76 protein-coding genes and 1 pseudogene (1 of these 77 cut by a window edge) are annotated in these 101,070 nt (G+C 37.3%); 39 read left to right on the forward strand and 38 right to left on the reverse strand.

Annotation, left to right across the window (positions count from 1 at the left end; translation table 11 throughout):
• The 5 genes from EV200_RS12690 to EV200_RS12710 all read right to left on the reverse strand — a co-directional run.
• Window positions 1-1,071, reverse strand: the 5' portion of a protein-coding gene (locus EV200_RS12690; protein ID WP_132533136.1) for a glycoside hydrolase family 35 protein. Its footprint begins 771 nt before the window's first position; only the first 1,071 of its 1,842 coding nucleotides appear in the window; its start codon is at window positions 1,069-1,071; its stop codon lies off the left edge, out of view.
• 42 nt (window positions 1,072-1,113) lie between these two features.
• Window positions 1,114-2,634 (reverse strand): glycoside hydrolase, encoded by a 1,521-nt coding sequence (locus tag EV200_RS12695; RefSeq protein ID WP_132533138.1) that lies wholly within the window; start codon window positions 2,632-2,634, stop codon window positions 1,114-1,116.
• A gap of 248 nt (window positions 2,635-2,882) precedes the next feature.
• Complete coding sequence (locus EV200_RS12700; protein ID WP_132533140.1) at window positions 2,883-4,574, reverse strand: RagB/SusD family nutrient uptake outer membrane protein; 1,692 nt, start codon at window positions 4,572-4,574, stop codon at window positions 2,883-2,885.
• 4 nt (window positions 4,575-4,578) lie between these two features.
• Window positions 4,579-7,770, reverse strand: coding sequence for a SusC/RagA family TonB-linked outer membrane protein (locus EV200_RS12705; protein WP_132533142.1), 3,192 nt, complete (start codon window positions 7,768-7,770; stop codon window positions 4,579-4,581).
• A 468-nt stretch (window positions 7,771-8,238) separates the two neighbouring features.
• Window positions 8,239-12,354: a hybrid sensor histidine kinase/response regulator transcription factor gene (locus EV200_RS12710; RefSeq protein WP_132533144.1), complete on the reverse strand. Its 4,116-nt coding sequence runs from the start codon at window positions 12,352-12,354 to the stop codon at window positions 8,239-8,241.
• 477 nt (window positions 12,355-12,831) lie between these two features.
• Between EV200_RS12710 and EV200_RS12715 the strand changes: the two genes are divergently transcribed.
• From EV200_RS12715 to EV200_RS12740, 6 genes are all read left to right on the forward strand, one after another.
• A complete protein-coding gene (locus EV200_RS12715; RefSeq protein ID WP_132533146.1) occupies window positions 12,832-13,167 on the forward strand; it encodes a hypothetical protein in 336 nt (111 codons plus the stop codon).
• Window positions 13,168-13,310: 143 nt separating this feature from the next.
• Complete coding sequence (locus tag EV200_RS12720; RefSeq protein ID WP_132533148.1) at window positions 13,311-14,315, forward strand: ABC transporter transmembrane domain-containing protein; 1,005 nt, start codon at window positions 13,311-13,313, stop codon at window positions 14,313-14,315.
• Window positions 14,308-15,672 carry an HlyD family secretion protein gene (locus tag EV200_RS12725; RefSeq protein ID WP_132533150.1) on the forward strand — a complete coding sequence of 455 codons (1,365 nt, stop codon included), beginning with the start codon at window positions 14,308-14,310 and terminating at the stop codon, window positions 15,670-15,672. The genes EV200_RS12720 and EV200_RS12725 overlap by 8 nt, the downstream gene beginning before the upstream one ends.
• A 14-nt stretch (window positions 15,673-15,686) precedes the next feature.
• The gene (locus tag EV200_RS12730; protein WP_229676721.1) at window positions 15,687-17,162 is read left to right on the forward strand and encodes a TolC family protein; all 1,476 of its coding nucleotides are present in this window, start codon (window positions 15,687-15,689) and stop codon (window positions 17,160-17,162) included.
• A 97-nt stretch (window positions 17,163-17,259) separates the two neighbouring features.
• Window positions 17,260-18,072 carry an MOSC domain-containing protein gene (locus EV200_RS12735; protein ID WP_132533152.1) on the forward strand — a complete coding sequence of 271 codons (813 nt, stop codon included), beginning with the start codon at window positions 17,260-17,262 and terminating at the stop codon, window positions 18,070-18,072.
• Between the two features lie 259 nt (window positions 18,073-18,331).
• On the forward strand, window positions 18,332-19,831 hold the full coding sequence (locus tag EV200_RS12740) for an acyl-CoA dehydrogenase family protein (protein WP_132533154.1): 1,500 nt from the start codon (window positions 18,332-18,334) through the stop codon (window positions 19,829-19,831).
• A gap of 261 nt (window positions 19,832-20,092) precedes the next feature.
• On the opposite strand, the gene EV200_RS12745 is transcribed toward EV200_RS12740, so the two are convergent.
• From EV200_RS12745 to EV200_RS12755, 3 genes are read right to left on the reverse strand one after another with little or no spacing between them, the layout of a single operon-like run.
• Window positions 20,093-22,057, reverse strand: a complete 1,965-nt coding sequence (locus EV200_RS12745) for an OmpA family protein (protein ID WP_229676720.1) — start codon at window positions 22,055-22,057, stop codon at window positions 20,093-20,095.
• Between the two features lie 32 nt (window positions 22,058-22,089).
• Window positions 22,090-23,064, reverse strand: a complete 975-nt coding sequence (locus tag EV200_RS12750; RefSeq protein WP_229676719.1) for a PorP/SprF family type IX secretion system membrane protein — start codon at window positions 23,062-23,064, stop codon at window positions 22,090-22,092.
• Between the two features lie 57 nt (window positions 23,065-23,121).
• The gene (locus tag EV200_RS12755) at window positions 23,122-29,178 is read right to left on the reverse strand and encodes an Ig-like domain-containing protein (protein WP_132533156.1); all 6,057 of its coding nucleotides are present in this window, start codon (window positions 29,176-29,178) and stop codon (window positions 23,122-23,124) included.
• Between the two features lie 1,048 nt (window positions 29,179-30,226).
• Between EV200_RS12755 and EV200_RS12760 the strand changes: the two genes are divergently transcribed.
• Complete coding sequence (locus tag EV200_RS12760) at window positions 30,227-30,409, forward strand: hypothetical protein (protein ID WP_132533158.1); 183 nt, start codon at window positions 30,227-30,229, stop codon at window positions 30,407-30,409.
• 17 nt (window positions 30,410-30,426) lie between these two features.
• On the opposite strand, the gene EV200_RS12765 is transcribed toward EV200_RS12760, so the two are convergent.
• The 5 genes from EV200_RS12765 to proS all read right to left on the reverse strand — a co-directional run bounded on the left by EV200_RS12765 (window position 30,427) and on the right by proS (window position 36,269).
• Window positions 30,427-31,074 carry a response regulator gene (locus EV200_RS12765; protein ID WP_132533161.1) on the reverse strand — a complete coding sequence of 216 codons (648 nt, stop codon included), beginning with the start codon at window positions 31,072-31,074 and terminating at the stop codon, window positions 30,427-30,429.
• A gap of 720 nt (window positions 31,075-31,794) precedes the next feature.
• The gene (locus tag EV200_RS12770) at window positions 31,795-32,409 is read right to left on the reverse strand and encodes a Crp/Fnr family transcriptional regulator (protein WP_132533163.1); all 615 of its coding nucleotides are present in this window, start codon (window positions 32,407-32,409) and stop codon (window positions 31,795-31,797) included.
• 111 nt (window positions 32,410-32,520) lie between these two features.
• Window positions 32,521-33,330 carry a TIGR02757 family protein gene (locus tag EV200_RS12775; protein ID WP_132533166.1) on the reverse strand — a complete coding sequence of 270 codons (810 nt, stop codon included), beginning with the start codon at window positions 33,328-33,330 and terminating at the stop codon, window positions 32,521-32,523.
• Window positions 33,331-33,513: 183 nt separating this feature from the next.
• Entirely contained in the window at window positions 33,514-34,653 is a 1,140-nt protein-coding gene (locus EV200_RS12780) for a cystathionine gamma-synthase (protein WP_132533168.1), read from the reverse strand.
• A gap of 143 nt (window positions 34,654-34,796) precedes the next feature.
• Window positions 34,797-36,269, reverse strand: a complete 1,473-nt coding sequence (gene proS, locus EV200_RS12785) for a proline--tRNA ligase (protein WP_132533170.1) — start codon at window positions 36,267-36,269, stop codon at window positions 34,797-34,799.
• Window positions 36,270-36,465: 196 nt separating this feature from the next.
• On the opposite strand from proS, the gene EV200_RS12790 reads away from it, so the two are divergent.
• Both EV200_RS12790 and EV200_RS12795 read left to right on the forward strand, forming a co-directional pair.
• Window positions 36,466-37,419: a hypothetical protein gene (locus EV200_RS12790; RefSeq protein ID WP_132533172.1), complete on the forward strand. Its 954-nt coding sequence runs from the start codon at window positions 36,466-36,468 to the stop codon at window positions 37,417-37,419.
• Between the two features lie 25 nt (window positions 37,420-37,444).
• A complete protein-coding gene (locus EV200_RS12795; protein WP_132533174.1) occupies window positions 37,445-38,950 on the forward strand; it encodes an OmpP1/FadL family transporter in 1,506 nt (501 codons plus the stop codon).
• Window positions 38,951-39,021: 71 nt separating this feature from the next.
• Here EV200_RS12795 and EV200_RS12800 read toward each other — a convergent pair whose 3' ends face one another.
• From EV200_RS12800 to EV200_RS12830, 8 genes and pseudogenes are all read right to left on the reverse strand, one after another.
• Complete coding sequence (locus EV200_RS12800) at window positions 39,022-40,272, reverse strand: thiol-activated cytolysin family protein (RefSeq protein WP_165877926.1); 1,251 nt, start codon at window positions 40,270-40,272, stop codon at window positions 39,022-39,024.
• A 496-nt stretch (window positions 40,273-40,768) separates the two neighbouring features.
• Window positions 40,769-43,186: a hypothetical protein gene (locus tag EV200_RS12805; protein WP_132533178.1), complete on the reverse strand. Its 2,418-nt coding sequence runs from the start codon at window positions 43,184-43,186 to the stop codon at window positions 40,769-40,771.
• Between the two features lie 46 nt (window positions 43,187-43,232).
• Entirely contained in the window at window positions 43,233-45,068 is a 1,836-nt protein-coding gene (locus tag EV200_RS12810) for a UbiD family decarboxylase (protein ID WP_132533180.1), read from the reverse strand.
• A gap of 276 nt (window positions 45,069-45,344) precedes the next feature.
• Complete coding sequence (locus EV200_RS22210) at window positions 45,345-45,722, reverse strand: CBS domain-containing protein (RefSeq protein ID WP_394346235.1); 378 nt, start codon at window positions 45,720-45,722, stop codon at window positions 45,345-45,347.
• A 141-nt stretch (window positions 45,723-45,863) separates the two neighbouring features.
• A pseudogene (locus tag EV200_RS22215) lies at window positions 45,864-46,706 on the reverse strand (PLP-dependent cysteine synthase family protein); the annotation flags it as partial.
• A gap of 1,316 nt (window positions 46,707-48,022) precedes the next feature.
• Window positions 48,023-49,117, reverse strand: a complete 1,095-nt coding sequence (dprA, locus tag EV200_RS12820) for a DNA-processing protein DprA (RefSeq protein ID WP_132533184.1) — start codon at window positions 49,115-49,117, stop codon at window positions 48,023-48,025.
• A 56-nt stretch (window positions 49,118-49,173) separates the two neighbouring features.
• Window positions 49,174-49,440: a hypothetical protein gene (locus EV200_RS12825; RefSeq protein ID WP_132533186.1), complete on the reverse strand. Its 267-nt coding sequence runs from the start codon at window positions 49,438-49,440 to the stop codon at window positions 49,174-49,176.
• Window positions 49,441-49,598: 158 nt separating this feature from the next.
• The gene (locus EV200_RS12830) at window positions 49,599-50,867 is read right to left on the reverse strand and encodes a glycoside hydrolase (protein ID WP_132533188.1); all 1,269 of its coding nucleotides are present in this window, start codon (window positions 50,865-50,867) and stop codon (window positions 49,599-49,601) included.
• Between the two features lie 606 nt (window positions 50,868-51,473).
• Here EV200_RS12830 and EV200_RS12835 point away from each other — a divergent pair.
• A complete protein-coding gene (locus EV200_RS12835; RefSeq protein WP_132533190.1) occupies window positions 51,474-52,298 on the forward strand; it encodes an alpha/beta fold hydrolase in 825 nt (274 codons plus the stop codon).
• Between the two features lie 164 nt (window positions 52,299-52,462).
• On the opposite strand, the gene EV200_RS12840 is transcribed toward EV200_RS12835, so the two are convergent.
• The 5 genes from EV200_RS12840 to EV200_RS12860 form a co-directional block, all read right to left on the reverse strand.
• Window positions 52,463-53,593 carry a CehA/McbA family metallohydrolase gene (locus EV200_RS12840; protein ID WP_229676718.1) on the reverse strand — a complete coding sequence of 377 codons (1,131 nt, stop codon included), beginning with the start codon at window positions 53,591-53,593 and terminating at the stop codon, window positions 52,463-52,465.
• 114 nt (window positions 53,594-53,707) lie between these two features.
• The gene (locus EV200_RS12845; RefSeq protein WP_132533194.1) at window positions 53,708-55,111 is read right to left on the reverse strand and encodes an alkaline phosphatase; all 1,404 of its coding nucleotides are present in this window, start codon (window positions 55,109-55,111) and stop codon (window positions 53,708-53,710) included.
• Window positions 55,112-55,126: 15 nt separating this feature from the next.
• Complete coding sequence (locus EV200_RS12850; protein WP_132533196.1) at window positions 55,127-56,185, reverse strand: phosphatidylinositol-specific phospholipase C1-like protein; 1,059 nt, start codon at window positions 56,183-56,185, stop codon at window positions 55,127-55,129.
• Between the two features lie 21 nt (window positions 56,186-56,206).
• Entirely contained in the window at window positions 56,207-57,796 is a 1,590-nt protein-coding gene (locus EV200_RS12855; RefSeq protein WP_132533198.1) for a RagB/SusD family nutrient uptake outer membrane protein, read from the reverse strand.
• A gap of 12 nt (window positions 57,797-57,808) precedes the next feature.
• Entirely contained in the window at window positions 57,809-60,796 is a 2,988-nt protein-coding gene (locus EV200_RS12860; protein ID WP_132533200.1) for a SusC/RagA family TonB-linked outer membrane protein, read from the reverse strand.
• Window positions 60,797-61,152: 356 nt separating this feature from the next.
• Here EV200_RS12860 and EV200_RS12865 point away from each other — a divergent pair, with 356 nt between their 5' ends.
• On the forward strand, window positions 61,153-61,395 hold the full coding sequence (locus tag EV200_RS12865) for a hypothetical protein (RefSeq protein ID WP_132533202.1): 243 nt from the start codon (window positions 61,153-61,155) through the stop codon (window positions 61,393-61,395).
• A gap of 111 nt (window positions 61,396-61,506) precedes the next feature.
• Window positions 61,507-62,091 (forward strand): PRC-barrel domain-containing protein, encoded by a 585-nt coding sequence (locus tag EV200_RS12870; RefSeq protein WP_132533204.1) that lies wholly within the window; start codon window positions 61,507-61,509, stop codon window positions 62,089-62,091.
• Window positions 62,092-62,404: 313 nt separating this feature from the next.
• Here the strand turns inward: EV200_RS12870 and EV200_RS12875 are convergent, their stop codons facing one another.
• Both EV200_RS12875 and EV200_RS12880 read right to left on the reverse strand, forming a co-directional pair.
• Window positions 62,405-63,733, reverse strand: coding sequence for a PAS domain-containing protein (locus tag EV200_RS12875; RefSeq protein ID WP_132533206.1), 1,329 nt, complete (start codon window positions 63,731-63,733; stop codon window positions 62,405-62,407).
• Between the two features lie 228 nt (window positions 63,734-63,961).
• Window positions 63,962-64,369, reverse strand: coding sequence for a hypothetical protein (locus EV200_RS12880; RefSeq protein WP_132533208.1), 408 nt, complete (start codon window positions 64,367-64,369; stop codon window positions 63,962-63,964).
• Window positions 64,370-65,046: 677 nt separating this feature from the next.
• On the opposite strand from EV200_RS12880, the gene EV200_RS12885 reads away from it, so the two are divergent.
• The 9 genes from EV200_RS12885 (at window position 65,047) to EV200_RS12925 (ending at window position 75,993) form a co-directional block, all read left to right on the forward strand.
• Window positions 65,047-65,670 carry a GIN domain-containing protein gene (locus EV200_RS12885; RefSeq protein ID WP_132533210.1) on the forward strand — a complete coding sequence of 208 codons (624 nt, stop codon included), beginning with the start codon at window positions 65,047-65,049 and terminating at the stop codon, window positions 65,668-65,670.
• A 702-nt stretch (window positions 65,671-66,372) separates the two neighbouring features.
• Window positions 66,373-67,863, forward strand: a complete 1,491-nt coding sequence (locus tag EV200_RS12890; RefSeq protein ID WP_132533212.1) for an alpha-amylase — start codon at window positions 66,373-66,375, stop codon at window positions 67,861-67,863.
• A gap of 334 nt (window positions 67,864-68,197) precedes the next feature.
• Window positions 68,198-68,569 carry a hypothetical protein gene (locus EV200_RS12895; protein WP_132533214.1) on the forward strand — a complete coding sequence of 124 codons (372 nt, stop codon included), beginning with the start codon at window positions 68,198-68,200 and terminating at the stop codon, window positions 68,567-68,569.
• Window positions 68,550-68,969, forward strand: a complete 420-nt coding sequence (locus EV200_RS12900) for a hypothetical protein (protein WP_132533216.1) — start codon at window positions 68,550-68,552, stop codon at window positions 68,967-68,969. Before EV200_RS12895 ends, EV200_RS12900 begins: the two co-directional genes overlap by 20 nt.
• A 76-nt stretch (window positions 68,970-69,045) precedes the next feature.
• Window positions 69,046-71,388: a mechanosensitive ion channel family protein gene (locus tag EV200_RS12905; protein WP_132533217.1), complete on the forward strand. Its 2,343-nt coding sequence runs from the start codon at window positions 69,046-69,048 to the stop codon at window positions 71,386-71,388.
• 125 nt (window positions 71,389-71,513) lie between these two features.
• Window positions 71,514-71,984 (forward strand): (2Fe-2S)-binding protein, encoded by a 471-nt coding sequence (locus EV200_RS12910; RefSeq protein WP_229676717.1) that lies wholly within the window; start codon window positions 71,514-71,516, stop codon window positions 71,982-71,984.
• On the forward strand, window positions 71,977-72,996 hold the full coding sequence (locus tag EV200_RS12915; RefSeq protein WP_132533219.1) for an FAD binding domain-containing protein: 1,020 nt from the start codon (window positions 71,977-71,979) through the stop codon (window positions 72,994-72,996). Before EV200_RS12910 ends, EV200_RS12915 begins: the two co-directional genes overlap by 8 nt.
• Before the next feature lie 6 nt (window positions 72,997-73,002).
• A complete protein-coding gene (locus EV200_RS12920) occupies window positions 73,003-75,255 on the forward strand; it encodes a xanthine dehydrogenase family protein molybdopterin-binding subunit (protein WP_229676716.1) in 2,253 nt (750 codons plus the stop codon).
• Window positions 75,256-75,294: 39 nt separating this feature from the next.
• Entirely contained in the window at window positions 75,295-75,993 is a 699-nt protein-coding gene (locus EV200_RS12925; RefSeq protein ID WP_132533220.1) for a DUF2490 domain-containing protein, read from the forward strand.
• A 14-nt stretch (window positions 75,994-76,007) separates the two neighbouring features.
• On the opposite strand, the gene EV200_RS12930 is transcribed toward EV200_RS12925, so the two are convergent.
• From EV200_RS12930 to modA, 3 genes are read right to left on the reverse strand one after another with little or no spacing between them, the layout of a single operon-like run.
• Complete coding sequence (locus EV200_RS12930; RefSeq protein WP_132533221.1) at window positions 76,008-76,625, reverse strand: ATP-binding cassette domain-containing protein; 618 nt, start codon at window positions 76,623-76,625, stop codon at window positions 76,008-76,010.
• Window positions 76,622-77,293: a molybdate ABC transporter permease subunit gene (gene modB / locus EV200_RS12935; RefSeq protein WP_132533222.1), complete on the reverse strand. Its 672-nt coding sequence runs from the start codon at window positions 77,291-77,293 to the stop codon at window positions 76,622-76,624. Before modB ends, EV200_RS12930 begins: the two co-directional genes overlap by 4 nt.
• Entirely contained in the window at window positions 77,293-78,078 is a 786-nt protein-coding gene (gene modA / locus EV200_RS12940; protein WP_132533223.1) for a molybdate ABC transporter substrate-binding protein, read from the reverse strand. The genes modB and modA overlap by 1 nt, the downstream gene beginning before the upstream one ends.
• Before the next feature lie 227 nt (window positions 78,079-78,305).
• On the opposite strand from modA, the gene EV200_RS12945 reads away from it, so the two are divergent.
• Genes EV200_RS12945 through moaCB form a run of 8 tightly spaced genes read left to right on the forward strand, consistent with a single transcriptional unit; the run spans window position 78,306 to window position 84,937 of the window.
• Window positions 78,306-79,421, forward strand: a complete 1,116-nt coding sequence (locus tag EV200_RS12945) for an XdhC family protein (RefSeq protein WP_132533224.1) — start codon at window positions 78,306-78,308, stop codon at window positions 79,419-79,421.
• On the forward strand, window positions 79,421-80,005 hold the full coding sequence (locus EV200_RS12950; RefSeq protein WP_132533225.1) for a nucleotidyltransferase family protein: 585 nt from the start codon (window positions 79,421-79,423) through the stop codon (window positions 80,003-80,005). Before EV200_RS12945 ends, EV200_RS12950 begins: the two co-directional genes overlap by 1 nt.
• Window positions 80,005-80,985: a GTP 3',8-cyclase MoaA gene (gene moaA / locus EV200_RS12955; RefSeq protein ID WP_132533226.1), complete on the forward strand. Its 981-nt coding sequence runs from the start codon at window positions 80,005-80,007 to the stop codon at window positions 80,983-80,985. Before EV200_RS12950 ends, moaA begins: the two co-directional genes overlap by 1 nt.
• On the forward strand, window positions 80,986-82,188 hold the full coding sequence (locus tag EV200_RS12960) for a molybdopterin molybdotransferase MoeA (protein ID WP_132533227.1): 1,203 nt from the start codon (window positions 80,986-80,988) through the stop codon (window positions 82,186-82,188).
• A 48-nt stretch (window positions 82,189-82,236) separates the two neighbouring features.
• Entirely contained in the window at window positions 82,237-82,470 is a 234-nt protein-coding gene (locus EV200_RS12965) for a MoaD/ThiS family protein (protein ID WP_132533228.1), read from the forward strand.
• Between the two features lie 5 nt (window positions 82,471-82,475).
• Window positions 82,476-83,582, forward strand: a complete 1,107-nt coding sequence (locus EV200_RS12970) for a ThiF family adenylyltransferase (RefSeq protein ID WP_132533229.1) — start codon at window positions 82,476-82,478, stop codon at window positions 83,580-83,582.
• A gap of 1 nt (window position 83,583) precedes the next feature.
• Entirely contained in the window at window positions 83,584-84,027 is a 444-nt protein-coding gene (locus EV200_RS12975; protein ID WP_132533230.1) for a molybdenum cofactor biosynthesis protein MoaE, read from the forward strand.
• A 1-nt stretch (window position 84,028) separates the two neighbouring features.
• Window positions 84,029-84,937, forward strand: coding sequence for a bifunctional molybdenum cofactor biosynthesis protein MoaC/MoaB (gene moaCB / locus EV200_RS12980; protein ID WP_132533231.1), 909 nt, complete (start codon window positions 84,029-84,031; stop codon window positions 84,935-84,937).
• A gap of 76 nt (window positions 84,938-85,013) precedes the next feature.
• Here moaCB and EV200_RS12985 read toward each other — a convergent pair whose 3' ends face one another.
• The 4 genes from EV200_RS12985 to EV200_RS13000 form a co-directional block, all read right to left on the reverse strand.
• Window positions 85,014-86,522 carry a S41 family peptidase gene (locus EV200_RS12985; protein ID WP_132533232.1) on the reverse strand — a complete coding sequence of 503 codons (1,509 nt, stop codon included), beginning with the start codon at window positions 86,520-86,522 and terminating at the stop codon, window positions 85,014-85,016.
• Between the two features lie 2 nt (window positions 86,523-86,524).
• Entirely contained in the window at window positions 86,525-87,136 is a 612-nt protein-coding gene (locus tag EV200_RS12990; RefSeq protein WP_132533233.1) for an HAD family hydrolase, read from the reverse strand.
• A gap of 3 nt (window positions 87,137-87,139) precedes the next feature.
• Window positions 87,140-87,619 carry an ATP-grasp domain-containing protein gene (locus tag EV200_RS12995; protein ID WP_132533234.1) on the reverse strand — a complete coding sequence of 160 codons (480 nt, stop codon included), beginning with the start codon at window positions 87,617-87,619 and terminating at the stop codon, window positions 87,140-87,142.
• A gap of 76 nt (window positions 87,620-87,695) precedes the next feature.
• Entirely contained in the window at window positions 87,696-88,346 is a 651-nt protein-coding gene (locus tag EV200_RS13000; protein ID WP_132533235.1) for an ABC transporter ATP-binding protein, read from the reverse strand.
• 243 nt (window positions 88,347-88,589) lie between these two features.
• Between EV200_RS13000 and EV200_RS13005 the strand changes: the two genes are divergently transcribed.
• The 8 genes from EV200_RS13005 (at window position 88,590) to EV200_RS13040 (ending at window position 94,658) form a co-directional block, all read left to right on the forward strand.
• Window positions 88,590-89,225, forward strand: a complete 636-nt coding sequence (locus EV200_RS13005) for a hypothetical protein (RefSeq protein WP_132533236.1) — start codon at window positions 88,590-88,592, stop codon at window positions 89,223-89,225.
• 1 nt (window position 89,226) lies between these two features.
• The gene (locus EV200_RS13010; protein WP_132533237.1) at window positions 89,227-89,523 is read left to right on the forward strand and encodes a winged helix-turn-helix domain-containing protein; all 297 of its coding nucleotides are present in this window, start codon (window positions 89,227-89,229) and stop codon (window positions 89,521-89,523) included.
• A gap of 60 nt (window positions 89,524-89,583) precedes the next feature.
• Complete coding sequence (locus EV200_RS13015; protein ID WP_132533238.1) at window positions 89,584-89,868, forward strand: hypothetical protein; 285 nt, start codon at window positions 89,584-89,586, stop codon at window positions 89,866-89,868.
• 25 nt (window positions 89,869-89,893) lie between these two features.
• Window positions 89,894-91,465, forward strand: a complete 1,572-nt coding sequence (locus EV200_RS13020; protein ID WP_132533239.1) for a DUF4153 domain-containing protein — start codon at window positions 89,894-89,896, stop codon at window positions 91,463-91,465.
• A gap of 48 nt (window positions 91,466-91,513) precedes the next feature.
• Window positions 91,514-91,822 (forward strand): hypothetical protein, encoded by a 309-nt coding sequence (locus EV200_RS13025; RefSeq protein ID WP_132533240.1) that lies wholly within the window; start codon window positions 91,514-91,516, stop codon window positions 91,820-91,822.
• Between the two features lie 86 nt (window positions 91,823-91,908).
• Entirely contained in the window at window positions 91,909-92,613 is a 705-nt protein-coding gene (locus EV200_RS13030) for a hypothetical protein (RefSeq protein WP_132533241.1), read from the forward strand.
• A 178-nt stretch (window positions 92,614-92,791) separates the two neighbouring features.
• Window positions 92,792-93,991, forward strand: coding sequence for an ADP-forming succinate--CoA ligase subunit beta (gene sucC, locus EV200_RS13035; protein ID WP_132533242.1), 1,200 nt, complete (start codon window positions 92,792-92,794; stop codon window positions 93,989-93,991).
• Between the two features lie 271 nt (window positions 93,992-94,262).
• A complete protein-coding gene (locus EV200_RS13040; protein ID WP_165877927.1) occupies window positions 94,263-94,658 on the forward strand; it encodes a hypothetical protein in 396 nt (131 codons plus the stop codon).
• Between the two features lie 609 nt (window positions 94,659-95,267).
• Here the strand turns inward: EV200_RS13040 and EV200_RS13045 are convergent.
• Window positions 95,268-96,470 (reverse strand): MFS transporter, encoded by a 1,203-nt coding sequence (locus EV200_RS13045; protein ID WP_132533244.1) that lies wholly within the window; start codon window positions 96,468-96,470, stop codon window positions 95,268-95,270.
• Between the two features lie 103 nt (window positions 96,471-96,573).
• Between EV200_RS13045 and EV200_RS13050 the strand changes: the two genes are divergently transcribed.
• Together EV200_RS13050 and EV200_RS13055 are read left to right on the forward strand one after the other, a co-directional pair.
• Window positions 96,574-97,131 (forward strand): NADPH-dependent FMN reductase, encoded by a 558-nt coding sequence (locus tag EV200_RS13050; protein ID WP_132533245.1) that lies wholly within the window; start codon window positions 96,574-96,576, stop codon window positions 97,129-97,131.
• Between the two features lie 313 nt (window positions 97,132-97,444).
• Window positions 97,445-98,047: an outer membrane beta-barrel protein gene (locus EV200_RS13055; RefSeq protein ID WP_132533246.1), complete on the forward strand. Its 603-nt coding sequence runs from the start codon at window positions 97,445-97,447 to the stop codon at window positions 98,045-98,047.
• A 72-nt stretch (window positions 98,048-98,119) separates the two neighbouring features.
• Here EV200_RS13055 and EV200_RS13060 read toward each other — a convergent pair whose 3' ends face one another.
• Together EV200_RS13060 and EV200_RS13065 are read right to left on the reverse strand one after the other, a co-directional pair.
• Window positions 98,120-99,772: a M28 family metallopeptidase gene (locus tag EV200_RS13060; protein WP_229676715.1), complete on the reverse strand. Its 1,653-nt coding sequence runs from the start codon at window positions 99,770-99,772 to the stop codon at window positions 98,120-98,122.
• A 660-nt stretch (window positions 99,773-100,432) separates the two neighbouring features.
• On the reverse strand, window positions 100,433-101,070 hold a 638-nt coding region (locus EV200_RS13065; protein ID WP_132533248.1), incomplete at its 5' end, for an IS3 family transposase.

Genomic DNA, 101,070 nt, shown 5'->3' on the forward strand with positions numbered 1-101,070 from the left:
TTGTCCCTTTTGCAAATGCTTTTCAATCACTGCTCTGAATTTCATAAATTTATCAGTGGCATTTCCAGCTTCATCAAGAGGTGCATCATAATCATAGCTACTAATTTGTGGCTCAAATGGAATGGTATCCCTAAAGTTTGCGCCATTCATAAAGCCACGCGTACTTCCGCCATGAAACATATACATGTTAATGGAAATTCCACTGGATAATACGGTATCTAATTTTCCTGTATACTGTTCCGCAGGAACTTTATGGTGCGGCGTACCCCACCAATCGAACCATGCCGGGTACCATTCAGCAATAAAAAACGGACCTTTTCCTTCATTCAGACTGCGAATGGCCTTTTTTACCGTTACGGGGTTATCCTGACCATTAATGGCAGGCATTAAACCTTTTAAATGCCCTTTCACAATATCCTTTTCCGGGTCACAAGTGTATAAAAGTCCATCAAAACCTGCATCAACAAACATTTTACGGTTCATTTCCAGGTAAACCTTATCTGATCCATACGAACCATATTCGTTTTCTACCTGAACCATGATGATGTTTCCACCGTGGTTAATTTGAAGCGGAGCCAATTGCTTGCCTACCTCATCAATGTATTTTTTGTATTCGGCCAGGTATTGTTTTTCACGGCTTCTTACTTCCAGGCCTTTCTCATTTTGCAACCAGTATGGATAGCCACCAAACTCCCATTCGGCACATACATAAGGGCTTGGTCTAAGGATTACCCATAATCCTTCTTCTTTAGCAATTTTCACAAATTCAGCAATATCATTATTACCGGTAAAATCAAATTTGCCTTTTTCCGGTTCATGTAAGTTCCAGAAAACATATGTTCCGATGGTATTCAAACCCATTGCCTTCGCCATTTTCATTCTGGCTCGCCAGGCTTCACGTGGTACCCGTGGATAATGGATTTCTCCTGAAATGATTTGATAAGGCTTGTTATCAAGCATAAATGTACTGTCTCCTAAAGTAAAGGAGTGCTCATTACTTGCCTTTCCACATCCGAAAAGCATCAAGGCCAGCATCATGGCATTTAAAATAAGTATCTTTTGTTTTTTCATGGTATTTAAATTTAGGAACGGCTCACTCGTATATTCCTGTTTTTATTTATTGGCGATAATTGTAGTAACGGATTTAGGTGGAAGATTTAATTGTTCTGCATTCACCACCGATCGCTTTAGATTGCTCACCTCCGCAGTGGTGTAAACGGATAGACTTTTTTGTTTTTGATTAATTCCTGATAGTTCCAGGTGAATGGCTTCTTCGCTATTATTTACAGCTACGGTAATCAGTTTATTATTTTTAAGGTAAGCTGAAATATAAAAATCCTGATCATTTGAAACACTCATATTAACCCTTACACTACCTGGTGGTATAAAGCGGCTGTAGTTACCCAGTGCCCAAAGGGTTTTACTGTCATAAACTTTTCCGTTGGTTTTGCTTTTGTCTATGTATACCAGGCCATCTTTATAATCGCCTGTTGAAACAGCAAGCCACCACTGCCATGAGCTGGCATTGGCATAAGTTAAATCATGATGGATGAGTTTGGCGATAAATAGTGCTGTAGTCATGCCCAGGTCTCGCCCCTCTCCTTTTAATAAACTATCACCAAGAACACAATATTCCGACATCCAAAATCTGAGCTGATCATATTTAGCCACTTCATCTTTAACCAAATTTCTGATGGCTATAGCCTTTTGTTCCGGGCTTGTGGTGAAATAACTATGTCCTGAAATACTCCGGTCTAAGTTTTTCAGATTCCCAAGGTAACCTGGAGAGTTGGGATTAAAAAAATAGTCTATTTGTTTACTTTTTGCAGTATCTGGATGATTGGTAAGGTAATTCAGCTGACCCGATTCAGCAATTTGAATCTTCGTTTTTAGCTGTTCCTGATTTAATGTGGCACTTAATTTCTTAATCAACACCGAAATTTCACGGTTGGTATATGGACATCCTTCCTGATTGCCTTCATTCCATTTCCATTGTGGTTCATTTATCGGACTCAGATAATCCAGCTCAACACCAGTTTTCTTTTTGAGGATTTGAATCGTTTTAGCCAGATCTTGTGTAAAAGCATCTGCTTTGCTGAAATCAAGGTTACACTTTCCATCACTTGAAAATGCCTTTTGATTGCGCGTAAAATTGACATGTGGACTATTTACAAAACCAATGAAGTGCTTTACACCTCTTGCTTTTGCAGCATTCATAAACCAAACCTGTCCTGGCATGGCCTCTTCATTATAAGTTTTATTTAAGGCTAAAAAAGAAGCTTGCCTTCTCCATTCATCTTTTATTCCACTGGCCTGGCCTTGTTCAGCACTTCCTCCACCAATGGCAAAACGCCAGAAATTTAATCCTATTCCTTGCGGATTGCCTTCCTGATCTGTTTGCGTGCTGAAAAGCAAATCAGCCATTTTGTTTTTTTCTGCTTCAGGCCATAAACCAGCAAACTGGCAAGTCCAGGCGTCTGATGCACCAAAGCCTTCCATTGTTTGTGCGGGCTCATTATAATTAACCTTTGCTTTAATGATCCGTTGGTTTTGGGCGAAAGTTATTTCCGGAGCAATCAAACCCAGCAGTAGGAGGAAAGAAAAAACAAATGCTTTTCGAGGGAGAAAATTCATGATAAGGAGATTAAAATAAGTAGATAGATTGTAGCAAAAGCGTTTTAAATACTTTACGAGATGCTACAATAGTTTTATAATAATAGTTTAAAAAGGGCTGTCTCATAAATCAATTTATCTTTGAATACTGTCAAGTTGAGCTTCCCGAAGATTCGGGACAGGTTGTCGAAACGCCATAAACGGCTTTTTTACAAGTCCTTCGACAGGCTCAGGATGACATTTCGTATTTATGAGACAGCTTCAAAATTTTAGTAACCAGGATTTTGTTCCAGTTTTCCGTTTGAAGATAAAATTTCTGATCTTGGAATAGGTAACCAGTATTGTTTATCCTGAAAAATTTTGCCATCTAAAGCTACCTTCGTAGCATAACTTAAATTGCTTCCATTTTTAGTGATGATGATTCCACTGGCCGCTTTGTTCTCTACAATGTTTGCAATTTTCCAACGGCGCACATCATAATAACGGTGTTCTTCAAAAGCCAGCTCTACCCTACGTTCGTAACGGATGGCATCTCTCATTTGTGATTGACTTAAGCCATTGGCAATTGCAGGCATATTTACATCTGGTCTTGATCTGATCATATTTACCGCATCTCTGGCAGACATTGATGATCCGGCAGGAACCGCATCAGGACCGTAAGCTTCGTTTGCCGCTTCAGCAAAGTTTAATAAAATTTCAGAATAGCGCATGTAAATCCATGGCTGTAAACCTGCTACATCCCAAGGGTTATCAATTGGGAATGCATCATTCATGAATTTTTTAAGATAGTAGCCAGTTTTAGTGGTATTCCAGTTAGAGTTTCCGTCCTTACTGTCTTTTCCACCCGGGATAAAAGCTTCCATGTTTCTTCCGCGGTAACTTGCTCCGTCATAAATAACGGTGTAGCCAAATCTAGGATCTCTGTTGGCATATGGTTTAGATGGATCATATCCAGAACCGGCTTCAGTAATGGCCTTACCACTTGTGGTTTGGTAATCATCAACCAGGTTTTGCATGGGTGTATTACCACCCCAGGCATTGTACCCATTTGGTCCGTTTGCAATTTCTAAACAAACGTGTCTGGCGTTTGTGGTGTACAGCCTTTCAAAAATTACCTCATTCGATTCATTGATCAGGAACATTTTATTATATCCACCAGTATAAATGCCATATTTGTTCAGGCTAATTACCGCTTGTGCAGCGGTAACAGCAGAAGCCCACGTACCTGCGTTATATAATGGACTGGCAGCATAAAGCGTTAACCTTGATTTTAAGGCCAGTGCCGCACCTTTTGTAGCACGACCTAATTGCCAGTTTGTAGAATTATCTACCGGAAGTAAAGCAGCCGCCTCATCTAATTGTGCGATTGCATAATCCAGACTCTCTTTTAAAGTTGCCCTTTTAAATAGCGCATCATCCTGTAAGTTATCCTGTAATTGTGTTACCTTATCGCCTATTAAAACAGCACGTCCATAATTACGGATGACATCATGGTAACGAAAGGCACGAATGAATTTAAGCTCACCTTCTAATAACTTCTTATGGCCTGCACTCATCGTGATGGTTGATAATATCTGAAGTGCATAATTACACTCACGGATGCTGCGGTAACTTCTAGCCCAGAATGAGGCTGTACTGCCCAGGTTATCTGGTGAAATCTGCCCACGCTGCATGGCCCAGGTTCCATCATCATTGGTGTAAATCGATTCATCTGTATTCGAGCTCATTAAGCTGTATTCGAAACCACGGCCAAAACCCGGACCCGAACCTTCACCTTCTTTTTCCTGAAGCTTTGGACTTACATAACGGTTAAGTATAAAGGCTTCAAATATGGTACTGTCCTTTTCAACTACCTCCGGAGCAACAACTGCAGTCGGGTTAATTTCTAAAAAATCTTTTTTGCATGATGCAAACAGTAATGCTGCACCAATAGTAAAATATAATGGTTTATATAATTTCATGATGTTAAAATTTAACGTTTGCACCTATGTTGATAATTTTTTGCTGAGGATAAAATTGTCCACTTTGATTATCACCTTCCGGATCGTAATCTTTCACTTTAGTGATGGTAAATAAATTGAATGCACTGGCATACAACCTTACGCCTGATATTTTAATTTTAGATAAGAGGCTAGAGTTGAAATTATAGCCCAGTTCAATGTTCTTCAACCTGAGAAATGATGCATTGTTTAGCCAGAAATTATTCTGATAAGCGCCACCACTAATGGCATTTGAAGCACGTTCAGTTACCCTTGGATAAGTTCCATTCGGATTTGACACACTATATCTGTTATCGGCCCAGGTACTGTAAAAGTTTCCAACGCTCCCTGATTCTGGCAGCACATACTGGCTTACCCGAGACTGACCTGCAAAGAGTACTGATATGTCGAAATTTTTATAAGAAGCATTTAAGTTTAATCCGTAAGTAATTTCAGGAACGTTACCATATTTACTTCTGGTTCTGTCTTTAAAGTCAATTACACCATCACCGTTATAATCTTCATATTTTAAATCGCCAACTTTAGCACCTGTAACATGTGGATAGGCATCTAATTCTTGTTGTGAGCGGAAAATACCAAGTGAATTAAACAATAGGTAACTACCAATTGAACGGCCTGTTTGACGTTGATAATCTAATGTTCCGGCAGCCTCATCAATGAAGATGATTTTACTTTTAGCATAAGTAATATTTCCGGTAGCACCCCAGCTAAAGTTTTCGCTTGAATGGTTATAACCTAATGTGGCCTCTACACCTGAGCTATTAATTTTACCAATATTTTCTGCAGGAACCAAAGGAACAACGCCAGTTTCATTATATGGATTCACAATTCCCGAAGTAGCCGGAATAGAAGCATTTCTGGTTAACAGAATATCACTGCGTTTCTGATTAAAATAGATTGCCTCTAAAGTGAAGTTTTTCAAAAAGGTAGCATTAATCCCGATATCCAGTTTATTGGCCCGCTCCCAACCTACATTCGGATTAGCCAATTTAACCAAATTAAGGTTAGGTTGAATCACATTTACACCGCTACCTGGATTAGAGGCTACAAACCCATTTGAAACCAATGTATAATTATCAAAGTACTGATAAGGATCAATCAAATCGCTACCTAAAGAACCGTAAGATCCCCTGATTTTTAAATCATTAATGAAAGAAACGTTATCACTGAACCATTTTTCTTTGCTCACTCTCCATGCACCCAAAACGGAAGGAAAATATCCGAAACGGTTATTCTTTGGAAAGAGCGAAGAACCGTCTGCACGCATCTGGCCTTCTATAATATATTTTTCATCATAGTTGTAAGTCACCTTTCCAATATAACTTTGTCTTGGATAGTCAGTACTACTACCAGAATTCCTTAAATCTGTTGCAGCTGAACCACCTTGTGAAAGTTCAGGCAGACTGGTTGAAATATAATTTAAGCGTTGCGCATCAAAGATTTCATAACGCTGTCTGCTCTGCTCGTAAGCTACAAAAGCATTAAAAGAGTGTTTGCCAAATTTCTTATCGTAATTTAATTTAACGTTAGAGGTAATTAAGCTGGTATTGGCCTGCGACTCATATAAAGTTGCCTTGCCACCACTTCCACCTACTACAACCGTATTGTATATTCCGGTAGATTGATCGTAGGAATAAAGGTTATAAGGTTTATTGAAGTTTTTCTTAAAGCTAAAGGTTTTGTCAACTGAGAAAAAACCATCAACAGAAAGGCCTTCCACACCAGGAATTTGGTAGCTACCTCTTAAAATCGCATTGATTACCTGTGTTGGGTTTTTAGCTGTACCTCCTAAATCGCTTACCTGAACCGCTGGATTGCTATTTTCAATTCCTGTGGTAGGCAAACCATTTGGATAATAAGCAGCTACAATAGGTTTTGCACGATAGACGGACCTAAAGATATCACCAGCACCCGAAATTGGATAAACACGATCTTCTTCTCTTCCTGAAACGCCTAATCCGATTTTTAACCTTTTAGAAATATTGGCATCAATATTTGTTCTAAAATTATACTGCTGATATTTGGTTGCACCATTTTTATAGATCGCATCCTGATAGATTTTCCCTAGGGAAACGAAATATTTAACATCTTCAGTACCACCACTAACCGAAAGGCTATGTTGATTTTGAAGGGCTACATCTTTTAATGTTTCTTTGGTCCAGTCAGTATTTGGATACAACAGTGGATCTGAACCATCTCTGAATTTCTGAATCTGATCGGCTGTATAAGACTGGTTAAGGCCACCACCAGGATTGGAATCATAATTGATTTCATTCATGATCTGTGCATACGTTGCCGCATCTGCCATTTTCGGAAGGCGTGTTGGCATACTGAAACCCTGATTGAAGCTATAGTTTACGGTTGGCTTACCAATTTTACCTTTCTTAGTGGTAATTAAGATTACACCATTCGCCGCACGGTTACCATAAACTGCTGCTGATGCATCTTTTAGTACCGAAATACTTTCCACGTCATTTGGGTCGATCCTTTCTAAACCGCCCAATTGGCCAGGAATTCCATCTACTACCACCAGTACATCAGAGTTGGTCGTAGTTCCTAAACCACGGATTAAAATCTTCGATCCATCATAACCCGGTTCACCACCACGGTTATTGATCACCACACCTGAAACCCTACCTGCCAATGAATTGGAAAGATTGGGCTGTGGACTCTTGACCAAATCGCTACCTTTAACTACAGCAACTGAACCCGCAAGCGTTGATTTCTTTTGTGTACCATAACCCACCACAACCAGCTCGTTAAGTGATTGTGCATTAGCGGTTAGTTGTGTATTTACAGTGGTTTTGCCTTTTGTAAGTACTTCTTGTTTGTTATACCCTACATAGGTAAATACCAGTACAGCATTATCATTTGGAACTTTTATGGAATATTTACCATCTGCATTACTTACGGTAACGATGGAGGTTCCTTTAACGGATACACTTACTCCTGGTAGTACACCTCCTTTTTCGTCGTAAACTGTACCACTTACTGTAATTTCATCTTTAACTGATACTGGATTTGTAGTGCCTGAAAGTGAGGTTGCCATGGCCATTTGGGCAGACAGCAAGGAAACACTACTGAGGGATACAATGAATAGCGTTTGTTTCGCACTACGACAAAACAGAACAGCTTTGCGCCGTAAAACTTTTCTCATGTTGGTTTAATTTGGTTATTTAATAATTACCATTTTCTTTCGATCTCTTTCATTCACTTTGCATCATGGCCATAGTGAGTTAGGAATTCGTTTGAAAACGTTGCTAAATTCTACCAAATCAATTAAAATAAAAGGGGGTAAACAGCTAATATTAGAGGGGTAAAAATCAACCAATACCTGCAAATTGGCCGTTTGAACGCAAAAAGTAGTTTTATAAATACAAAATTTCAGATTTTTATATTCCGGATTTTTTAAATAATGATGTATAGTAAGATTTAGAAACAATAAGTTTTTACAAATCTGAATTCGAAATTGTTAATGATTTCGACACCCCAATCTGCGACCATCCGCTAAAAGAGGGGAACGATTGCCATTTCCCTCCTTTGGAGGGGTGCCCAAAGGGCAGGGTGGTTGAATATAAATAACCCATCAATTATGTAAGAAATACGATTAATCGAACTTAGGCCCTTAGGTTTTCGACTTTTTTAAACCTGGACCAATGGAGCTGTTATTGGAAAAATTCTTCCGGTATTTTTTGATGTAATCTGATGGATTCATTTCAAATACTTTTTTAAACTGTTCCCTGAAATATTTGATATCACTCATGCCAACAGTATACATCGTTTCAAGGATCGTTTTATCTGTACTGATGAAAATTTCAGCAGCCTTTCTTAAGCGGATGAACCGAATAAAACTGCTGGAAGAATGTCCGGAAACAGATTTGATCTTATTGAAAAGGTTAGCTCTCGACATGCCAATTTCATCTGCCAGCATCTTGATGTTAAAGTTTGGATCTTCAATATGGCGTTCAACTATACTGATGCAATTTTTCAGAAAATCCTTGTATTCCGCAGAGATTTTGGAACTGCTTGGGTTCAGGGTAATTTCACTATAAAAGTATTTTTGCAGGCTGTTTTTGCTTTTTAGAATCCCGGCAACCCTGGCCACCAGTAATTCCTTATCAAATGGTTTACTGATATAATCGTCAGCACCACTCTCCACACCTTTTAGTTTAATTTCTGCTGATGTACTGGCAGTGAGTAATATAATGGGGATATGGCAAATGGATTCATCTTCTTTTACAATACTACAAAGTTCTATTCCGCCCATGCCTTGCATCATTACATCACTGATCACAATATCCGGAAGAAAGCCACGGATAATGGCTAAACCACTTTCTCCATCATTGGCCTGGTAAATTTGATATTGTTCGGAGAAAACCTGACTGAGGTAATGGGCAATTTCCTCATTATCATCTACAATCAGAATAGATTTCTTTTCCTGTGCGAGCATATCGCCTAAAACCACATCTTTCTTTCTGGCCGGCTCCTGGATCAGATCATCTTGACTAAGTTCTTTAAGGATCAGAGAACTCTCCTGCCGATCGGGAACAATAGAAGCAGGGTTGATGTGTTCGTTTCCCTTTAATAATTTCAGGTGGAATGAAGTTCCCTCCCCCTCATTATTGCGACAGGAAATGGTTCCACCATGCATTTCTATAAAATTCTTAACCAGGTACAAACCAATTCCAAATCCACTTCCTAGAGAGCGATTTTTATCTGGCTCCTGATAAAATCGGTTAAAAATCTTTTCCGTTGAATCTTCAGCGATGCCACAACCAGAATCGGTGATCAAAATATCAACATATTGATCAGTTTCGGTTAGCGATACGGCAATACGTCCGCCATCAGGTGTAAATTTAAAGGCATTAGATAACAAGTTAAAAATGGCGATTTCCAGCTTTTCCCGATCTGCGTAAATATCCGTGATTTCAGAAGCAGCTAAAAATTCATATTGAATATTTTTTGTCCGGGCCTGATGAGAAAAACAAAGAAAAACTTCTTTTGCCAAACCTGTCAGGTTCAAATGAGAAACTTTCAAGGTATCACCCTGTGCATCAGCCTTTCTAAAGAGCAATAACTGATCTACCAGGCTCAATAACCGCTTGGCATTCCGGTAAACAATATTCATGCTGCTGGTATCAATGTTTTGATCATCCTGATAAAGCAACTCCTTCACCGGATTAATAATTAAGGTAAGTGGTGTTCTGAATTCATGCGATATATTGGTAAAAAAAGACAGTTTACGCTCATTCAGTTCCTTCTCCTTTTCACTTTCAATATGTGCAATTTTGATTTCATACCGCAGTTTTTCTTGCTTTTTCCGGTAAGAAATAAAGCCATAAGCACTAAGCCCGATTAATCCGGCATAAAGTAAAAAGGCCCACCAGGTAAGGTACCAGGGTGGATTAATCTTAATCACGATGGAATAACCTTCATTATTCCAAACCCCATCATTGTTAGATGCCTTCACTTCAAAACGATATGTTCCTGGGTTGAGGTTGGTATATGTTGCTTTTCGCTGGTGACCAACATAATTCCATTTTTGATCAAAACCCACCAATCGGTAAGCATATTCATTTTTCCAGGAATAGGCATAGTTAAGCGCAACAAATTCTAAAGAAAAAACACTTTGATCGTAATTTAGCGTAATTTCTTTCGCTACATTCAGGTTCTCTTTTAAAGGACTTTCTGCACCCGGAAGTACGGATTTATTAAAAACCTGAAAATCGGTCAGGTAAACAGGCGGAGCTACATGATTGAATCTGATTTGTTTTGGGTTAAAAGAAAAATAGCCTTTATTACCAGCAACAATTATGGAAGCCCCATCATTTTTAATGGTCGAATTCACCAAAACGCCATCCGCCTCATCAAAGTTTCTTACTTTTTTATTCAAAGGATTCAAACTGGAAATCCCATTTTCTGTAACTACCCAAATTTTTCCATCCACATCTTCCGTAATGTCATTAAAAACATTGCTTGAGAATCCATTGGCTTTCGTGTATATTTCAAAGCCATTGCCTTTTGGCGAAAACTTATTTAAACCATCCTGCGTACACACCCATATATTTTTTCTGGAATCGGTATGGATGGCTTTAATAATGTTATTGCTTAAGCCTTTGCGATTCGCATTCAGGGTTTCCAGTGCATGAAAATGCTTGGTTCGTCTGTTAAAGATATTAACGCCTCCACCGTAGGTTCCAATCCAGATCTGACCATCAGGTGCTTTTGAAAGCGCGTAGGTATGGTTATTATTAATAGATAGAGGGTTTTTAGGCTGATTATAATAGTGTTCAAATGTGTTTTTCTGACGATCATAAATCTTGATTCCCGCATCAGTAGCCAAAATATAAACGCCATTTTCTACTTCCAGAATATCCCTGAATACATCTTCATTAAATAAATTTCCGATGGCTGAATGATGAAAATGATGCGTAAAAGTATTGCTTTTTGGATCATAACTATCAAAACCATTTTCGGTAAGCACCCACAAAATACCTTTGCTATCAAAGTAAAGCTTCAGGATTTCATTACTGGTAAGGCTATTATGATCATTGCTTTTCATGAACGTTTTAATCCCTCCAGATTTCTGATCAATCGCGAACAACCCGTTATTAGTACCCAGCCACATCACATCATCACGAATAGCGATACTTTTAACATCACGGTTACCCAAAGGCAGTAAATTGATTTTAAATTTATATTGCTGATGATCTATTTTCCTAAGTCCGTTGCGCCCATTAAGCCAGATGATTCCATCACGATCCTGATAAGAATCGCCGTAAGAATAATTTGGTATATCGTTAATTTTCTCCCAGTTTTTAGATAGTGTATGATACCAGTAAAATCCATTATTGCCACCCACCAGCAAGAGATCTTGACCAACAGGCATCACACTGAAAACAGAATAATTATCACGGTCTGGAATCTGAACTTTAGTAAATTGACCCGTTTTCGGATCGAAATTAAAAAGCCCGTCCCAGTAAGTTCCTACCCAAATATGACCATCGGGTGCATAAGCTAAAGCCCATACATCATTTGGGTTTTTAGCTCCCGCTTTCTGATCTTGAGCATAATTGGTGAATGTTCTTTTCTTTTTATCAAAGCGGTTTAAACCAGCACTCCAGTTACCTAACCACAAATCACCATTTCTATCTTCTATAATGGAGTTTACGGATTTTCCCATCATGCTTTTTTTAGATGCCGGATTGGGTTTATAAACAATAAAATCTTTTCTAGAAGGCACATACTGATTAAAACCATCATCTGTACCAAACCACATCAAGCCTTTTTTATCGCATAATATGGACCATACTTTGTTATTGCTTAAAGAGCGAATATTGCTATCCCGATGTAAAAACCGGGTAAAGGTTTCAGTAAGGGGATCTAATAAATTAAGTCCATCCATGGTGGCCACCCATATTTTTCCCTGATGATCTTCTACAATGGCATTTATGAAATTGTTTGAAATGGAAGTACTATCGCCTGCATGGTTAGCAAATACCTTAAAAGTGTAGCCATCAAAACGGCACAATCCATTTTCGGTGCCTACCCAGATAAACCCACGCCGATCGCGAAGAGTTGCAGTGGTATTTTTTGAGGGTAAACCATCATTAGTACCATAGGTTTTCATCTCGCTCCTATTCTGCTTCGTGATGGCGGAAGCATTTAAATACTGAGCGAAAGCAATATGATAGTTAAAAAAAAGAAAGTAGCATAAGATGACTATTCTTATCAATTTCATTGTGATAATCTTAAACCTAAAAATTTTAATGTAATAGAAGAGCCATCAAATAATTTACGAATATAAAGTTAAATCTGTACGATATTTAATTACCTGATACAGATCGCATCTTAAATTATGGTAACCCGATGTGACGAACACATCAACATCTAAGCAATAACGATTTAAGTTGAAAGGAAAAATGCATTACTTATAACCTGAATTCGATAATCAATTGATTTAAATACTCCGGTCTGCGACCACCCTCCTCAGAAAGAGTGGAATTACGATCGCCATTCCCCTCCTTTGGAGGGGTACCCAAAGGGCGTGGTGGTTTAAATAGCCATAACCTGTTCAAATAGTATTGAAAGACATATGATTAATCGAACGCTCAGGTTCATATCCTTAAATTCCATTAATTTGACGTTATCATGAGCAAAAATAATTATACACAAGCTTCATAAAATTGGAAAGCACATATATTTGCAACTCAAAATAATGGAAGGATTAAGAAATAAATTACTCAAACGCATTTTTGCCTTAACGCTATTAAGTGTTTTGGTACTTAAGGTATTTGCTTTCTCTATTTCTTATTTTTCATCCTCTACAGATGCGTTTTCGATAGAAAAAAGCGTTGAAGAAAACAAGGATAAAGAAGGCGAATCTTTAGATAAAAACAAGAAAAAGCTGCTGATTTATGAGTCATTGGTGATGGATACAGGTCACCTTTTGTTAAGTAATCATTTCGCTCCATCTACTCAGCCATACTATTTACGCATGGGCATGCACCCACCAAAAAGTGTACCCACACCGCCCCCTAATCATCTTTCTTAAAAAAACAGCATCATTATTTTGATCTGAGATCATCTTGACAAATTGATATGTAGTATTGATTAGCAAGCATGAATGATGCAATTTTTCTGCTGGTATTTTTCTACCTTCAATCTCCATAGTTTATTCCTTAAGTTAAAACAACCATGAAAAATCATCATGTTGCCGGTATGCCCACGCCATGGCAAAGACTTGTACGCTTGCTCTATTATGAACGCGGCACAATCAATTATATTTATATCTACGCCATGTTAATTGGCCTAATTGGCCTGTCACTGCCATTGGGTACCAGTGCGGTTTTCAATCTGTTATCAAACGGGGCCATGTACAGCTCAACCTATATCCTCATTGCAGTGATTTTAGTTGGCATTGTTATCGGCGGGTTATTGCTCATCGGTCAGCTTTCGCTGGTTGAAGTGATTGAGCAGAAAATTTTTGCCAGAACAGCAATAGAATTTGCTTTTCGTTTACCCCGCATTAAAAAGAAAGCATTGGAAGGTGAAAATCCTTCAGAACTGATCAACCGTTTTTTTGATATTTTAACCATTCAGAAAGGCTTAACCAAATTGCTGGTTGATGTAGTTGCAGCAGCCGTTCAGATCTTTTTTAGTGTAATTTTGCTGTCATTCTACCACCCTGTTTTTATGGCTTTTGGCATGTTTGTCCTCATTGTGATTATCCTAGTATTGATTTTGTATTACCGCCGGGGTGTACAAACCAGTATTGAAGAATCAGAGTATAAGTATGAAGTGGCTGGCTACCTGGAAGAGATTGCCGCCGATTTGGATACCTATAGAAATAGTCCTGTAAAAAGGAAAGAAATCATCAATAGAACGGATGAGATTACCGCAAACTATATTCAGGCCAGAAATGATCACTTTGGTGTTTTGAAGAGATTTTTCATCAGCGCAGTAGCCATGCGTACCATCTTAATGGGGTCGTTGCTGTTGCTGGGCTCTTATTTCGTAGTAGAAAGACAAATGACTTTTGGGCAGTTTGTTGCTGCTGAAGTAATTATTGTTCAAATTAGCTATGCCATTGAGAAACTAATGACCAATTTAAATACCGTGTTTGATATGGTAACCGGAAGTGAAAAACTTGCCGTAATTACCGATCTTGAACTGGAGGAAGGAGATTTAAATCATGGGTAAAATAATTAACCATCATGAACAACTTAAAAACTGGCAAGAATTATCTGTGCATACCAACAGTAAAATTCTAGATGCGAAAGGGCCAAAACTATTAGGTAGGGTACTCCTCTTCATCTTTATTTTCTTTGCCATCCTGTTATTTCTTCCTTTTCGGCAAACCATTCCAGGCCGGGGTACAGTCACTGCACTACGACCAGAAGATCGGCCACAAACGGTACAAAACCAGATTGGAGGAAGAATAGAACACTGGGCAGTACGTGAAGGACAGGAAGTACAGAAAGGTGATACCATCCTGGTGATTTCAGAAACCAGTCAGTCATATTTTGACCCTGAGCTTCCTACCCGTTTAAATGAGCAATTGGATGCGAAACGTGGAAGTGAAACCGCCGCATTGCAAAAGATAGATGCCACCAAGAGCCAGATGCGCGCCATGAATGATGGGTTACGTTTCCAGATGAAGGCTGCAGAAAATAAAGTGCGCCAGGCCAGAAATTACGTCAGTATTGATAGTGCTGAATTATTGGCCGTTCAGAAATTTTATGAAACCACCAAAACAAGGTTGGAACGCTATGAAACCGGATATAAAAACGGACTTTTCTCCCTCACTGATATTGAAACCCGCAGACTGAAGCTTCAGGAAGACAATGCAAAGGTAATTGGTCAGCGAAACAAGTTGAGCAACTCTGCTCAAAACTTGCTCAATGCCAGCATCGAATTGGATAATATTCGTGCTAAGTATCAGGAATCTATGGCAAAAGCGCAATCTGATATGAGTTCCGCAGTTTCCAGCAGGGCCAGTGCTCAGGGTGATATTGCTAAATTAAGAAACGACATTTCCAACATCAGCATTCGTCGTGGCTTATACGTGGTAAGGGCTCCACAGAGTGGATTTGTTGTTAAAACACTTAAAGCAGGGATTGGAGAGAACATTAAAGAAGGCGAATCTGTAGCGACATTACAACCAAAATCGCCATTAGTAGCAGCCGAACTTTATGTGAGCGCCATGGATGTGCCTTTGATTTTAGACACCAGTGATGTTCGTTTACAATTTGAAGGCTGGCCATCGGTTCAGTTTTCAGGCTGGCCATCCGTTGCAGTGGGTACTTTTGCCGGAAAAGTTTCTTCTATTGATCGGGTAAGCAGTACCGGAGGAAAATATCGGCTGTTGATCAGCCAAACCAATCCGGTTCCTTCAAAAGATGAGCCTTGGCCGATACAGCTTCGCCAGGGTTCGGGTGTTTACGGACGGATTATTTTAAGATCGGTACCCTTATGGTACGAGATCTGGCGACAGTTGAATGGTTTCCCGCCAAGTTTAGAGAAAGAGCCAGCAGGCGGTAGTAAGGATAAAAAATAAAGGTACAGACCAACATGAAAAATAATTTTAAAGCATTCCTGATCACTTTAATGCTTTTGTTCCCAATGGTGATCACGCAGTCGGTAAAGGCGCAACAAAATACTATCGTTAAGGCTGAAGCAGACAGTGTAAAAGTCTTTTCACTTAGCGATCTCCAGATGCTAGTGTTCAGGTATCATCCCATTGTTAAACAGGCCGCTTTACTCAGTGAATCAGCCCGTGCCAGTGTATTACAATCTCTGGGTTATTTTGATCCGGAACTCAAAGCAGGCTTTGCCAGAAAACTATTTGGCAACACCGAATATTACAACAAATGGAACAGTGAATTAAAAATTCCGCTTTGGTTGGCGGGTGCCGATTTAAAAGTTGGGTATGACCGCAATGTGGGCACGTACGTGAATCCAGAGAGTAAAACCAATTCGCAAGGCTTATCAGCCATAGGCTTAAGCATTCCATTAGGTCAGGGACTCCTGATTGATGCCCGGAGGAATACCCTTCGCCAATCAAAAATTATGGTACAATATGCCGAGGCTGAGCAATTAAAACAAATCAATGCGATATGGTATGGCGTAGCAAAAGATTACTGGAACTGGTATTATGCCTATAAGCAATTTGCCCTAATTAATGAAGGTGTAGAACTTGCCCAGCGGAGGTTTACGGCCATGAGCAGGCAGACCATCATAGGCGATAAGCCAGCGATCGATTCAGTTGAAGCCTATATTACGGTGCAGGAAAGGATTATCCAAAAGGAAAAAATGAAAATAGAGCTGCAAAATGCGCAATTGGTTTTATCCAACCACCTCTGGAGTGAGGATGGAAATCCACTTGAACTACCATTTGATGCCGTACCTCAAAACATCAATCCAGCGATGGCTAAACCCAATCCCTTAACTTTGGATACACTGCTTGGACAGGCTGCTAACCAGCACCCTGAATTGGTTAAATTAAGGACGAAAGGGGCTCAATTAGCAGTGGAAAGAAGTTACCGGCAAGAATTGCTTAAACCTAAATTGAATGTTACTGGTAATTTACTCTCGAACAGAACGGGTTTTAACAGTGTTATTCCCGGCGATTATGATTTCAACTGGAGCAATTATAAAATTGGAATTGAATTTGCTTTTCCGCTTTTCTTAAGATCTGAACGTGGAAAACTAAGGGAGGTAAAAATTAAGCAGCAAGAATTGAATTATGATCTTCAACAATCGAGCAGAACCATAAACAATGATATTAAAGCTGCTTATAATGATTTATCTGCCTATTCTTCGCAATTGGCTGTTCAAATCCAGAGCGTCCAAAATCAGCAAATCCTCGTAACAGGTGAGAATCAAAAGTTTAATCTGGGCGAAAGTACCCTCTTCCTGATCAACAGCCGCGAGACAAAATTAATTGACATGAAAATTAAACAGGAAAGTATGATATCAGGATATCAGAAAACCCTGGCTGAACTTTATTATAAAGCAGGAACCAGACAAGATACGCGTTTGAACTGATATCAAAATTCATGATGACTACATTTATTTTGCAGGAAATTTACGGACATTTTTAGTCTGTTATTTCCTGTTTTTAGGTTTTTATTATATTTGTTGGATGAACAAGTTTTACCTCACCGACATCTATATTTATCCCATTAAATCACTTGGCGGGATTAGACTGGAACAGGCTTTAATGGAAGATGAGGGGCTTCAATATGACAGGCGCTGGATGCTCGTTGATCATGATGGAACCTTTATTACCCAGCGCAAACATGCTCAGCTATCCATGCTACAGGTGCGGATTAAAAATGATCGGTTATATGTTAGCCATAAAGTAAATGAGGAACTGGAAATTTCTTTTAAGTTGGATGAAACTACTGGCAAGCGCATCGAAGTAACGGTGTGGGACGATGCCTCAATTGGTTTGGAAGTGAGCGAATCTGTAAATGAATGGTTTACAGCATATCTGCAATTTGAGGTCAGATTGGTGCGCATGTCTGCCGATGAAAAAATCCTGGTAGATCCAGGATATGCATCAAATGGAGAGATTAAAAGTTTTTCGGATGGTTACCCCACCCTACTTATTGGCCAGTCATCACTTGACTTGCTGAATGAAAAGTTAACTGAGTCAGTAAACATGAATCGGTTTAGGCCTAACCTTGTTTTTTCAGGTGGAGAAGCACATATAGAAGATCATTTTAAAACCTTTTATTTGGGTAATCTCCATTTTTCTGCCGTAAAACCATGTGCCCGGTGTGTGTTAATTACCGTAAATCAGGAAACTGGTATTAAAGGAAAAGAACCATTGAAAACATTAGCTGGCTATCGAACGTTCAATCAAAAAATTATGTTCGGGCAAAACCTGCTCCATAAAGGAACTGGTGTAATTAATATAGGTGATGAACTCAAAGTGGAAAACTGGAAGTAATAATTAAAACAAGTTTGATAAACTTTTAATTAATTAGAAAGGTTCTAAATAATTATTGCGATTATTGAAGGATATTTTATCAAAATTATATTGAAATATGTAAAACAAATTTGACTACATTGGCCTTTAATGACTTAGATAGGGCTTACAAAAATTATAAATCATCAGCTTTTTCGATAAGAAATCTGAAAAGATAGATGATATAACATTAGGAAAGATCCGCTAATAAAATATAAATAAGCTTAACGAAGCATAAATAATGAATAAGTTTAATCAAGAGTTTCCAGAATTTTTAAAAACCTTTGAACAAAATCTAAAACATCTCTTTCAGGAAAAACATAATATCGATCAGCTAAGTCTGCAAAGAGGCCTCCCGCCTGAACTGCTGACAGCAATCATGGATCATGTTCCCTTATCAGTAGCCGTTCCATCAGCGTTTGGTGGCAGAGGCTGTAAGGTTAAAGAATGTCTTGGCATCCTGTCTGCAGCTTCGTATGAATCACTATCACTTTCTTTAACCTTTGGAATTAATATCGCTTTATTTTTAGAGCCGGTAGCTAAATATGGCCACGATGATATTAAACAAGGGATTTTCGATAAGTTTTTGAAAGAACAGAATATGGGTGGTTTAATGATTACTGAACCTAATTTTGGAAGTGATGCATTAAATATGCGAACCACAAGTAAAGAAACTGAAAACGGCTATCAAATTAAAGGAACAAAGCATTGGCAGGGACTTACCGGAATGGCCAATTATTGGATTGTTGCAGCCAGAAATGAGGGTACTGACGGTTCTTTAGCCAGAGATATTGATTTTTTTGTTTGTGAGGATGCTATAGCAGCACAACACATTCATGTAGAAGAATATTATGATAACGCTGGTTTATATCTTATTCCATACGGACTGAATCAACTGGATCTTACTGTACCCAAAAACCAGAAACTTATCCCTGAAACCACCGGTATTAAAATGATGCTGGATATTTTGCACCGAAGCAGAATGCAGTTTCCTGGAATGGGAATGGGCTTTATTAAACGGATGCTGGATGAAGCTTATCACCAATGTGATAACAGAAAGGTTGGCGTGGGTAATTTGCTTGGTATGGATAACGTTAAGTTTCAGATTTCCAGGTTGCAAGCAGCTTATACCATTTGTTCTGCCATGTGTGCTAAAAGTTCATCCATTAGCGGTATTGAAAATAGCTTAGCTACTGAAGGACTGGAAGCCAACACCATGAAAACAGTTGTAACCGACCTGATGCAGGAAAGCGCACAATTATTAGTGCAATTATCTGGTGCAAAAGGTTACCGTACCAGCCATATTGGTGGTCGTGGAATTATGGATAGCCGCCCTTTCCAAATCTTTGAAGGATCCAATGAAATGCTTTACGCACAAATTGGCGAAATGATTATCAAAGGCATGAAAAAGCAAAAACAACCTCAGCTTTATCAGTACTTAAAAGAATTTCCATTAACTGTACAAGCAGCAGACTATTTCAAAGCGGAACTTTCTTTCACACCGGATGATCAGTTGGTCCAAAGAAAACTGGTTGACCTCGGAAGAATCGTAGCCAGAATCATTTGCGTGGGCTATGTAATCGATCTTTCAGAAAAGGGATTTAGAAAAGAATTGGTAGATAATTGCATCGTAATGTTGCAACAAGAAGTGGCCAGTTTAATCACCTCTCTTCGATTTAACAATAAAGTGGTAGAAGTGAGTGATTACCATATGGATAGTTTATGGCTTGATTTTGCATAAGCAATTGTAAAAGATGAAGTCAGCAGTATTTAAATAATTTATTTTCCTTTTAAAAAACACAAGTCGTAGCCTTCCGCTACGACTTTTTTCTTTTTGGTGGTTAACCCTATCCGCCTAGCGGCACCTTTCTCCTTGAAGGGAAAGGGCGAAAGAAAATAATATTTTTAGAAATTTCTATGGTGATCGCAATTTCCCTCCTTAGGAGGGGTGCCTGAAAGCGCATTAAAAAATTATTTACTTATAACTAGCTTGAGGTAACTGTTATTGTTTAACAATTTTAAATTCGGTTCGTCGATTTAACTGATGTGCGGTATCGCTACAATTTACACCATTCGCACAATGATTTAATAGCTTTGTTTCACCATATCCTTTTGCTTCGATTCGATTTTTCTTAATTCCTCTCAAAATAATATACTGCATGGCAGATTCAGCTCTTTTTTGTGAGAGTCTCAGATTAAAAGCATCGTCACCCCGACTATCTGTATGAGAACCCATTTCAATCCAAAGGGTTGGATTATCATTCATCACTTTAACCACTTTATCCAGTTCGGCTGCTGCATCTGCACGGATATTCCATTTTTCAAAATCGTAATAAATATTTTCTAGCCTGATTCCTTTGTTCAGTTCTATTGGTTGCAAATGTAAATCCTGAGCAATTACCTGTGAACTCGTTAGATTAATCGTGGCTAGATTTTCCACATCGGCGCGATAGTTGGTCATTTTTGCAGATACATTATATTCAGATTCGCCCGCCAAGCCAAATTGATACGCACCATTATCATCTGTTTCCACTTTCAAACTTTCACCATTTACCTTCGCCAAGGTTACCAATGCACCAGCTATGGGTTGATTGGTTTTTTGATCGTAAACCTTACCTACAAGTTTAAAAGCAAGAATTAATTTCTGATCAAGGGTGTATATATCATCACTACCCATACCATTTGAGCGGTTTGATGAGAGGTAAGCTACACCACCTTTTTCATTTAGGCTAAAAGCAAAATCATCTTGAGGAGAATTAAAGGGATAACCCAGGTTTTTGATTTGCCCAATTCTTGCACCATACCTTAATGCCTGGAATACATCCAGCCCTCCCATTCCAACATACCCATCACTGGCGAAAAACAAATTATTGTTGGCATCAAAAACTGGATTACGCTCATTGCCTTCCGTATTAATTTCTTCCAGATTGAAGGGTTTTCCCCAATCACCTGCATCGGTTTTTCTACAAACATAAATATCTGTACCACCTTTACCGCCAGGTTTGTTTGAAGAAAAATACAAACTGGTTCCATCAGTAGAAATAAATGGATCACCAACTGAATACTCATTTACAGCATTATAGGCAAAAGAAACAGGTTCACCCCAATTGCCACGGGCATCTTTGGTACTGCTATAAATTTCTACATTAACCGTGGCAGGCTTATTTTTTACTTTTTCTAAATCCTGAGGAATTCGCGTCATCGTAAAATACATCGTGTTCCCATCTTTGGTAAAGGTTGCAGCGCCTACATGATAACGTGTGCCTGTTTTAATCGGAAATAGTTTCAAACTATCGGCAGGTGATGACTTAATATAAAGTTTGAAATAACCATTACCCGTTCCGCCATAAATATTTTTATCTGGTTTTCTAGCTCCATCAAATCTAAATAAAGCTGATTTTTCTTTTGATTGAAAACCTTTGTCCAGACGGTCTGATGTAAATACAACAGCCCCATTATAATTGATAGCACCCCAATCTGATTGTGTACTATTTAACGTTTTTTGATTGATGAGTTCAATCTGTTTCGGATTTTTCATCCATTTCAAAGCCGAATCACAAGAGGCCAGCCAAACATTTGCTTGTCTTTCAGAAATATCTTTACCTGCATTGATATAGGCTTTATATTGCGCTTTGGCTTCCCTATATTTTGAATTGCTTTGAAGCGCTTTTGCATAGCCTAAAATATTTTCAGGCTTACTCCCTGGCATTTTTACAGCGATGGCAAACCAGCTTTCTGCCTGCTGATAATTGTTGCTGAATGCATAAGCACTTGCTAACCGCTCTGCCGCATGTAAACTTTCTTTTTTCTTGAAGGCTTGTTCATATAAATCAATGGCCTTTGAATAGTTAAATAATTCAAATTGCTGATCTGCTTCTTTTAATACATACTGTGCTTTTGCTGAAAAAGAAACAGCAAGCAGGCAGCAGGCAAAAAAACAGAACGCTAGTAAAATTCTTTTCATCATATATCTATATAATCCTTTAAATAATCAAATGATTAAAAAACGCGTGGTGTAGCCAACCTGATGTTTGGCCTGATGAACGAATAAGCAATGGAAATTTCATGTGTGCCACCGCTGTATCCTTGTAAAGGTCCGATAGAAAAATCATACCCATAACCAATTCTTAATCGCTCTGATGGGAAAATCTGAACCGCAGCAACTACAGCATTTCTTGAAGAAAGATCTTTTTGAAGGTAACTTTTATCATAAATTTTTATGCCTGTACGATAAGAACCTCCTACCCATAAAACATCCTTAATCATTAAAAAAGCATTTACATCTAAACTGGTTGGGCCACCCCGATCATCTTTTAACAGAAACGATGGCTTAATCTGAAAATCTTCAGAAAGGGGCAATAATGCACCCGCCGTTAAATAATAATGTGGTTTGGGTTGCGGGATAAAAGCATAACGGTCAATATTAATATAGGTGGCAATCAGGTTATCTGCAGAAAAACCGACATAATAGCGATCGTTAGCAAAATACACACCGGCTCTGGCATCAGGAACAATTGTGCTTTGTACGCCAACTGGCTGAAAGGGTTCAGGATTGTTTGGGTTAAGCATCGATCCGTCAATCCCCAATTGTACCATACCTATGCCTAAACCAAGTGCCAGCCTTGAGCTTCCATCATCATTCATCCGGATGCGGTAAGCATAATTGCCATAAATACCTAAGTTGGTTTGCGCCCCTAACTTATCGCTTGAAACCTGAAGAGCAAGCCCAACGTTACCATTGTTTGCGGTGGCATCAACAGCTAATGACATGCTGCGAGGTGCCCCGGTAATACCCGTCCACTGACTGCGATAAAAGCTATGTACGTTAAGTACTTCTTTATAACCAGCATAGGCCGGATTAATATAAATTCCGTTAAACATGTACTGGCTGTATTGCACATCTTGCTGTGCAACAGAACGTTGCGACAACAATAAAACATAACAACCGATTAACAATAATATTTTTTTCATCATCTTAATATCTCTAAGAGAAGTTATCTTTTACTAGAGTAACTTCTTAAAAGCCATTTTCTAGTTTTTAAATGCCCTGATTAATGTAACGTACCCCTTGAATACTTCCACTTCATTACTATCTTGTTTTTTAACACGCAGCAAGTAATAGTAAGTACCTTCATTCAAACCTTCACCTGTCCAATTGTTTTGGTATCCTTTTGCATGAAATACTTCATTACCCCATCGGTTAATGATTTGCAGCTCATTTGACTGATACTGGTTTAAACCAATAATTTCAAATGCATCGTTAATACCATCCCCATTTGGCGTGAACAGGTTTGGAATCTTAATTTCTGTAAAATTTACCGTGATCACTACTGACGCTACATTGGTATAGTATCCATTCGCATCTTTCACCCTGTAGGTAAAGATGTCATTACCGGTAAAGCCTGTATTGGGAATAAAGATTACTGTACCATCTGTATTTAATACGATGCGGCCATTTTTAGGTTGACTAACAATTTCTACACTTGATTTTACAAAAGCCGAACTTCCGGCATCATCGTTTAACAGAAGATTAATGGTTACTGGTGTATTTACTATACTCGCACCCGAATCATCAACAGCTTTTGGTGATTTAGGGAAACTGGTAACTGTAGGTGAATCATTATTTTCCGCTGTACCGGAAATATCACTCACACTGGCACCACCAGCTGTTTTCGCATTTATGGTTGCTATATTGTTTACCATACCCAAATCTTTATCTGCCTGTGTGATGGTATAAATGGCTAGATCAGTTACCGTTGCTCCAGGAATTAAACCACCAGCAACTGCAATCACTTTATTATTAATCCCTAGCTTGGTATCTGTTAAGGTCACACTATTTAAAGTTAGTGCCCCTGTATTTTTGATAAGAAATGTATAAGTGATTTGATTATTGTTCAATACAGCTGTTTTAATTAATACGATAGAACTGCTGGCAGGTATATTCGTTGGGGTTACTGTTACCGGAATCGTTACCGTAGCAACTCCACCTTTACCATCACTCACGGTAACCGTGAATGAATCTGCCCCGGTGTATCCTGCTGCTGGTGTATAAACATAAGTGCCATTACTCAAGACCACTGTTCCGTGAGCTGGTGCCACCGAGATATTGAATATCAGTACGTCACCATCTATATCGGATGCAGTGATGACTCCGTTTACCTGTGTGTTTTCAGTTGTTGTAATTCCCGGAGCACTTGCAACAGGAGCTCGATTGTCTCTAATATTAACTATAGCAGGTATCGTTATCGCTGTAATGCGTGGATTATCAGTAGTGCCAATCAGGGTTAAAATGACTGTTTCGTTTCCTTCATTAAGGTTATCATCCAGCACAGGCACGTTCAAAGTCACTGACGTTGCACCTACCGGGATGATAATTGAAGAACCTATTGAAGTATAATCTAATCCTGCTGTTGCTGTTCCTGATACCAAAAAATCTATTTTAGTATCAGTTGTAGAAACCTGACTAAGTGTAAAAGTAAATTGCGCTGAAGTTGATGGTTCGGCCCCATCTTTCGTTGCGGTTACGATAACCGTTCCGGTTGTTCCATCAATAATGCTGATGGTTGCAGGTACGGGAAGAATCACCAGTGATGGATTGGTTGAGGTGGTGAGGGTTGCGATTACGGTTTCGTTTCCTTCGATCAACACATCTCCAAGAACCGGAATTTGAATCACTGCTGTAGTTTCACCCGCCGGAATTGTTACTATTTTAACTATTGCTGTATAGTCAGCTCCTTCTATGGCCATGCCACGCAAAGTATAACTGATTTCAGTATTAATATTAGAAGGTTTGCTTAATGTAACGATAAATTTTCCATTGACAACACCATTTTCATTTCCGTCATTTCCTGCTGTTATAGAGGCAACAATTGGGCGATTATCCAGAATGGTAGTACGCACAGCCGCATTTCCAAGGCTAGCAGGACCGCTTAGGTTTTGAATGGTGATGGTGTAATTTTCGTCATCTTCATTTATGCCATCATCATTAATGCCCACCGGAAAAATAATGGTGCTGCCTGGCTGCCCTAATATGGTACCCGCAGGAAATGTAAGTGTTTGTGGGCTGAAGATATAATCAGCAGAATTTGTAGTCCCATTACTAATTCCAGTAACAACCGAAACCGGTGAAGCCAGAACTGTACCTGCTGTTCCTGAAAGGGTGACAGTATAACTAACCGTTCCGGCGTTTTCATTTACTGAAACGGGGCCTGATAATATTATTGTTGGATAAATAAATACCCTGACTAATATTGGATCACTCACTACGCCATCTACAGTGGTCAGGGTATAAGTGTAAGTGTCTGTTCCGGTATATCCACTATTTGGGGTGTAGGTTACTTGTCCCGCAGCATCAACAGTTGTTGATCCATGGGCACCATTACTAGCGGTAACCATACTATTAATAGCAGTTTCATCGTCATTCGCTTTTACGGCAGTAAGAACCGGTGTATTTGCCAATGTTGTAACATCATCGGTAGCGCCAACGGGTTTAACTTCAATGATAAATGTTTGGGCCAGACTTTGATCAATTCCACCGTTTTCAGTGCCGCCATTATCGTGGATGACCACTGAAACATTTGCCCTGCCGGCAAAGTTACCTGAAGGTGTAAAAGTTAAACTTCCGTTAGGAGATACAGCTGGCTGAACACTAAATAAAGCATTGTTATCATTACCAGTAATAAAATCAACAACCTGTGCCGATTCATTTACCGGACCAGTACTGATTCCTGATGCCCATCCGGTTATAGTTTGCAAACCTGAATCTGCATTAACCAGCTGATTGCTACCTTTTGCAAATGCAGGTACGTCATTGACAGGAACCACTGTGATATTAACGGTTACCAGTGAGGTTCCACATGCATTATCATTTACCAAAACCGTAAAAGAATCAGCACCGTTATAATTTAATCCAGGTGCATAAATATATGTACCCGACTCAGAAACAGTAACTGTTCCATGGCCCGGATCGGCGGCTTTTGTGTAAATCAGATTATTTCCATCCGGATCTGTTGTAGTTGCACTCCCTGTTAACACAATATCCTCATTCGTAGTTACTGCATATGTATTTGCCAGTGGCTTATTAGTGATGTTAATGATTGCACTACCGTTCATTGTCTGTATGCAAGCTGGCATATTAGAATCCGTAGCCACTATGGTATAGATACCAGACAATGTCTGATTACCAAATGAAATGGCAGAACCATTGCCCTGAACCGGATTCCCCGTATTGATACCAGCGATCTGCAGTTGATAACTTACACCTGTTTGTGAGTTGGATAAACCGACCACTATACCGGAGGTGCCTGCACAGTAAGTTCCTCCTCCAGTTACATTGTAAATAACCGGCAAAGGTTTAATAGTGATCTGAACAACTCCGCTTACCGTTGGGATAGCACAACTACCTGAAGTTACCTGCCTGCGAAAAAATGTAGTTGAAGTAAGCACACCAGGATCGTACGAAATCTGAATAGCTCCGCTGATGTTGTTAAAATTTAAGTTATCCAAACTAGACTGCCATTGATAATTATAGCTACCCGAACCATCAATAGGTACAGTACCTGTAATAATTCCCGGATCGCCACTTTCACAAAAAGTCGCAATGGTAGGCGCGGTTATTATGTTATTACTTAATACTGATTGTATGGTAATGGTTAAGACATTTGTCGCCACACGATCACATGTACTTCCCGTAGCACCATCCAATCTTCTGAAATAGGTGGTTTGATTTAAAGTAGGAGCATCATAAATAGCTAAATTAGCACCTGAAATATCTGTAAAATTTGCCGATGCACTTGTGGTAGAGGATTGCCATTGATAGCTATAGCTACCTGCTCCTCCTGAAGGTGCAGACTGTGTAAAAGGCTCAGGATCTCCTGTTGTACAAAATGTCTGATCTCCAGAAATTGTTCCTGCTGTAAGCGCAGGAGTTATTGTAACCACGATCGGAACTTTATCGCTTTCACAACTTCCATTAGTTTGTGTAACATAATAGGTTGTATTTCCCACTAGTGACGTGCTGGGAATCGGAGCATTGGTGCTCGAAGTTCCATTTACACTTGTATACCACAATAAAGTATCTCCGGCAGGTGGGCTAGAGACAGAAGAAACTAATGAAGACGCAGTTGTACCCTGACAATACACCACAGTGCTTTTAACTATTATTGGATTTATCGGTGTAGAAAGCCTGGTGGTACTTGTATTATTTGATGTATTTTCAGGTGGTTCAATATCATTAGAAGCACTTGCCGAATAATAATTGTGGTAAGCAATTTTTGCTTCATCATTATAATTCCCAGAGCCTGTCAGCGTATAAGTGATCGGAAAATTATAGTACTTGCCAGCTTGGACATCTATCATCTGGTTACTGATGTATGTTACTGTAGATCCTGATTGTGAGATATCCCATCCAACATTCGAACCTGCAGCAAAGGTATATCCGGAAGGGACAATTTTTGTAATCACTAAATGGTTACCAATCGCAGCATTAGAAAGATTTTCCATTGGCTTATTACCAACATTACCAGCTCTCATGGTAAAAGTTGTTGTGGTATTACCTGAAGTATTCAAACAATAACGATCAGCTGTTTTATCTATAATAGCATCTGTGCCTGTTGCCTGAACAGGAATACTCACAACTGATGTATTATTATTTAAATCCTCGTCCTGAATATCAGTAGTGGTAATATTAACGGTGTTGCTAAGCACATTACCGGCCGGAATTGCATTCAGTGATCCTGAAACTACAATTTTTGCAGCTGCGTTTGCGGCAATATTAAAATTACCGGTGATCTTGCCGCTTGTATTTGGGCTGGCAGGTGTAAAATTAGAACTTGTAAATCCGGTTGGAGTAATACTATTAATGGTAAAGGCACCGTTATCCAATGGGTTGCCCTTGGCATCAGTGAGTTGATCATTGAATTGCACATTAGTTAATGCGGCGTTGGTATCATTGATCACATCCAGTGTATAAGTTAATCCAATATTTGTACCCGCCTGAAGAATATCACGGTTTGCTCGTTTTACAACCCGAATGTTACCTGGAGTAGTTACTAGTAAATTACGGATCTCATGATAGTTATAAGCCCCACCACTTGATGCAGCAAAACCCATTTTTAATATTGATGGCGGTACATCCGGAGATAAATAATTGATCAATTCTACAAATGAACCGTCCGCAGATTTTGCCATTCTTACAATAACCCTATACTGCCCAGCTTCAGGCTTTATTTCAATCTGTACTCTTCTGAAAAATTGTTCATCGGTAGGCCTGATATCTGAAAAGGAATTTCCTGTTCCCGTACCAACATTATAATCAATTTCATTTCGTAGTCTGATATCACCAATTGTACCACTTCTATCTCCTAAACGTACGCCGGTTAGAAATCTATTGGTGGGTAATATGCCGTTAACAATATCCTCTGTCCTATTTGGTGTGGTAATACCGCGAACAACCACGGCATTAGCTGTTTCACTCGTACCAAAACCACCATTTCTACCCTCAATGGCATTTCCATAATTCCCAAATGCATCCAGGCCTACGCTGATATAACCACCAGCCAAGCCATCAAGAACTGGAGGTGTTGATTGAATATTAGGTGCATAGCCTAAAGAACCCCCGAAGCCACCTAACCTAAAAGGCTGTGTAGCATCAAATAAGAATACAGCAATGCCGTCGCCACCATTATAATTATGTTCACTATTGGCTGCATTACGCCACATTTTGTATTCAAAATCGACCAATACGCCTAACGTTGAAGGAAAAGACTTATCTACATAAGCATAGCCACGTTGGTTAACTGTTGAATTAGTTAAACGTAACCATCCGGCCCCAAGTGGATCATCTACTCCCGAAGTTAAAATTGCTGTACCATCTGCTCCGCCGGGTCCGCCGATAATCACTTGTGGAGAACCAGATCCTCTAAAGTTCTCTGTGATTGTGAACTGTGAAAAAAGCTTAGTGGAATATGTAATAAAGAGAAAAGAAATAAAGATGAATTTTGCAAAAAAATTACCAAACTGATGCGTTAAGTAGTTGTAAGCAAAATTAACCCATGCACAAACATGGGAAAAAAGTAGCGTTTTAATCATACAGGGACAATATTAAATGGTAGCATCAAAAAATGATGCAATTTCTCATTAGAGTTTTCCTTCAAACAAAGCCTGTACCTATGATCATTTTGGAGGTATAATCTTTAGAATATAAAAACTTAATAAAAAAAATATCTACAGTTGTAATTTGTAGAAGTCTTCGGGCACAAAGGTATAAATAGAAATATTTTTAATTTCAACAAAACAAACATTTTGTATATTTAATATTACAAAAATTTGAGAATTTGATATTTATCAATGCATTTAATAAACACCAAAAGAATTTCCAATAAAGAATTGATCATTTCAAATCCTATTGTGTAGAGAATCCAAATTTACAACACTAAGGGATACATTAGGAATAATTTCTAAATACTGGTTGCAATTAGTATTATCCTGATGGGTTCAAGAGGTTTATTATATTATGAATGATATAAATCTAATTTTAAAATTATGAATAAGTCATTAATCCTATTGGAATAGTATAATACTTATAAGTAGGGACTATTTAATGTGGTGAAGAAGATTTAATATAAAAAACCTCAAGTAAAATTCGCTTTATACTGTGTAATAATTATTTATTTAGATACTTCAAAATTAGCTATAGTGTAATTAAATCAGATATCTCATACTGCATATGATCGAAATATAATGACTGATTATCGCGTAAAAACGTAAAATTTTTTAAAACATCTATAGCATTTATAATGCTTTACGGGAACAAAAGGCATGAGCACTTTAAAAACAAAACCTCTTGGTACCCGGGAAGTTTCAGGATTCTTGCAGGATGGGCATATAGGACATACCCCTGATGGTGGATTGATAATTTGGGTTGACATATTTTGCAGGAATTTTAATTGTCTTAACAAAAATATTTATTCTGAATGAGAATACATATAGCTACTTGAACATATATCCTCAAAAATTACAAAAACATGCAGAAACAATATTAAAAAAATAATGATAATATGCACAATTGTTAAAAAAGGATAAAACTATTGGCTCTTTTTACTTGTTAAACTATTAAAAGAATATAAAAATATTTAAAATGAATACAAAGGATAAAGATAATACGGATAATAAAACAAAAGGTACCGCCAAAGAAAAGGCAACTTTTGATCAAAATGGAAAAGGCGCATCTGAAAAGTACGGACAATCAGGAGATACACCTAATGAATCAGCTGATGAAGATGGAATTGGTACGGCAAAAAAACAAACTAGTAAAAAATAGAAAGAGTTAAACTCTTTCTATTTTTCATAAATACTCATTTTTTCAGCAAGTTCTATAATACTCTTAATCTTCAGTTTTTGAAATAACCTAAGTTTATAAGTACTTACTGTTCCCATCTGAAGTTTGAGTTGGTTAGAAATTTCTAAAACACCTATTCCTTTAGTCAGAAGTTCTGCTACTTCTAATTCTCTGCCCGACAGTTTAGTAAATGGGTTATCTGCATCATTTCCTAAAATACTATTGAACATGTTTTCTTTAACGTTTCTACTTGAGTAACGACTTCCAGCTAAAATAGTCGTGATTGCAGTTACGATTTCAGATTCTTCTGCATTTTTAGTTAAATATCCAGACGCACCTGATTTTAAATAAGGAACAGCATAAATATTTTCATTCAAGGATGAAAAGACTAAAATTTTTGCAGCAGGCTGTACCGATTTTATTTGGTCAATTACCTTTAAATTATTCCCCCCTGGCAAATTAACATCAATAATAATTAAACTAGGTGATTTTTGGGCTTCAACTAAAGCCTGTTCCATAGTAGAAGCATGAATAATTTCTACACCAGACCAGAAGTCAGATATCAAGTTTTTTAACCCCCTGCGAACAATTTCATGATCGTCAGCAATAAGTACACTGAAAGTACTTCCGTTATTTTTTGGTTTCATTGTGTGTTTATAAAGTTGTAAATATTATCAAATTTATCAATTTTACCGAAATCCGTAGACTATTCCTTTCAAAAAAAGACTACTTTTTTGATCGCTCAAATGTAAACATTATTATACAATTTTGCTCATTTTTACATTTTTTTTGATTAAAAAATATATTTCGTAAATTCTAACTTGTCTAATAAACGTGCAAGCTATAAAAATCTTGCCTCATTTTAGTAAATCGTTATACGTATCCCATAGAAAGCACTAAATCGATTAAATTTAATTATGAATTTGAACTTGAAAAACGTGACTTGAAACGTGAAAATACGTTAGGTTTGAAACAATAATTTTATTGAACCAAAAAAATTATTTATTACCATAAATGTAAACCTATGGCTTGATTAATTATATAAAACAATATAGATACCTATATTATTACCTATATTTTATAAATATGATATTATAAAATAGTAATTAAATAACAATGATTAACATTCATAAACGTAATTATGATTTAAAAACATTGGTATTTTACTGTTATGATACTAATGTAATATATAGATTTTATTTTATAATTAAATTTACATTTATATGCTATATAGATCAAGATCCCTATCAAATGAGATTCAAAATTAAGAATTCTAGCAATATGTCGAGTACATTTGCAATCCAATGAAACATGAAGGCGATGCTGATTGCAAATGTAGATTGGAAATAGGGTGTAGTATTTGCAAGTTAAATTTTCGCCCTTATCCTGCTTAATGTTTCCAAACGAATAGCTAAAAAGGAGGCAATATACTTAAGGGAAACGCGGTGAATGAGATCAGGGAAAGAAATCAGAAAGCGCTTGTATCTTTTTTCTGCTGATGAAATTCTACAAAGATATGCCCGTTCTTCCGCAGAACGATAATACAACTCCATAATTTTTCGACCTACAATATTGGCTTCTTCGAAGTTTTCAAATAGGTATTCCGTTAATTCGTGTGGAATGGCTATGAGATCAACATCTTCCAAAGCTTGTAAGTATTCTTCAGATTCGCTATCTACCCAAAGATTACGTATAGTTCCAACAATTTCATTTTCTTTTGAAATCCAGGTGGTAATTTCTAAACTACCATCTTTTATGAAACCTCTAACTACACCTTTAACAATGAGAAATAAATACTTATTTCGATCTAATGGAGATACTATAAATTTATTTTTCTTAAAGCTTACTGGAAATGTATGCTGATTAATATGCTGTTCAATTTCCTTATTTAAAGGATGAAATTTTTTGAAAATTGATATTATTGGAGAAACATTATTAAACTTTTTCCATCTGTCTTCTTCAGATAAATTCACAGCAATCATATATAAACAACTAAGGTACCTGGCTAAAAACTTACTGAATGTACACGTAACACTGCAAGATTACCCCAAAGAAAAGAATTTTTTTCTTGACATTTCTCAATTTTTACGATTTTAAAGAATTTTTTCCACTCCTAACCCGAATAATGCAAAATCATATTTAACCGGATCATTCGCATCAAATTGTTTTAGATGATCAGTGAGTTCTACTGCAGTTAACCAATCAGTTTGCCTGCGATTAATCAGTCCTAATAACCGTCCTACCCGATCAACATGAACATCACATGGACAAATCAGATCCGAAGATTGAAGCGTTTTCCAGATACCAAAATCTACCCCTTGGGTGTCATTTCTCACCATCCAGCGTAAAAACATATTTAATCGCTTGCACGTAGATTTTTGTTTTGGTGATGAAATATGCTTTTTAGTGCGATGAGGAAAATCTTCTAGAGAAAAGAAATAAGACCGAAAATGATTTAGCGAACCTTCAATGGTTAAATGCTTTTTAAACTGATCCTTTCCTAAAGATAAAACTTCATCATCATTTTTTGGAAGTAAAAATGCCTGCTCCAGACTATCATGTTGCTGATAATGCTTTTTAAAAAATGAAGTAAAATAGAGTAAATCTGTATCGTTAAATGTTCGGTGCTTAAAGTTTAATAAACCTTTTAAATCTTCATCATTGTGATTCATCATAAAATCGTAAGGCGCATTATCCATGCGGTTCAATAAATCCTTACACTTATTAATGATGGTTTTGCGCTGTCCCCATGCAAGTATAGCAGCAAAGAAACCAGCTATTTCAATGTCTTGTTTTTTCTTATAGAGATGTGGTATACAGATTGGATCATTCGGTATAAAGTCTACACGATTATATTGTTCAACTTTATGATCGAGGAAGTTCTTCAGTTCTAGAAATTGCATTTATTTTGAATAAGGAAAAATAATCTGGGGGAGCTTATTGTCAAACCACAGATATATAATACGCCAATCTCGCTGGATTACAGATACTATAAAACGCGCAAATTAGATTAAAGCTTTTGCTTTCAATCAGATCATATCAGGATAATTATCGGGCAAATGAGGTATCATCTGCCCGATAATAAGCTATACCAGGGCGTTACCAAGATCTTCTAAAAGATCTTCGATATCCTCTACCCCTACACTTAAACGAAGTAAATTATCAGTCACCCCTACCTTTTCACGTTCTTCCTTAGGTATAGAACCATGTGTCATGGTAGCAGGGTGATTAATTAGGGATTCTACACCACCGAGAGATTCTGCAAGTGTAAATACTTTAAAGTTTGAAGAAATTCTGAAAGTTTCCTGCAAATCAGCTCCCTTAAGCGTAATGGAAATCATTCCTCCAAAACCACGCATTTGTTTCTTCGCGATATCGTGATTAGGATGATCTTCGAAACCTGGCCAGTAAATTTTATCTACTTTGGGGTGGTTTTTCAAAAAGTGAGCAATGCGTTCGCCATTTTCGCAATGGGCTTTCATTCGCAAATGCAATGTTTTAATTCCTCTTAAAACCAAAAAAGAATCTTGAGGGCCTGGAGTTGCGCCGCAAGCATTATAAATAAACCATAAATCTTTATAGAGTTGCTCATCATTCGTTACTAATGCACCCATCACTACATCAGAGTGCCCACCAATATATTTGGTAACGGAGTGCATCACAATATCGGCACCTAAATCTATCGGATTCTGTAAATATGGAGAAGCAAAAGTATTGTCAACGGTAAGAATCAGATTCTTTTCTTTTGTAATTTTTGCCACACCTTCAATATCAATAATTTGCATGGTTGGGTTTGTAGGTGTTTCAATCCATACCAATTTCGTTTTATCGTTGATATAAGGTAGCATATTTTCCGGTTTTGAAAGATCCAGAAAATGAAACTTGATACCATATTTGGTGAAGATTTTGGTAAAGATCCTATAAGATCCACCATACAAATCATTTCCCGTAATTACTTCATCACCAGGTTCAAGCAGTTTTAAAACTGCGTCAGTAGCGCCCATACCACTTGAAAAAGCTAAACCATATTTAGCGTTCTCCAATGCAGCAAGGCAATCTTCTAAAGCCTTACGGGTTGGGTTCGTTCCTCTTGAATATTCATAACCCTTATTATCGCCAGGCGATTTTTGCCAGTAAGTAGAAGTTTGATATATAGGCGTCATCACAGCGCCTGTTGTTGGATCAGGTTCCTGACCTGCATGTATTGCTTTTGTTCCGAATTTCATTTCTTAAATAGATATGAGATGATAGATTTGAGCTAGTGATGGGTAAAATGCACTAGCTCCTTATTAATTATAACTTTAAAATACGCCAGACTTTAACTCATGACTCCAAACTTAGGACTCTAGGCTCCAAACTCAAGCTTCTCCTAATATGCTCTTGCGAATAATACCCTTTGTATAGATGGTTTGCCTGAATAAATACAAATGCCATCTTCCAGCTTATTATCTAAAGGAATACAACGGATCGTTGCTTTTGTTTCTTCTTTAATTTTTTGCTCTGTCTCAGGTGTACCATCCCAATGGGCAGAAATAAAACCAGCTTTAGTATCAAGCAATTCTTTTAATTCTTCGTAAGAATTGGCTTCAGTAATATGTGCATCACGGTAAGCCAATGCTTTATTAAACATACTGGTTTGAATATCTTCCAATAATTTAATGATATAAATATCTAAGCCTTCCTGTGGAACTGTTTGCTTAAGCTTGGTATCTCTTCTGGCAATTTCAACTGTCTTATTTTCGAGGTCTCTACCACCAATGGCAATACGTACCGGAATTCCTTTCAATTCATAATCGGCAAATTTGAAGCCCGGACGTTGAGTATCCCGATCATCATATTTTACCGAAACGCCCAAACCTTTCAAACGCATGGTAAGCTCATTAACATAAGTAGTAATTTTAGCTAAATCTTCTTCACCCTTGTAAATCGGAACAATAACTACCTGAATCGGAGCCAATTTTGGTGGAACAATTAATCCAGAATCATCACTATGTGCCATAATCAACGCACCCATTAATCGGGTAGAGACTCCCCATGAGGTTGCCCAAACATGATCCAACTTCCCATCTTTGCCTGTAAATTTTACATCGAATGCTTTTGCAAAATTTTGACCTAAAAAGTGAGAGGTTCCGGCCTGTAAGGCTTTACCATCCTGCATTAAGGCTTCTATGCAATAAGTATCAAGGGCTCCGGCGAATCTTTCATTTGGAGATTTGCGACCTCTTATAACGGGTACAGCTAACCAGTTTTCAGCAAAATCTGCATAAATATGCAACATGCGTTCTGTTTCCTCAATAGCCTCCTCTGCAGTTGCATGAGCCGTATGGCCTTCTTGCCACAAAAATTCTGCAGTGCGCAAAAACAAACGGGTTCTCATTTCCCAACGCACCACGTTTGCCCATTGGTTAATTAGAATCGGTAAATCACGATAAGACTGAATCCAACCTTTATAGGTATTCCATATAATCGTCTCAGATGTTGGACGTACAATTAATTCTTCTTCTAATTTGGCCGTTTCATCTACAACAATGTTGCCATTGCCATCATTTTTTAAACGGTAATGTGTCACAACTGCGCATTCGGTGGCAAAGCCCTCTACGTGAGAGGCTTCCTTTGAAAAAAATGACTTAGGTATGAATAAGGGGAAATAGGCGTTGCTATGCCCAGTATCTTTAAACATTTTATCAAGCACAGCCTGCATTTTTTCCCAAATGGCATAGCCATTGGGCTTTATAACCATACATCCTCTAACTGCGGAGTGTTCGGCAAGGTCGGCCTTTAATACGATATCATTATACCATTGTGAATAATCTGCTTCTCTACTTGTAATTTCTTTGCTCATGTTATGTTATTGGAACGTAATTTGTATGTTAAATAATGTGAAATTAGATCACAAATTTATAAATTTATGCCTACAAAACGATTATGATTGACAGGCTATTATAATAACATGTGATTGATTCTATAAATAGCGCTGCAAAAGATTGAAAAGTTATTTATTATTGCTAATTGAATACACACAACTGAATATAAACACGATGAAACCAACTAAATTTTTACCCATTGTTATGATTGCCGCCGCAGGGTTGGTGGCATCATGTTCAACATCGAAATTGGCTACAACCAGCCAGGCTGATGATGTTTATAATACTGTGGCAAAAGCCAGAGAGGTTGAGATTGTTCCTCAGCAACAGTATGCTCAAGATCAAAACAACAACCAGAACCAGGAAGGTTACGATGAATACTACGGAACAAGCAATCCTTATTATGATATGGATTATTCTTCACGGATTAATCGATTTTCTAATGGTACCAGCTGGCGTGGATATTATGATCCTTATTACGACAATTTTTCATATGGTAATTCTTATGGCGCCACCAACTATTTAGGTTATGGTGGTTTAGGCTGGAGTACCGGTTACGGCTTAGGTGGCTGGGGCGGTGGTTTCGGTTTAGGGTTTGGTTACGGCAGCATATGGAATAATCCTTTCTACTATGGCAACATGGGTTTTGGATGGAATAATTTTGGATGGAATAGCTGGGGACCATATTCTTATTACGATCGTTTCGGCTGGGGCGGAGGTGGTTTCGGCGGAGGCTGGGGCTATGGCGGTGGATTCTACGGTGGTGGCGTTTATACAGGAAATTCAGTTCGTAGAGCAAGTCCTGGTGCTGTTGATAACCGGATGCGTAGAAGTGGAGCAGGAATAGCTTCACCAAACTATGGTCGTCCAGCTAGAAATGGTTATGTTGACCAAAACGGTAACCGAGTATCACCAAACAATGTAGGAAACAGACCAGCAAGGAACTCTGGTTACGCTCCACAACAACAAAATGGAAGGCCTGCTAGAAATGAGAATTATAATCCGCCAACCAGAACTGAAAGCAGACCAAGTTATTCTCCGCCTGCAAGCAGTAGCGGTGGTAGTCGTTCATCTGGCGGTGGTAGCTATGGAGGTGGTTCCAGAGGATCAAGAGGCGGCAGAGGTTAGGTAAATTTATAAGAAAACACACAACATGAAAAAACATATTTTATTATTAGTAACTATGGCAGCTACTTCATGCACGCTATATGCCCAAACACTTGCTGAAAATGCTTTTGGTTTTTCTCAAATGAATTATGGCAGTACTGCTCGATTTAAGGGAATGGGTGGCGCGCAAATTGGGGTTGGAGGAGACATTAGTTCAATAAGTTCTAATCCTGCTGGATTGGGCTTATTTACAAAGTCAGAATTTAGTTTGACTCCTGAGTTTAATGCTGTCTCGAACAAAAGCTCATACTTAGGGAATGAAACAAAGGGAACGAAAAATCAAATCAATTTAAATAATATTGGAGTTGTATTTTATAGTCCGGCTGTTAAAGCAAAAGGTGCTGATGTTAATAAAGGTTTAGTTAGTTCAGTTTTTGGATTAAGCTATAACAGAAATAATGACTTCCTCAATAATTTTCAGTATAACGGAACAAATAATAATAGTTCGATTAGGGATTCATATGTTGAAGATGCAGAAATTAACGGAATTGATAATACAATAGGGGGCGATGCTTATCGTAGCTTCTTAATTAATAAAAATGCATCTAACTACCCAAATCAATTTTCTGCTGAACCTTATAACAATGCTAGTTTCCAACAAAGTGGTGCAGAAAATAGATTAGGCTCTACGTCAGAGTTTAATATAGCGGGAGCTTTAAATTTCGCAAACAAATTTTATATTGGCGCTACTGCAAGCTTTGTTAATGTTAGATATATAAGTGACGCTACTTTCGTAGAATCTGGTATTCTTAATTCTTTCAATGAGGATACAAATTTATATAATGGCACTGAAAACTATGGATTAACACAATCAAGGAATCAGGAAAGTAAAGGATCAGGAGTAAATTTAAAATTAGGTATGATTTTTAGACCTGTAAGTGAGTTAAGAATAGGGGTAAATATTCAGAGCCCTACATGGATGAGTGTTGAAGACAATACGAATGTACAATTGAATAATACATTGATAAATTACAGATCTAATAATGAACCTATTAATTTTTATTCTTCTTATAACTTGCGTACTCCACTTAAAGCATCTGGTGGACTTAGTTATGTAATTGGTGGAAGAGCTTTACTTTCAGCTGATGTTGATTATATAGATTATTCTTCTATCAGATTTTCATCAAATGATAATTCTAATATGTCTGACATTAACAGTAGCAACAACTTTATAAAGAATTCTTATAAAGAAACTTTAAACTATAGATTTGGTGCTGAATTTAAAGTGGATGATCAGTTTAGTCTGAGAGCAGGATATGGAGTTAATGGTAATGGAATTAAAGATGAGTTCCTTGGTAATTCCGAGGCTAAATATTACACTGGTGGTTTTGGTTATAGATTTGAAAATTACTATTTTGATTTAACTTATCAGAACTATCAAATTGAATCTTTAAGGTCAAGTCCATATTTACTAAACGATTTTTCTGAACCAGTTGTGGATACAAAAAGCACTAGAAATAATGTCTTCTTAACATTTGGAGTAAGGTTTTAATTTATTGATATATCTATATTGCAAATGCCAGTTTATGTTAAACTGGCATTTGCATTTAATTTTTAACTAAACTATCCTCTTCCACCTCTATGTGGATTAGTACCACCACCACTTCCTTCATTGCCTGGACGTGGTCTATTTGGATCTGTACTTCCAGAATGAACTCGAACTGTATCTATTTGTGATACATTAAACAATGTTTTAAATAAAGTATGATCACTTAAATAGTTTAAACTAAAAAATATTGGAACACCTGGAGTATTAACAGAAAATTTCCCTCCACTAATAATATAATTTACAAATTCATCATAACCTTTAATCGATTTAACGACTTCTTGTCCTTCTCCCCCACGAGCATAAATATTAATTTGCGATTCATCAATTATCCGTTTTTGATCTGATGTAATGCTAACCCCTCCGCCACCTTTAATCAAAGAAAGTGTTGCATTAAATGCAGTGTAAACGTCATTGTATTCATAATTTGATTCTATTGCCATAATTCCCATTCTACCATAAGTTACAGATGATATGTACACTGGTGAATAATCACCTAATGTTGCAGGATCTACATTATTAGCCAATAGCTGGCCATTAGTAGGAATATCCATATCAAGTGTAAAGTTTCTTTGAATAAACTTTGCTACTAATCCTGTTTTCAAACTTACCTGAGAAGTACTATCTTTAAATGCAGCTTTGAATATGGTACCTATATTTACATTTGCGCCGAATGATAATTTTAATTCATCGTAGGTAGTGAACTTATTAAGTTCAAACGAAAAGGAAGATAATTGGTCTCCAGTGATATTTTGATTTAAAATTTCATTTATCGCAGTTCTAGTAGTAGATAGATTAGGGTTATCAATTATTTTACTAACCATTCCATTAACTGCAGGAATAGAAACAGAAACTGTAATAGGCAGTTTTTCATATCCTATAACAGGATCAAAACTCATATTTGCTACAGACCTACCTTTAATAAGTGAACCCGGATAAACCAATCTTTGGTAACTATCCAAAACGACCTGTTCATCAGTCTCAACAGTTATTCTAGTCCCTATAGAAGTACTACCACCAGATCTACTTGGTACTTGTCCATTATTTCCAGGAATAGGTTCACTTTTAACTATTCTTAATGAAGACAACAAATTTTGTTTAATAGAGAACGTTTTGTCACCAACTAAAACTTCCGAAGTTTTAAATTTTGGTAAATGGCTATATGCATTTATTTTACCATCTGAAGATTGTAAATTTTGATTTTCATTCTTTTTGCAACTTGCAAATAAGATAACAGCGACCGCTGTAAACAATAAGCTTTTTTTCATATTTGATTTTTTTATATAGGCAAATATGTGTCGAAACATTAAGCTAAGCGTAACAAAATTGTCATAATGTAATATTAAGGATACATAGATAATATTTAATATTACATTTAAACATATAAATGTATTACAAAAAATACAATTAATAACCTAATCGATATTAAGTATTAGTTTGGTATAAATACTATATAATACTGTCGATCAATTTTATGTATTCCTAATACTTAGTAATTTTAATGGTATTAATTTATCATGTAAACAATTCTTTACTTTTAGCTTAAATTTTAAGTTAAAATATATAGTAAAAAGAGGCTGTCTCATAAGTCAAATTCAAAAACAGAATTTAATTTAATTTTGAACATCCTTTATCAAGAATTAAATGATAATAAAAAACGGCAGCTTTCGAATCGAAAATTGCCGTTTTTTATTTAATTGTAGACTGCTTTAAGATTTAATTTGGCAGCTGAATGCCAAAAATCACTTATGATACAGCCTCTTTTTATTTTGCAGCAACATTAATTTCCTTTTCCCCGTAAGCCACCCCTTCCGAAGTGATGCCTTGCACAACAATCTTGAATTTTCCTTCAACATCTCCTGTATTAAAAATTAGCTTATTGCTACCCAATTTATTAAGTTCTATCTGATAATTCCAATATAGGTTTGGGGAATTGATTGGCTCGTTCATATTGGAAACATCAGATACATAAAATTCTTTAGCCAGACTAATGCCTTTCAGGATTCGTAAATTCGGCTTATCTTCATGATCGGTACAACCAGCATAAATGATTGTGCCTCCGCCAGATCGTGCGTAACTTTTCCCCTTGAGCGGTTTTCTATTATCTGGATCTCCGGCATGATTTGCGCAATTAAAAATATTATACTTGCACACATAATCGCCACATCCGTTTGGTCCACGATCTGCGAAATTAATATGATTGTCTTTTTTATATTTAATCACTACATCTTTTAATGTAATACCGCTAGTAATTTTTATAGATTGATTTAAGTCATTCAATTGTGTTGTTTGATTCACTAAAGGAATGCTTTTCTGATTTATCACCTCGTCTTTAATCTTCTTCAAAGGATCATTTAGAAGAACCTCATAATTAGCATATTTCTTATCGCTAATGCTTAGCCAAACTCTACCACGGTCTTCTGAAAGTAAATCAGCAGCTGTTAGATTGAACTTCCCTGAACTATCGGTGTTAATCACTTTAATATTTGAACCAGCGAAAGCATTTAATGCAAGCGGTGTCTTCAGTTGCTTCTTATTTTTTAATATTTCTCCACTGTATTCTAATGAAACAAGTTTCGGCTTTACATTCGGCAAGATTTTTGTAGGCCATTGGTATCTCCTCCACCCTTTCACCAGCAATACCTCATTCAAATAATTTATATCAGTATACTTTAGATTGAATTGATGAGGTGGCAAATCGGCAAGGAGTTGCTGAAAAAAGTAAAAGTCAGTTATGTTTTGATTGTTATCAATTGACAATCGATTGGCCTGGACACAACTCACAGAAACCATTGCTGACAGGAGTTTATCCTGTCCTTCAATAGCACTAAGATCCACCTCAACCGAATCTCTAGTAGTATAGTTTTCTTTATCTGTTGTTATTGAAATGAAGTTGATCTTATTATAATGTGCAAAAAAGATTCGTTCTGCAATAGGTTTATATTCATCATTTAACACTGTAAGTGCATACAAGCCAATTGGAATAGAATCCAGTTTGAATCGCATATTTTGAGGCCGGTTTGCCAGCAGATCAAAACTTGTTTGCAATAAAATGTTTGAAAAATCATGAACTACAACATGAACTTGCTGCTGATCATTACTTTCTATCTGTGCTTTTAACTCATCATTTGAAATTGCAGAGCCGAGTCTAAGCACCACACCATGTTTTAAAATAGTAGGCAGGTCATATTGATTAACGCCATCTCTCGCTCCTATTATTTGAGCATGATAACGTTTAAGGCGATTTGGTTGAAAAACGAAACTTCCAATACCTAACGAATTAGTATAAATAGTATCCAGAATTTTTTCGTCTTGATAAAATACCGCTTTACCCTGAACTGCATTTCCGTTCTCAGCTTTTAGCTCAAAGCCCACTTTATTTGTCAGGTCATCTACTAAATATCCACTTTCTGGGTAAAAACTAACCTGATACTTTTTTTCATCTTTAACTGGCAAGTTAAAATTTACATGCTTTACGTGATTATCCTTTTTAATAGAGATTTTAAGCAAATTATTTTTCTTCGTGATTTGTTCAGTGGGATAACTTATCATCAGCTCGCCAATCACACTGCTTTTTGCTTTACCAGTTTTGATGATTTGGTCAGCACTGCCGATCTGATAATTGATCTCGGCGTTTTCTACAAATCGATTATTCCCAGATAAGACTTGCAATAAAGCTGTTCCATTTTTCGTTTGCTCATCAAAAGTTTTAAAAATAGAAACGTTGGCAATTAAAGGATTAATCGTAGTTGATTTTATAGTAATCGGTTGTGTAAACTCTCCATCGAACTGATGATTAACTTTCATATTAGTATAAGCAACGAATCGATATTTGCCACTTGGGAGCGAATCAGGCAATACTAAACTTCCGAAAGAAATGCCCTGCTGAATAAGGAACTTTTCCTGTAAAACGATGGAAGTGTCTGCATTGTTAACCAATGATAAATAAAGAGTATGATATCGACCAGACTCCGCTACAGTATTAAGCAAGTAACCTGTAAACCAAACCTGATCATTATTGGTGTAGATATTTTTATCAAAATGAATGAATAGACTTGACTGATTTGTGTTTAGACCATATAATTTTAAATTTTCAGCTACGCTATCCAGCTTAAGATTTTGTGCCTGCACGAAACCACTTAAAAAAAGCAAGCAACCAATAGTGATGAATTTTGAAAGCATAATTAGCAATATGCTTAAAATTCGAAATTTTATTGCAATTATTCAATTAAATCACACCATGAAGTATTTTTCCTGATTTACCTAGTTCATCTATTTTTTGTTCAACCTTACTGTCTTTTATCAGTTCTGGTGCGTGATGAGGCTTTTTTCTTGCATCTATAATTAATGAACCTTTACAGCCCCAATGCTTATTAATGATAAAATCATTGAGCCCATAAATATCAGCAGCGGGGTTACTTCTGGTAAAAGTTACCCAAACTAAATTATCAATATTTTTAGCCGTAAATTCGGCATCATCTGCAATAACCAGTAATGGAAAACCATTTAAATCCTGATCGATTAAGGAAATATTCAGCGCAGCTATTTCTGCTGCCGTTTTTTCTGCACTAATGTATTTATCACATTCTAAAACCAGTATGCCAGGCATTGCAATGGCAAATTGATAACAGCCATCGCCAAGTTTTAGCTCCTCGGGAATTTCGTTCCACAATTCCCGCTTCTTATCCCCAGCTGCAGCAACCACTACTTTCGATCCGCTGTTTAATCCATCACCGCTATAATCTAAAGTATCAATGGTGGTATTGGTATAAAAATGAAGATCCTTGGTTAAATCAATTCTTTCTAAAATATGGGTTAAAAAATTTTCGATGTGATGGGTACTTAATTTTTCATTGTCTTCTCTCGCGGCGATAAAAACATACTTGGCAAGACTAAGTTGGTTTTTACCTAGAATATGGTTGGCAATCGTCAAAATTTCCTGCGGCCTTCTTTCTTTCAGATAAGGTGTATATCTTTCACTGCCAATGGCAAAAAGCAAAGGGTGAACTCCCGCCGCATCAACTGCATGTACCTCTTTTAATCCATGAATTTCCTGAGGAATCGCCGAACCGGTAATTTCATGAATTAAAGCGCCAAAACTGGTATCCTCTTGTGGTGGACGGCCCACAACCGTAAACGACCAAATGGCATCTTTTTTATGATACACATTGTGCACCTTCATTAATGGAAAAGGATGGGCTAAACTATAATAACCTAAATGGTCACCAAATGGGCCTTCCGGCTTATTTTCATTTGGATAGACGGTTCCGGTGATGATAAAATCTGCATCTGCCGAAATACAGAAACCTTCATCATCATAAAAATAGCGAAATCTGCGATCGCCCAGCGCACCGGCAAAAGTCATTTCAGATAAACCTTCAGGCAATGGCATTACTGCTGCCAGAGGATGAGAAGGTGGGCCACCTACAAAAATACTCACCTTTAGTGGTTGGCCAAGTTTATTCGCCTTTGATTGGTGAACACCAATTCCCCTGTGAATCTGGTAATGCAAACCAATTTCCTTATCCTTTATATAATCATTACCAGCCAACTGAATCCGATACATGCCTAGGTTTGCATTCAGGATTCCAGGTTTCTCTACATCTTCTGTATAAACCTGCGGCATGGTTACAAAAGGTCCCCCATCCATTGGCCAGTTCACAATTTGTGGCAACATACTGATGCTTGTTTTCGAGAACTTACTTTTGGCAGATGGTGTTTTCATGGGCAAAGCTGATAAGGCAGACATTGCCGAACCGACATATTTGAATGGATTTTTCAATGCCTTCATCGGATCATTCCGCAAGGAAACCAACTGTTGTACTTTTGGCAAAGTATCCCTGAAAATGAATTTAGATCGCTCAAGGGTTCCAAATAAATTCGAAACTGCCGGGAATGGACTTCCTTTAACTTTTTCGAACAGTATCGCTGGCCCTTGATTTTCGTAAATCCGTAGGTGAATAGCAGCCATTTCCAAATGAGGATCAACCTCCTCTTTTATCTTGATTAAATGACCATTTTTTTCAAGATCTGATACACATTCTGCTAAACTTTTATACGCCATGCTCAAAGATAAATATTTAGTATAAAGTAAAAACGCCTAAGAAAAATTTCTTGGGCGTTTTTTATTTACATTTTCGTCATTGCGAGGAAGCAAGACGAAGCAATCTATTTTGCTAAATCTGTTAGTCAGATTGCTTCTCTTCATCCAACGCTTCGGTTCGCAATGAAGATAAAGCGAGTTGATTCTTGTAATTTATCGTTTTCCGTTTGCGATTAATTTAGTCTTTTAATAAGGTCGTTAAATTCAGATGACTTCACAATTCCCCTATTCCCCTTTCTATCCCGATATCGCGTTAATAATATCATACTGCGTAATAATCTCAATCTTTCCTGATTCATCTTCCACTAAAACCGCAGAATTTTCTTTGTTAATCAATGATGAAATTTTATCAATCGAAGTATTTAAATCAACAAAAGGAAAAGTAGCCGTCATGATTTCAGAAATTGGTGCAGATTTCAATCCTGGATTTTCGAGTAAAGCTGTCAGAATATCACTCTCCGCAATTTTACCAACAATCATCCCTTGTTGTGTAACCGGAATTTGAGAAATATTCATTGATTTGATTGTATTTATGGCTTCTAAAACTGATTTTGTAGCATCTAATGTTACAATTTCTGTAGCTTCTTTTTTGGCTATGATTGATTTTGCTGTCAGTTTTTCATCCTGTAAAAATCCACGTTCGCGCAACCAGTCCTCATTATACATTTTACCCATATAACGACTTCCATGATCATGAAAAATGACTACCACCACATCTTCAGGTTTTAATTTATCTTTCAACTGGATTAAACCTCCAATAGCTGCACCAGCAGAGTTCCCCACAAAGATTCCTTCTTTACGGGCGATGTCACGCGTCATTAGGGCGGCATCTTTATCTGTTACTTTTTCGAATAAATCGATGACATCAAAGTTTACATTGGCGGGCAAAAAATCTTCCCCAATACCTTCGGTGATGTAAGGATAAATTTCATCTTTATCGAAAATACCAGTTTCTTTATATTTTTTAAAAACCGAACCGTATGTATCAATTCCCCAGATTTGTATATTAGGATTCTTTTCTTTTAAATATTTACCCGTTCCAGAAATGGTACCACCGGTACCCACACCAACTACCAGGTGGGTAATTTTACCTTCGGTCTGCTCCCAGATCTCCGGTCCAGTTTGCTCATAATGTGCTTGTGAGTTGGCTAAATTATCATATTGATTGGGTTTCCATGAATTTGGAACTTCACGTTCTAAGCGTGACGAAACTGAATAATAAGAACGTGGATCTTCAGGTTCAACATTGGTAGGACAAACAATTACTTCTGCACCAAAAGCACGCAAAGCATCAACCTTTTCTTTTGATTGTTTATCAGTTGTGGTGAAAATACACTTATAGCCTTTAATAATTGCAGCCATTGCTAATCCCATTCCAGTATTACCCGAAGTTCCTTCGATAATGGTTCCACCTGGTTTTAATTTACCACTACGTTCGGCATCTTCAATCATTTTAACCGCCATACGGTCTTTGATTGAATTGCCAGGGTTAGTGGTTTCTATTTTGGCCAGAATTGTTCCTGGAACACTTTTCGTTATTGTATTCAATTTAACCAGTGGTGTATTACCAATGGTTTCTAAAATGTTGTTATACCACATGACACAAATTTAAGCAAAGGCATTAAGTATTTTATAATCTATATTTTATTTGAAACATTATTTTGAAAATGATAACTTAATAGAATTATATTTTATTAACTACAATTTACATAGGCATTATAGATTGAATATTGGGTGAAATACAATTAAGTTTTTTTATGCGATGTAAATTATCGGAGTTTTAATCGTCATTTTGATCGTAGCCGAGAAATTTTTGAACTTAGCAAACAGAATTTCAGATTACTATTGCACTTTAGTAAAAGACATTTAGCAATTGAATTTATGATCCGCCTTACGAAAAATCGTCATTGCGAAGAGGATTTTTCAGCCGATGAAGCAATCTCCATCGAAGAATATACAAAATAGATTGCTTCGTGCCTCGCAATGACGACCTTTCTATCATTTCTAACTTGAGATAACAATCGCTCAGAGTATTCGTCGTCATTTCAAGCTTAGCCGAGAAATCTTTGAACTTAGCAAACAGAATTTTAAGTTACCACTGTGCTCTAATAAAAAAACATTTAGCAATTGAAGATATTATGATTCGCCTTACGAAAAATCGTCATTGCGAAGAGGATTTTCAGCCGATGAAGCAATCTCCATCGAAGAATCCACAAAATAGATTGCTTCATGCCTCGCAATGACGACCTCTCTATTATTTCTAGCGTGAGATGACAATCGCTCAGAGTATTCGTCGTCATTTCGAGCGTAGCCGAGAAATCTTTGAACTTTGCAAACAGAATTCTAAGTAACTATTGCGCTTTAGTAAAAAGACATTTAGTGATTGAAGATTATGATTTGCCTTACGAAAAATCGTCATTGCGAAGGGGATTTTTCAGCCGATGAAGCAATCTTCATCTAAGCGTCTACAAAATAGATTGCTTCGTGCCTCGCAATGACGACTTCTCTATCATTTCTAGCGTAAGATTACCAATCGCTTCAAATATTCGTTATTTCGAGCGTAGCCGAGAAATCTTTGAAATTAGCAAACAGAATTTAAGTTACCATTGCGCTTTAGTAAAAGACATTTAGCAATTGAATTTATGATTAGCCTTACGAAAAATCGTTATTGCGAAGAGGCTTTTTCAGTCGATGAAGCAATCTCCATCGAAGAATATACAAAATAGATTGCTTCGTTCCTCGCAATGACGACTTCTCTATCATTTCTAGTTTGAGATAACAATCGCTCACAGTATTAGTCCTCATTTCATCAATAACGACCTCACTATTATTTCTAGCGTGAGAATACCAACACTCAAAATATTAGCCGTCATTTCGAGCGTAGCCGAGAAATCTTTGAAGTTAAATATAAACCTTCACGCCAACTTATAAACCTTTCCTGGTAGCGAAATGATAATCCCTTGCATTTCTAATGTGAGAATGACAATGGCCAATTTACTTTGCTGGATGTTTGTAGCAATGGAAAGTTCATCAATAGCCAGCTGACCATTCTGCAGTAGATCCACCACCTTTTGCTCATTTGCAGTAAGGTGAAGCTGTAATGTTGTTTGAGGCTGTTTCTTCTTTTCCGTCGTATCATCATCCCACCCCAGGTAATAAATCAAATCTTTAGCGCTATTGATCAATCCGGCACGGTTGGTTTTAATGAGAAAGTTACAACCTTCAGAAAAAACATCATTTGTTCTACCTGGGAAGGCAAAAACATCTTTATTATAAGAATTAGCAATTTCAGCAGTGATCAGTGCTCCGCCTTTAATTGAAGCCTCCACCACGATAGTTGCATCTGCAATACCTGCGATAATGCGATTGCGCTGTGGAAAATTTGGCCGATCAGGATTAGTTAGTGTAGGAAATTCTGAAAGTAAACCACCGTTTAACACCATTTTCTGTGAAACGGGCTTATGAATTTGCGGATAAAGCCTGTCTAATCCATGTCCCAAAACACCTACTGTAGCAATATCATTTGCAAGGCATTCTTTGTGAGCGGTAACATCAATCCCATAAGCTAAGCCACTTATGACTAAAACATCATAATTTGAAAGTACCTCACAAAGTTGCTTGCATAAATTCTTACCATAATCGGTTGCATTTCGTGTGCCTACAATGCTGATAATGCGGTGGTGGTTGAAATTAGCCTTACCTTTGAAGTAAAGTAAAATCGGCGAATCAATACAATTCTTTAATCTTTTAGGATAGTTTTCATCAGAAAAGAATAAAATTTCTATTCCATGCTTTTCTACAAAATTCAACTCTTCCTGCGCTCTTTTCAAAGCATCAGTTTTTAAAATGGCATCAACGGTTTTCTCTCCTATCCCAGGAATCTGTAGCAATTGTTTTCGATTTGCAGAAAATACAGCTTCGGCACTTCCGCAATATGCCAACAGGTTTTTAGCATTTACCGGACCAATAGATTTGATAAACGTTAAAGCAATTTTATGGAGCGTACTCATTCATTTTAGGTTAAGGTTAAATAAATGCGGGATGATTTATTTCCTTTAGCTGCAACCTAAAATTCGATATCAATCAGACTTTTAAGTGGAATATGAATATTATTTTTAAGTTGAATGTATTTTTCTGTTACGGCCCAAACGGTAGTGTCAACTCGCTTTGGTCCGATTGTCGTATTAAATGTAATTACTGCCTTCGCTTTGAATTCATTGCCAAGCCGCTGAGCTTCATCAAGTTTTGTTTTAAGTGTTGTAGTATGATCTTCTTTTGCATTGATAATGTTTAAATATTCTATATGTTCTTTCGCTATAATCTCTATTGACATAATCTGCTTCTAACTAATAATAATAAACAAGCTTATTAAATTTTAGCAGAAAAAACAAGCCTTTAAACGCTTTTAATGTAATATTTATAAAAAAAAGGCTGCATCATTTTAAAAAAAAACGATACAGCCGCTAACTAATTCTTTAATGTTTTATGCTTTTAGTATGACACCAAGGTGGTTACACTTGAAGGCTCAAGATTAATTCCGAAGCTTCCGCCAGAAACAGCAATACTATTGGTACTTAAATTGGTAGAACTCGTAGTAAAATAACGGTTAAAGCCACTAACTGTGATCCCACTATAGCCAAAGGGCTGATAGGTTACCGCATTATTCTGGTTAACAATTACAATCACCAATTTAGATCCGCTTTTATAAGCCGTTACATAAACACCAGTTGTTGGGTTAGAGGTGCAAGAAATTTTACTATATCCAGGGCGTACATATCGTGCATAATGCGCCATTACGTAACCAACTTTTTGGATATTCCCACTTTCACTCATTGGTCCATAACTTCTCCTGATATACCACCATACATAAGCGCTCCAGCCAGCATTCATACAGTCGTGAATTTCTTTGGCAGCATTCATTGCATTAGACCAATCATCTCCACTAATACTTGAGTTGGTGTAGTGTTCAGTCATCCAAACAGGTTTACCCACATTACCTAAGTTATAAGGTGTTCTGCCATAAATGTGCCCGCAAACAAAACTTGTTTTAGATTTAGCCGTAGCATTGCTGAGATACGTATTAATGTACGTCTGATTCATCTGGAAGGGCTCTGGAGCCATGATTGGTGCACCACAATTGCTGCCTTGTGCCGCTACAAAGTCGGCTACCTCTGGTGCAGTAAGTTCCATTGACTCATAATTCACCTGGTAATCAGGTTCATTGGTAGGGCTAATGGCAGCAAGCCCACCTACTGCAGAATTAAATGAACTTAAATGCGCAGCATAAGCTCCATAAGAAGCCGTTTTGATTTTACCACCCACAATATTGTTGTTGGTTTTCATAGATGCAGGTGCAGACCATGCAGATGCAATAGCTGAACCTCCAAATGATTTACAAGCGTCAATGGTAGGCTTTTCTGCGGCAAACTCTGAGCTGGAATTGGGCACTCTCACACGAACAATACTCATACCAATACCGTTTGTAGGTGAAAAGGCGGTAGTTCTTTGTGCACTGGTTAAATCTCCTGTCCAGGCTACAATGTTTGCGCCACCAAAACCTTTAATGGTTTGCTGTACAGTTGAAGCATCAATTGATGCAGTGCCTTCTACCGCTAGCTTAGATTTACCATTGATGGAATCTGTCTGCGTAGAGACATTTTTGTCAGACAATGATTGTGAGTTTACACTGTCAATGTCGCCTTTTGAACATCCTGCAATAAGCAAGGCAATGGCGAAAATACTTAATAGTCTTTTTTTCATGTAAATTATTTTTGGTTAGATAAACTTTTAATTACAATAAAATTAACCAATCCGTTTTTTCACAAATGGATCAATTAATTAATTTTATAGTACAAATGTTTATTAGCCAAGTGTTTTAATTCGTACAATTTTGTACATTCATTATTCGTAAATAATTAATTTAGTTCGCAATAACATCTTTAAAAGCATATTCAAAATACAATTGTTCAATAGTACCCTAGGATTTAATAAATAATATTAATTATACATTTTAAATAATTAAAAAATACAATAAATAAAAATTAAGAATACAAAATGATCTATCAGCTTTATAAAAAAACTTGGATCTGATAGCTGAAGCAACTCGTGTTTTTCATCAATTGGAAATTACAATGACATAACGAGACTTTTGATTGATCATTATATTGATCTCAGGTAAATTTAGTTGAAAGCGAAAATTTAATATATTGATGATCGAAAATTATCATTCTCTAAACAGATGTGCTGCTATTTTATATTATATTGGCTATTCAATAAATCATACCACTTAATTTTGAATGTCAATGATCAGTTTATCCAGAAGACAAGCATGTTCAAATTCATTTTTTTATATAAATAATCAAACCTATGCCAACAATTAAAGTAAAAGACGGAACTGAAATTTATTATAAGGATTGGGGAACCGGACAGCCCATTGTTTTTCATCATGGATGGCCTTTATCTGGTGATGACTGGGATACACAAATGATGTTTTTATTAAAACAAGGATACCGGGTAATTGCCCATGATCGCCGTGGTCATGGAAGATCCAGCCAAAGCGCAAACGGACATAATATGGATACCTATGCTTCTGATGTTGCCGAATTAGTGGAAGCATTAGACCTCAGAGATACCATCCACATTGGCCATTCTACCGGTGGTGGAGAAGTAATTCGCTACGTAGCGAAATATGGAAAAGAACGGGTGGCTAAAGCCGTGCTTATTAGTGCTGTAACCCCAATCATGATTCAAAATGAAAACAATCCCGATGGTGTACCCATATCTGTTTTTGATGAGATACGGGAAGGTACCGGGTTTCATAGATCACAATACTTCTGGGATTTTACCACCGCATTTTATGGCTACAACCGTGAAGGTGCCAAAGTAGACGAGGGTATTAAACACAACTGGTGGCGCCAGGGAATGATGGGATCTGTTCTAGCACATTATGAGGGAATTAAAGCTTTTTCTGAAACAGATTTAACCACGGACTTGCAAAGTGTAAATGTACCGGTATTGGTATTACATGGTGAAGATGATCAGATTGTTCCCTTTGCACAAGCGCCAAAGGCAACCAAACTTTTAAAAAACGGTCAACTCATTTCTTATCCTGGTTTTCCACATGGTATGCCTACAACTGAGGCTGAAACCATTAACAAAGATCTGTTGGCATTTATTAAGGCATCCTCTTAATTCATAAATAAGATGCGTCATTAATCTTATGATTTGACCTATTGAGTATATTAAATAAGCTCAATAGGTCAAATCTTTTTAAGATACACCCTCACTATTTTCAGCAAAAATTCATCTTCAACATCATTATGTTGCGAACGTGTCACACGCTTCCTGATCAGGCTTTAGAATTTAGGATCAAAATTGAAATAAATTGGATTGGACAAACTCACCATCTTCCCACTTAAAGCCATTGATTTTGGAACCTGCGGATAATCGTTAATCTTACCTTCTACCGTTACCCGATAATAAGTTCTTCCCTTTAAATCAGGAATATCGGTAAATGTAATCACCGGAGCATCACCCTTAATCTGATAAGTATTTAATGTCTTTCCATTTTTGATAACGGTAATCGAATACATTTCATTTGGCAATGTATTTCCCATCAACTGTACCTGAAATTTTACTGGCTTGCCCGTTGAGACGGTATTATCGCCCATCATCATATCGAATTTACCTGTTCCAGTGGCATCTGCATAAAACTCTACACGTGGCGAATAAGGATTTGCACTTACAGCCACCCTTCCGTGGTTTAGAGCATCAACAATGGCACTCAAACTTCGTGTTTTTGCGTATACCCATGTAGTTGGGGTTCCAATATAATTGTATTCTGCCTGATAAGTATTTTCACTTGGTTTTTCTGAGGCTGTTGGCGTTCCGTGATGTGCATCACTTCCTCCTCTACCAGTCATCATCCGTCCTGAAGAAAGCATATCATCCCAAATCATAATGGCATTTGCATTTTTAGTCCACATGGCCGAATTCCATACTTCAATCGACTGCACCAGGTCATAAGAAAATCCGAAATTGTCTTTACCGCTTGGGTGGTTAGCCGATAAATGAATATTCAGAGATTTTTTAACCTTACCGATATTGACATCACGTTGATCTCTTACATCGAATAGGCGCTGATGATCATATGGATTGGCAGAAAATACATTTCCATGGCCTCTGGTAGTGGTCCATTCGGCACCATAAAGCAGCAACAAAGAATCTGACTTGAACTCGGGATCAGTCCAGGTATGATGTGCCACATCGCCATTTACATGGTTATCATGATCGGTGATGCATAAATAATCCATTTTTACAGCTTTCGAAAAGTTGATGATCTTCGAGATTGAATTGTTTGAAGATTCAGTGCTATGTCTGGAATGAACATGCAAATCACCCTTTAGCCATACTCCAGACCCTAAATCAATTGTTTTTGGTGTATTGCTTTCTTGTCCGTTAGCTTGATTAAGGTTTAGCAATAGCATAACAAAACCTATTGACAGTGCGCATTTTAAATTGAATATCATGATTAATTTTAAAGATGATTAATAGAAAAAATGCCTGCAAAAGCAGGCATTTTGATTATGATGTAGTTTGGTTTAAGCTTTTACTAAAAAGGCTTCTGGCATTTCTGCTGCTTTCAGCATGAAATTATGAAGCTCATAATTTTTAACAAATGGTTTCAGTTTTTCAGATCCGGGCCCAAACATTGTCAATTCTACATAGTCTCCGGTATGGTTCATACCCGCCCACTGAACATCAGTATATTTGCTTAGAATTTTTCCATATTCATAAAACGGAAGGTTTGATTCATTGTAAAGCTGACCGGGAACAATATCTTTAAAATGTACGAGCAGCGACTTTACATCATCAGCTTTCATTTCAAAACCTTGATTTTCTTTAATTAAATCAATAATCTTTTGCTCGCTAAAAGATTGATTCAGCTGTGCTAAAAGCCAGGTATTACTGTGTTTAAAATTCTGCAGGGTGTCGAATTTTTTATTGGCTTCATCTGCATAAAATAAACCAGGATTCGAATTGCCATGATCTGTGGTAATGATGACCAATGTTTCGCCATCCTTTTCGGCAAATTCAATTACTTTTCCAACGGCTTCATCAAAAGCCAGCTGATCAAAAATCAATCCGCTTAAATCATTCGAATGTGCGGCCCAATCTACTTTTCCACCTTCTACCTGTAAAGCAAAACCAGCCTTATTATTTTTCATCAGTTCGATGGCCTTCACGGTCATCTCTGCTAACGTTGGGGTACTTTTAATTAGTTCCTGATCATGTTGGCGATCTACCTCATATGGCATTCCATCTTCAGCGAATAAGCCCAGAACCGGTTTAGATGAAGTAAAGGCTAACATTTCAGAACGATTTTCTGCAACCTGATATCCCTGGGTCAGGTATTTGGGAATCAGGTTTCCGCCTGCTCTCTTTTCGCCAAAATATTTATGCCCGCCGCCCATCATCACATCGAATTTCAGTCCGAGGTACATTTCAGCAATAATATCCTGCCCGCCACGGTTATCAATATTAACACAAAACCCTGCCGGCGTAGCATGGGTAATTGGCACCGTAGTTACGCAACCAACTTTCTTACCTTGTTCTTTAAATTTTTGTAGAATAGGCTGTGGTTTTTCACCGTTCATTCCAACATTCAGGGAACCATTTTTTACCCGCATACCTCCGCCCCATGACGAGCTTGCCGCAGCAGAATCGGTAACCATGGAACTTGCTGAAGCTGTATCCATTAAAGCCCTTACCGCCTTATTATCGCGATATAAGCCCAACCATTTACTGCTTTTGCCAAAGGTGCGATTGGCATATAAATCTGCCATATTCAGTGTACCGATACTCATGCCATCACTGACCATCATAATGATATTTTTAGCTTTTTTACCGCTAATCAGTGGTTGGGCTACCACATCTTTTAAACCTACAAAAGGTAAGCCCAAACCGGTGAGCAAACCTCCTTTTAATAATGATCTTCTGTTCATATCTTTTCTTGCCTTTTAAAATAAAGGATTCCTTCTAAAGTACTTTCCTCCAGGAAAGCTGATTGCGTATGTAGATGTGAAATGCGTACTTTTTTGATAATAATCTGTGGTAATGATTTGTGCTCCTGATTTACAGGCGGCTTCAAAATCACTATAGTCGTTCTTTCTGGCCTGTTTGGTATCATTATCAGCTCTGGTTCTGATAATATAACCTTTTTTCACCAATGCTGGAATTTGGGCATCCTTCGGATTATTTCTAATCATCAATGCAGCTTCCGGTGTTCCGGGGTCTGCATTGGCAAACATTACCCGTCCGGTTAATGAAGGATGATTTGCAATATAGGTTGATCGTTTTCTTCCGGTAGCGTCTAAGACAAAGATAAATTTACCTTTTGCCTTGCTCAACAATGGCCAGTTCTCCTGTAGCACTGCCTCTTCTAAAGTCTTGTATTTTCCTTTAACATCTGCAGGCGTTATTACCTTTTCTCTGCCTAAATTTTCGAGAATGGTCATATCGAGCTGATCAAAGGTTTTGCCGGTAAATACCTCGGGAATAGTGAATCCCTTACTTCTGATCGTATCGTCTTTAGCTTCTAAAGTGATAAAAACAGGTGTATGATCGGGATAGGCCTTCGACCATTTTTTTAATTGCTGCAATGCTGTTTTAAAGGTGAGCGCTGAAGACCTGAAATCTAAATCCGGAACATGTAAAACCTTAAAACCTGGTGCATTCATTTCCCCTTGCTGATCAAAAGAAGGCTGTCCTTTTACTTGCTCAAAACCTCTTGGATGTGCATATTTTCCGCCCTTTTCATCTGCGTACACATCGATTTCGAGGTTTCTTAAGCCCAGATCTAACTGTGCCGGCATCGAAATATGTTCATAATCCAATGCATTGGCAGCGGTTGTATCCTGAGATTTGAACACTTTAAACAATGCGGGATCAATGGCTTGTTTATAACTGTTATGAGAACCAATTACCTGAATTTTATTTATTGGTAAGTCTTCTTTTTTAGTCATCAGGCCTATTGCAGGCAACACCATCAATAAACCAACACAGGTAACCAGTCTCATATTTTAAAATTTAAATGTTAATTAATAACCAGGGTTTTGTTTCAAATTGGTATTTAACTTTAACTCATTTGCCGGAATTGGATAAATTCTTCTGGTTAAGTCTTTGTTCATGGAAAGCACATCGTTCGGAAGTGGGTATTCTGTTTCAAACTGTCCGAAACGGATTAAATCATTTCTTCTCCAGGCTTCCCAGCTAAATTCACGAGCCCTTTCATCTAGCAAAGTACTTAAGGTCACCGTAGTGGCCGCCGAAGCACCAGCACGACTTCTAATTTTATTTACTAGTAACTCTGGCGTTTGCAATTCGCCGCTTACAGTAGTGGCTGCTGCTCCTCTTAAAATAGCTTCTGCCTTCATCAACATCACATCGGCTAAACGTAAAACCGGCATATCATTTCCATTTAAACGTGTAGCTTGGATAGCATTTACATCAGGCCAGTATTTTATAGAACGTACACCTTTTGCCTGATCGGCTACGGTATTGCCTAAGTCCATTGGTTTGCCTGGTTTAAGAATTAAATCAGGTGTAATTTCAATTTGGGTAGTGGTACCTGCAACGAAAATGGGTTTTGATAAATCAGGCTTACGGTTTGCATCCGGCGCATATTGCTTGCCAATTAACCAGAAACTGTTGCGAATATCATTGGTTAAATTAAAACGGTTGTAGTATTCTGGCGTTGTACTCATGGCAATACTAAAACCTACATTTATGCCGTAAGATGCAGCCAATGCCGGATAGAAACCAAATCTGGTCATCTGGTTGCCTGGAATCTGCTGATCATAAGGAATGGCAAAGATGGTTTCATTTACTTGCGGCCCATTATTCACATCAAAAATATCGCTATACTTTGCATCGAGTGAATAGTTACTGTTTTTCAAAATTTGATCAGCCATGGTTACCGCATCATTATATCTTGGCTTTCCGGTATATACTTCTGCATTTAAATACATTTTTTCCAATAAAGCATAAGCCATTGCTTGCGTTGGTCTGCCATAAACCAGTACACGATTATTGTTGTCTTTCACAGGCAATTGCGCCACAACGGCTAAAAGTTCTTTTTCGATAAACTCAAATACTTTTTCGCGGGTTTCATTTCCAGGTAGTGTACTTACCGGGAAAGTATCTATAATCGGTACGTTTCCATACAAATCCATCATGAAGTAATAATATAAAGCCCTCATAGCCCTCACTTCTGCTAAACTTGCCGTTTTAGAAGCTGCAGAAACGGCAGACTCATTGGTAAGGTTAATTAAACGGTTGCAATTATTGATCCCACCGAAACCCCATTGCCAGATGTCGCGAACGTTTGGATGATCGATGGTCCAGGTGTGGTAATGAAGCTGGCGATACTGACCACCATCATCAAAATTTCCATCACGGGCAGGAATGATAGCCGCATCAGTAGAAAGCTCCTGCATCCTCCAGTAAGGTACACCATACTGTGAAGATAAATTAGAATACATGGTGCCAAAAAGTGCTGCGTAATCCGCATTAGTAACCGGAAAATTATCCTTTACGTACTGTGATTCTACATCGACATCTAGTTTGCTGCATGATTCCAGAACGATCAGGCAAGCAAGGATATTAAATAGGACGATAAATTTTTTCATTTTTATATTTTATTAGAATGATGCACTTACACCAAAGCTGAATGTTCTTGTTTTTGGATAATAATTGTTGTTGTCAATGCCTGGAGTTAATCCTCCGATGTTAATTTCAGGGTCTATCCCTGTGTAATTGGTGATGACAAAGAGATTGTTTGCGGTCACATATAACCTGATGGCCTTAATAGAAGGCGTTTTTGGTTTTATGGTATAACCTACTGTAGCGTTATCCAAGCGCAGGTAAGAACCGCTTTCCAGGTAACGATCTGAAATCAGGTAGGCATTGATATCGTTGAAAGATTCGCCTAAAGTAGTGCGAGGAATATTCTGCAACTTCGCATCAGCCGGATTATTTAAAGATGCCGCTGTAGCGTTTAGAATTTTATTACCCAGCACACCTCGAACAAGGAAATTTAAGTCCCAGTTTTTGTAGTTGAAACTGTTTGACCAACCGTAAATTAATTTAGGTTGTGCATCACCTGCAATTTTTGCATCAGTTGTTAAAGGCTGTGTAGCAATGGTTTGTCCGGCAGCATTAATATAAGTACTCACACCTGCGGCATTTTTACCTGCGTAATTCCATAAACTGAAGGTACCCAAAGCATAACCTGGCTGAATTAACTGACTGAAATTTCCGGATTGGCCTTTACCGCCTAACTGCGCTGTCTGAATGGCAGATATTTTATAGAATTCATCAGATAACGATACAATCTTATTCTTATTGGTGGCAAGATTTGGTGAGGTTGTCCATTTGAAATTATCCGTTTTAACAGCCACCGCATTTAAAGTAAACTCTACCCCTGTGTTTTTCATTTTACCAGCATTTGCTGTTATGGTAGGCAGGAAAAACTGAGTGGTTGAAACAGCATATTCATTGTAAATTAAATCAGAAGTTTCCTTGATGTAAAAATCAACAGATCCTGAAATCCGATCTTTAAATAAACCGAAATCTAAACCAATATTGGTAGTTGCTGTACTTTCCCATTTCAAATCTGGATTCGGATTTCTTACCGGCCCAATTGCATTACTAATGTTGCCGTTGTTTAAAAACTTATTATTTCCCAATGGGGTTCCATAAATAAGTAGCGCAGTGAAGGCATCAAAACCTAAACTGTTACCGGAAACACCGTAACCGGCACGAAGCTTTAAATCGCTGAACACAGGAACCGCTTTCATAAAGTCTTCGCTAATAATTCTCCATCCTGCAGAAACAGCGGGAAATAACCCCCAACGGTTGTTTCTTCCAAAGCCTGATGAACCATCATTTCTTAATGAAGCCTGCAACAAATATTTTTCGTTGTAATTGTATTGAACCCTTCCATAGTAAGAAATTAACCTCAAAGTAGAAATGGGCGCATTGGCTAAAGTAATCTGTGATAGTAAGGTAGGATTGGAAAGAAACAAATTATTATAACCTAAATTATCATTAGAGAAATTTTGTGTGGTTACTCCAAATCCATCATTGGTTCTATCTTCCTGCCATGAATAGCCGCCTAATAATTTTAGGTTGTGTTTTCCAAAAGTTTTATCATAGTTAAAATAACCTTCCAGTACCTGACTTTTGTTTAAAACATCAAGTTTTATTGCCTGACCATTTACACCCCTGGCCAAACCAGACTGGCTGTTCAGGTATGCGCTGTAATTATTCTGATCTCTTTGCGAAGATACACTCGCCGTAAATTTTAATCCGTCGATAATGTTTAGCTGTGCCATTCCATTAATCAACGTTTTGTTGTTCAGGTTATCAATATCATTGTTATCTACAATGGAAAGCGGATTACGGGTACCACTTCCGGTACGATTGTAATTTTCCTTATAGCCTCCATTAGCATCAAAAGGACTTACTGTTGGCAGATAAAACAGCATGTTAGACAAGGCCTGCGACTGATAAATATCTGAACTTTTTGAATTGCTATTGGTAACAGTTAAACCGAGTTTCAACCTGTCGTTAAAAAACTTCTGGTTTAAATATCCCCTTACAATTGTACGCTTTAACGAAGTATTTTTTAAAATCCCCTGATTATCCAGGTAGTTTACGCTGGCACCGTAATCTGAAGTTTGGCCAGAACCACCAAAAGAAACATTATGGTTTTGTGAATAACCTGTTTTTTCCAATAAGGATTGCCAGTTCGTATCAGAACCATCATCGTCAATCGGGTTTAATGTCTGCTTGTTATCAGCCAGATATTGTCTAAGTTCTGGAGCAGAAAGCATGTCATATTTTTTGGATACTTTTTCTACCGCAGCATAACCGTTATATGAAAGCCTTGACTGACCATTTTTAGATCTTTTGGTAGTGACAATGATAACACCATTTGCCGCTCTGGAACCATAAATAGCCGTAGAAGAAGCATCTTTTAAAATATCAATATTTTCGATATCAGATGGTGCAAGTAAATCAATAGAGGCTCCAGGAACCCCATCAATAACATAAAAGGGTTCCAATGCTGCACCTTCCCTTAAAGTAGAAGGTCCACGTAAAATGGTTGCAGGCTTAGCATTTGGATCACCACTTCTGGTAATGTTTAAACCAGCCACCTTACCTTGTAATAACTGCGCCGGGTTAACCATAACCCCTTGGTTAAACTCCTCAGATTTGATAGAAGCAACCGAACCAGTCAAATCTTTTTTATTTGCCGTACCGTATCCAATTACCACCACATCTTTTAAAGTTTGGTTATCAGGCATAATGGTTACGTTAATCTTCATTTGATTACCCACGTTAACCTCCCTGGTTATTCCTCCAAGCATGGAAAACACCAACATATCTGTACTTTTGGCCTGAATACTGTAAAGGCCATCTAAATTAGTTGATGTACCAATGTTACCTCCTTTAATTCTGATCGTGACACCGGGAAGGGGTTGATTGGTTTCGTCGATAACCTTACCCGTAATAAGTTTACTACTCTGGGAAAAGCTATTTAAAGAAAAAAGAAGCATTAACATTGCAAGACATTGCCACCTCCCGAGAAAAGGCAAAGAAATGAATTTGTAATTTGATTTCATGAATGATTAGTTATGATTTGTTTGGTTTTTTACCCATCAGGCAAACATCAATCAAGTGCTTGTCAGGTGCCACAAAGATGGAATGACAGCGTTAGGAATATGGTTATTCAGGGTTATGTTATTGTTAACATACGACATCCTATTTTAACAGAATATTAAAATTTTGCTTCTTGTAAATCCTTTTAGCACAATACATAGACGACTTTTGTAGTATAATGCCTTTTTAATTTACAACGAGATAGGTAACTGTTCCACATCATTGCTTATGCATGAATAGTTATTGATAAGATAACATCAATTAAGTAATAAGTTAAAGAGACTTTACTTGCTTTGCGATTATTTAATAGAATCTAAATATGCAAAACACTTCATCAAAAATCAGTGCTGATCTTCAGGCGTTCATTAATAAATTTGAGCCTTCTAAATTTAAGGTAATGCCTAAAGGCATAGAAATTCGTGGAATTAATGATATGCACCGAAATATTACCCAAGCAAAGGAGATCATCAAAACCCTAAAGTTAAAGCTGGAAGTTTCTCACAATGCTGAGATGTTGAGTTATAAAGGTTTTGAAGTGAATAACCTTCAAATCAGTTTATAGAATTATTACTACGCATCATTGGCAAAAAATTAGCTGTTCTGACTGTAAAACCTTTGCTCCTATACTATGTTGTTGTTTATGTACATACAGCTATAATAGCAGCAATTTACAATGGAAGAAAATAAAATAACATACAGCAATTTACTTGAACTTTCTACAAGCGATTATCGTTTAACTGAAGGTGAACAAGACATCAAAGGATGGAAAGTAAGTAATGAAAGTGGCCATATAATAGGCGAAGTAAGCGATCTTTTATTTGATCAGGAGCACAATGCGGTAAGATACATGTTGATCATCCTAGAAAATATTGGCAATGAGCTGGATGAAAAACCTATCTTAATTCCGATTGGCTTAGGTAAGCTGCATGATCAGGAAAATGTGGTCATTGTGCCAGATTTTCACACGGATCAACTTCATGCAATGCCTTTATATATTAAAGATGAAGTGACCCATCAAATGGAAGATACCATAAGAGATGTTATCGGTAGTCCTGCAGCGTTGAGAATGGAAGAAAAAATTACGGAGCTTGATCGTCAGGTATTTTATGATCACCATCACTTTGACCGAAAAGGATCTATAATGAGAAAAGATAATGTTACGGATGGTATTATTTCAGGCGATAATGATTCAGTAGATCGTGTGGAAGAACGCAAAACCATTCATGAACTGATCGACCAATCGAAGGTAGGAAATTAATAAATTATTCAACTGTCGAAGTCTCAAAGGCCAGTGTGCCGGAAAGACTTCGACAGTTTTATTTTGAGATTGAAGAGGTTTTCTTACCCTCTACCCAATGAAACTTCGTAAATCAATCCAACTTGCGAAGTCTTAAAGACCTTTGTGCCGGAAAGACTTCGACAGTTTTATTCTGAGATTGACGAAGTTTCCTTACCCTCAATTCCAATAAAACTTCGTAAATCAATCCAACTTGCGAAGTCTCAAAGGCCAGTGTGCTGGAAAGACTTCGACAGTTTAACTTGGAGACTGATCAAGTTCTCTACCCTCACTATTAAGCCTTTTCTATAATTTTATTTAAGCCAATAATGTGTGAGGCTCTTCCGTGCATGTCATATCTTGGCTTTCCAAATGCGCTGATCCAATGCACAGATCCGTCTTTCCACTTCACTTCGTATTCGGCCTGATATATCCCATTATGGTCTATAGCATCTTTAACAGACTTTTTTATCTGTTGCCTATATTTAGGTAACATGGCCTCAAAAAGATCAGAATAGTCAAATTCATCATCTACTTGGTAACCATAATTCCGTTTAAACTGGTCATTTGATGTCATTTTTCCGGTAGCAAATTCCACTACCGTATAGCCCATTTCTCCAGCTTCAATTGCACTCATCAGAACAATATTTGCTTCCTGATTCAACTGCTTTGCAATCACTTGCTCCGTAATATCTGCGAGTATAAAGATGATATTATTTGATCCATCTTCTATACTTTTGCTTAATTGCATGGTTACGTTTATATATAAACTTTTCAACTGATTGTCATTCCATATCAGTAGCCTCAGTTCTGCACCTTTTTGCAGCATTCCTGTTTCCTTAACTTTCTCAATTAATTTCAGGAAATCCTGTTCTTCCAGATCCGGAATTACGGTGTAGAGTGATTCACCAATAACTGTCGAATCTTTGCCTAAAATTTCCAGCAAAGTTTGATTGGCCTGTTCGAAAATATGATCATCCTCTAAAATGACTCCAATGGCCATAGGTGCCTGTTGAAATAGAATTTCAAAATGATCCTGAAGAGCTTCCAAATCTCGGTTGGCTTTTGCAATTTGTTGCTGGTAATCAATCAATCCGGCATTATCGGCTACAATATGCTCGTTCTCAATCATTAAATGATCAGTTTGCAGCTTCATTCCAGCCTGATCCATCACTACTTTAGTAAGTCCTTTTAAAATCTCCTGCTTCTTTTCATCAAATTCCATAGGCTCGTATCCCATTACGCACAAGGCACCAATTCGATATCCATCATCAGAAATTAATGGCGCACCCGCATAAAAACGCACATTATTTGGGTTATTTACGAATTCCGGTAATTTAAAAACATCCTCTATAACGGTTGCCTCATCATACTTAATCACCTCATTACAAAGAGTTTCTCTGCTATAGACCTTCAATTTACTTCCTAATCCAATATTGGCTTTAAAGAATACCTCATCTTTGTCTACAAAAGAAATCAGACAAATTGGAAGGTCGAAGATTCTGGCAGTCAGTTCGGCTAACCGATCAAAACTGGCTTCAGCTGGTGTGCCGAGAATTTGATAGCGATTAAGTGCTTTTAGTCTATCAGCTTCACTTTGGGGATGTTGAATTGAGTTTTTCATATTTGTGCAGTGTGGGGACTTACAATATCATAGGATCTTACTAAAAAACTATTAACTAAAATCAGCGACTGAATGTTAAGCCAGTTTCCAATTTATTGACTATAAATTATAGGATTAGCATGTTTAATGTACAATCCTTTAAACCAGCTGAGGCTTCTTTATCATAAAAGAGCACATAGCTATAATTAAAATAATTTAACTGTTAGGTATAGCTTTTATTTCTTTTACCTACAAAGTTTTTCCAGTTAAATTCTTAGTCGGATGACTCCCTCTTCTGGCTATACTTACCGCACTTAATAACGATACAGGTACAAAAAGAGCCCATGCATCACCATCTACAGGGCAGTTTGCAATCTCAATCCAGCCGTTGCTGGCTGCATCAGGATATAATGTATAACTGCTTTCAACAGATTTATCACCACTATTATACAGCCGGCAATTGCTCGTATTTCCAACTCTCTTAAAACCACATGTTGAAGTTTGGTTGCCTGGTGTCCGAAGAAAATAATCATTTCCTCTGCCGGAAGGCTCGGTATAAAGTACATTGCCAACAAGGCAACCTCTTACAGCATCTTGTGCAAACATCTCGTCTGTACAACATAAAGTAACAATCAAAAATAAAATAAATTTTTTCATAAAATACCCAAAGGGTATGTATTAGTTTACATTAAATCTTTAAAAAGGGGAAAAGAGAATATTTAAATCGCGGCTAGTCAGAATAGGATCGTGATCACAAAATTACGTAATTACACATATTTTGGACTTATTAAATAGACAATAGTAGTGATTGTTGTACGTAATGACTTTTCAATGAACTTCAGTATTTCTGCTTAAACTGTATTTATATGACAGTTTTATCGTTAAATGAGCTACTAAATCGAATAAGTATTTATACGATGTAAAATATGAGTCAAATACCTTTGCTATGTTCAAAACTCAATTCTGAAACTTATCAGAAATTTTAAGCAATAAAAAACAGGGAAGGAACCACTCTCCCCTGCTTATCATTAACTAAATCTAAACTGCCTAAAGGTAATAACCAAATGATAATAATCATAATTATAGCAACATTGTTGCATTTAAATGATTTTTATATCACGTTTGGATATCATATCACCAGCCTCCTCTTCCTTGTACGCATTTGAACAAAAACTGACCGATACCGAACACTTCTAATTTTCATTTTTTTCAAATAACTGATTAAAAGTTATTCAGAATAGATTTCTCTCGTTGGCATGGCCTTGGTTAACAGGCTGGCAAGTACAAACAGATGCTTAAAAACAGAAACAATATTCATTTAAGAAATAAAAATTATGAAAACCACTATCAAAACAAAGATCGCAACGGTACTTACCGCAATTCTTTTTTTAATCGCCATCTTTCCGACAATTATCTGTGCAGCAAAAGCCTATCCTATTAAAATTGTATCATTAACTTCATTTAGAAAAATTTCAGTAAAGGGTAATGTAGAAGTTATGCTTGTGCAAAGAAAAGATATAGGTATTAACTATGCAGAAGATAACCTAGGGTCTGTAAAAGCAATTTTAGACGGTCAAACACTTCGCATTACTGCAAATGGTTCAGAGATGAGTAAAATTTTCATCTATGTAAATGATCTTTATAGAATTGAAGCTGAAGATCATGCCATTGTGAAAACTCAGGGCAAATTAAAAATTCCATATCTTCAAGTATTTCTGAGAAACGAAGCACAAGTAGAAATTAATAGTGAAACCTCCTCACTTTATACCAGTATTTCTGATCACGCAAAATTAACCCTTAGCGGATCAACGGATAACCATTTTCTAGTTACAGGCAAAGCGCCTAGGTTAATTTTCGAAAATTTCGCCGCTTTAAAAACTTCTATCAAGCCACTAGAGATTTCAATAATGGATAAAGAAATTGCTTTTAACTTAAGCTCAATTAATATTATAAATTAGATAACAATATGAAAAGGTTATTTTGTTGTTAATCACTCCGATTTTAGAAGGTTTGGTCACAGACTAGAGTATAAAAAGCAGTAAGGGAGAAGACAGCCATGAACCAGCAGATAATTCAATAGATTTTAAACTTCAAGAGTATATTCATCAACTGGCTGTATGGAGATTAAATCAGTGATCAGATTTCAACATCTTTAGAAAAAATGCAAATGCGATAAGACGGGGCTTATCGCATTGCAAAAACATACGGGATGTTTATATTGGAGAGCATTTGTTATATCTGTTTCTATAAATAATATTTAAATGTAGTATTTCTAAGATAAAAAAACAATAGCTCATATGATTAACATGTAACTTAAAAAATACATAAGATAATATTTAAACAAACTATTTATTTAAATAAAATAGAGAACAAACTTATATCCTGAATGATACATTAAATTCGGCATATGAATTACCAAAATTCATTTTGATTTTTATCAACAACTATTAATGAATTTCTCCGGTAAGTTACCTATGAAATGGATTTAATCCATTACCATTATTCTAAACCTGTATCTAGCTTTACGAATTACATTAAATATTTTTAACATAAGCTGTTTAAAAGGGAGCCTGTTGTGGTTCTTTAACGCCTTTCAGAAGATTTGCGTAAGAACTCAAACAAAGACAAACTTTTAGAGTTGTTATTCAAAATAAAAATTAATGGAAAATCATACAATGCTTCAATACTTCGAATGGTATTATCCTAAAGATGGTAGCCTTTGGAGAAAAGTTCGTGAAGATGCAAATGGATTAAAGGAAATGGGAATAGATTCGATTTGGTTACCTCCTGCTCATAAAGGGATGGATGGTACGGAATCTACTGGATACGATTCTTATGATCTTTATGATTTGGGCGAATTTGATCAGAAAGGAAGTGTTGCAACTAAATACGGAACAAAAGAGGAATATATTGAAGCTGTAAAAACAGCAAAAGAGGCAGGTCTTCAGGTGTATGTAGACATTGTGCTTAATCACCTTGGCGGTGCTGATGACTTTGAGCCGGTAATGGTAAGAAAGGTAAATCCAGAAAACCGAAACGAATTTATTTCAGAACCATTCGAAATTGATGCCTATACTAAGTTTACCTATCCTGGCCGAAATGGAAAGTATTCTGAATTTAAATGGGATTATCAATGCTTTACGGGTGTAGATTACGATGCCAGAACACAGGAAACAGCTGTTTACAGCATTCAAAATCAGTATGGTGAAGGCTGGGAAGAGGTAATAGACCAGGAAAACGGCAACTATGATTACCTCATGTTAACCGATATAGATTTTAGAAACCCGGCCGTAAGAGAGGAACTTAAAAGGTGGGGTAAATGGTTTCATGAAACCGTAGGTTTTGATGGTTTCAGACTGGATGCCATCAAACATATGCCTCATGCTTTCTTTAATGAATGGCTGGATTATCTTCGTGCAGAATTGGGTGCTGAACTTTTTACAGTGGGTGAATATTGGTCGCCATATGATTTGCAGTCCATGCTTAATTATATTGATGCCACTGAAGGGCGTATGTCACTTTTTGATGCCTGCCTTCAAGCCAATTTTTCAAAGGCTTCTAAAGCTGGGGAGCCATTCGATTTGACTACTATTTTAAATGGAAGTTTGGTACAAGTGCGTCCGGAACTCGCTGTTACTTTAGTGGAAAACCATGATACACAACCACTTCAATCGTTAGAACAAACTGTAGAGCCATGGTTCAGGGCTCATGCTTATGCCATCATTTTACTTCGTGAAGCTGGTTATCCATGTGTGTTTTACTCTGATGTTTATGGATCATCTTATGTAGATAAAGGAACTGATGGAAAAGATCATGAAGTAACCATGGAATCACTTCCGCAATTAGGGCAATTATTGAGTTTAAGAAAACACAAAGCTTATGGTTTTCAGCGTGACTATTTTGATCATCCAAGCTGTATCGGCTGGACCAGAGCTGGCGATGAGGAGCATGAAGGTTCAGGTTTGGCCGTAATTTTATCAAATGGTGATGCGGGCCATAAACATATGGAAATGGGTGCTCAATTTGCAGGACAAACGTTTACCGATTGTTTAGGACACATGGAACAACAGGTTACAATTGACGAAAATGGATGGGGAGAATTTCTTTGTAATGCTGGTTCTGTATCTGTTTGGGCAGTCTGTAATGATTAAATTTAAAGAGACTATCATATAATTCAACATTATAAATATATGAGTTCATTGCATCAGCTTTTGCTTGGTTGTAATGAACTCATTTTTATCTTCGCGACATCACCACTAAGCTTCATTATCATCAAAATGAAGCAAAAATTTATGGATCAGTTTTTTCCGGATAGGAGTAGGAAGGGCCATAAATGTTATAATTGATTACCTCACTAATTCCACAAATACAAAACAATGTCAGTTAACATCGGTTGCTATAGAGATTAGAATTAATTCAAGTGGTTTATCTTATTATCCCATAAATAATTTAGATCAACCTTCTATAAATCCAAAATTAGAGCCTATGATTGATGAAAAACTAAGAGAAGCAGAAATTATTTTTGAAGAAGTAAAAAAGAATGCTGAACTGCGAATAGCACTTCTGAAATTAGACACCGTACATTATGTAGCCAAGTTAAGTGCCAATTTAATTACAAATATTTTCACCTTAATCTGTACCCTTTTAGCCTTTCTATTTGGAACAGTAACCTTAGGGTTTTTCTTCTCCGATTTATTGAACAGTTATGCATTAGGCTTTGGTGGCCTCACTTTATTTTATGCCTTGGTAGCCATTTTCGTTACCATAACAAAAACTAATTTAATAGAGTCAGTCATCATTAATTTTACGGTTCGCAAATTCTTAAATACACGAGGCAATGAAGACCATAATCAATAGAAATATTAATGATATTGCAACGTTTGATCTGCAGCGTAGTGCAATAAGACAAGAGATTGATAGAAGCAATACCTACCTGCTTCATTCAGCAAATAAACTGAAGCAGGTTGATTTAAAAAAAATGAATCTAAACTTCGGTAAATCAGCATGGCAAAGTGATATTGAAGCAATGGGTGACATGAGGCAAAAGTTTTTGCCACGCATGGCTGGGAAATTGCTCAACGCGACTGTACTTCGTAAAAAAGGCTTCTTCCAGCGAATGATACTTTCAGCCGCTGCTAGATTTGGAGTGAAAAAGCTATTAAACCAGCAATACAAAATTCCATCAGCAATGCGACAAAAAAAATCTTCTGATTTCATTAATATTGTAGAAAATGAACAGATGAACATTGTTAAATAAATTTCCCTTTAGGGATAATTATATTCAACTTTAAGATCATTGCGCTTTCCTATTAAAATTTATTTCTTCATCTATAATGAAATTTGCCATCAAACAAAACTGTATTTTCTTTAGCCTGATTTTGGCATTTGTTTTCTCAATTTCTTACTGTGAAGCACAGAATTTAGCAATTCCAAAAAAAGATACTACCGTTAAAACCATTCCGGATACACTGCTATTTAAATTGCAGACTGCGCAATCGGCCATTACGGAGATTAATGTTGCGAATAAAAAGGGTTATCAAACCGAAGCCATCAAGAAACAAATTGATGCCATTCAAGATAATGTATCGCCATTGATTAAATCTTTTGAGGCTAAAAAGGAGCTGGATACCAAAAGCTTATTAAGTTATGATCTTATATTAAGGGATGCGGATACTCAACTTAAAAGTATCATTGCCATTTTAGTTCAAAATAGTAATGACCTTCAAAAAATGTCTGATCAGGTGGTTACTTTAAGCAATGACACCTTGTTGAAAAACGATCAGAAAACTAAAGAACTTCGGTTGTATCAGCCTCAGATTACAGAGATTAAATCACGTTTGCAGGCTGCCGGCAAGTTAACAGGTGACAACCTCAATCAGGTAAATATGCTTTTGGCCAGTGCATCGGCATTAAATGTGAAGGTAAATAATTTGCAAACACAAACTGCTGAAAGGCTAGAAATTTCCGGAAAACAAGCCTGGAGCAAACGTGATCCATATTTGTGGCAAGCGCCATTTCAAAATCCTGCACATCGAAGTACAGATAATTTAATTAAGGCTTCGTTTCAAGGACAGCAGCAAATTCTCAAATATTTTATAGATTCTACTTGGGATAATCGTTTTCTGGCCATATTAACCGCTATTACATTTTTCATTTGGGTGCGTCGCAACTTCAAAAATTCAAGAAGGGCAGCAATCAGAAGGCAGATTGGAGAATTGAAGTTTGAATACCTTAAACCTTTCCCGATCTTTTCTTCGCTTATTGTGTTGCTTAACATCACCCCCCTTTTTGAACCTGATGCACCTTCACTATACGTTGAACTCATTCAATTTCTTCTATTGCTGGTGATGACGGTACACCTTTGGAAAGTACTTGAAAAGAAACAACTTCAGTTCTGGATTATCCTCATTTCGCTGTATGCTATTCTTATTTTAGGAAATGCAGCTGTAGATCAAAGCCTGCCATTTCGTTTGGTGCTCATTGCCATTAACATCTTTTTTATTTGGATGGGCATTCAACTATCTAGAAAATTAGTTTTTAAAGAGTTTTCTAAAAAATATGTCAGTTGGGTGTTTTATATCCTCATCTTCATGAATTTACTTTCCATTATCCTCAATGTATTTGGTAGAGTAGATTTAGCAAAAGTAACCAGCTTAACAGGTGTAATTGGATTGGTTCAACTGATTGGCTTAAGCGTATTTATGCAGATTATACTGGATGCACTTGATTTGCAAATGAAAATCAGCTCCTGTAATAAGGGTATTTTTTCAAGAATCAGCCATGATAAAACCAGGGCTAAACTTAAGAAAATGCTGTCGATTCTTTGCGTGGTGCTATGGGTAATGGTGCTCATGATCAACATGAGCATTTTGGGTGGTTTATGGGGCTGGGCAACTGAAATACTATCGAAACCACGTGCATTTGGAAGCATTCATTTCAGTTTTGGAAATATTTTCTTTTTCATCACCATCATTTACATTGCCAATAAACTACAAAAACATGTACCCTTATTATTCGGAGAAGAGCGCATTACTTTTAACGAAGATAGCGGACATAAAGGATCGAAGGTTGCATTGGTTCGTTTAGTAATCATTGTAATCGGCTTACTGCTTGCCGTGATGGCATCCGGCTTACCGATGGATAAGCTTACCGTGGTTTTAGGTGCATTTGGTGTAGGTATTGGTTTAGGTATGCAGAACATTGTTAACAATTTTGTTTCCGGCATCATTTTGATTTTTGAAAAACCCTTCCGCATTGGAGATTACGTTGAGCTTGCAGATAAAAAGGGGAAAGTCCGCGATATTGGAATCCGTTCCAGCAAATTACTAACGCCTCAAGGTTCTGAAGTGATCATTCCAAACGGCGACTTGCTCTCTGGAAGGCTGGTCAATTGGACGCTGGGTAACGATTTTATTAAAACCGAACTTATTTTTAAAGTGAGTGCAGAAAGTGATTTTGAAGAAATCCGGAAAATCATTTCAGAGATGCTGGATGATGCGGAAAACACTGTCAAAAAATTACCTCCGGAAGTGTTGCTTAACAACATTACTGCGGATAGTTTAGAAATTAAAGTTCTACTCTGGATCAATAACATTTATGTGGAAGCAGAATTTAAGAGTGACTTCCTGCAACAATTGGTAAAAAAACTTAAGGATGCAAGTGTTAAAATTATGTAGCAGCCAGCAACGGGATTGATATTTTTTGCGCATAAATAATATGACCTAAATCACCTCACACAAAACTTTTCTGAATACCGTCAGTTATGTATTTGGGTATCTCCGAACTACAAAACAGATTTACAATGACAAAAACGACACTGACCGTTAACCAACAGCGTTACGAGCTGAACCTGCTTCCATGGGTTTCATTGCTTGATGCTTTACGTGATCATCTTAAACTTACAGGAACAAAAAAGGGTTGCGATCATGGCCAATGTGGCGCGTGTACCATTATTTGTGATGGCAAACGAATTTTAAGCTGTTTAACCCTGGCCGTGATGAAGAATGATTCTGAAATCACGACGATTGAAGGCATTGCCGGAGACGAATCCCTCCACCCTATTCAACAGGCTTTTATCGATCATGATGCATTTCAATGTGGTTATTGCACACCCGGACAAATCTGTAGCGCCATTGGTATGTTACAGGAAGGTCATGCCCACACCCGTGAAGAAGTTCAGGAATTGATGAGTGGCAACTTATGCCGATGTGGTGCCAACATTGGGATTATCGATGCCATTATGCAGGTTAAAGATGGAGGTACCCATGAATAATTTCGAATATAAACAGGCTACTGATACCAAGGATGCGATAGATTTGCTGAGTCATTCGCCTGAAGCTGCATTTGTTGCCGGTGGCACGAACATCATCGATCTTTGGAAGTACAACCTGACCAATCCATCTAGTCTGATCGATATCAATCACTTGCATGAAAATGCTGAAATTTCAATGCTGGAAAATGGCAAAACCCGTTTGGGTGCTGCCGTAAAAAATGCAGACACCGCATACCATCCTTTAATCGGGCAAAAATACCCACTGCTTTCCAAAGCAATTCTAGCAGGTGCATCTGCACAAATCAGAAATATGGCCAGCAATGGTGGCAACCTGTTACAGCGTACCCGTTGCTATTATTTTTACGATCCTGATGTACCCTGCAATAAACGTAATCCAGGCTCTGGTTGTCCGGCAAAGGCTGGATATAATAGAATACATGCCATTTTGGGTACAAGTGAGGCATGTATTGCGGTTTTCCCTTCGGATATGTGTATTGCACTTGCCGCACTGGAAGCTACTGTAAATATTAGCGGGCCAAATGGTGAACGCAACATCCCTTTTTCACAATTTCACCGTTTACCTGGCGACAGACCTGATCTGGATAATACGTTAGAACCGGGAGAAATTATTACATCTATCGATTTACCTGAAGAAGGTTTTGCAGATAACTATTCCTATTTAAAATTGAGAGACCGCCATTCTTACGCTTTTGCTTTGGTATCGGTAGCGACAGCGCTAAAGCTCAATGGAAACATAATCGAATCAGCAAGAATTGCCTTAGGCGGCGTAGCCCATAAACCCTGGCGTAATGTTGAAGCAGAGGAATTTCTAAAAAACAAGGAGGCAAACGCAGAAAATTTTTCAGCAGCAGCTGATATTATTTTACGTGATGCAAAAGGCTTTGGATACAATGATTTTAAAATAGCACTTTCCAGAAAAGCAATTATCCGAAATGGTTTAATGGCTTTAAATCCAACTAGTCAGTTACCCGGCGCACAGCCATCAGCATAATATTTTATGAAACACACGGAAATGGACACGAATAAAACTGTAGGTAAACCAATTAGCCGTTTAGAAGGTAAACTTAAAGTAACTGGTACGGCTAAATATGCTGCCGAATATGATGTTGACAATTTACTTTATGGCTATGTGGTAAACAGCACCATCACCAAAGGAAAGATTTTAAGTATTGATGTGAGTAAAGCAATGGCCTTACCTGGCGTAACAGAAGTACTTTCGCATAAAAACAGAACTAAACTGGCCTGGTTCGATTTGCAGTATACCGATATGGATGCCCCTCCGGGAACTGTTTTCAAGCCTTTTTATGATGAAAATATTTTATATAACGGCCAGCCAATTGCATTAGTGGTAGCTGAAAATTTTGAGATGGCGCGCTATGCAGCCACGCAGATAACTTTTGAATATAGCGAAGAACCTTTTCAAACCTGTCTCGATAATAATCTTCATTCCTCAAGAGTAGCTAAAAAAGGTTTTGCAACAGCATTAAAACCACCTCCGCCACCGCCAACAGGTGACTTTGAAAAAGCCTACCAAAATGCTACAATAAAAGTTGAAACCGAATATCGTCATGGTACTGAACATCATAATCCAATCGAACTGTTCGCAACCACCACAGTTTATGAAGGCGATGGTAAACTCACCATATACGATAAAACGCAAGGCACAATCAATAACCAGCTTTATGTAGCCAATATATTTGGTCTTAAATATAAAAATGTACGTGTACTCGCACCATTTGTAGGTGGTGGATTTGGTTCAGGCCTTCGCCCGCAATACCAGCTATTTTTATGTGTAATGGCGGCACTTCACCTCAAAAGAAATGTTCGGGTGGTTTTAGACCGAAAACAAATGTTTTCATTTTCCCACCGCCCGCCAACTGTGCAAAACCTTCGCTTTGCAACTGATACCGATGGCAAGCTTACGGCAATGAATCATTTATCAAAAAGTGAAACCTCTTCTTTTGAAGATTATTTTGAACCCATAGCTTCCTGGAGTCATAGGCTTTACCCGGCTTCAAACACCTTATTTGAACAGGAACTTGTTCCGCTGGATGTTTATACACCAATGGATATGCGGGCACCGGGAGGAAGCACGGCCTTACATGCTATTGAGTGCACCATGGATGAATTGGCCTACAAACTGGATATGGATCCGTTGGAATTGCGGTTAATCAATTATACGGAAATGGATCCATCAGCAGAAAAACCGTATACCAGTAAAGCCCTGAAAGCATGTTATCTCGAAGCCGCAGAGAAATTTGGGTGGGAAAAGCGGACGCCAAAACCTAGAAGTATGGAACGTGGCAATAAACTGGTTGGTTATGGGATGGCTACCGGAATCTGGGATGCTTTTCAATTTCCATCGCGTGTGGAAGCCATGATTACGGCAGATGGAAAAATGATACTCAATAATGCAGTAACTGATATTGGTACCGGAACTTTTACGGTGATGACACAAATTGCAGCCGATGAACTTGGTCTTCCGATGGATGATGTAGATTTTCGATATGGAGATAGTAAAAAGCCATTTTCTATGTTTCAAGGTGGCTCGGCAATGACTTCTTCTACCGGCGTAGCCATTGTAGTGGCAGCAAAAGAGCTCAGAAAGAAATTACTAAAAAAGGCTAAAGAAATGACTGATTCTCCATTCAAAAAGGTGGAAGACAATGAGGTTACTTTCAAAAATGGCACGATTGCTTTAAATCAGAATCCAAATGTTACGGTTTCTTTTAAAGAAATTATTGCTTTCAACAAAGGTAAAACCATTAAAACCACCAACATGGGTAAGCCACACTTGCTGAAACTTAAAAAATATAGCATGGCTACGCATAGCGCCTCCTTTGTTGAAGTGGAGGTTGACAAAGATCTGGGCACAGTTACCGTAACCCGGGCAGTTACCGCAGTTGCAGCAGGAAAAATCATCAATCCTAAAACGGCTAAAAGTCAGATTTATGGATCAATGGTATGGGGAATCAGCAAGGCACTTCATGAAGAAACCATTATGGATGAAAAACTGGGCAAATACATGAATACTAATTTAGGTGAATACCATATTCCTGTTCATGCAGATATCCAACAGCTTGATGTGATTTTTGCCGAGGAAAATGATGAAGTAATTAATGAACTTGGTGTAAAAGGCGTTGGTGAAATTGGACTTGTGGGTATGCCTGCCGCCATTTCAAATGCCATTTATCATGCAACAGGAAAACGCATTTATAAATTACCTATTCATTTCGATGAACTGTTATGAGTTTCATCACATCCATACACATGCCAATAACCTTTATAAATGAGCATTAGAAAATGTTGGGTGATGGCAATTTTATGCCTGATTGCATTTCATACAGCCGCCCAGACTGAAAATACAGGGTGGCTGTTTATTTCCCACAGTCAGAAAATTAATCAAAAATTTGATGTCCTTGCCGATGTACAGTTTCGATCGTCAGATCAGTTGAGTGATTTTTCGGCATTGCTCCTGCGGACTGCCTTAAATTACAATTTCAATAAACACCATGCTGTTGCTGTTGGCTATGCCTTTTTAGGTAAATGGGAAAAGGATGATTCAGATCTCAAAGTTTTAAACCCTGAAAACCGGATTTATCAGCAATATCTATTTAATACTAATACTGGACTTACAGAATGGAGTTTGAGATTTCGTCTGGAACAGCGATTGATCACTCAGGAAAGTCAGACCAATTTTTCACAACGGGCCAGATTTTTTGTAGCTGCACAAATCCCACTTTTAGCGAATGAAGAATTTAGCAAGGGCCTTTACACTGGCGTTCAAAATGAATTGTTTCTTAACGTCATCAATAAAAATAACGTGAACGGCCACACATTAGATCAGAATCGTTCATCTGTTTCACTGGGTTATCGGTGGAGCAAAAAAATAGATACAGAATTCGGGTATATGTTCTGGGCACAAAAGGAAGATAAAGATTATTCAAAGACTAATATATGGCAATTGATGATCACGACCAGTTTCTAATTCATTTTAACAGATTAATCTTCCAACCGGAATATTGCAGAAGATTGGTCAAACACTTCGTCATGGTGTGTAACAACCAATACAGTTGTGCCCTGTACTAAAAATAAAGCTTGAAGTTTAGTCATCAATTTACCTTTCAGTTCCTTATCAAGCGCTGAGAAGGATTCATCCATCAGTAATAAAACTGGCTTGGTAGATAAGGCCCTTAAAATGGCGAGTCTTTGTTGTTGTCCACCAGAAAGCTGACCAGGCAAGTGTTGACGGAAATTTTCCATTTCACCCAGCTCAAGTAATTCATTGATATAAGTCTGATCCTTTGTCCCATAAGCTAAATGCGCTTCCACCGTCATATTGGGGAACAATGCATAATCCTGAAAAACGAAACCTACCTTCCTGTCCTGAATTTTTTTAGAGAATTTCTTTTCCGCATCAAACCAGGTGTTACCATTAAATTTAATTGCGCCTAATTCAGGTGTAATCAATCCAGCAATAATTTTTAATAATGTTGTTTTGCCCACGCCAGAAGGTCCGGTAATCCGGGTAATCTTCCCCATGTCGAATTGAGTTTTCACCTTTAAATCCTCCCAACCTTTATAGGTTTTTATACGCTTTGTAATGTCAACTTCTATCATTCGAATGGGTTTTTAACCGCTTTTTTATTAAAGATGAAAACGGCCAGTACAATAGCAAAAGTAATGGCAAAAAGAATTAGCGCATACTGATTAGCGGCATGATAATCCATGGTTTCAACCGCATCATAAATGGCAATAGAGGCCACTTTAGTTACACCGGGAATATTGCCACCAATCATCAATACCACTCCAAATTCACCTAAAGTATGGGCAAATGTAAGAACTGCAGCCGTGTAGATAGAAGCCTTTATATTAGGAAGCAAAACGTAAATAAAAGTTTGCCACCGGGTTTTACCCATGGTGTAAGAAGCCTGTGCCAGCGTTTCAGGCAGATGGCTAAACGCAGATTTTACCGGACTAATCATAAAGGGAAGGCTATAAATAATAGACGCAAAAACCAATCCTTCAAATGAAAAAACAAGCTGGAGGTTTAAATGTTCATGAAGCCATTTTCCAAAACCATTGTTCGGACTAAAAGCCAGAAGCAAATAAAACCCTAAAACGGAAGGAGGCAACACCAGGGGCATCGTAATTAAAGCTTCCAGAATAATTTTAGCCATTGTACTCTTCCCTGAAAGCCAGTAAGCAACCGGAATCCCAATCACTAGAAGTATCGCGGTGGTAATCAGGGCAAGTTTTAGGCTGAGATAAATTGGTTCAAAATCCATTAACTTTTCTTTACTACAGGTAAATGATAACCACTTTTACTGATAATCTGCTGTGCAGAGGCAGAAGAAAGGTAATCGAAAAATTTTGTCGCTTCCTTAAGCTTTCCTTTTTTAGCATAAGTCAGTAAGATTGCCCCTTGTTCTATTTTGCCATAACTTTCAGGGTCTACCCTAGCCCATTTCAATTTTGATTTATCGCTATGCTCATATAGAAATGATTCAGTAGTAAAGCCTAATTCCACAGCTCTCGTTTGAATATAGGTATTCACCTGCGAGATATTTTCCGCATAAACCAAGTTGGAGCTAACCTTGTCTTTTAATTGATAATATTCCAGTGCCTCTTTTGCAGCTTTTCCATATGGCGCTGTTTTTGGATTGGCAACAGCAATTCGCCCCGTCTTCGAGCCAAGCAGCAATTTTGGCCAGTTTTTTAAATCGTGATTGGTTTTCCCACAAATGATTAAACTGCCCAATGCATAAATTTTTGGCTTTAGTAGCCCTAATTGTTTCGCATACAATTGCTCCGGAAACTCAGTATCTGCTGAAAGAAAAATATCGTAAGGTGCGCCATTCATAATTTGGGTTGTCAGTTTCCCTGATGCACCAACTATTGCCTCGGATTTTATTCCGGTTTTCCGCTCAAAATCTTTCTGCAGTCTTTTAATCAGTTGCTGCGCATTTGCCGCAACAGCAATCCGCAAAACTTGTGCAGAAAGCTGTGCATTACCGGCTAAGCAAAATAATAGCGTTAAAATTAAAATTCTAAATGCAGGATTTTTTTTCATGAATGAAAATAAGTGATGCCAATTTCAAATGGCTAATTTAGCTAAATTAACAGGTAATTGGCTTGAGGGTTTTGGTGATGATCAAAAGAGCATTTAGCGTGTTGTTTATTTAAAATTCAAATTTCTTCAAAATATCAAAACATTGACGCTAAACATTGTTTTAATTAAATAGCAAATAACCGATTTCAAAACACAGTGGTTACATTGCTTCATTTGAAAATCGCCCAATGAAAGAAATTGCAGACATTATAAAGGCACATGCGCAAGCCAGGAAAGATGGAAAAAAAACAGCTTTAGCAACAGTGGTCAAAGTGGAGGGATCATCTTATCGCAGACCTGGCGCCCGAATGCTGATTACGGAAGATGGCATCTTAACTGGTGCCATTAGTGGTGGCTGCCTGGAAGGTGATGCCTTAAGAAAGGCACTGAGCGCCATCCACCAGCAGGAAAATAAATTGGTTACTTATGATTCTATGGATGAGGATGATGCTAAATTTGGTGTACAGCTGGGTTGCAACGGAATTGTTTACATCCTTTTCGAACCTATTTTTGATGACCAAGAGGTAAACCCAATTACCATTTTAGCTGAACTCGAAAGTAAACGCAAAAATGCAGCATTGGCCGTATTATTTTCTTTGGAAGGTAAAAAACAAATCGGTACGTACATGTTGCTAAGGCAACATGATCAATTTAAAAATAAAGAAAATGAATACTTCCCATCACTTTCTGATGATCTTCAACAGGTTTTAGCAGAAAAAAAATCAACATTTTTAGATTATAATGCAGGTAAAGAACTCATCACTGCATTCCTAGAATTTATAAGTCCGCCTATTGCGCTGATTATAGCAGGTGCTGGAAATGATGCGCAGCCACTCGCCAATATCGCAGATATCCTGGGTTGGAACGTCACCATAGCCGATGGACGGCTGACACACGCCACGAGTCAACGTTTCCCCAAAGCCAATCAGATTTTAGTCGCCAAACCAGGTCAACTTTTACAGCAGATCACCATTGATGAAAATACCGCATTTGTGTTAATGACGCATAATTATAACTACGATCTGAAATTATTAGATCTGCTCCTCCCTACCAATGCCCCATATATTGGTTCATTGGGGCCTAAAAAGAAATTAATTAGAATGCTGGATGAACTTAACTTAAATACAGATCAAAATCAATCCAGAGTACATGGGCCGATTGGGCTGGATATTGGTGCAGAAACGGCTGAAGAAATTGCCATTTCGATTGTAGCAGAAATTAAGGCCGTTTTATCTGGCGCAACTGCGGGTAGATTAAAGGAAAAAATTGCCCCAATTCACGTTCATGAAATTAAAAATAATTGATGGATACGGGTATCGTAATCCTGGCAGCAGGAAATTCCAGCCGTTTAGGTAGACCGAAGCAGTTGCTGGAATTTAAGCAAAAAACACTTATTGAACACACCATAAATGCTGCACTGCAAACATCTTTTCAACCGATCATCGTAGTACTCGGAGCTTACGCAAACGAAATTCAGGAAAAATTACCAATTGAAGTGAACTTTGTGATCAATGAAAACTGGTCAGAAGGAATGTCATCCAGCATTATTGCCGGGGTATCAGCACTTCTGAAACAATCACCAATGGTCGAAAACATTATTATAGCAGTTTCAGATCAGGCATTTATCACAGCTGAAGTCTTTGAGAAACTAAAACAGAAACAGGTCAATACAAAAAAAGGTATCATTGCAAGCACTTATGTAAAAACAACTGGTACTCCTGTACTGTTCAATAAGGAATACTTCCCTCAACTTTTATCTTTGACCGGAAATAATGGGGCAAAATCAATGTTAAAATTACACGACAATGATGTGGCCATTGTTGCATTTGCGATGGGTAATATTGATATTGATACCGAAACCGATTACAATAATTTAATCAAGCAATAATGATAGCAGATTCATTTGGAAGAGTACATGATTATTTGCGGATATCCTTAACAGATAACTGCAACTTCCGCTGCTTTTATTGCATGCCAGAAGAAGAATACGATTTCACACCTGCTTCCAGATTGATGCAGACAGATGAAATTATCAAACTTGCCAAAGTATTTGTTAGTCAGGGTGTAAAAAAAATCAGGCTTACCGGTGGTGAGCCACTGGTGAGAAAAGATGCAGCAGCCATTATTTCTGCATTGGGTAAACTTCCTGTAGAGCTGGTCATCACCACCAATGGAACCCGGGTTGCAGAAATGCTTCCGGTATTGAAAGAGGCTGGCATAAAGACCATCAATATTAGTCTGGATACACTTCAGGCAGAAAAATTTATGCTCATTACCCGCCGTGATGTTTTCCATCAGGTACGCAGCAATATTGAGTTACTTTTACATGAAAAAATCACCGTCAAAATTAATATGGTGGTGATGAAAGGACTCAATGATGGTGAAATTAAAGATTTTATAGACTGGACGAAACACAATCCGATTCAGATCAGGTTCATTGAATTTATGCCTTTTAGTGGCAATAAATGGACCAGCAATAAAATGTTTTCGCTTCAGGAAATTCTAACAGCGGTTGAAAAAGACTTTACGGTATTACCTGTTGAAGGTGCTCCTCACGATACGGCCAAACATTTTATGATTCCCGGCCATGAAGGTTCTTTTGCCATTATAAGTACCATGACGGCTCCTTTTTGTAGTACGTGCAACAGGATGCGCCTTACCGCCGATGGAAAGTTGAAGAATTGCCTGTTCTCTAATGGAGAAACAGATTTACTAACTGCCCTGAGAAATGATGAAGACGTACTTCCATTAATTATGGCCTCCATCTGGGAGAAAAAGAAAGCACTAGGAGGTCAGCTCATTTCACATTTTGAATCTTTAGATGCAGCAGCCATCAATAATCGAAGTATGATCACAATTGGAGGATAAATGATTACAGTAGACCAGGCAAAACAAATCATTCTTGATAACATTACCATATTAGATCCGCTAAAAACACCATTACAAGAAGCATCCGGACATGTTTTAGCAGAAGATGTTTATGCTGCATATGATATTCCTGCATTCAGGCAATCATCTATGGATGGCTATGCGATAAAATTTGAACCAGCGTTAAAGACCTATACGCTGGTTGGGGAAATGGCTGCTGGCACCAGTCAATCCATTACCATTACCAATGGTGAAACCAGCCGGATTTTTACGGGCGCACCACTGCCGGAAGGTGCTGACACTGTAGTGATGCAGGAAAAAATTAACCTTTCTGCAAATCAAATTACTGTGGAAGACCCAAAAATCGCTAAAGGTTTAAATGTTCGTGAAAAAGGTGCTGAAATTAAAGCCGGAGCATTGGCAATGCAGACCGGAAGTTTACTCACACCAGCTGCTCTGGGCTTTTTGGCCGGAATCGGCATCAGTGAAGTAAAAGTTTTTCCAATGCCAAAGGTAACTATTGTGCTCACAGGAAATGAGTTACGGCAACCGGGAAATCCACTGGCATTTGGCCAGGTTTACGAATCTAATTCTTATTCCTTATCTGCGGCGTTGAAGTTGGAAGGTATTCAGCACATAGAAGTACTATGGGTAAATGATAACCTTGAATCATTGATAGAAACCATGCATATGGCACTAAATCAAAGTGACGTAGTGCTTTTAACCGGAGGTGTAAGTGTGGGTGACTATGATTTTGTAATTGCTGCCGCAGCACAATGTGGAATAGCACAAAAATTCCATAAGATTAAACAGAAGCCGGGTAAACCCCTGTTTTTCGGCACTCAAAACCGTAAACTTGTTTTTGGTTTGCCCGGAAATCCATCTTCTGTTTTAAGCTGTTATTATAATTATGTTTTACCCGCCATTAAGGCCTTATCAAATCTACCAAACAGCATGGTTGAAGTGGAAGCAGAACTAGAGACTGATTATGAAAAACCCCTCGGACTAACCCATTTTTTAAAGGGAATTTACACAAACGGGAAAGCAAAACCATTAAATGCGCAAGAGTCATTTCGTTTGAGTTCATTTGCACATTCCAATTGCCTCATTCGTTTGAGAGAAGACCAACAGCATTTTGTGGCTGGAGAAAAGATAACAGTGATGTTACTTCCTGACCAAAGTAAAGCTTATAAGAATGACTAATCTAATGATTTTTCAAAATGATAGAAAAATTTTAAAATGGAAATGAATATGAAATTAGAGATCATCAGTTTTGGTAAAATATCTGAATTTATCGGCCATCAGCAGGTGGAGATTTCAAATGTTACGGATACTGATCAGTTGAAAAGCTATCTGGAAACATCATTTCCCGAATTGGTCGGCATGAAATATAAACTGGCGGTTAATCAAAACATGATACAATCCAATCAATCCCTTAAAAACGAAGATAAAGTGGCCATTATGCCACCATTTTCTGGAGGTTAACAGTAATGGATAATGAGCGTTACAGCAGGCAACTGATTTTAAAAGGCTTTGGAGCCACGGCACAAAATAAACTCATCAATTCACGCGTATTGGTGGTTGGTGCTGGTGGATTGGGCTGTCCAATATTGCAATACCTGGCCGCAGCAGGCATCGGGACAATAGGAATAGTGGATGATGATACCATTTCACTGTCCAATCTGCATAGGCAAATTATTTTCACTACAGAAGACCTTGACCAACCTAAAGTAAAAGTTGCCGCTAAAAGGTTGGGATTGGTAAGTCCAGAAATTTCCATTGTGGAACATCAACTTCGGCTGGATAAAAATAATATATTCAACATTATAGAAAGCTACGATGTTGTGATCGATGGTACCGATAATTTCGACTCAAGATACATCATTAACGATGCCTGTACATTTCTTCAAAAACCATTAATCTTTGCAGCTGTATCTGGTTTTGAGGGCCAGCTGGCTATTTTTAATGTAAAAGATAAACAAGGTGTTGCAACCAATTACCGTGACATCTTCCCTACTCCACCAGCACCTGGCGAAATTCAAAATTGCGCAGAAAATGGCGTATTGGGCGTGCTGCCTGGAATTATAGGTACAATGGCTGCAGCAGAAACCATTAAGCTGATTGCCGGAATCGGTCAGCCTTTGATTAACACCTTGCTTCATTATAATCTGCTCACGCAAACACAATACACCTTAAATATTTCTGTTGGTCATGATTATGTTTTACCAAAAAGCAAAGCTGATTTTATATTGATGGATGAAAACCAGTCACATTCCAATGCACCTATTTATGAAGAGATCGATATAAAAAGGATGCTGTTGTTGAGAGAGCAAGATTTGGCTTTGGTAATTGATGTAAGGGAAAAACATGAATTTCCGATTCTGGATCAAGATAAATTCTTACAGGTACCAATGTCTGAATTTAATACCTTTATCCAAAACAATATTGAAGCTGAAAGCATTGTATTGCTTTGCCAGCATGGTATCAGAAGCATTGCCGCGGCAGAATTGCTTCAGGAAAAATACGGTGCAGCAAAGAAAATTTATAGCTTAAAAGGAGGCATTGCAAAATGGAAAGACCATTTTCTAAAAAGATAAAATGAGTGAAAAAAAAATAAAAAACATCTTTGTAAATGGTGCGATTAGTCCGGCATTTATTGCTGACAGTATCGCAAAGCATGCAACAAAAACAGCTATTGGTGGTCACAGCATTTTCATGGGACAGATTAGAAGAGATGAGATAAACGGTAAATTTGTAGCAGGCATTGATTATACGGCTTACGAAGAATTGGCGCTTTCACAAATGGATGCAATTAGGGAAGAGATTTTTTTGAAATACCCGTTAAACTGTATGCATGTGCACCATAGTTTAGGAATGATAAGTGCGGGCGAAATCTGTTTATTTGTATTCACCTCATCTGCTCACCGTAAACCTGCAATAGAAGCCTGTAATGAACTGGTGGAACGTATTAAGGCAGAACTCCCGATCTGGGGTAAAGAAATATTTGAAGACGATACCCATCAGTGGAAAGAAAACATTTAATATGGTAAATATTACGAAAAAATCAAACTCCTTGCGGATTGCGGTGGCTAGTGCTACAGTAAAAGTTTCAAAACAGGAAACAATCGATGCCATTGTGCAAAGAAAAATCCCTAAAGGAGATGTTTTTGAATTTGCCCGTGCTGCTGGTCTATTTGGTGTAAAAAAAACCAGTGATGTTATTCCAGACTGTCACCCATTGCCTATTGAATTTACATCCATCACCTACGAAATTGTGGATTTAATGATCCTGATTAAAGTGGAAGTACATACCATTTATAAAACTGGAGTGGAAGTTGAGGCCATGCATGGTGCTTCCGTTACTGCGTTAACCATGTACGATATGTTAAAGCCTATAGACAAGGGCGTAGAAATACAAAATATCCGTTTACTTCAAAAGTCTGGAGGCAAATCAGATTTTAAATACCTGAAGTTCCCTGAAATTAAGGCTGCAGTAGTGGTGTGTTCAGATTCTGTTTTTCAACAAATAGCTGAAGATTATTCTGGTAAAGCCATTATGAGTCGATTGGAACAATTTGGCATTGCTACGACAGAATACACTATTGTTCCTGATGAAATTGAAGTGATCCAAAATACAACTAAAGAGCTGGTGAGCAAGGAGATTAATCTGCTAATTTTAACAGGAGGAACAGGCTTGTCACCACGTGATGTTACTCCCGAAGCCATCAGTCCGCTTATTGAACGCAAAATTGATGGTGTTATGGAAACTGCCAGAAATTACGGACAGGAGCGAATGCCTTATGCAATGCTATCAAGAGGTATTGCAGGATTTATTGGTGATACGTTGGTGTTAACTTTCCCAGGATCAAAAAATGGCGTAGAAGAATATATGGATGCATTATTCCCACAAATTCTGCATCTTTTCAAAATTAATAAAGGGCAAAAGCATTAAGATTTTATATAGTAAAAAAAAGCAGTATCATCTTTTTAAAAATGATACTGCCTTCGCATATTAAATGATCTTATTTTTACTTCAATTTCATCTTTCTGGTTTCCACCATTCCTTTAAATTCATGGTCTAATTGTTCATTAGTATGATCAATCAATGCTCTGGAAGCACCAGATGTACTACTTAATGTTTTTTCTTTTATAAACGAGGTAAAGCTTCCCGTAGCCGAATAATTGAGAGCCTGCGCAAGTAAACTTTCTGAGGCATCACCAAAATCCCTTGTTAAATCGTCAGCAATGTCCTTATCAACGGTCATCCCATCAAAGTAATCGCCAAAGTCAGCCTGATTTTTGGTCTGAAACTGGGGAATGTATAAATCGTTCTTATCTATACGAAGAGAAAAGAAACCTACAGGTTTTCCATAAGTTTTACGACCAATTAATTTCACATCCATTACTGGCTTTAAATTATTAATCAGTAATTCACTTGCAGAAGCCGTTCCACTGGTTACCAGGAAATAAACTCTGGAGATTCCGTTAAGCGATCCCCTCTTTTTAAAAAATTCTTGATTTCCTGCGGCCGCAATGGGCTGATAATCATAATCGAACATAGAATACAAACGCTTTACACCATCTGAAGTCGTTTGATAAAACTTTTGGTTTTGAAGGATGGTAGCTTTTTTATCCTGCATGGTTTTGGTCCAATATGTAGTGTACATAATTTTACCATTTTGTGTAGATGGTGCGATTAAATTAGTAAATGCCTCAGAGGTAGCAACAGAACCGCCACCATTATAACGCAAATCAACAACCAGTTCCGTAATTCCATCAGTCGCAAATTTACTGAATGCGGCATCAAGCAAAGGAACAGAGTTTGTAGTAAAACTGTTAAACACTACATAACCAATCTTCTTTGCTCCTACTGTATAAGTATTACTAAATAATATTGGGTTGATGTTGTAAGCACCTCTGTTAATAACCAGATTTTGAACAGTTTGATCTGCCTTTGTAATGGTTAATGAAACGGATGCGTTACTACCAAATACACCATCATTAATATTATCGATATCAGATTGGCTTGTTCTCAAAGTAGTCCGACCGTTAACTTTGGTGATAATATCTCCTCTTTTTAATCCGGCAACTGCTGCCGGAGAGGTTGCGTAAACATATTTTACACGTAAGATGTTAGCCCCATCATAATTAACTGAAAATCCATAATCGCCACTTACCCCACCAAGTTCTCCGGCAACTGTACCATCATCAATGAAAGAATATTTATCCTTTCCACCCGTGCTGGGTAATGCCTTTAAAGCAGCTAAAACCTGCTCATTGCTACTGTATTTTCTAGGATTGAAATCATCGTAGGATGGCATCCCGATATTCCAAAAATAGGTTTGCTTTGCATACAAGAAAATTGAATCTTTGGTTAACTCTGCCCGGTTGGTTGTGGGCGTTTGAAGGGTATTGGATTCAGTGGTTTGACTCGGCGATTCATCTGCAGAGTTGTTTTTTTTACAAGAGGTGATTAACCCGAAGGACATCATCAGAAAACACAAAATATTTTTTTGCGAATAAACTTTTTTCAGCATATTTATTTGAAAATTTCTAGTGAGCTAATATACTGCAAATTAACAATTTTAGCCTGTGGCTCATCAAAATTATTTGCACCGATAACTAACACCTCATCAGCCAATAAATTATTGTCATTTAGGATGTTCTGAAAAATTTCTGATTTCTGTAGTTTCAATTCATCAGTGAAATAAACGGTGAGGTATTGCTCAAGTCCATTCCATTCCGTTTGCTTAATTTTATTCAGTTGCTGTTCCGGATTTCCGGCAGTTACAATAAAGATTTTTTTCCTGTTCACCACCAGCTCCTGCATCAAATCTAACATGGTTTGATACAATAATAATTTTAAAGGTAAACGGGCATTTTGATGTAGCAACTCAAAGTTATATCTGTATTTAGCGTCAATTCCAAATTGGGCAGCTGTTTTATCAAAAAGTTCATCAACACCATTTTGTTTAAATTCAGCCTGTAAAAAGGCTAAAGTAGCTCCTGCATCCTTTTGTTCAGTGTATTCAATAAATTGAGCAAACAGATAATATACCTGTAGCAGATAATCTTTTTCTGGAAACAAAACATCATCCAATTCAAAAATTACGGCTTCTTTGTTTTTTAAAACTGCTGCGATATCCATCATTTGCTAAACTGTAAAAAGTTTTAATTCATCATCAGGAGAGTTATAACCGAACACACCATTTAATTCATCTTCACGACGAATAAAAATTTCACCTCCGCTAGCGAAAACACATTCACCATGAATAAATACGGCAAAGTTTTTAAAGGTATTTTTTTCGGCAGAGCGGAAAAAATCAATCAATTCTGGTTGAGGTGTTAAAACCTGAATGCCATATTCGCTAAACAATACGGCAGACTTTGCAAGCGGTTCTACCTCATAATCATGAAGCGGAATAATGCTGTCGATTGATTCTGTAATACAAAAATTGAGTAAAAGGTGCGCAATACTATCTTGATTAAGTAAGCCCAAGGAAGTAAAGGCATAATTTTCAGTGATAATGCCGGGTACATCACCATAATCTGCCAATAAAACGAAGTGATTGGGAAAGGCTTTCAAGAGCTTTAACGCTTTCGCACTGTTTCCGCCCGTTATAAGTATTTTCAAAATTTATAAATAGATTGAATAATTAAATGAGTGTTTAAATGAGATAAATGAATGATTGAGTTGTAAGAAATTGATCTTATACAATTAATCCATCTTTCATAGTTACCACTCGATCACTGGTTTTGGCCAAATGTTCATTATGGGTAACAATAACAAATGTTTGCTGAAAATTATCCCTCAAACTCACAAAAAGCTGATGCAAGGCTGATGCATTTTCAGAATCCAGATTTCCCGAAGGCTCATCAGCCAGAATAATAGATGGATTGTTAATTAAAGCCCTGGCAATTGCAATACGCTGTTGCTCACCTCCTGATAACTGATTAGGCTTGTGATTAGCCCTGTCTTTCAGACCAAATAAATCCAACAATTCCAGTGCCCTGGTCTCTGCCTGCTTTTTATTGGTTTTGGCAATAAATGCCGGAATACAAATATTCTCAATGGCACTAAATTCTGGCAACAAGTGATGAAATTGAAATACAAAACCAATATTCTGATTTCGAAACGTGCTTAATAGATCGCCATGGAGTTTGCTAATCACCGATCCTTTTAATTCTACCTCACCCTCATCTGGTTTATCTAGCGTACCTAAGATATGCAATAATGTACTTTTCCCTGCACCAGAAGGCCCTATGATACTCACGATCTCTCCTTTTTGCACTTCAAAATTCACCCCTTTAAGGATTTGAAGATTCCCATACGACTTTTTTACTCCGGTGGCTTTTAGCATGCCGTAAAAATAGTTAAAAGTTGCAAATGTTAAGGAATGTTTTAAGGGAAAGACTAGAGCTGAAAACTAAAGGTAAAAGACCAAAGCTGAAAGACTAAAGGTGAAAGACTAGAGGTGAAAGACTAAAGGCTAAAAAACCAAATTCGTATGATCATCTCAAATCGGCACAATCATCTTAAAAGAAAAAATAAATTTGTTATTATCAATTTCTTATTTAACTTTGAAAAACAAAGCACTTTCAAAATGAGCAATCAAGAAGAACAACTAAATACCCTTAAGGATATCAGACAAATGATGGACAGGTCATCCCGTTTCATTTCTTTAAGTGGTTTATCTGGCGTTTTTGCAGGCGGAATTGCCTTAATCGGTGCTTATTTTGCACATGAGGAAATAGAAAAATTCTTTGCCAAAAGAGGTTACAGTTATGGTGTGGAAGGCGAAATAGATCTTGAATTTAACTTAATCAAACTTGGGTTAATTGTATTGTTTGTTGCATTGGCTGGAGGTGTTTTATTTACCTATAGAAAAAGTCAGCAAAATAACCTGCCCATCTGGGATAAAACATCTAAAGCCTTATTATTTAACCTGATGACTCCGCTAGTTGCCGGCGGTTTATTTATTATTGCTTTGCTGGTTAACTATCCAGATACTTACAGCATTATTGCACCAACTTGTTTAATTTTTTATGGTCTTGCACTCATTAATGCGAGTAAATACACCTTTAGCGACATCCGATATCTCGGCTATCTCGAAGTAATACTCGGTTTAATCTGCATGTTTTATATTGGATATGACTTACTCTTCTGGGCATTTGGTTTTGGTGTACTCCACATTATTTATGGCTTGGTGATGTATTTTAAATACGAAAGAGGCGCTTAAGATGAAAAATCCGATAGCAGATTTAAATAAAATTTTCGATAGCAGGATCAGGCTGGGCGTAATGTCTATGCTTGTGGTAAACAATGAAATTAGCTTTAACGACCTGAAACAAATGTTAGAACTTACTGATGGAAATTTGGCTTCGCATTTAAATACTTTGGAGCAGGCCGAATTTATCAAGGTACACAAAGGTTTCATCGGTAGAAAAACCAGCACTACCTACTCCATCACAGCTTTGGGTAAACAAGCCTTTAAAGCCCATTTGGATGCACTTGAAAAAATGATAAAAAAGCTATAAACTATTTTTTTTGACTATTTACTTTGAAATACAAAGCACTTTTAAAAACGAAAAAACGTAATGGAACCACTGATTATACGAATTGGAAAAAAAGCAGCCCTTTGCTCGGCCGCCGTTGGGACATTTCTTCTGCTCGCTTTTCTAATCAGCAAGCAAAATTTATTGATAGCGATAGGTTTAAATGATGTAATGCTTGCTTTCATCATGAATACAATCATTTTACTAGCCTTAATTGCAGCACTTTTCTTAAACACAGCACATTGGAAAAATATTGTGGTAGCCATCGTTTGTGTATTACTCAATATTCCGCTAAGCATCTTATACCTGACCATAATAATTAATTAAAAATAACACCTGTAATCACACCATTATGAAAAACAAACCCAACCTCTTGCTCATTGCCACCATATTCGGTGGCTTGCTGTTCAACTTATTATTCTGGAAAGAAAGACTAGCCTTTAATTTATTGATATACAGCATCTTTATACTGACCATAACCTATTTAAATACAGACATAATGAAGAGCGCAAAATTTAAAATTTTTGGCTTAGCACATCTTATGGCTGCTATTTTAGTTGTGATTAATAATACTGACTTATCTATAGCGACCTATTACATCAGCTTATTGGTGTTTATTGGAATCAGTCATAATCAACAGATTAGAACTTTATTTGCAGCTGGGCTGGCGGCAATTCTTCAGATGATCACTACACCCTACAATGCCATTACTAACCTGAGTAAAATAAGCATAGGCAACTTTAACCTGAAACCTGTTTTTAGATTAATCAAATACATCGTCATCCCCTTCATCGCAGTTATCTTTTTTACTTGCCTTTATGCTGCCGCTAACGAATTATTTGCGCATTACCTACAGACCATTTTAACCAGCATTTTTAATTTTTTTGAAGGTATTCTCCGATTCTTTTTTGAAGACCTGGATATTGAACGCTTCTTTTATTTCTGCTTCGGATTATTGCTGACCAGTGGTTTATTGTTACCCTTACTGAACAAAAGACTTGAAAATGAAGAACTAAAAGCCAGTGAACAATTAAAAAGAATCAGAAGGGGATCGTCACAAAAGACACTATGGTATCTGGTTATGGAAACGTTTGCCGGAAATTTGTTGTCACGAAAAATGGCGCTCAAAACTGAATATATTATCGGTGCAATTATGTTTGTGGCACTCAATATTCTACTGCTCTTGTTAAACACCATCGATATCACTACGCTTTGGTTTGGCTATAAACCAGCAGGTAATTTCTCTGGAGCACTCCATGAAGGCACAAATTCCTTGATTTTCAGTATCATTATGGCAATGGCTGTAATCGCCTACTTCTTCCGTGGGAATTTAAATTTTTATAGCAAAAGCAAAATACTTAAAACGCTTGCCTTCACCTGGATTGTTCAAAATATTATTCTCATTATTTCAGTTTTGATCAGAGATGGATACTACATCGAATTTTATGGTCTTACCCATAAAAGAATTGGGGTATTGGTATTTGCACTGCTCTGCATGATTGGTTTAACTACCGTTTACTTAAAAGTAGCCAAACAAAAAACATTATTTTATCTCCTCAAAATTAACGGAAACATTTGGTTTATGCTGTTATTAGCTTTCAGCACCATAAACTGGGATGTTGCCATCGCAAAATATAACCTGGCACAAAGTGAAAAAATTTCTTTAGACGTAGATTACCTGCTCTCACTTTCGGATAAGACTTTGCCTTTACTGGATCAGAACAGGGCGAAACTACACTATACGCCAGTCAAGGTGCTTGATGAAAGGGAAATTGCCAAACCTCAAAACGCAGATTACTACAGAAACCAACTTGATGAACGAATTGGCTATTTTCAGGAACGGTACGAACAAGAAAGCTGGTTATCATGGAACATGCAAGATTGGAATGCAGCCCAGTATTTTGGGATTAAGCGATCAAATTAAATCGCCCACATTATAAATAGTTATAAAATTCACTTAATTTAATACACCATGACAAATCAACAAACACTTAACCCGTCAAAACTAAGGATCAGAATTATTCTTATGACCACCGCTTTAATTTTGAGCATCCCTTTGGTAGCGATGCAATTTACAAAAGAAGTAAACTGGACACTTTCAGATTTTGTAATTGCAGCAGTGTTATTATTGAGTACCGGCTTAGCAATAGAACTGGTCATCAGGTATGTAAAAACTAATCTTCTAAAAACCATGTTATTAGTGATTATACTCCTTCTTTTGTTTATAACTTGGGTGGAGTTAGCAGTTGGAATATTTGGAACTCCTTTTGCCGGAAGTTAAAGTCATAGAAATACGCTTTTCCTGACGCAGCCTTGTGTCAGGAAATTTCTTTAAGATTATATTATCTCAGTAAATAAATTAACCAAATGAAAAAGAACATCTCAATAGCATTACTCAGCCTCCTTTTAATTGTAGTTGCATCAGCCTGTAATGAAGATGAAAAAACAATTTCAACTACAAAAGCAAGTGCTGGCACAACAAATGTGAATCAGCCGGAAGTACAATATGGGTTGCCCATTATGGTAAAGAACACGGATATATTGATGTATCCTCTAAGTTTAAATAGCAAGGATCAAGATAGTGACAAAAGGGAAGTAAAAAGCATTCACTGGAATTTCATATTTTATAATGTAATATCAGGAACCAAGGATTTCCTTACGAGAGAAAAGTTGATCATCAATAGTTTCCAAATTGGTGATTCAGAAAAGGGAACAAGCAATCAGCCAACATTATCAGATCAGTTTATTTATTATGATATTAACGATGCTGATACTGATGGAGATAAGAAATTGACAAGCAAAGATGCCAATAAGCTTTATTTTTCAACATTGGGAGGAAAGTCATTTATCAGGATAACCCCTAACAATTACACGCTAAGTGGATGGACATTAGACAATAAACATGATCTCATTTTATTAAATTTAATTAAAAATGTAAGTGGTGATAAAAAATCCAATCATCTGCCAGAAGTTGAATATTTCACTTACAATTTGAAAACCGGTATTTTAAAAGCAGTTTTTGATCAAAAATTAAAACATGAAATTGAAAATTTAGCGAAGAAAGTATTGTAATACCCACTAAAATCTAGTGGTTCATCAGAATGAGAAATTAAGTTTTAATAAATTAAGGATCACTTCTATCACACTCTTTTCTCTGATTAACATAAAACCTTCATTTTCTTTAAAAAATCAGTAAATTCTATTTGTTTAAAGGCTTTAGAATTGTAGCTTTGGGCAAATTTTGTAGCAAATGAATATTCACGAATACCAGGGTAAACAAATATTAAAAAGTTTCGGTGTTAACGTTCAAGAAGGAATTGTTGCCGATACTCCGGAGCAAGCTGTTGAAGCGGCCAAGCAATTGAAGATCGATTACAACTCTGATTGGGTAGTAATTAAGGCGCAAATCCACGCTGGTGGTCGCGGTAAAGGTGGAGGTGTTAAATTAGCTAAAAACCTTGATGAAGTTAAACAACGTGCTACTGATATCATTGGTATGCAACTGGTTACACCCCAAACCGGGCCTGAAGGTAAATTGGTGAGTAAGATTTTGGTAGCTCAGGATGTTTATTATCCAGGTGCATCAGAAACTAAAGAATTCTACATCTCCGTATTGTTAGATCGTGCTGCAGGCCGTAACATCATCATGTACAGTACTGAAGGCGGTATGGATATTGAAGAGGTTGCAGAACATACGCCACACTTAATTTTTAAAGAAGAAATTGATCCTAAAGTTGGTTTACAAGGTTTCCAAGCTCGTAAAATAGCTTTCAAATTGGGTTTGAGCGGTGTTGCACACAAAGAAATGGTTAAATTTGTATCCGCTTTATATAAAGCATACGATGCAACTGATTCTGCAATGTTTGAAATTAATCCGGTATTAAAAACAAGTGATGATAAAATTATTGCTGTTGATGCTAAAGTTGATTTAGACGAAAATGCATTATTCCGCCATAAAGATTATGCAGCAATGCGTGATACCATGGAAGAAGATCCAATGGAAGTTGAAGCAAGCGCTTCTAACCTGAACTTTGTTAACCTTGATGGAAACGTAGGTTGTATGGTTAATGGTGCTGGTTTAGCAATGGCCACTATGGATATAATTAAATTGGCTGGTGGTGAGCCCGCTAACTTCTTAGATGTTGGTGGAACTGCCAACGCACAAACAGTTAAAGCGGCTTTCAACATTATTTTGAAAGACCCAAATGTTAAAGCAATTTTAATTAACATTTTTGGTGGTATTGTTCGTTGTGATCGTGTTGCTCAAGGTGTTATTGATGCTTATCAAGAAATTGGAAATATCCCTGTGCCAATCATTTGTCGTTTACAAGGTACAAACGCAGAAGAAGCTAAAAAATTAATTGATGAGTCTGGACTTAAAGTATTCTCAGCAATTGCTTTAAAAGAAGCTGCTGATTTAGTTACAAAAGTACTTGCTGAAAAAGCATAAGAACTGAAGATTAAAAGTTGAAAGATTAAAGCTTAAAATAAGGAAACTGAAAGCTAAGCTATATTCGACTTAATTATATTAAACAGCCTGTTCATCATTGATGAACAGGCTGTTTGCATTTAGACAAATGCTCGCCATAAGTTTCACCATTTCATTTGAATATTCCTGATAAATAAATAACTAACAAAGTAGTTTTTCAGTTTATTTATTTTATCTTGTTGGACACAAAAAACACAAATGAAAATGTAAAAAACAACTATTAACACTGGCAGTGCTATGCGCTGTCGCATTTACTTCAAATGCACAAACTGAAAAGGGAGATAACTTAATTGGCGGAAGTATATCTTACAACAGAGATAAACAAAAGCCAGAAAATCTCAATAATCTGACCTCTCAGGAATCTACAAACTTTGCTATCACACCCCGTTTTGGCCATTTTATTAGCAAAAATCTGGCATTAGGCTTAAGCGTGGGCTTTACAAGAAGTAAAAATTCCTCTGAATTAAGCGTTTACACAGGTAATAATACAATAATCAGCAATTTAGAAAGTAAAAATGACAACTTCAATTTAGGTCCTTTCGTGAGGTATTATGTTAATATAATTGATAAGTTAAATTTTTTGGTCAGGGTAATGTATCAGTTGCTTTTGGAAAGTCTGTTTCGCTAGATGGTGGCTCAATTACGGTTATTCCTCGGAGTACAAAGTATAAAACCACATCATATGCGGCAGCAGTTAATCCAGGCTTTGCATTCTTTCCAACGAAGCACTGGGCATTTGAGTTTTCGTTTTCTTTACTTTCTTATTACAATCACAAAATGAAAGATGACGGCAATAATGCATATTCTCTGGCTTATCAAAATCAAGGTTTCCGCTTCGGACTCGATTCTTTCAGTCCAAGCATAGGACTTAACTACCACTTTTAATAAAAAAACTCCGTCTTGATGAAAGGCGGAGTTTTTTAACTATTGGTTGTTTGGAAGATTAATAGTAGTAGCTTACATTATACAGCTATGAGGATAACTCCCTTCCTAATTTAGGCGGGGCAGGGGTGGTTAACCATCCAGTAGCATTTTTCAATTGACAAATCATAATCTTCCTATCACTTATGGTGAGACACTAACCGATAGATGAAGGGGCTCTATTTGTAGTGGAAAAGATTTCTCCACTGCGGTCGAAATGGTGATAAATGAAATTCTACCATTAACCTACTCGATAGATAAAAATGCACTAATAAAACACTTATAATCACTTCAATACCTTGATCCTCTGATTGGACTACTTTTTTCTGGTTTCTATATTCGGGAGAAAACCTGTAAGCAAACCAATCAACGGTAAAAAAGCACAAATGCTAAATACATATTCTATACCTTTCGAATCTGCGAGTTTTCCTAATAAGGCAGATCCAATGCCCCCCATTCCAAAAGCGAAGCCAAAGAATAAGCCAGCTACGAGGCCCACTTTTCCCGGAATCAATTCCTGCGCATAAACTAAAATGGCAGAGAATGCAGAAGCTAAAATCATCCCAATGGGAACGATAAGTACACCTATCCAAAATAAATTAGCATGAGGCAGTAGCAATGCAAAAGGTGCTGTTCCTAAAATGGAAGCCCAGATTACATATTTTCTCCCTACCTTATCCCCTATTGGGCCTCCCAACAATGTACCTGCGGCTACGGAAAATAGAAACACAAACAAATAAATTTGAGAGGTTTGAACAGATACCTTAAATTTATGAATCAGATAAAAGGTAAAATAATTCGTCAAGCTCGCCATATAAAAATATTTCGAGAAAATTAATAGCAATAAAATAACGACAGAAAAAATCACCTTGTTGCGTGAGAATCGGCTAACTTCAGTTTGAATGGCTGTTTTCTTACTTCTGGCAATCATAAAACCTCTATACCAATTGCCTACATAGCTCAATATTACAATAGCCAAAAGGGCAATTGCAGAAAACCAGATCACACTAAACTGGCCATAAGGCACAATAATCCATGCGGCCAGTAATGGTCCTAAAGAACTACCAGCATTTCCCCCCAATTGAAATACAGATTGTGCTAAACCTCTTTTTTCTCCAGATGCTGCATGAGCCATTCGCGAAGCTTCCGGATGGAATATGGATGAGCCAATACCAATAAAGGCAACAGAAATGAGCATGGTATAAAAATGAGCAGATTGAGAAAGTGTAATCAAGCCAATAAGCGTGAAACCCATACCTACTGCTAGGGAATAAGGTTGAGGTTTTTTATCGGTATATAAGCCCACGAAAGGCTGTAGTAATGATGCAGCCATTTGAAAAGTAAGCGTAATTAAGCCGATCTGTGAGAAGCTTAAACCATAACTCGACTTGATAACAGGATAAATGGCAGGAATTAAGGACTGAATGGTATCATTTAACAAATGAGAGAAACTCAAGGCAAACAAAATGGGAAAAACAGTTTTTTCAATAATTGGAGAAACGCTATTATTTTCACGCATAAGTATTTAATATGATAATTAAGTGCCGCTATTATTAATCTGTAATAGTAGCATGCACATAATAAAGAAAAAAACTTTTATACGCAATGACCGTTTAGATAATATGGAAAAAAACAAAAAAATAATCGGCTTGTGCGGGAGTCTTCGAACAGGTTCCTATAATGAAATGTTGTTAAAAGTAGCAGGCAGTTTGTTACCTGATGATGTAGACTTCGAAATTGTAAAGTATGATGATATTCCTGTTTACAATGAGGATCATGACACACCAAAGGCGAGCGAACGTCCAGCTAGTGTAACTAAATTTAGGGAATTGCTGGAAGCTGCTGATGCTTTTATTATAGCATCGCCAGAATATAATTATTCTATTCCCGGTGGATTAAAAAATGCTATCGACTGGGCAAGTCGTGGAAAGGATAGTCCACTGATGCATAAACCTGTTGCCGTTATGGGTGCTACTCAAGGCCTTTGGGGTACAGTAAGAATGCAGGCTGCATTTCTTCCGGTTTTTACCTTCTTGAATATGAATCCGGTTTTACAGCCAGAAGTTTTAATTGCCCAGGCTCAAAATAAATTTGATGATGCTGGCCACCTAAATGATGACATGGCATTGGGCTTAATTAAAAAGAAACTAGAGCATCTGGTTTCTGCGAGTAAAGTATAAAAACAAAACAGACATTCCCCATAGCGCTGCCATAATAACAGCAAAAAAACTGACATTTATGCTAAAAAAGTCAGACTGTCAACTTTCTTAAACTGAAAAGTTAATCAATTGATTGATTTTTAGTCACACAAAAATAATAATGATTTAACACCTATTTTATATATCGTTATCAATTAAGCAGTTAATATAAAACTGATTTTTTGATGACGATATGATATTTTATTGGCATCGATATTGACTTTTAACCAAATATAGTCAGATATTAAAAAAGTAAAATTGACTATATTTTTAATAACAAATAAATAATAAAACGATGAAAAAATTATTATTATCATTAGTTGCTGTTGCAGGTTTAGTTTACGGTGCAAATGCACAAACTGAAAAAGGAAAAGTAATGTTAGGCGGTAGCATAGGTTTCAATTCTACAAAAGTAGAAGGCGCTGCAAAATCTGATGTAAGCTTTAACATTGTACCAAATGTTGGTTATTTCGTAAGTGATAACTTTGCTATTGGTACGGGTGTTGGTTATACATCTGATAAAGAAGTAAGTAGAAACAATATCAATCAGGCATTTAAAGTAGCACCTTTCGGTCGTTACTATGTTAACTTATCAGATCAGTTTAAATTCTTCGGTCAGTTATCTGTACCAATGGAATTTGGAAACAATAAATTTGTAGATAACAATGGCGATACCGGAGCGAAAATTGCAAAAACTACTAATATTGGCGTTAACCTTGCACCAGGTTTTGCTTTCTTCCCAACTAAAAGAATTGGTATCGAAGTTTCTGTTAACGGTTTAGGCTACAATAACCTAAAAGTTAAAAATGAAGTTACAGGCAATGAAATCACCACTAATTCTTTTGGCTTAGAGGCAAGTACTTTAGCACCAAAATTAGGCGTTCAGTTTCACTTTTAGTGTTTAGTGCTTAGCACTAAAATAATTAAACTTTTTATAGCGCGTCCCGACTTAAAGCCGGGACGCGTTTTTTTATTTCTTTTCTCTTATGGCTTTAAATTCTGAGCCCGCTTTCCATTTTGGATAGGTGTCTTCGTTGCTTAAGCGATAACCTAAATCAAAAACCAATCTTACATCTTCCACAATTCCAGATAAATCCCAGGTTTTCGCGTCGAAATTATCCTGAGGAGAATGATATCTGAATTTGGTAAAGTCGGCTACCTGTGTTAGGCCCCAGGCTCTGCCATTTTTGATATTATCTACACCAGAACCTGTAAATAAAGATGGCACCCCTACTTTAGCCAGGTTAAAATGATCAGACCGATAATACAATCCTGAAGATGGAACGGGATCTGGAACGACTACCCTTCCTTGCTTTTTCGCTGAAGTTGCGGCATAATCTTCAAGTTCTGACTGGCCAAAACCATACACCACGATATCTTTCGTTTTGCCAGCTATGCCCATCATATCCATGTTAATGTTAGCTACTGTTTTAGCCAATGGAAAAACTGGATGCTTGGCATAGTATTCCGATCCTAGAAGCCCCTGCTCTTCGGCAGTGTATGAAATAAATAAAATACTCCGCTCTGGTTTTTTAGGCAATTTTTTAAATGCCGTTGCCAGTTCTAATAAAGAAGCTACTCCTGTGGCGTTATCTACCGCACCGTTGTAGATGGAATCTCCCTTTACCTTTTCACCAATACCTAGATGATCCCAATGGGCAGAATATATAATGGCCTCATCCTGATGCTTACCTCCTGGAACTTTTGCCAGTACATTATAGGATACCGATTTTTTGATTTTATTTTTGACGGTTAATGAAGTAGTTAAACCTAAATCAACAGCCTTAAAGCCTTTCTTCTTTGCCGTGGCCATTAAGGCATCACTTTTTCCGGCCAATTTAAAAAGCGATTTTGCCTTATCTAAATTGATCCATCCCTCAACCACAGTTCTATTCATTCCGTTATCTTCAGATTGAAGATTGAGTTTTGATTTAGACCAACCACTTCTCACCACACTCCATGGATATGCAGCAGGCTCGGTATCATGAATAATGAGTACTCCAGCAGCACCCTGTCTGGATGCCTCTTCAAATTTATAGGTCCACCGACCATAATAAGTCATGTTTTTTCCTTTAAATAGAGTAGAATCTGCAAAACCAGGATCATTAATCATCACGACCACTGTTTTACCTTTTACATCCAAACCTTTGTAATCATTCCACCCATATTCTGGCGCCACAATTCCGAAGCCTGCAAATACCAACGGAGAATTGGCAATACTTACCTGATCTTGTAATCTTCGTGATCCGGCAACAAAATCAGTTAGGTAATTTAAACTTAAAGAACCCGATTTACCTTTAACCACCATCTGATCTTCGGGTACAGATTTAATCTCTACCATAGGTACTTCCTGAAAATAACTATCGCCATTTCCGGGTTCAAGACCTAATTTTTCGAATTCAGTTTTTAAGTAGTTTATGGTTTTGGTTTCACCATTGGTGAAAGGCTTCCGACCTTCTAAACTATCTGCTGCAATAACAGAAAGGTAATGGGTTAGGCTCGAATCGTTTATCGCTTTTACGGAAAGTGAATCAGGAGAAGTGCTGCTATTTTCACTCGTTTGTTTGCATGATGCAAATAAAAGAAGAGCACAGCCTGATAATAATATTGTTTTTTTCATCATAATCATGTTTTGAAATTACAAAGAAATTGGCAAAAGGGGGGCATTTTTAATCTGGTTGGTGAATTGAACCCCTATCCGCCTGTCGGCACCTTTCCAATGGAAGGGAAAGGGCGATGAAAAAATATTTATCGAGACTTGCCCATTTCGTAAAATCGAACTCCCCTCCTTTTTTCAAGGAGGGGCTGGGGGTGGTTATTAACTTATAATTTAGATGCGATAGAATTTCTATCCGCCTGTCGGCACCTTTCTTTTGGAAGGGAAAGGGCGTGAAAAAAAACATTTATCGAGACTTGCCCATTTCGTAAAATCGAACTCCCCTCCTTTTTTTAAGGAGGGGCTGGGGGTGGTTATTAACTTATAATTTAGATGCGATAGAATTTCTATCCGCCAATTGGCACCTTTCTTTTGGAAGGGAAAGGGCGTAAAAAACAAATCTCATTTAAAGAAATCGTCATTCGAAGTGGAGAAATCTTTTCCACTACCAAATAAAGCACATCTATCGGTTGGTGTCTTAACATAAGTGTTCGGAAGATTATGATTTGTCATTGAAAACTGCTATTGAATTGAATTAACCACCCCCTTGCCCCTCCTAAATTAAAAGGGGAGTTCCCCTCATAGCTGTATAATGTATCGTCCTAAAAAAAGTTTACAGTTTTAGTTTTAATCCTTTAATTGATTTACAGGATTTTTATTTTCCTGAAATGGGTTTACAATTTTAGTGTTTTTAATATAATAGTTTTTCCACAACTTCTCCACATGGAGTTCTTTGGAATGTACCATTTGGGGTGTCAACAGACCAATACTCAGGTGCGGTCTTTCATTGTTATATAGTTCTACAGCTGATCGCAGCATTTTCTCTGCCTGTTTGAAGTCATCAGGCTGAGCATACCTGAGGTATTCTGATTTGAGAATACCGTTGATCCGTTCGGCAATAGCATTCTCCAGCGGGTCTCCATTTTCCGTCATACTGATCCCGATTCCTTTGTCCTGTAATAGCTTTACATAATTTTCACAACAGTACTGCACCCCTCTGTCAGAATGATGCCAAATAGGATGTTCAATATTTGCAGGTAATGCGCTTATTGCCATAAGCAATGCTTTTATGGTTTCAACACTCTCCAGTGTCTGTGCCAGGTGATATCCTATTATCTTACGTGAATAGGCATCGGTGACCAGGCTGATATAGGTATATTTTTCTCCGACTTTCCAGTAGGTGATATCACTTACCCATAGCTGGTTCACGCGGATAACCTCCAATCCACGAATCTGGTTGGGCCATTTTCTGAGCCAATGGTTTG

The sequence above is a fragment of the Pedobacter psychrotolerans genome (assembly GCF_004340665.1).
GTDB lineage: Bacteria > Bacteroidota > Bacteroidia > Sphingobacteriales > Sphingobacteriaceae > Pedobacter > Pedobacter psychrotolerans.

What these genes read in the sequence shown, in the direction of transcription:
- EV200_RS12755 (WP_132533156.1), bottom strand. Translation starts at nt 29,178, where the DNA reads ATGATTAAAACGCTACTTTTTTCCCATGTTTGTGCATGGGTTAATTTT.
- EV200_RS12750 (WP_229676719.1), bottom strand. Translation starts at nt 23,064, where the DNA reads ATGATGAAAAAAATATTATTGTTAATCGGTTGTTATGTTTTATTGTTG.
- EV200_RS12825 (WP_132533186.1), bottom strand. Translation starts at nt 49,440, where the DNA reads ATGTCAATAGAGATTATAGCGAAAGAACATATAGAATATTTAAACATT.
- EV200_RS12770 (WP_132533163.1), bottom strand. Translation starts at nt 32,409, where the DNA reads ATGATTGCTGTGAATTTATCTGAAGAAGACAGATGGAAAAAGTTTAAT.
- modB (WP_132533222.1), bottom strand. Translation starts at nt 77,293, where the DNA reads ATGGATTTTGAACCAATTTATCTCAGCCTAAAACTTGCCCTGATTACC.
- EV200_RS12725 (WP_132533150.1), top strand. Translation starts at nt 14,308, where the DNA reads ATGGGTAAAATAATTAACCATCATGAACAACTTAAAAACTGGCAAGAA.
- EV200_RS13030 (WP_132533241.1), top strand. Translation starts at nt 91,909, where the DNA reads ATGAAAAAGAACATCTCAATAGCATTACTCAGCCTCCTTTTAATTGTA.
- EV200_RS12990 (WP_132533233.1), bottom strand. Translation starts at nt 87,136, where the DNA reads ATGATGGATATCGCAGCAGTTTTAAAAAACAAAGAAGCCGTAATTTTT.
- EV200_RS12925 (WP_132533220.1), top strand. Translation starts at nt 75,295, where the DNA reads ATGAGCATTAGAAAATGTTGGGTGATGGCAATTTTATGCCTGATTGCA.
- EV200_RS12965 (WP_132533228.1), top strand. Translation starts at nt 82,237, where the DNA reads ATGAAATTAGAGATCATCAGTTTTGGTAAAATATCTGAATTTATCGGC.
- EV200_RS12840 (WP_229676718.1), bottom strand. Translation starts at nt 53,593, where the DNA reads ATGCTATTGCTAAACCTTAATCAAGCTAACGGACAAGAAAGCAATACA.
- EV200_RS12920 (WP_229676716.1), top strand. Translation starts at nt 73,003, where the DNA reads ATGAAACACACGGAAATGGACACGAATAAAACTGTAGGTAAACCAATT.
- EV200_RS13025 (WP_132533240.1), top strand. Translation starts at nt 91,514, where the DNA reads ATGACAAATCAACAAACACTTAACCCGTCAAAACTAAGGATCAGAATT.
- EV200_RS12845 (WP_132533194.1), bottom strand. Translation starts at nt 55,111, where the DNA reads ATGAACAGAAGATCATTATTAAAAGGAGGTTTGCTCACCGGTTTGGGC.
- EV200_RS12890 (WP_132533212.1), top strand. Translation starts at nt 66,373, where the DNA reads ATGGAAAATCATACAATGCTTCAATACTTCGAATGGTATTATCCTAAA.
- EV200_RS12715 (WP_132533146.1), top strand. Translation starts at nt 12,832, where the DNA reads ATGGAAGGATTAAGAAATAAATTACTCAAACGCATTTTTGCCTTAACG.
- EV200_RS13005 (WP_132533236.1), top strand. Translation starts at nt 88,590, where the DNA reads ATGAGCAATCAAGAAGAACAACTAAATACCCTTAAGGATATCAGACAA.
- EV200_RS12910 (WP_229676717.1), top strand. Translation starts at nt 71,514, where the DNA reads ATGACAAAAACGACACTGACCGTTAACCAACAGCGTTACGAGCTGAAC.
- EV200_RS12975 (WP_132533230.1), top strand. Translation starts at nt 83,584, where the DNA reads ATGAGTGAAAAAAAAATAAAAAACATCTTTGTAAATGGTGCGATTAGT.
- modA (WP_132533223.1), bottom strand. Translation starts at nt 78,078, where the DNA reads ATGAAAAAAAATCCTGCATTTAGAATTTTAATTTTAACGCTATTATTT.
- EV200_RS12735 (WP_132533152.1), top strand. Translation starts at nt 17,260, where the DNA reads ATGAACAAGTTTTACCTCACCGACATCTATATTTATCCCATTAAATCA.
- EV200_RS12835 (WP_132533190.1), top strand. Translation starts at nt 51,474, where the DNA reads ATGCCAACAATTAAAGTAAAAGACGGAACTGAAATTTATTATAAGGAT.
- EV200_RS13010 (WP_132533237.1), top strand. Translation starts at nt 89,227, where the DNA reads ATGAAAAATCCGATAGCAGATTTAAATAAAATTTTCGATAGCAGGATC.
- EV200_RS12865 (WP_132533202.1), top strand. Translation starts at nt 61,153, where the DNA reads ATGCAAAACACTTCATCAAAAATCAGTGCTGATCTTCAGGCGTTCATT.
- EV200_RS12915 (WP_132533219.1), top strand. Translation starts at nt 71,977, where the DNA reads ATGAATAATTTCGAATATAAACAGGCTACTGATACCAAGGATGCGATA.
- EV200_RS12790 (WP_132533172.1), top strand. Translation starts at nt 36,466, where the DNA reads ATGAAACCAACTAAATTTTTACCCATTGTTATGATTGCCGCCGCAGGG.
- EV200_RS13045 (WP_132533244.1), bottom strand. Translation starts at nt 96,470, where the DNA reads ATGCGTGAAAATAATAGCGTTTCTCCAATTATTGAAAAAACTGTTTTT.
- proS (WP_132533170.1), bottom strand. Translation starts at nt 36,269, where the DNA reads ATGAGCAAAGAAATTACAAGTAGAGAAGCAGATTATTCACAATGGTAT.
- EV200_RS12800 (WP_165877926.1), bottom strand. Translation starts at nt 40,272, where the DNA reads ATGAAAAAAAGCTTATTGTTTACAGCGGTCGCTGTTATCTTATTTGCA.
- EV200_RS12880 (WP_132533208.1), bottom strand. Translation starts at nt 64,369, where the DNA reads ATGAAAAAATTTATTTTATTTTTGATTGTTACTTTATGTTGTACAGAC.
- EV200_RS12970 (WP_132533229.1), top strand. Translation starts at nt 82,476, where the DNA reads ATGGATAATGAGCGTTACAGCAGGCAACTGATTTTAAAAGGCTTTGGA.
- EV200_RS12745 (WP_229676720.1), bottom strand. Translation starts at nt 22,057, where the DNA reads ATGATGAAAAGAATTTTACTAGCGTTCTGTTTTTTTGCCTGCTGCCTG.
- EV200_RS12895 (WP_132533214.1), top strand. Translation starts at nt 68,198, where the DNA reads ATGATTGATGAAAAACTAAGAGAAGCAGAAATTATTTTTGAAGAAGTA.
- EV200_RS12805 (WP_132533178.1), bottom strand. Translation starts at nt 43,186, where the DNA reads ATGCTTTCAAAATTCATCACTATTGGTTGCTTGCTTTTTTTAAGTGGT.
- EV200_RS12765 (WP_132533161.1), bottom strand. Translation starts at nt 31,074, where the DNA reads ATGAAACCAAAAAATAACGGAAGTACTTTCAGTGTACTTATTGCTGAC.
- EV200_RS12700 (WP_132533140.1), bottom strand. Translation starts at nt 4,574, where the DNA reads ATGAAATTATATAAACCATTATATTTTACTATTGGTGCAGCATTACTG.
- moaA (WP_132533226.1), top strand. Translation starts at nt 80,005, where the DNA reads ATGATAGCAGATTCATTTGGAAGAGTACATGATTATTTGCGGATATCC.
- EV200_RS12870 (WP_132533204.1), top strand. Translation starts at nt 61,507, where the DNA reads ATGGAAGAAAATAAAATAACATACAGCAATTTACTTGAACTTTCTACA.
- EV200_RS12875 (WP_132533206.1), bottom strand. Translation starts at nt 63,733, where the DNA reads ATGAAAAACTCAATTCAACATCCCCAAAGTGAAGCTGATAGACTAAAA.
- EV200_RS12985 (WP_132533232.1), bottom strand. Translation starts at nt 86,522, where the DNA reads ATGCTGAAAAAAGTTTATTCGCAAAAAAATATTTTGTGTTTTCTGATG.
- dprA (WP_132533184.1), bottom strand. Translation starts at nt 49,117, where the DNA reads ATGAGTACGCTCCATAAAATTGCTTTAACGTTTATCAAATCTATTGGT.
- EV200_RS12950 (WP_132533225.1), top strand. Translation starts at nt 79,421, where the DNA reads ATGGATACGGGTATCGTAATCCTGGCAGCAGGAAATTCCAGCCGTTTA.
- EV200_RS12960 (WP_132533227.1), top strand. Translation starts at nt 80,986, where the DNA reads ATGATTACAGTAGACCAGGCAAAACAAATCATTCTTGATAACATTACC.
- EV200_RS12900 (WP_132533216.1), top strand. Translation starts at nt 68,550, where the DNA reads ATGAAGACCATAATCAATAGAAATATTAATGATATTGCAACGTTTGAT.
- EV200_RS12850 (WP_132533196.1), bottom strand. Translation starts at nt 56,185, where the DNA reads ATGAGACTGGTTACCTGTGTTGGTTTATTGATGGTGTTGCCTGCAATA.
- EV200_RS13015 (WP_132533238.1), top strand. Translation starts at nt 89,584, where the DNA reads ATGGAACCACTGATTATACGAATTGGAAAAAAAGCAGCCCTTTGCTCG.
- sucC (WP_132533242.1), top strand. Translation starts at nt 92,792, where the DNA reads ATGAATATTCACGAATACCAGGGTAAACAAATATTAAAAAGTTTCGGT.
- EV200_RS13000 (WP_132533235.1), bottom strand. Translation starts at nt 88,346, where the DNA reads ATGCTAAAAGCCACCGGAGTAAAAAAGTCGTATGGGAATCTTCAAATC.
- EV200_RS12730 (WP_229676721.1), top strand. Translation starts at nt 15,687, where the DNA reads ATGAAAAATAATTTTAAAGCATTCCTGATCACTTTAATGCTTTTGTTC.
- EV200_RS12810 (WP_132533180.1), bottom strand. Translation starts at nt 45,068, where the DNA reads ATGGCGTATAAAAGTTTAGCAGAATGTGTATCAGATCTTGAAAAAAAT.
- EV200_RS12705 (WP_132533142.1), bottom strand. Translation starts at nt 7,770, where the DNA reads ATGAGAAAAGTTTTACGGCGCAAAGCTGTTCTGTTTTGTCGTAGTGCG.
- EV200_RS12905 (WP_132533217.1), top strand. Translation starts at nt 69,046, where the DNA reads ATGAAATTTGCCATCAAACAAAACTGTATTTTCTTTAGCCTGATTTTG.
- EV200_RS12780 (WP_132533168.1), bottom strand. Translation starts at nt 34,653, where the DNA reads ATGAAATTCGGAACAAAAGCAATACATGCAGGTCAGGAACCTGATCCA.
- EV200_RS12695 (WP_132533138.1), bottom strand. Translation starts at nt 2,634, where the DNA reads ATGAATTTTCTCCCTCGAAAAGCATTTGTTTTTTCTTTCCTCCTACTG.
- EV200_RS12710 (WP_132533144.1), bottom strand. Translation starts at nt 12,354, where the DNA reads ATGAAATTGATAAGAATAGTCATCTTATGCTACTTTCTTTTTTTTAAC.
- EV200_RS12775 (WP_132533166.1), bottom strand. Translation starts at nt 33,330, where the DNA reads ATGCAATTTCTAGAACTGAAGAACTTCCTCGATCATAAAGTTGAACAA.
- EV200_RS13055 (WP_132533246.1), top strand. Translation starts at nt 97,445, where the DNA reads ATGAAAAAATTATTATTATCATTAGTTGCTGTTGCAGGTTTAGTTTAC.
- EV200_RS12945 (WP_132533224.1), top strand. Translation starts at nt 78,306, where the DNA reads ATGAAAGAAATTGCAGACATTATAAAGGCACATGCGCAAGCCAGGAAA.
- EV200_RS12885 (WP_132533210.1), top strand. Translation starts at nt 65,047, where the DNA reads ATGAAAACCACTATCAAAACAAAGATCGCAACGGTACTTACCGCAATT.
- EV200_RS12720 (WP_132533148.1), top strand. Translation starts at nt 13,311, where the DNA reads ATGAAAAATCATCATGTTGCCGGTATGCCCACGCCATGGCAAAGACTT.
- EV200_RS12760 (WP_132533158.1), top strand. Translation starts at nt 30,227, where the DNA reads ATGAATACAAAGGATAAAGATAATACGGATAATAAAACAAAAGGTACC.
- EV200_RS12830 (WP_132533188.1), bottom strand. Translation starts at nt 50,867, where the DNA reads ATGAAAAAAAGACTATTAAGTATTTTCGCCATTGCCTTGCTTATTGCA.
- EV200_RS12860 (WP_132533200.1), bottom strand. Translation starts at nt 60,796, where the DNA reads ATGAAATCAAATTACAAATTCATTTCTTTGCCTTTTCTCGGGAGGTGG.
- EV200_RS13060 (WP_229676715.1), bottom strand. Translation starts at nt 99,772, where the DNA reads ATGATGAAAAAAACAATATTATTATCAGGCTGTGCTCTTCTTTTATTT.
- EV200_RS12795 (WP_132533174.1), top strand. Translation starts at nt 37,445, where the DNA reads ATGAAAAAACATATTTTATTATTAGTAACTATGGCAGCTACTTCATGC.
- EV200_RS12930 (WP_132533221.1), bottom strand. Translation starts at nt 76,625, where the DNA reads ATGATAGAAGTTGACATTACAAAGCGTATAAAAACCTATAAAGGTTGG.
- moaCB (WP_132533231.1), top strand. Translation starts at nt 84,029, where the DNA reads ATGGTAAATATTACGAAAAAATCAAACTCCTTGCGGATTGCGGTGGCT.
- EV200_RS13050 (WP_132533245.1), top strand. Translation starts at nt 96,574, where the DNA reads ATGGAAAAAAACAAAAAAATAATCGGCTTGTGCGGGAGTCTTCGAACA.
- EV200_RS12855 (WP_132533198.1), bottom strand. Translation starts at nt 57,796, where the DNA reads ATGAAAAAATTTATCGTCCTATTTAATATCCTTGCTTGCCTGATCGTT.
- EV200_RS13020 (WP_132533239.1), top strand. Translation starts at nt 89,894, where the DNA reads ATGAAAAACAAACCCAACCTCTTGCTCATTGCCACCATATTCGGTGGC.
- EV200_RS12740 (WP_132533154.1), top strand. Translation starts at nt 18,332, where the DNA reads ATGAATAAGTTTAATCAAGAGTTTCCAGAATTTTTAAAAACCTTTGAA.